Genomic DNA, 103,670 nt, shown 5'->3' with positions numbered 1-103,670 from the left:
AAAAGAGAAAGAAGAAATAGTAATAGATAAAACAAAATTAGAAGAAGCATATAAAGCAAATAAAGATAAAGAGCAAGAAAATTATACAGAAGAAAGTTGGAATCTATTTAAAGAAGCACTAGAAAAAGCAAAAGCAATCTTAGAAAAAGAAGAAGCAAAACAAGAAGAAGTAGATTTAGCAACAGAAGAATTAATAAAAGCAGTAAGTGAATTAAAAGAGAAAGAAGAAGAAATAGTAATAGATAAAACAAAATTAGAAGAAGTATATAAGGAAAATAAAGATAAAGAGCAAGGAAATTATACAGAAGAAAGTTGGAATCTATTTAAAGAAGCACTGGAAAAAGCAAAAGCAATCTTAGAAAATGAAGAAGCAAAACAAGAAGAAGTAGATATAGTAACAGAAGAATTATTAAAATCAGTAAGTGACTTAAAAGAGAAATTAGTAGAAGATAATAGTGACACTAATGAAGAAGTTAAAACAAATAACGATAATAAATCTCAGAATAATCTACCTAGTACAGGAGGAATAAACTCTTTTGCATGGTTAATGATAAATGGATTATTAATTTTAATAGGATTAGTATTGTTTAAAAAGAATAAATAATATTATAGATAAGAAATAATATACCTCACCTAACAAATTAGGTGGGGTTATTTTTATAATATAAGCTACAACTTAGATACATTTTTGCCACTTAAATGAGATATATGAAGGGTAATATAAAATTAAGAAATAAGTTTATTTATATTATTTTAAAAGGAGAACATGGAGTTGAAAGAATATGATATTATAAATAATCCTGTAATAATAATTCCAGCTTATTGCCCCGATGAAAGGTTACTTAATTTAATAATTAAAATAAGAAAAAAAGTTAAATTTCCTATTTTTATTGTAGATGATGGGAGTGGAGATAAGTATAAAAAGATATTTACGTTAGCACAAGAAGTTCCAAAGTGTTTTTTATATCATTATAAGGTTAATAAAGGGAAGGGATCAGCATTAAAAGAAGGAGTAAAATACGCTTTAGAAAAGTATCCCAATAATTGTGGCTATATTACTTGCGATGCAGATGGACAGCATAGTGTAGAAGATATAATTTCTGTGGCAAATTCTCTTATGGAGAATAAAAAATCCTTAATATTAGGAGTAAGAGATTTTTCTTCAAAGGATGTTCCTAGAAAAAGCAAGATAGGTAATTATATTTCATCTTTTATATTTTATTTAATTACTGGAGTACGATGTAAAGATACTCAAACTGGGTTAAGAGGAATACAAAGAGAATATGAAAATATATTTATTTCGGAAGGAGGAAGTAGGTATGAGTTTGAAATGAATTTTTTAATTAGCATGGCTAAAAAGAAAGTTAAGTTTAAAGAAGTAATAATTAAAACTATTTATATTAATAACAATGAGGGTTCACATTTTAAGCCTATTAAAGATTCACTTCGTATTTTTAGTGGATTACTAAAGTATACAGGCTCTTCTATAATAAGCTCAGTTGTTGATTTATCTATATTTACTATTTTATATATAACAATATTTAAAGGGTATTCAGTAGGAGTATTATATTCAACAATAGTAGCTAGATTATGCTCTGGGACAGTGAATTTTTTATTGAATCAAAGATGGGTATTTAATGGAAGTAAAGAAAACAAAGAGTTGGTGAAGTATGTTTCTTTATTTATAACACAAATGCTAATTAGTGCTCTGTTAGTGTCCTTATTAACATATATAATTTCAAATGTCACATTAGCAAAATTATTAGTGGATTGTACATTGTTTTTTATAAGTTACTTTATACAGAAACATGTAGTTTTTTCACAAAGTAATAAAGAATAGGGAGTTATAAGGAAAGATGATTAAATTTTTTAAGAAACCATATAGATATGCAGTTATTTTTTCTATTTTACTTATTTCTTTTTCTACATTTGTTTTACTAGATACTTTTGTTATACCAAAATCGCAAGTAAAAAGTGAGGAAAACATCGCAGATAATAGTAGTGGAACAAGTGATACTAATGATGATAATATTAGTAGCGATATGGGAGAAGTAATAATTACTGAAAATAGTTATTCTGATGAAAATATTGAGATAGCAATAGAAAGGGATAGGGAAAATGGAACTACATTTTATGTAGCTGATATAACTATAAAAAATCCAAATTTATTAAAAACAGCCTTTGCTAATAATACTTATGGGAGAAATATAAAGGAAGCAACATCTGTAATTGCAAGTGAAAATAATGCTATTCTTGCGATTAATGGTGATTTTTATGGATTCAGAAATAGTGGATATGTATTAAGAAATGGTGTTGCTTACAGAGATACTATAAGTACAGATGAGTATGGAGAGGCTTTAGTTATTGATAGTGAAGGAAATTTTGAAATAATTAATGAGTCGGAAACTTCAATGTCAGATCTAGAAAATCAAGGTGTTTTACAGGTGCTTTCATTTGGGCCAGCATTAGTTGAAAATGGAGAAAGTGTAGTAGGAGAAAATGACGAAGTAGGAAAGGCTATGGTTAGTAATCCAAGAACAGCAATAGGTCAAGTTGGACCATTACATTATATTATGATAGTTTCAGATGGAAGAACTAGTGAAAGTGAAGGCTTTACCTTAAAAGAACTTTCAAATATCCTAGTTGATAGAGGTTGTATAACTGCTTATAACTTAGATGGAGGTGGATCATCAACTATGGTGTTCAATGGGCAAGTTATTAATAAGCCAACTACAAATGGAAAAAGCATAAAAGAAAGAGAAGTGAGTGATATTGTCTATATTGGATATTAATAAAAATTTAATTAAATCAATAATAGTATACTTTTGTGTATCAGTATTTACTTTAATATTTGCTAAAGTATATTCATTTTTTAGTCATGGAGTATATTCAAAATATATGGACTTAATGTTTCTTTATCCATTAATAGGAGGAGCTTTCATTTATACACTTCTTTTGTTAATTATTAGGAATAGTAATTATATGAAATATAGAATATCTTTTAATATTTATAACTCTGGTATTGCAGCATTAACTGTAGGAAGCTTATTACATGGAATTCTTGAAATTGCAGGAACCTCTTCTGAGTATATAATGTATTATTCAATTCTTGGGTGGATGGCTGTAGGTACTGGGATAATTAGTTTTTTTATTAATACATTTAGAAAAAAGCAGATACATTAAGATATTGATGTGATGATTTAGTAAAATTAGCATTAAATTGCTTTACATATATTTATATTAAATGAAATTAGTGCTAAAATTAATCTGTAGGTATAAGGCTATTTTAAAAGACATATTATTAATAGTTATTTTACCGATAAAAACCATTTTGAAGGGGGATTAAAAGAGATGAATTTAGACAGAAAAGTGGTAAATACAATTAGAGGATTATGTGCTGATACAGTTCAAAAGGCTAACTCAGGACATCCAGGTTTGCCTTTAGGGGCAGCTCCAATGGCATATACTTTGTGGTCAAAGGTTATGAATTATACACCTAAAGATATAAATTGGGTAAATCGTGATAGATTTATTTTGTCAGGTGGACATGGATCAAGTTTATTATATACTTTACTTCATTTATTTAATGTTGGAGTAACTATGAATGATTTAAAGGAATTTAGACAATTAGACTCTAAGACTCCTGGTCATCCAGAATATGGACATACAGTAGGTGTAGAAGCAACAACAGGACCTTTAGGAGCAGGTATGGGAATGGCAGTTGGAATGGCTATGGCTGAAAAACATCTTTCAGCTGTATTTAATAAAGAAGGTTATCCAGTAATCGATCACTATACATATGTATTAGGTGGTGATGGATGTATGATGGAAGGGATTTCATCAGAAGCTTTTTCATTAGCAGGAACACTAAAATTAGATAAATTAATTGTTTTATATGATTCAAATAATATATCTATTGAAGGAAATACAAATATTGCATTTACTGAAGATATAAAAATGAGAATGAAGGCCTTTGGATTTAATGTATTTAAGGTTGAAGATGGAGATAATCTTGAAGAAATTTTAAATGTAATTAATGAGGCAAAAAAATCTGTTGGAAAACCTGCATTTATTGAAGTAAAAACTAAGATAGGTAAGGGATGTCCAGCAAAAGAAGGTAAAGCAAGTGCTCATGGAGAACCTCTTGGAGTTGATAATGTAATAGAATTAAAGAAAAATTTAGGTTTACCAGAAGATAAGGATTTTTATGTTGATGAAGAGGTTTATAATTATATATCATCTCAGCAAAAAAGAGTAGATTCAGTATATGAAGAATGGAATGAAATGTTTGATAAGTATTTAGATGAGTTCTCAGACATGAAGGAATTATGGAATCAATATTTTACTCCGGATTATGAAAAAATATTAAGTGAAAGTCTTGAATATTGGGAATATGATAAGAAAGATAATGCAACAAGAAATCTTTCTGGGATTGCAATGAATAAGATTAAAGATTTATTCCCGAATTTCATAGGAGGAGCAGCTGATTTAGCTCCATCAACAAAAACTTATTTAAATGGCAGTGGAGATTTTAGTAGTGATAATTATAAAGGACGAAATATACATTATGGAGTTCGTGAACTAGCAATGGCAGCAGTAGGAAACGGAATTATGCTACATGGTGGATTAAAGACATTTGTCTCAACATTCTTTGTATTTAGTGATTATGTTAAACCAATGGCAAGATTGTCAGCACTTATGAAATTACCATTAACTTATGTTTTAACTCATGACAGCATTGGAGTAGGAGAAGATGGGCCAACCCATGAACCAATTGAACAATTAACAATGCTAAGGGCAATGCCTAATTTTAATGTGTTTAGACCATGTGATGCAACTGAAACTAATATTGCTTGGTATATGGCAATGACTTCAAAAGAAGTACCTACAGCACTAGTTTTATCAAGACAAAATCTTCCTGATATAGAAGGGTCAAATAGAGAAGCTATGAAGGGTGGATATGTTATTGATGATTCTGATGGAGAACCAGAAATTATATTAATGGCTTCAGGATCAGAAGTATATCTAGCTGTTGAAGCTAAGAAAAAATTAGAAAATAAAAAGATTAGAGTAGTAAGTATGCCTTGTATGGATATATTTAAACAACAAGACGAAGATTACAAAGAAAAAGTTTTACCAAGAAAAGTAACAAAGAGAATAGCTATAGAAGCAGGCTCAGGATTAAGCTGGGGAGAATTTGTTGGCTTTGATGGTAAGTATATAACCATGGATAGCTTTGGAGCATCAGCACCAGCTAATTTATTATTTGAAAAGTTTGGATTTACAGTTAATAATGTAATTGATGTTATTAATCAATTATATAAGTAAACTTATATAAGTAACAGCATAGAAAAGCCAGTTAATTAACTTTAGTTTAATTTATAAACTGGCTTTTTTATATTAAGTTTTTTAAATTAAAATAGTTTAGTCTATTATCTGAATTTTTATCATATAAATTTTATAGCATAATAATTTTGGGGGAATTTTAGTGAAAGAAAGCAGATATTGTAACCAATATTTAGATGAAGACTATATACATTTAGTAATAGAATATAGAGGAGACTTTGAAGCACAAATAAATAACATAGATTATGCATGTGGAAGTGTTGTAACTGAAAATTTGGGAGTTGTCGCAGTTAAAGAAGTTGATCTAAAGAGATTAAGAAATGATGTGCCTGCAATTATATTTATTGAACCTAGAAGTATATATGTATTACAAGAAATTAACCCGTCTAATTCAGATAATATAAATAAAGTAAAGACTAATCCGTATTTAAATCTAACAGGTAGAGATGTAGTAGTTGGGATGATAGATACAGGAATAAACTATCTTAATCAAGAGTTTATAAATGAAGATGGTACATCTAGGATTATTAAAATATGGGACCAAACGATTCAAACTACTAATAATAAACTTGGAACTATATATAATAACGATCAAATAAATAGTGCTATAGAAGCATATAAAAGTGGAAAAGATCCTTATGAAATAGTGGCTAGTAAAGATGAAATTAACCATGGAACTAAAATGGCAGGAATAATTGGAGCAAGAGGATATAGTAATAAATTTCAAGGAATAGCACATAATTGTGAATTTTTAATTGTAAAGTTATTAGAATCACCAAATTATTTAAAAATACTAAGAGAAAATAATCTTTCTAAAGTACCAGTTTATAGTAATGCTGAAGTTTTATCAGCTATAGAGTATTTATGGAGAACAGCTAGAGAGATTGGTAAGCCACTGGTAATATTCTTTGGGGTAGGGAGCCATGATGGAAGTCATGATGGATATAACATTACAGCTAGATTTATTACTATACTTGGAAGTAGAGAGGGAGTAGTATTTATAACTGGAACTGGAAATGCAGGTAGTTCTGATGGACATGTATTAGAATTTATAAAAAATGTAGGTGAAATAAAAACAGTAGAATTATTAGTAACAAAGGACATGAAGAGATTAGGATTTTATGTATGGATTCAGAAACCTGATGAGATGTCTTTGAATGTAATAGATCCTTCTGGAGAAGAGATGGGATTTATGACTTCTAAAATCTATCGTGAAAGAGATAAAGATTTTTTGATGATAGATACAAATTTAAAAGTTCAAGCCTATAATCCAGAAAATTTTACTGGACATCAGGTTTTTGCATTGGATTTTACTGATATAAAGAGTGGAATTTGGAAATTACAATTAAGAGGTGAATATATAAGTAATGGAAGATTCGATATTTGGTTACCAGATGTTACTTTATTACCAGAGGGTACTAAATTTTTAAATCCTAATCCATACAATACTCTTACAATACCATCTACAGCAAGAAAAGTTACTACTGTATCATATTATAATAGTATAAATAATTCTATAGTTGCAGAATCGGGAAAAGGATTTAATACAAATTCTTTGATAAATCCAGATATAGCTGCAGATGGAATAAATGTACTTACTACTTCCGGAATTAATGACATTGTTAAAGTTAGTGGAAGTTCAGTAGCAACAGCAATAGTGGCTGGAGCAAGCTGTCTTTTTATTCAGTGGCAATTAGCTAATGAAAAGTATTCTGGATTATACTCAACTAAATTAAGAAGTCTACTAATATATAGCGCTAAAAGAGAGCAAGGATATATATATCCAAATGAAGAAATTGGATATGGTAAATTAGATATATTGCAAGTGTTTAATGTATTAGGAGGAAGTAGGGCTGAGAGAAGTTATGTAGAATATTTTGTAAACAATCTATTTATAAGATTACCAATTAAATAAAGGAGTGTAATGTTATTGGAAAATAATAATGTTAGAGAGTATATTTTTAATAGTCCTGATTATGTACATATGGTTATAGAATATTCAGGAAAAATTCCAGAAGAAAAAGATAAAAATAAAGAAATATTCATAAGTATAATAAATAATGAGTATGCTATTCTTTCAATTAAAGATAATATTATTTCTAACGAAGATAGTTTAGCTAATTATCAGAATATTAATTTAATAAGAGAAACGATTAACAAAAAGTTCCAAGAGGTTGAAGGATTTAGAGTAATACATGTATTACCACCACAAATATATACTTTGCAAGAAATGTCAGCAATTGAGGCATCTGGAATAAATAGTTTAAAAGCAAATCCTAATTTGGATTTAACTGGTGAAGGTGTTATTATTGGAATTATTGATACTGGAATAGATTACTTAAGTGAAGAATTTAGAGATGTTAATGGTAAAACTAGGATAATATCTATATGGGATCAGACTATGGATAATAATGGAAATAGTAATGAAATTGTTTCATTTGGGACCGTTTATAATAGAAATGAAATTGATAGAGCAATAGAAGCCTATAATTTAGGTCAAAATCCATATGATATTGTGGCAAGTAAGGATGAAAATGGACATGGAACAGGTATGGCAGGAATTGTTGGAGCAACGGGTAAAAACAATAACATTGAAGGAATAGCACCAAAATGTGAATTTGTTATAGTAAAATTAGCAGAAACAAATTATTTAAAAGCTAGATTAGAAGTAGATATTCCAATTTATGATTTACCATTTGTTTTTAGTGCAATAGAGTATTTAAAAAGAGTTTTGGTAAATGAAAAAAAGCCATTAGTGGGATTATTGCCTTTAGGAAGTAATAATGGAAACCATAAAGGAGATAATATTTTTGATAGTTTTATAGAAAGTGTATCTAGTAATGTAGGAATAGTTATTGTTACTGGTTCAGGAAATCAAGGTACTCAAGATGGACATGTATCTGGAACAATTAAAAATAAAGATAGTATAGAGGTTGTTGAAATAATAATTGACGAAAAACAGAAATTTATGCTTTTAGAGCTTTGGGCAGATTTACCTAGTATTTTAGAGATAAACTTAGTATCACCTGCAGGGGAAGAAACAGGATTTATACCAGCAGAACCTAATATAATTGATGTTAATAAATTTATATTTGAAAAAACTAAAGTTGAAATAATATACTTTTTGCCTGAAGAGTATACAGGAGAAGAGATGATATCAGTATATTTTGATGATTTAGCACCTGGAATATGGCAATTGAAGCTTAGAATAATTCGTGGAGAAATGGCAGTTTTTAATGCATGGCTTTTACAAAAGGGTATAGCATTTCCAGGAACAAGATTTTCACCAAGTGATCATTATGGAACTATAACTATTCCTGGTGATTCAGATTTTGTTGTTACAGTAGCTGCATATAATCAAAATAATAATAATTTATTAGCTTATTCAGGAGTATCTTTTAGATCTGAGTATACAGAAAAAATAGATTTTACTGCTGGTGGTGTTAATACAATGACTGTAGGGTTAAATAACTCTATTCAAGTAATAAATGGTACTAGTTTAGCAGCCGCAATTGGTGCAGGAGCTTGTGCTTTGCTTTTTCAATGGGGAATAGTACAAAAAAACTATCCATATATGTATTCGCAAAGTATAAAAACCTTTTTAAGAAGAGGGGTAATTAAAAGGCAAAAAGAAACTTATCCTAACCCAGAATGGGGTTATGGGATAATTAATTTTTATAAAATATTTGAAAATATGATATGAAAATTAAGGAAAACAAAGATAGATAAAAAGATTAATGATACATATTTAATGGTATTATTAAATTATTTTAAAATTGGAGGATTATAGAATGATATATGAAAAGATAAATATTTGTGATATTAGTAATAGTTTAAAAGAAAGTAAAGCTTATATAAATGTTTATATTCCAGATAATAGTGAGGAAGTTGATATAAATAAAAAGAAAACTACTATAGTTATATGCCCAGGAGGAGGTTATGTGATGACTTCTGATAGGGAAGCTGAACCAGTAGCTTTAAGGTTTCTTTCTGAAGGGTTTAATGTAATTGTCTTGAGATATAGTGTTGCTCCAAGCAAGTACCCAAATTCATTGTTAGAGCTTGCAGAAACTATAAACTATACTCGTAAGATGAGTGGAAAATGGAATGTAAATAATGATAAAATTATAGTGTGTGGATTCTCAGCAGGAGGACATTTAGCAGGAAGCTTAGGAGTTTTATGGAATAGAGATTTTATATCAGAAGCCTTAAAAACAAATAAAACTGAGGTTAAGCCAAATGCAATGATACTTTCTTATCCGGTTATAACAAGTGGAGGATTTGCACATAAAGGTTCTTTTGATAGCTTATTAGGAGAAAATGCAAGTGAAGAAGAAAGGGAAAAACTTTCTTTAGAAAAATTAGTATCTAAGGATACTCCAGAAACATTTTTATGGCATACTTATGATGATGGAACTGTTCCAGTAGAAAATTCATTAATCTTTGCTAATTCTTTAAGAAAAAATAATGTACCATTTGAACTTCACATATATCCAACAGGTGTACATGGATTAAGCCTATGTGAAGAACTTTCTGCAAGAAAAGATGATAAAAATCATATTAATCCACATGTAAGTACTTGGTTTAAGTTAGCTATTGAATGGATTAAGAATATATAATTAATAAGTCAGTAACTAAGTTGATTTTTAGCTACTGACTTTAATATTTATTTAACATTTTTAATAAATGGCTTTTTATAGATAAAGATATTAGATAGAATCTTCAAAAAAATAATTAGGTACCTAAATATTTTTATTGACATATATAGGGCATAAGGGATATAATGAAATTAGTTAGGTACCTAAATAATTTTATGAATTAAATAAGGAGGATATTATTATGGCAGAAAAAATTTCAAATGAATTATATGATGCAGTGCAAAAGATGAATAGATATATGCATAGAAGTAAGCATAGAGGAATGAAAACAAAGGAAGGAATTCATCCTGGACAAATGAAATTATTATCTATAATTTCAAAAAATGATGGAATTATTCAACGTGAATTAGCTGAGACTTTAGATATGCGTCCATCATCTTTAACAGAAATGCTATCTAATTTAGAGAAGAACTCTTTAATTACTCGTAAACAAGATGAGAGTGATCGTAGAGTCATGCATGTTTATATAACTGAAGAGGGAAATAGTATTATTAAGGATTTTAAGCAAGCTAAAGATAATTTACAAGATTCTATTTTTAATTGTTTAACTTTAGAAGAGAAAGAAAAAATGTTAGAGATAGTTGGCAAGATTAATTCAAGCCTTGAATCTTTAGATAATGTAAGTGAAGAAAATAGTAGAGTAAAAGGTGAATGTTGTCATCATGGACATGGAGAACATCACGGAAAATGTGGAAGACATGAAAAATGTCATCATGGAGAGCATAAGAAAAGAATGCTTTAATAAGTTTAAATCTCTATTTTAGTAGTTGTGTGGAGCTGAAAATAAAGACTAACTTTTATGGAGGGCAAATTTTATGGCCGGAGGATTTGGAGGCAAGATGAGGTTCGCCAGAGAGGAAGATAAAGATATAAAAATTACTAAAGAAATTTTATTTAGGATATTTAAATATTTTAAGCCTTTCTGGAAACAAATGATTTTAGCAATTGTTTTATTATTTATAGTTTCAGTTTTAGGTTTAGTGATACCAATAATGACAAAAAATATTATTGATAAAGCACTACCAGAGAGAAGTATGTATTTACTTGTTATATTTATACTTGCCTGCATTGGTGCAACAGTATTAAAGGAGTTAGTATCTGTTGGACAAAATTATATTAATACTTGGATATCTAAGCATATTATTTATAATATGAAAAATGAAATGTATGAGCATCTACAACATATGTCTATGAATTATTTTTCCCTTTCAAAACCAGGAGAAATAACTACTAGGATGACTAGTGATATAGAAGGAATTCAAGATATTTTTAAAACAACTATTGTAAATGCATTAAGTGGTATCTTAACATTAGTTACAACTATGGTTGCACTGTTTGCAATGAATTGGAAGATGGCAATTCTAAGTATGTTAATATTACCAGTTTTTATTTTACCAACAAGAAGGGTTGGAAAATATAGATGGAAAATTGCTTTAGAAAGTCAAGAAAAATTAGCAGAATTAAATCAATTAATTCAGGAAACTTTAAGCGTTAGTGGCGCTACTCTAATGAAAATTTTCACTAAAGAAAAAGAATCTTATGAGGAATTTGAATGCACTAATAAGAAAGTTATAAACTTGCAGATTAAAGAGACATTAGCAGGTAGATGGTTCTTTATGACAATGAGTGTTTTTACTACCCTTGGACCAATGATAATATATCTTTATGGTGGATATTTATTTATGCAAGATAAGATGTCTATAGGCGAAATAGTTGCATTTGTAGCTTTATTAGATAGATTATATAAACCTGTAACACAGCTATCAAATATTCATATTGATGTTACTAGATCATTAGCATTATTTCAAAGGATATTTGATTATTTTGATATGGAAGAAGAAAGTAGAGACAGAGAAGATGCAATTAATTTAGAAAAGGTTAATGGGAATATTGACTTTAAAGATGTTTGCTTTTCATATAAGAAGGGTCAGGAAGTATTGAAAAATATTAATTTTTCAATAGAACCTGGAACTATGACTGCCTTGGTTGGAGCTAGTGGGGTTGGAAAAACTACGGTTACCAATCTTATACCAAGGCTTTATGAAGTTTCAAAAGGATGTGTTAAAATAGATGGACATGATACTAGAGATATAACTCTTGAATCTCTTCGTAGACAAATAGGAATAGTTATGCAAGAACCATATCTTTTCAATGATACTATAGAGGCAAACTTAAAGTATGGAAAAGAAGATGCTACTTATGAGGAAATAGTTGAAGCATGTAAAGCTGCATATATACATGATTTTATTATGTCTCTACCAGATAATTATAAAACTATAGTAGGAAATCGTGGTATTAAGTTATCAGGAGGAGAAAAACAACGTATATCTATTGCAAGGGTTATATTAAAGAATCCTAAAATTATTATTTTAGATGAGGCTACATCAGCTTTAGATTCTGTATCTGAAATGTATATACAAAAGGCATTAATACCTTTATTAAAAGGTAGAACGAGTATTGTAATTGCTCATAGGCTTTCAACTATCTTATCAGCAGATAATATTTTAGTATTTGAAGATGGAAAAATTATTCAATCAGGAAATCATAAAGAATTATTGGATGAAGGTGGATTATATAAAAAGTTATATGATACTCAATTTAGAAAAGAAAATAATAAAATCTAAAGTATTATATATTTTATTAGCAAGTGATTGTAATTAAATAGTCACTTGCTAATTTTATTATACGAGGAATTTATAAAAAGATTAGTCTGTGAAGAACTTTTTATAAATTCCATCATTCAGCTTTGAAGTGCATCTATTAATTTTGTGATGACTTGGAGCATGGCGAAGGAATAAGCAAAATTATATAGATGCACTTTTTTATTATTTGATATATATGAACCTGAATAAGTGAATAGATGTTTGAAATATGATAAAATATATTCAAGAGACATAATAAATAAATAAATAAATAAATAAAGGGTGTTTAAAATGGAGAAAAAGAGGTTTATATTAGAAAACGTATTATTAGAAGATGGATTTAATTTTGAAAAAGGCATTGTTTTAAGTACAAAGACTAAAAGTAAAGATATATTAATTTCTAATGGAAATATTGAAGGTATATATGAAAGAAATTCATTCAATGAGAATATTGAATGAATTGATATGGAAGGACTACTTGCTATTCCATCATTTAAGGACAGACATATACATTTAGACAAAGGATATTATGGTGGCAAGTGGAGTGCTTGCACCCCTTTTATCACTGTATTTGATAGAATAAAAGAAGAAGAATTTCTACCTAGTTTTTTAGAAGATACTGAAATTAAAGCTAAAAAATTATTAGATTTATTAATTAAAAATGGAGTCACAGAAGCTAGAGTTCAATGTAATATAAGATCCTGTTGTGGGTTTAGGTAATATGGAAAGGGTTTTAAAAGCGTTGGAGGATTATAATGATAAAATAGATTATGAACTAGTAGCTTTTCAACAACATGGTCTTTTAAGAAGTAATAGTATAAGCTTTATGAAAGATGCTATGAGAAATGGAGTAAGAATAGTAGGTGGATTGGATCCAGCTACAATAGATGATGATATAAATAAGTCTATAGATGAAATGATGAATATTGCTGTTGAGTTTAACTCTGATATAGATATACATTTACATGAAAGAGGAACTTTAGGGGCCATGTTATAAGAAGACTTCTTAAAGTTGTAGAAGAAGCAAAATGGCAAAATAGAGTAACTATAAGTCATGGATATTGTTTAGGGGATATAGAAAAATTAGAATTAATTAATATATGTGATTCTATGAAGGCGTTAGGTGTAGAATTATCCACAACATCGCCAATAGATGTATCTTCTCCTCCAGTAACATTTTTAAGTGATTATGGTGTTAAAGTAAACATAATAAACGATAACATTAATGACCACTGGAGTCCTTTTGGAAGCGGGGATTTATTAGAAAGATTAAGTAGAATGTGTGAAAAATTTGGAGTAATAGAAGAATATAATTTAAATAAATATTTAAAGTTAATTACTAATGGAAAATCTATTTTAGATAAAGATGGAAATGTTTTATGGCCAAAAGTAGGAGATAAGGCAGATATGGTATTTTGTGATGCATCTTGTTCAGCAGAGGCAATACTAGGATATCAAAAAGAAATACAGTTATGAAAGATGGAAAATTTATATTTAAAAACATATAGTTAAAATAGAAGGTTTATTTAAAATAATTTAATTGGGTAATACTATATAAATTAATTAAGAAATATAATAATATTAATAAAATGAAAGGAGAAGTGAAGATATGATAAGATGGGGAATTATAGCGCCCGGTACTATAGCTAATGCTTTTGCTAAGGAAGTTATAAAAACTAAAGATGGAGTTCTTACAGCTGTTTATGGGAGAAATGAAAATAAAGTAAAAGAATTTGCAAAGGACTATAATATAGAAAAGTATTATAGTAATATAGATGAGTTTTTGAATGATGAAAATATAGATGCTGTATATATAGCGACTCCACATAATTATCATATGGAGTATGCTAAAAAGTGTATAGAAGCAAAAAAACATATATTATGTGAAAAACCATTTTCTTATAATTATAAGACAAGTGAAGAAGTATTAAATCTTGCAAGAAAAAGTAATCTATTTATAATGGAGGCACTTTGGACTTTATTTTTGCCAGCAGTAAATCAAGCTAAGAAATGGATTGAAGAAGATAAAATAGGAAAAGTAAAACTAGTTACAGCAAATTTTGGATTTAAGAGTAATGAAGATATAAATTCAAGATTATATAATCCATGTTTAGCTGGAGGAGCTTTGCTAGATGTAGGAATTTATCCAATATTATTTTCTAATTTTATGATAGGCAGTTTTCCTAAAAAAATTAAAGCAGATGCAGAGTTTACAAATACTAAAGTAGATGAAAGCGATATTATTAATTTGAAATACGAAAATGGAGTATTAGCATCATTAACTTGTTCTATTTCTGCAGATACTGATAATACTGCTATTATTTATGGAGAGAAAGGTAAGATAGTTATACCAAAGTTTTGGAGTGCAAAGGAAAGTTATTTATACTTTGAAGATAGAACAGAAGAGTTTATCGATAGCTATAAAGAAGCAGGCTATAAGTATGAAATAGAAGAAGCAAATAGATGTATAAAAAATAAAGCTTTAGAAAGCACTATAGCACCTCATAATATTACTTTAGAATTAGCTAAAATTATGGATGAAATAAGAAATCAAATAGGCTTAATATATCCTTTCGAATAAAACATCAACAATTCTTCATTTTTAATTTTAAATTTGGGCTGTTTGTACGACAGCTCTTTTTTATATTTAGAAAATCATAAAAAGATTATTTTATTAGTAATTATGTTATAATATATAATAGAGGAAAATGTTTCAAGGAGGGGTATAAAATGATAAAACTTATAGCATCAGATATGGATGGTACTTTACTAAATAGTAACCATGATATAGATAAAGAAACAGTTGAGGCAATCAGAAAGGCAGAAGAGGCAGGGATAACATTTACAATATCAACAGGAAGAGAATATGAAAGTGTTAAAGCAGTATTAGATAAACATAATATTAAAGCTCAATGTATATTGTCAAATGGAGCAGAATATAGAGATGAAGAAGGAAATATATTAGATATAGTAAATATAAACGAGGAAAGCGCTAAAAAAATTATAGAAATACTAGAAAAAAATAATCTTTCAGCTAGAATATTTACTAATAAAGGTATATTCACAAATTCTACAAGGGAAAAGGCATTACAAGAAATTACTTATAGAACTATGAGCTTTAATCCAAATTTAACGGAATGTGAAGCAAAAGAGATTTCAGAAACTTTACCTTTTTTTACAGTATTACAGTATATTACTGATATTAATAAATTCTTTGAGGATGGAATAGAAGTAAGAAAATTTGTTGCTTTTCATAGGGATATCGAGCTTATAGATAATATGAAAAAGGTAATTAGCCAAATTGAAGGATTAGCTATTTCATCATCTTTTAGAGATAATATTGAAATAACTGACATTAATGCACAAAAGGGAATTATTTTAGAAAAAGTAGCATCTAATATGTCTATAAATAGGGAAGAAGTTATGATTTTAGGTGATAGTTTTAATGATTATTCTATGTTTGAAATATTTCAAGAAACTGTTGCTATGAAGAATGCAATACCAGAAGTTAAGGCCATAGCTAAGTACATAACAGATACCAATGATAATTTAGGAGTAGCTAAGGCTATTTACAATGTTTTAAATAATGAAATGCATAAAATGCTTAAATAATTAGTTTAACTTTAATATGGCTCAATGAAAATACTTGAATGTAGAATCATTGAGTTTTTTTATTAATATAGACATTGAGTTTTAAATGAGGGGGGAATTTAGTAAGTAGTAGTATTATTATTTACTAAGAATAAAATGGTTACTTTAAAAGAGGTTTTTACGGATATATGTAATAGTCTATATGAGGGATTTATTTTACTTGATAATGATGAAAACATAGTTTTAATTAATGAAAGAGCAAAATTACTGTTAGAAGATTATGATGAGGGTGATAGAGGAACCAAGCTTAAGGAGAATATAAAAAAACTTAATTTTAAAGAACAAATATGTAATGGGAAGCCAGAATTTAATAGCACCTTAAAATTAGGAGAGAATACTTTAATTATAAATAAAATACCTATACATGTTAGCGGAATAATTAAAGGAGCTATTGGTATTTTTCAAGATAGCAAATTGCAAGGAAATTTTTTAGATACTAATTCAAGCTCTAATATTTTAAATACTATTATGGATACAACAAAAGAATGTGTTGTAGTAGTAAATAAAGACGGTATTATAACTATGATGAGTAAATGCTATAAAGAATTTCTTGAATGTGAAAATCCTGAAGGAAAGTATGTAGAAGACATAATAGATAATACAAGACTTCCTAACATACTAGAATCAGGTAATATAGAATATGGTGATGTGCAAATTATACAAGGAAGAGAAGTAGTTGCAATGCGTGTACCTATAAAGAATAAGGAGTCTGTTATTGGAGCTATTGGTAAGATAATGTTTAGGGATATAGGTCAACTAGCATTACTAAATAATAAGGTAAGTGTACTTAAAAATGAAGTTGAATTTTATAAAAATGAATTAGGTAAAGAAAGGATTTCTAAATATTCATTTGATAATATTATTGGAATTTCCAAAAAAGCTTTAGAAGTAAAACGAATATGTAAGCTTTTAGCAAAGACTGATTCAACAGTATTAATAGTAGGTGAGAGTGGTACAGGAAAAGAACTACATGCATCTGCAATACATAATGCAAGTAAAAGATCCTTAGGTCCATTTATAAAAATAAATTGTGGAGCCATTCCTGGTAGTTTGATTGAGTCAGAATTATTTGGATATGATGAAGGAGCATTTACTGGTGCAAAAAAAGGTGGTAAAAAGGGAAAGTTTGAATTAGCTGATGGAGGAACTATTTTCTTAGACGAAATTGGAGAAATGCCTATAGATATGCAGGTTAGATTACTTAGAGTAATTCAAGAAAAAGAGGTGGAAAGAGTAGGTGGAAATACTTTAAAGAAAATTGATATTAGGATAATTGCTGCGACTAATATTAATTTAGAAGAAGCTGTTGAGCAAGGAAGGTTTAGAAGAGATTTATATTATAGGTTGAATGTTATGAAGGTAGAAATACCTCCGTTAAGAGAAAAAAAAGAGGATATTGAATTATTAGCAGATAGTCTAAGGGTAAAGGTAGCTAATAAGCTAGGATTATATGTTGAAGGAATATCTAAAAAAGCTATTGATATATTAAAGAATTATAATTGGCCTGGTAATATAAGAGAACTAGAAAATGTTATAGAAAGAGCAATTAATCTTTTAGATTCTGGAAGTTTAACGATAGAACCTAAGCATTTGCCAAAATCTATAGTTAAAAATAAGTATAAAAATACATTTCATGAAGAAAGAAAGTTAAGTGAAATTATTGAAAGTGTAGAAAAAAGATCAATTGAACGTTGTTTAGCAGAAACTAAATGGAATAAAAATAAAACAGCAAAGTTACTAGGGATAAGTAGAGCCAACCTATATAAAAAGATAGAAAAATATAATATAGAAAAAAGATAAAACTTAAATAAAATAGTTAAGCAATTGATTTTATTTAAATAAACAAGTGTATATTAATTAGACATGTATAATTAATATACACTTTTCTCATGAAGTCAATGAATAGCTTTACATTTGGATATTTACTAAAGATGAGTGTCTATAAAATATACACATTTATATTAATGAGATATATTTATCCACAGAAAATCAAGGAAATATCAAGGATAAGAATTGGCACACTTATTGCTTATAATAATTATGTGAATAAATATTAATTATTAAATATAATATTATATTTTTAAGGGGGAATCTAAATGTTTAAAAAATTCACTAATGGTTGTGTTGCATTGGTGCAAAAGTATTTACCAGATCCATTTATTTTTGCTTCAATTCTAACAATAATAGTTTATGTTGCAGGTATTCTTGTAACTAAACAAGGTCCGTTAGAAATGTTAAGTCACTGGAATAATGGATTCTGGAGCTTACTATCATTTGCAATGCAAATGGCATTAATAGTAGTTACAGGTCATACATTAGCAAGTACTCCAATAATCAATAAAGGAATTAAAAAGTTAGCATCCGTTCCTAAAAAACCATGGCAAGCAATTGTATTAACAACTTTAGTTGGTGGAATAGCTTGTTGGATAAACTGGGGATTTGGACTTATATTAGGTGCTATATTTGCAAAAGAAGTAGCCAGAAAAGTTAAAAAAGTCGACTATAGACTTCTAATTGCATCTGCTTATTCTGGATTTGTTGTTTGGCATGGTGGATTATCAGGTTCAATACCACTAACAATTGCAGCAGGTGGGAAAGATGTAGAAGCGGTTTCTGCTGGAGTAATTACATCTGCAATAACAACTTCACAAACAATTTTTAGTAAATACAACATTATTATTGTGTTAGCAATTTTAATAATATTACCAATAGTTAATTCTTATATGCACCCAAAGGGAGACGATATATTTGAGATTGACCCTAAATTATTAGAAGAAAGCGATAAAGTTTCATATGCTAAGGTTGATACTACAGGTATGACACCAGCTCAAAAAATAGAAAATAGCCCTATAATATCTATATTAGTCGGTATCATGGGACTTGCGTTTGTTGTTTACTATTTTGCTACTAATGGATTTAAGCTTGATTTAAATATAGTTAACTTTACATTCTTATTCTTAAGTATATTACTTCATGGTACTCCACGTAGATTCTTAAATGCAGCAGCATCAGGAGTAAAAGCTACAACTGGTGTTATAGTTCAATTCCCTTTCTATGCTGGAATAATGGGGATGATGGTTGGTGTTAGTGCAACAGGAATTTCATTAGGTGGAACTATAGCAAATGGAATAATTGGTATAGCAAATGAAACTACATTACCAATATTATCAATTATAAGTACTGCATTTTGTACTATTTTTATACCATCAGGTGGAGGAGAATGGGCTCTTCAAGCTCCAATTATTATGCCAGCCGCTCAACAATTAGGTGTTAGTGCTAGTGTAGCTGCAATGTCAGTAGCATGGGGAGATGCTTGGGCTTCATTAATTCAACCATTCTGGGCTTTACCAGCATTAGCAATTGCAGGCTTAAATGCTAGGGACATTATGGGATTCTGTATTGTAGATTTATTAGTGACAGGAGTAATTATATTTGGATCATTTTTACTTTTAGTTTAAAAATATAAATATATAAGAAGGGTGAGATATATATATGAATATTAAAAATATAGCAGTTTTAGGAACTGGAACAATGGGACATGGTATTGCTTTACTATCAGCTAAAGCAGGTTTAAATGTAAAGATGTATGGAAGAACTAATGAGAGTTTAGATCGAGGTACTAGCAGTATTATATCAAGTTTAAATAGATTAGTAGTAGAAGGAAATATTACTGAAGAAGAGAGCCAAGAAATACTTGGAAGAATTAAAGGCGTAAAAACTCTAGAAGAGGTAGCTGAAGATACAGATTTTATAATTGAATCAGTAGCAGAAAATTTAGAACTTAAACAAGATATTTTTAGAAAATTAGATTCATTATGTAAACCTAATGTTATATTAGCAAGTAATACATCTGGACTTAGCCCAACTGATATAGCAAAAGCTACTACTAGTCCTGAAAGAGTTGTAATAGCTCACTTTTGGAATCCACCACAATTAATTCCACTAGTAGAAGTGGTTCCAGGAGAAAAAACTAGTAAAGAAACAGTTGATATAACTGTGGATTGGGTTAACTTTATAGGCAAGAAAGCAGTTAAGATGGAAAAAGAATGCTTAGGTTTTATAGGAAATAGGTTGCAATTAGCTTTATTAAGAGAAGCAATGTATATAGTAGAAAAAGGATGGGCTAAACCAGAGGAAGTAGACAAAGCGATGGAGTATGGACATGGTAGAAGGTTATGTGTTACAGGCCCATTATGCAGTGCAGATTTAGGAGGATTAGATATATTTAACAATATCTCTTCATATTTATTTGAAGACTTGTGTAATTATACAGAGGCATCTAAGTTATTAGAAGGAAAGGTTAATGAAAATAAATTGGGAATTAAATCTGGTGAAGGATTTTATAAATGGGATAAAGAAAAAATCGAAAATAAACAAAAAGAAAGAACTGAAGTTTTACTATACTTTTTAGATAGAGATGATAAAGAATAATTTAATTATTTAGGGGGTATATAAAATGAAATCTAAGATAATAAGTTTAGAAGATTCTGTTAAGATAATAAAAAGTGGAGATGTAGTTGCTGTAGGTGGTTTTATTGGTAGTGGACATGCTGAGGCTATTACTGCAGAAGTAGAAAAGAGCTTTTTAGAATGTGGTGCCCCAAAGGACTTAACATTAATATATGCAGCAGGACAAGGAGATAACAAGGATAAAGGATTGAATCACTTTGGTCATAAGGGATTAGTAAAAAGGGTAATTGGAGGTCACTGGGCATTATGTCCTAAGTTACAAAAATTAGCTGTAAATAATGAAGTTCAGGCTTATAATATTCCACAAGGAATTATATCTCATATGTATAGAGATATAGCAGCTGGAAAACCTGGTACAATATCAAAAGTTGGGCTACAAACATTTGTAGATCCTAGATTTGATGGTGGAAAATTAAATGAAAGTACTAAAGAGGATATAGTAAAAGTTATTAATATTGATGACAATGAATATCTGTTTTATAAAGCTATTCCTATAGATGTAACTATATTAAGAGCAACTTATGCAGATGAAGAAGGAAATGCTAGTTTTGATAAGGAAGTTGCAACACTAGATGCTACTTCAATGGCACAAGCTGCTAAAAATAGCGGAGGAATAGTAATTTTACAAGTAGAGAAGATAGTTTCTAGGGGATCACTAGATCCAAGAAAGGTTAAGATACCAGGAATATATGTAGATGCTATAGTAGTTGCTCAGCCTGAAGAACATATGCAAACTTATGCTGAAATGTATAATCCAGCATATTCAGGAGAAGTTAAATTTCCTATTGACTCAGTTAAACCATTGCCATTAGGAGAAAGAAAAGTTATAGCAAGAAGGGCAGCCTTAGAATTAAAAGATGGATCAATAATTAATTTAGGAATAGGTATGCCTGAAGGAATATCAAGTGTAGCCAATGAAGAGGGTATAGGAGAGAGATCAACATTAACTGTAGAAGCTGGTCCTATTGGAGGTGTTCCAGCTAATGGGTTAAATTTCGGAGCATCATTAAATCCAGTTTCTATTATTGATCAAGCAATTCAATTTGACTTCTATGATGGTGGTGGACTTGATGCAGCTTTCCTTGGACTTGCACAATGTGATAAAGAAGGAAATATAAATGTAAGTAAGTTTGGAACAAAGATAGCTGGCTGTGGTGGGTTTATCAATATAACACAAAACTCTAAAAAAGTTGTGTTTTGTGGAACATTTACAACAGGTGGCTTGAAAGTTGAAGTAAGTGATGGAAAATTAAAGATATTGAATGAAGGAAAAGTAGTTAAGTTTATAGATGAAGTTGAACAAATTACTTTTAGCGGAAACTATGCAGCAAATATTGGCCAAGATGTATTATATATTACTGAAAGAGCAGTATTTAGATTAAGTAAAGAAGGATTAATCTTAGAAGAAATAGCTCCTGGTGTAGACTTAGATAAAGATATACTACCATATATGACCTTTAAACCTATAATTTCAAATAACTTAAAATTAATGGATGAAAGAATTTTCAGGGAAGAGAAAATGGGATTAAGCAATTAAAACCATAGATAACTAAAATTACAATAATAACAAATTAATTTTAATTAAATATTGACAGGGTTATAGAAAACATTTACAATAAAACTAGAAAACTAAAAATAGTTTTCTAGTTTTATTTTTTTAGTGAGGAGAAAGAAATGGAGAAATCAAAATTAATTTTTAATAATAAAATTGAAGATAGGGTTTATAGAAAAGCATTAAAAAGTAAGAAAAAATATATTAAAAAGTACGGTGATGATTTAAATAAAAAATACACTTTATCCTCTGAAAATATTGATTGTTTAGAAGACTATATTCCTACTAAAAATATAGTAATTAATAATAAGGAAAGATTGGATTTTAAAGATGAAAAACCAATTATAATAGGAAATATTAGAATGGGATTTGGTCATTATAGAATATCAATGGCAATAGCATCTGCTGCAATAGCAAAGGGTTATACTCCTTATTGGTTTGATTTACATTCTTTTAAAGAAACAACAGGAGGAAAGGTTATAGCCCATTTAAATGATTTATATTCTTTAGGATCTAGATTATCTCAAAGATTTAGTTTATTTAATAAATTATATTGGGAGCCATTAAATTCAGAAGGATTTAAAAAACTTTCATATAATGCTATGGATCAAAAGGTAGCAGAATTAATGACACCAATATTTGCAGAAATACCAAAGGATATTCCATTTATAGCAACTCATGTATGGCCATCGCAAGCAGCAATACATTCAGGTATGAAAAATGTAATTAATGTAATTCCAGATAATTGGCCAATGGCACTACATTTATCAGAAGGAGCTATCCACACTGTTCAAACACCTTCATCCTTCTTAGGATATAAAACTTTAAAGAATATGGATGGAAAGAAAATATTAAATCCTATACCAGATGGAGAAATAATAAATGTAGGCCATTATATAGATCACGAATTAGTTGTTAATTTAGAAGAAGATTCTAAAAAAAGACTAGATAGAATAGAAAATAATAAAACAAAAAGATTCTTACTAACAGTAGGAGGGGCTGGAGCTCAAAAGGAAATATATATATCTATAATTAAAAAACTTATGCCTAATATAAAGGAAAAGAAAGTATCCTTATATGTAAATGTTGGAGATCATAAAAGCTTCTTTGAAGATTTAGTTAAAGAAATCCCTGAATTAACATCTGAGAAAAATGATTTAGTATATCATTATTTTGATAATTATAAAAAAAGTACAGAATTTGCAGAAAGAGCATTAGATAATGAGGTTCATGGAATTCATATATTCTATAATGAAGATATTTTTGGAGCAGTATATATAACTAATTTATTAATGAGATCTTGTGATTTATGTATTACTAAACCAAGTGAATTAGCATTTTATCCAGTTCCTAAACTACTTATAAAGAGAGTTGGTGGACACGAAGCTTATGGTGCTATACGTGCAGCAGAAATAGGTGATGGAACTATTGAATGTGAAAGTACAGATAAAGTATTACAAATGATAGATTTAATTTTAGAAAGTAATGAAATATTAACAATGTTTAATGAAAATATACTAAAGGCTAAAAAAATAGGAATTTATGATGGAGCCTATAAGGTAATTGAACTTGCGATAAAAAATATATAGGGAGCAATTTTTATGAGATTACAAGAGGAAATATTAAAAGGAAGCATTGAAGTATTTAAAGAAAAGGGTATAAAGTTTACAATGGATGATTTATCTAGAAATTTAGGAATGAGTAAAAGAACTTTATATGAAATCATAAAAAGCAAAGAGTTATTACTTTTAAATGCAATAGACGATATATTTGATAACATTAATAAGGATAAGACAAATATATATATAAATAAAGATTTAAATGATATAGAAAGACTGAAATCTTTAATGGCTTTTTTACCAGAGTCCTTAGATATATTTGATTATTCTAAAATATATGAAGTTAAGAGATTTTATCCAGATGTATATGAAAAAATAAGATTAAGATTAGATGAAGGATGGGAAGAAACATTAGAACTTTTAAATAATTGTATTAACAAGGGATTAATAAAACCTGTAAATATATTATTAATTAAGCACATGATTATTGGATGCATAAATGAACTATTAGAAAATGATTTTTTATATAAAGAAAATATGGATTACAAAAAGGCTTATAAGGAAGTTATAGATATTATAGTTAAAGGAATTGAAAATAACGAATAAGATTATTAAATAATTTGAAAGAAGGGGAGAATTATGAAAAGTTTAACAAAAGGGAAAATATTTTGTTTTGCTATTGGTCAATTTGGATGGGCATTATTATCAGGTATTATAGTAAACTGGTTAGTTTATTTTTACCAACCAGATATTAGTACAGTTGGAGATGGAATGAGAATATTTATTCCGCAAGGACGTGTGATTTTAGGTGTAGTTACAATAATAGGAATTATAACAGCTATAGGAAGAGTATTTGATGCCATTACAGATCCATTAATTGCTTCTCTATCTGATAGAAGCAATCATAAGGATGGAAGAAGAATTCCATTTATGAGAATGGTATCATTACCTTTTGCAGTAATAACAGTTTTAGTATTCTTTGCACCATTTAAAGAAGCTGGAATTCTAAATAGCCTTTGGTTATTTGTAACATTAATGTTGTATTACTTATGCATAACTACTTATTGTACACCATATACTGCTCTTATCCCAGAGTTAGGTAAGACTCAAGAAGAAAGAATGACAATTTCCACTTATATATCATTTACTTTTATATTAGGAACAGCTGTTGCTTATGTTGCGCCAATGGTATGGGGACCTTTAGAAGGGTCATTAGGTAGAGTAAATGCAATGAGATTTACCTTTGTTGGAATGGCAATTGTAGCATTTATTTGTCTTTTAGTTCCTGTATTTACTATTCGTGAAAGAGATTATGTTGATTCAAAGCCTTCAGAAGCTGGGGCATTCACATCTTTAGCTAAAACTTTTAAAAATAGAGGTTTTAGAATATTTGTTGCATCGGATATAACATATTGGATTGCATTAACAATGTTTCAAACAGGATTACCATTTTATATTACATCATTAATGAAACTTGATGAATCTATGACAACCATACTATTTGTGTTAATGACTGCAATATCATTAATATTTTATATTCCAATTAATATTTTTGTAAAGAAATATGGTAAAAAGAATTTATTATTATTTGCTTTTTTAATGTTTACCATAACATATGTAATAACTGCTCTTTCAGGCCAATATATACCTATAGATAAAACAGTTCAAGGAATAATAATAGTATGTTTTGCAGCACTTCCTATGGCTATATTTGGAATATTACCATCAGCAATTGTGGCAGATATAGCTCAATCAGATTCTATTAAAACTGGAGATAGTAGAGAAGGTATGTTTTATGCTGCACGTACCTTTGCATTTAAAATTGGACAAGGATTTGCAATGTTAATATTTACTGCAATAAGTACAATAGGCATTGGATCTGGTCTTGGATATAGATTAACTGCTGGTGGAGCTGCAATATTTTGTTTAATTGGTGGAATAATTTTAGTGTTCTATAATGAGAAGGAAGTAAGTAAGATCATACAAAGTAATGGAACTACTATAAGTTAGGAGGATTAATGATGATAAAGGGAGATAGGGTATTTCATTTGAATACAAAGGACACAAGTTATATTTTTAGAGTTTTAGAAAATGGATATTTAGAAAATTTACATTATGGAAATAAAATAAGAGAGTGTAAAGATTATTCATTGCTTTATAAAAAATGTACTGTAACAGAGGGAAATAGTATTAGCTATAGTAAGGAGTTTCCTAATATAAATTTAGATAACATATGTCTTGAGTATTCTGGAATAGGAAAAGGTGATTTAAGAGAAAGTCCAATAGATATAGTTTTTGAGGATGGGACCTTTGTTACTGATTTTAGGTTTGTAGAAAGTAGAAATTATACTGGAAAGAAAAAAATTCCTGGTCTTCCTTCCTCACATTCAATAGATGATAAATGTGAAACATTAGAAATTGATTTATTAGATGAAGAATCACAAGTTATGCTAACATTATATTATCATACATTCTATGAAAGTAATATAATAACAAGATATGTTAAAATATCTAATTTAAGTGAAAAAAGTATAATTTTAAATAAAGTTATGAGTATGCAACTAGATGTTCCAAATTATGAATATAGTATGATAACGTTTGATGGTACTTGGGCTAGAGAAATGCAAAAAAGTATAAGAAAACTAGAATCAGGAATATATATAAATGATTCTAAAGGTGGAACAAGTTCTAATAGACATAACCCCTTTGTTATATTTAAAGGAAAATATACTGGAGAGAATCATGGATCATGCTATGGATTGAATTTAATTTATAGTGGAAATCATATTGAAGTTGTGGAAGTTAATTATGCTAATAAATTGAGAATTCAAACAGGGATAAATCCGTATTGTTTTAATTTTAATGTTGCTAAAGGGGAATATTTTTATACACCAGAAGCTGTATTAAGTTATTCTGAAGAGGGCTTAAATGGGTTAAGTAATAATATGCACAAATTTGTTAAGGATAATATAATTCCAGTAAATTTTAAGAATAAGGAAAGACCTATACTTATAAATAGCTGGGAAGCTCATTATTTTGAATTTGATGATAAAAAATTATTATCCCTTGCAAAAGAAGCAGCTAATTTGGGTATAGAATTATTTGTATTAGATGATGGATGGTTTGGAGAAAGAAATGATGATACATCTTCTTTAGGAGATTGGTATGTAAATGAGAGTAAATTATCTAAAGGATTACAGGGGTTATGCAAAGAAATAAATTCCTTGGGAATGGATTTTGGATTATGGTTAGAGCCTGAAATGATTAGTGAAAACAGTAAACTTTATAAAACTCATCCTGATTGGGCAATTAATGTACCCTATAGAAAACCTAGTATTGGAAGGAATCAATTTGTACTAGATTTAAGTAGAAGTGATGTAAGGGAATACCTTATTGAAACTATTATTAAGATATTAGAAAGTGCAAATATTTCATATGTAAAATGGGATATGAATAGGAATTTTTCTGACTTGTATAGTAAGAATTTAATTAATCAAGGAGAATTATTTCATAAGTATGTTTTAGGATTATATGAAGTTATAGAAGCTATTCAAGAAAAATTCCCTAATATTCTTTTTGAAGGCTGTTCAGCTGGGGGGAATAGATTTGACCTTGGAATGTTATGCTATATGCCACAAATTTGGGCTAGTGATAACACTGATGCTAGTGAAAGAATTAAAATTCAAAATAATTTATCTTATGGCTATCCACAATGCACTTTTGGAGCTCATGTTTCAGATTGTCCAAATCATCAAACTTTAAGAAGTATATCTTTAGAAACTAGATTTAATGTAGCTGCTTTTGGATTACTTGGATATGAGTTGAATCTTAAAAGCTTAGATTCATTAACTAAAAAAGCAATTAAAGAGCAAATCGAATTTTATAAAAAGTATAGAAAAATACTTCAATTTGGAGAGTTTTACAGGATAGAAAATATCTATAATAATAATGTTACTACATGGATAAATGTTGAAGATAATAAGAGAAGTGGAATATTGATGTATTATCAAGATAAACAAATTTCACATCCCAATGATGATATAATAAAAACATTTAAACTTTCAGAAGATACTTATTACAAAGTATCAGTAAGAAAGCAAAAAATAAATATAAAAGCTTTTGGTAATTTAATTAACCATGTTACTCCTATTGAAATAAAAAATGATGGTATGATTCAACATTTTATTTCAAAAGTTTATAGTTATGAAACTGAAAATGAAGAATTTTTCGCTTATGGAGATATGTTAAATGAAGTTGGATTTATGCCAAAGGAACAGTTTTCAGGATGTGGGTTTAATGAAAATGTAAGATTAATGGGCGATTATTCATCAAGATTATTTATAATAGATAAGATTGATGAATAGATAAATTAATATTAGAATAAAACAAATTAAAAGTGTAGTGATACAGAAATTTACTACACTTTTATATTTTGTGCTAAAAAGTGGCAAAATTTTATTTATAAAATTATAGTGTATAATAAATATATAAATAAAACTTAATTAGGAGGAGTTATTATGGGAAAATTCACTGAATTTTTTAATTCAATAGATAATTTACTAAGTGAAGAAAAAGAACAAAAATTAAAGGCTAAATTAGCAAGTAAGATTAAATCTAAAATATTTACTGAAGAGGTTTTAGAGAAATTAAATGAGCATGATTTTACTGGAATAGCTGATGAAGAGGAAGATATAGTAATGTTATTTTCTACTATTTTCCCTGTATTCGTAAAAAAAGATGGGATAGTTTTTAGATTATATAAACATAAGATAGAAGTTGATTTATCAGATGAAATGAAGGATAGGTATATTTATATGTTTTCTGATGGAAGATTAACTTCAGGAATATTTCAATGTTTTAATATTAGTGATGATGAGTATGTTTATGGTATAAAAAGAATAATTGAAGTTATTCCTTTATTTAAAGAATCCATTTTAGAAACATTATCTACCTATAATAAAAATATAAGTGCTAATTATGTAAACAATGATTTAAAACCAAGATTAGAAGTAGCAGAAAAAAATTACGATAATTTAATAAAGTACTTAGAAGAGTAGAGTTAGTTTCTTGCATTAATTTTTCTAGTATAATATAACTAATAGTATAGTTAGTTATATATGGAGGATTATATGCAGCAAAATATAGATAAATTAAAAACAGTAATATTTGATATGGATGGAGTTTTATTTGATACAGAAAAAATATATTTAGATGTTTGGACAAAAGTTTTTGAAAAATATGGCTATAAGATGACAAAAGAAATATATTGTAAAGTAATAGCAACTGGACGTGAAAATGTTAAAAAGGTATTTAAAGAGGAATTTGGAGAAAATATACCAATAGAAGAAATGTATAAAGAAAAAGATAAGGCTTTATCTGAAGAACTAAAAAAGAAAATTCCTATAAAAGATGGTGCATATGAATTGCTTAAATATTTAAAGAATGAAAAGTACAAGCTTGCCTTAGCAACATCTGCTTCAAAAGAAAGAATGAATAAGCAATTAAATCATGCAGGTTTTAGATGGATATTTGATGAAGTGGTTTCTAGGGATGAAGTTAGGGAAACAAAACCTAATCCAGAAATATTTTTAAAAGTAGCTAATAAGCTTGGCGTAGATCCTAAAGAATGTATTGTAATAGAGGATTCTTTGGCTGGAGTTAAAGCTGCGTATAGAGGAAATATGACTCCTATACACGTAGTAGACTTAAAAACTGCAGATGAGGAAATAAAGAAATATTGTTATAGAAGTTTCAATAATTTAATTGAAATAAAAGAAGAGGTATTTAAATAAATTAAAAAGAGTTTTGTGAATTTTAGTATAATTGTTATTATAAATAATGGGTATATCATAATTGAAAAGGAAAATAATTCTTTTTTTATTCTAGAAATTATGATATATTTATATATTGAAGAAACAGTATAGCTAATTTTTAAGAATAGAAATATACATAAAACATAAACTATTTGTAAGTTATAGATTCGACAAATAACAAACTAGAAATAACATTAAATAAGTAGGTAATATAATTGTAAGAAATTTGTTTTAATTTAATTATAAAAAGTTAAGATGATGTTAAATTTAAATTTTTTTATATGAAAAAAACATAATATATTGTCATTGAAATGTATATTTAGTATAGTATATAGGGACGGATAAAAGTTGATTATAAAAAATAAATATTAGAGGTGGCACATGATACAAATTGAAAAACTGAAAAAAGTTTATAGCAATGGTTATGAAGCTTTAAAAAGCATTGATCTTAAAATTAATGAGGGTGAGTTAGTTTGTCTTTTAGGTCCTAGTGGTTGTGGAAAAACTACTATTCTTAACTTATTAGCTGGACTTTTAGATCCTAGTGGTGGTGATATTAAATTTGATGGTGAATCTGTTATTGGAAAGCATCCTAAGGATAGAGGAATAGGATTAGTATTCCAAAACTATGCGTTATATCCACATATGACAGTGCTAGAAAATGTTATGTTTCCTCTTACTGTTGGTAAAAATAAACAACCTAAAAATAAGGCTATGGAAGAAGCTAAAAAATATATGAAGGTTACAAGTATTGAAGAATTAGCTGATAAAAAGCCAGGAGAAATGTCTGGAGGACAACAACAAAGGGTTGCAATTACAAGAGCCCTAGTTCAAAATCCAAGAATATTATTACTTGATGAACCTTTAAGTAACTTAGATGCTAGATTAAGACTAAGAATTAGGGAAGAAATTAGAAGATTAGTTAAAGAAATTGGTATAACTACTATTTTTGTAACTCATGACCAAGAAGAAGCACTATCTATAAGTGATAGAATTGTATTAATGAATGAAGGAATAGTACAACAATTTGATATACCTCAAAATCTTTATTTAGAGCCGGCTAATCTTTTTGTAGCTAAGTTTATGGGAAATCCAATAATAAACTTAGTAGAGATGAAGAAAGATGGAAATATATTAAAATCTAATGATTTTTCAATTGATTTAAATCTTTTAGATAAAAATAGATTTAAAGGTGAATTGACAGAAGAAAATTACATAGTTGGTATTAGACCAGAATACTTTGAAATTAGTGAAAATCCATTGTTTGAAGTTGAAGTTGAATCTACTGAGTTAATAGGAAAAGATTGTATAATAAACTTTAAAGTTAATGATACAAATTCAAAGTCTATAACTGATATAAGTAAGAAAGTATTAGAAGGAGATAAAGTAGGCTTTGATATTGACTATAACGGAATTTATGTATTCCAAGAGAATGGAGTTAGAGTGTACTAATGAAGAAGTTTAAATATAGAGCGGAGAATTCACCACAAGCATGGCTATTTTTGCTGCCTGCTTTAGTAATAGTCGGAATATTTAATGTGTTACCTTTAATAAAGACTTTTATTATGTCTTTTCAAAAAGGAACTTTAAATAACTTAACTTTTAATGGATTTAAAAATTTTGAAGTAGTATTAAAAGATCCAAAGTTCCATACTGCAATTGGAAATACAGCATTATTTGCCTTTGTTGTAGTGCCAGTTGGATTAATAATATCTATGTTTATAGCTATAACAATATACGAAAAAATTAAATATAAAGATATATTTGAAACAATATTCTTTATTCCATATTTAACAAGTATAATTGCTGTTGGTATAGTATTTAGATTCCTATTAAATGGAGAGTATGGATTTGTAAACTATGTACTAGGATTTTTCAATATAGGACCATTTAACTTTTTAGATGATCCAAGCATGAGCATGATAACATTAATTATATTTGGTATATGGTCGGGACTTGCATTTAATATTATAATATTACTTTCGGGTTTAAGAAATGTTGATAAAAGCTATTATAAAGTTGCTGATATGTTTGGAGCAACAAAGATGGAGCAATTCTTTAGAATAACTTTACCTCAAATGATACCAATTATTACGTTTTTATTAATGGTTAATTTTATTAATGCATTTAAGGTTTATGCCCAAGTATTCTCTATATTTAATGGGAAAGCAGGTATTGCTGATAGTGCAACAACTGCGGTATTCTATGTATTTAATAAATTCTATGTAGAAAATCGTTATGGTCAAGGTATGGCAGCAGCAGTAATTCTATTTGCTTTAATTTTAATTTTCACATTAATTCAAAATCGTATATTAAAAAGAATATCTAAGTAGGTGAAAAGATGAAAAAAGTTAATTCAGTTTTATCAAAAACTTTTATAGTTTTAATGGCAATAATTACATTGTTTCCTTTTGTATATATGATTTTATCAAGTTTAATGACTTATCAAGAGGCAACTAGTATACCACCAACTTTACTTCCTAAAGAGTTTCAGTGGAATAACTTTTCATTAGCAATGGAGCAAGCTCCATTTGTAAGATACTTCTTTAATACAATAATAGTTGCTGGAATATCAACAATTGGAACATTAATCACTTCTATATTAGCTGGATTTGCTCTAGTTAAATTAGATTTTAAAGGCAAAAATATTTTAGTATTAGGTATGGCAGCTTTATTAATGGTACCTTATGAAGTTACAGTATTTACAAACTATCAAACAATTGCACAGTTAGGTTTATTAGATACATATGCAGCTTTGATATTACCATCACTTGCAAGTATATTTTATATATTCTATTTAAAAGAATATTTAACAAGTATTCCTATATCTTATTATAAAGCAGCAAAGGTAGATGGATGTTCTGACCTAGAATTTATCCATAGAATATTGATTCCTTTAGCTAAGCCAGCATTATTTACTATGGGAATATTAAGTTTTATAAATGGATGGAATTCATTCTTATGGCCAATACTTGTAACAAATAGTAAAGAAATGAGATTGTTAAGTAATGGATTAAGCTCTTTTGCAACAGAAAGTGGTACAAATGTACAACTTCAAATGGCAGCATCAACAATAGCTATAGTACCAATATTAATTTTATACTTAATATTTAGAAAACAAATTATTAGAGGAGTTGTTAAGAGTGGCGTTAAAGGATAAGAAGACAAAAATCACTTTTCACAATGGTATTTTAACTATAGGTGGAACAATAATTGAAGTGGTATATGAAGATAGCCATATATTCTTTGATTTTGGAAGTGAATACAACCCAAAGGCTCCAGTACAGCCAGAGAATTTGCAGGATTTATTAGATGAAAATTTAGTTCCATATCTAGATAATATGTTTGATCCAAGCATACCATTAAAAGGATATAAATCTAAGGAAAATAAATTTAAAAATACAGCGGTATTTTTATCGCATATGCATTTAGATCATTCTAAGATTGTAAATTACTTAAATCCAGAAGTACCTTTATATACATTAGAAGGAACTAAGTCTTTATTAAATACATTAAATATTAATAATGATTTTTTATTCCCTCTATATGAAAATAAGGGCAAAAATACAAGAGATATAATTGGAGTTAAAGAAAATGAAGTTATAGAAATTGGTAAGATTAAAGTTAAAGTAATGCCAGTTGACCATGATGCATATGGTGCTTGTGGATTATTAATTGAAACTCCTGACTTAGTAATTTCTTATACTGGTGATATAAGACTTCATGGGTATAGAAAAGAGGATACATTAAGATTTTGTAAAGAAAGTGAAAACTGTGATATTTTATTAATAGAGGGTGTGAGCGTTTCTTTCCAAGAGTTTGATGATGATATTAGCGAAAAGGAAATTACAAATGAACCTGAGCTAATAGAAAAAATAAATGAAATAGTTAAAGAAAATCCGAATAAACAAATAACATTTAATTACTATATTTCAAATATAGAAAGAATCTTAAATATAATTAAGAGTAATCCTAGAAAGGTTGTTTTAGATGCATATTATTCATATGTTCTTAAAGAAGCAACTGGTTATGAATCTTATTATTATTCATTAGATGATAAGGAATATGGATTAAATGAAGATTTAAGAATAAATTTTGAAGATTTATTAAATGATGAAGGAGACTTTTTCTGGCAATTAGATACACTTGCCATTAAATATATAGATCAATTAAAAGAGGGTGGCATTTATATCCACTCAAATGCTACACCATTAGGGGATTTTGATCCGGCGTATTTACCATTTATAGACAGTTTTGAAAGGAGAAATATTAAATTTGAAAGAGTGTCATGCAGTGGACATGCACATCCTATGGATTTAATTAGAATTATTAATTTAATTAAACCTAAATTATTAGTTCCAATACATTCTTATCGTCCTGAAAAACTTTATAATGAAAATGGTGATGTTCTTTTACCAGAAAAAAAACAAACTATATAATTGGAGGAGACAAAATGAAAATTAAGAAACTAATTGCTCTAGCACTATCAGTAGGTTTATTAACTGGATGCTCAACTAAGGGCTCAGAAACAACTAATGAAGACATCGTTACAGAAATTACTTCACCTGTTGAAATTACTTTCTGGCATGCAATGAATGGGGATTTAGAAAAATCTCTTCAAAAGTTAACAGATGAGTTTATGGAACAAAATCCTAATATTACTGTAACTTTACAAAATCAATCAAGTTACAAGGATTTACAACAAAAAATTACAGCAACAGTAGCAAGTCCTAAAGATTTACCTACTTTAACTCAAGCATATCCAGATTGGATGTTCAATCCTATAAATGATGGCTTAGTTACTGATTTAACTCCATACATTGAAAATGAAACTTTAAAATTTGACAATTATGATGATATATTAGCAAGCTTTAGAGAAGCAGCTAAAATAGATGGTAAAATATATGGTATGCCATTTAATAAATCAACAGAAGTTTTATGGTACAACAAGACTTTATTTAATGAATTAGGACTAACTCCTCCATCAAATTATGATGAATTAGTTGAAGTTTCTAAGAAAATATATGAAGCAAAGGGTATTCCAGGAGCTGGATTTGACTCATTAAATACGTATTATACAACTTTCTTAAAGACTGAAGGTAAAACATTTGATAGTAGTTTTGATGTAACTAGCGAAGAATCTGCTAAGGCTGTTAATTACTACTTAGAAGGTGTTAAAGAAGGATATTTCAGAATTGCAGGAACAGATAATTACTTATCAGGACCATTTGGTAATGAAACAATAGGTATGTATATAGGATCAAATGCTGGTGAAAATTACGTTAAACAAGGTGTTGGCGATAAGTTTGAAGTTGGTGTTGCTCCATACCCAACAAATGCTTCATTACAACAAGGAACTGACTTATATGTATTTTCAAGTGCTACAGCAGAACAAAAAACTGCAGCTTATGAATTCTTAAAATTCATAACAAGTACTGAAAAGCAAATTCAATGGGCATCAGAAACTGGATATATGCCAGTTAGACAAAGTGCAATAGATTCAGAAGAATATAAGAATTCAGGTAGCTTAATTGCTTCAATTCTTTCAGATGCAACTAAGAATTTATATACAAATCCAGTAATTACTGGTGCAGACGCAGCATATCGTGAAGCGGGTACAGTATTAGAATCAGTATTAGCTGATCCAAATAATGCTGATGTAACTAAGAAATTAGAAGAGTTTAAATCTACTTTAAATTCAATTTGGGAATAATATAGAGTATATTCCTAAAATATATAAATATGGGGGATGTTAAAAAGTTAGGAGTAGCTTTTTAACATCCTCTTTTAATAAGGAGGAATTATGAAATTAGTTATTTATCAAACTAGTGATTTACATGGATTTGTTTATCCAACTAATTATGTAAGTGAAAAATCTCTTGGAATATTAAAAATTGGCACTTACATATTAAAAGATGAAAAAAATTATGATGCATCTTTAAAAATAGATTGTGGAGATCTTATTCAAGGTTCAGCATTAACACACTATTTATCTAAGCAAAAATTAAAAGTTAATCCTATTGTAGAGTTATTAGAAGATATTGGATATAATAGTTATGTATTAGGAAATCATGAATTTAATTATGGATTAGATTATTTAAATTGTGCATATAAAAATGTTTCAGAAAAAATAATAAATGCTAATATTAAAGGTTTAGAATTTGACAGTAAGCCTTATAAGATTTTTGATATTAATGGTTTTAAAGTTGGGTGCATTGGATTTACAACATCTTTTATACCAAATTGGGAACAAGAAAAGAATATTAAAAACTTAGAATTTTTAGATCCTGTCAAAGTTTATGGGAAATATGAGAAAGAATTAAAAGAAAACTGTGACATTATAATAGTTTGTTATCATGGAGGCTTTGAAAAGAGTTTAGATGGTAATAATACACCAACAGAAAGTTTAACTAAGGAAAATCAAGCTAGTGAATTATTAGAAACTTATGATTCAATAGATATAGTTTTAAGTGGTCATCAGCATAGATCTTTTATAACAAAGATGAATGGAGTAATATGCACACAACCTATGCATAATGGACAAAACTTTACCAAAATAGTTATTGATACAGAAACAAAAGAATCTACTTATGAATTAATAGATGTATCGAAAATAGATGATGAAATAAATAAGGATTTAGAAAGTAGATTTACTGAAATTAATAAAAAATTACAAGAATATTTAGATAAAGAAATAGGTCATTTTAAAAATGACATAATATTAGATGATATATTTATTGCAAGACTTAAGGGACATCCATTTATAAACTTTTTACATGAGGTTCAGCTAGATGTTTCTAATGCTGATTTTTCAGCTTTATCATTATTTGATACTGCTATTGGGTTTAAAAAGAATGTTTCAATTAGAGATGTTTTAATTAATTATCCATATCCGAATACATTAAAAGTACTAAAAATTAAGGGTAGCAAAGTAAAAGAAGCTATTGAAAAAAGTGCTACATATTTTATTTTAGAAAATAATGAAGTTAAAATAAATGAAGAATTCTTAGTACCAAAGGTTCAAAACTATAATTATGATACCTTTGCAGGATTAACTTATGAAATAGATTTAGAAAAGGATTTTGGAAATAGAGTTGTTTCTATGAAAAAAGATGGAAAAGACATAGATTTAAATAAAGATTATACAATTGTTTTAAATAATTATAGAGCAAGTAACACATCTATTTATCCAGCATATGAAAATGCAGAGGTAGTGAAGGAAATAAATATGGATATGAGTGAGCTTATTATAGATTATTTCCAAAGAAATAATGAAGTAGATGTGCCATCTGAAAGTAATTATATAATTAAATATTAGTATATTAGATTATAAAAAGTAAAGTTGGAGCTGTTTTAGACAGCTCTTTTTTTGTATCTAAAAACAGTAATTGTAATTAGCAAGAGAAGTCAATAAGAATTATTTCTCGAAAAAGAACAAATAATAGAATAAAGGATAAGGAGATAATTATGGATAAAAATACTAAAGAAGAAAATAAAGATTATTATAATTTAATAAAAAAAACATTTAAATGGATTAAATTAAGCATCATTATGGGAATTCCAATTGGAGTTATAGTAGGTTTATTTAACAGAGTTCTGTCAGCAGCTAACAACTATAGAAAGGAACATGAATATTTAATATATTTTCTTCCTATAGCAGGAATATTAATTACCTTTATGTATTTAAGAACTAAGAGAAATGCTTATTCAGGTGAGAATCTACTTAAGTCTGAAGTTCAATCAGCAGCTAAGGATATTCCTTTTTATATGACATTTGTGGTTTTTATAGGATCTTTAATTACTACATTTTTTGGCGGTTCTGCTGGAAAAGAAGGTTCAGCAGTAGCAATGGGGGGAACCTTAGGAGATTTTATATCTAGAAAGTTTAAATTAACTGATGATGAACAAAGAACTTTAGTGATATGTGGAGTAGGAAGTGCTTTTGGAGTAATATATGATGTTCCATTTGCAGGAGCAATTTTAGGTATGGAATTGGTTTTAAAAGGAAGGTTTCATTATCAAGCTCTAATTCCAGCATTTTTAACTACTGTTGTGTCTAATGAAATAGCTATTTGGATTGGTAGTAAGACTGTTGAATATCCTAGCTTAGTCTTAGATGATTTAAGTTTTATAGTAATTATGAAGTTAGTATTATTAGGGGTGATATTTGGAATTGGTGGATTTATATTTAATTTAGTTTTAGATAATAGTAGTAAGGTTTATGATAAATTCACTAAAAATCCATATATTAAGGCAATTATAGGAGGAGTTATTACAATAATATTATTTTGGATAGCTGGAGATAATTATAATGGACTAGGGCAATCTTTTATAAATGATTCCTTTAAAAATCATGTAAGCATAATGGATTATATATGGAAAGTTCTTTTTACCGCTGTTGCCTTAGGATCAGTATTTCAAGGTGGTAGAGGGAATCCAACATTTTTTGCAGGTGCAACTTTAGGAAGTTTTCTTTCTAAATATATTAATTTGCCACTTACTTCTGTTACAGCATTAGGTATGATAGGTTTATTTTGTAGTGCAACATCTCTTCCTATAACATCCATAGCTATGGCTTTAGAGTATTTTGGTGGAGAAGAAATGCTAGCAATAATTATAGTTATGACAATAAGTTATATAATATCAGGTTTTTATGACATCTTAGTAAAAAAGAAACTCCCAAAAGAAAAGGGGAAGATTTTCGAAGGAATTGTCCATAAGAATAAATAAGATTCTTATGAAAGTTTAATAATTAAACTAATGAAAAAACAAATGTAAGGAGGAAAATACTTTGTTTAAAGGAAATAGAAAATGGTTTATAGTTGCCTTTATAGCTATGGTTATTCCAATAGTTTCACTAATATCAACAATAAGTAAAAAGAAATTGGAGGTAATTGGAGATGCAAAAAGTATCAATAACACCATAATACCTAGGCCATTAACCTATAAAGAAAATGATGGAGAATTTTTAATTAATAAATATACTAGAATTTTTATAAAGGGAAAAGATGAAGAGGAAACAGCAGAAATATCTAATATTGCAGAATATTTAAAGGGGAAATTAAAACCATCTACAGGATATGACTTTACTATAAGTAAGAATGAAATTGAAAAACAAAATTATATTTATTTGACAACCTTAAATAGTGAAAGTACATTGGGTGATGAAGGATATAATATTACTGTTACTTCGGATGGAGTGAAGATAGTAGCTAATAAACCAGAAGGACTATTTAGAGGTATTCAAACTTTAAGGCAGTTATTACCTCCTGAAATAGATTCAAGTAAATTAGTAAATAATATTGAATGGAGTATTAAAAACTCAAAGATTTATGATAAACCAGAATATAGCTATAGAGGATTAATGATAGATGTAGCGAGACACTTTTTTACTGAAGAAGAAATAAAAAAGCAAATAGATATTGCTGCTCAGTACAAGATTAATAAAGTACATCTACATTTAACTGATGATCAAGGTTGGCGCATTGAAATAAAAAAATATCCTGATTTGACTCTTATTGGAGGAAGTACTGAAGTTGGTGGTGGTCCAGGAGGATATTATACTCAAGAACAATTTAAAAGTATAGTAAAGTATGCAGCAGATAGATATATTGAAATCATTCCAGAAGTAGATATGCCTGGACATACTAATGCAGCTTTAGCATCTTATGGATTTTTAAATCCAGATGGAAAGAGAAAATCTTTATATACTGGTACTGCTGTTGGATTTAGCACTCTTATGACAGATAGTGAGAAGACATATGAATTTATTGAAGATGTAGTAAAAGAAATATCTGAAATATCACCTTCTAAATATTTTCATATGGGTGGAGATGAAGCAGATAGTACTAAAAAAGAAGATTATGATTATTTTGTAGGAAGAGTTTCTAAAATAGTTGAGAAATATGGTAAAACACCAATAGGATGGGATCCAATAGATACAGCTCCTGAAATAAATTCAAGCGTTATACTTCAAAATTGGAAGGATTCAAATGAAGCTGCAAGGAAGAAGAATATGAATATGATAATTTCAATTGCTAGCAAAGCATATTTAGATATGAAGTACAGTGAAAATGTACCACCATATGGTTTAAATTGGGCAGGTTATATACCTATAGAAACAGCATATAATTGGGACCCAACAGATTTTGCACCGAAGAATTTAGTTTTAGGCATAGAGGCACCTCTATGGACTGAAACTATAGATAATGTTGAAGCTATGGAGTTTATGATATATCCGAGGTTGTTAGGATATGCAGAAATAGGATGGACACCTAAGAGTGAAAGAAACTGGGATGAATATAAGTTAAGATTAGAAAAACAAGGCATAAGAATGGAGTATGAAGGAATAAATTATTATAAAGATAATAACATATGGAAGAATCAATAAATAATAATACTTTGAGCATACTATAGTAGTACTAAATATGAAAGGAGGTTACAGTATGGATAGAGTACATTATAAAATAAGTGGAATTTCAAATGAAAATATGAAGACGCAATTAAAGAACTCTTTAGAAAAAGTCGATGGGGTTAATCAAGTTTGTGTAGATATGGCGAGGGGAACAATTGAAGTGATTTATAATGAACCTGCTACAGAAATTCAAATTAAATCATGCTTGGAGAGTTCAGCTCATGTAATCGAATAACCTAAGAAATAGTCTATGATATCATAATTCATAGACTATTTTATTTTAAAAAAATATAGTCAAAATATAAAAAAATATATATAAAATTGTTGAAAAATAATAAAAAAAGTTATATTGTTAAAATGTAGAAATATAAAATAATCTAGGAGTATTTTACATAATATGAAAGGAGATATTTCATGACAATTTCTTTTTTTGAATTTATTAGTCAAGTAATGAACAACCTTCCGTTATTAATTACTGTAATTCTAACTTTAGGAGTAATTTTAGTTAATGGATGGACTGATGCGCCTAATGCTATTGCTACTTGCGTGTCTACTCGTGCTATAGGGCCACGTGCTGCTATTTTTATGGCTACAATATTCAACTTTTTAGGGGTTTTTGTAATGACAATGATAAATGCCAATGTAGCACAAACTATATATAATATGGTTGATTTTGGTAATGATGCGCACTATGCACTGATAGCATTATGCGCAGCGTTATTTGCTATAGTTGTATGGGCTACTGCTGCTTGGTATTTTGGTATTCCGACAAGTGAAAGTCATGCATTAATTGCAGGAATTTCAGGAGCTGCAATTGCACTTCAAGGTGGAATGAGTGGTATAAATGGAAGTGAATGGGTAAAGGTAATATATGGTTTATTACTATCTACTTTCTTAGGTTTTGGTATGGGATGGTTAACTGTAAAAGTTATAGGATTCATATTTGGAGGATTTGATCGTAGGAAGACTAGAAGTTTTTTTAAATATTCTCAAATTGGTGGTGGAGCAGCTATGGCATTTATGCATGGGGCTCAAGATGGACAAAAGTTTATGGGAGTATTTATGCTAGGTATCTTTTTAGCAAATGGAAGAGGTGATGTTCAAAATTTTGTTATACCAGTATGGCTTATGGTAGTATGTTCATTAGTTATGGCATTGGGTACATCTATAGGAGGATATAAAATAATTAAAGCTGTTGGAATGGATATGGTTAAGTTAGAGCAATATCAAGGATTTTCAGCAGATCTAGCAGGTGCTGGATGTCTTTTACTTTCTTCAGTAACAGGAATCCCTGTAAGTACTACACATACAAAAACTACTGCGATAATGGGAGTTGGAGCTGCCAAAAGACTTAGTTCAGTAAATTGGGGAGTTGTTAAAGAAATGGTTTGGACATGGATTTTAACATTCCCAGGTTGTGGATTAATAGGATTCTTAATGGCAGAATTATTTATTTGGATATTTTAAAATATAATTATAGAGGAGCAAGATATTAATGGTAGGTAAAAAAGCAAATAATTATTTTGAAATGTTAGCTGAGTTAGTGGATTATTCCTGTGAAGCAGCAAATTTACTTAAAGATACTTTGGTAAACTTTAATGTAGATAAACTAGAAAAAAGAATAGATGAAATGCACAAAATAGAACATTCTGCAGATATAAAGAAACATGAAATGATGAATAAATTAGCTAAAGAGTTTATAACTCCAATAGAAAGAGGAGATATAATAGATTTAGCGCACTATATAGATAATGTAACTGATAATATTGAAGATATATTAGTTAAAATTTATATGTTTAATATTTCTGAAATAAAAAAAGAAGCATTAGGTTTTACTGATGTAATTATAAGAAATTGTAATGAATTAAAGAAGTTAATGAAGGAATTTCATAATTTTAAAAAGTCTTCTGAAATTAACAAGCTAATTATAAGTATAAATGATTTAGAAGAAGAAGGAGATAGGCTATATATTAATAGTATAAGAAATCTTTATACTAGTTCTAAAGATCCTATTGAAATTATGACATGGACAGGCACTTTCAAATATTTTGAAAGATGTTGTGATTCTTGTGAAAGTGTAGCAAATCAGGTTGAAAGTGTAGTAATGAAAAATTCGTAAATATATAAGATTTAAATGAGGATATTATAAAAAATCCTCATTTATTTTAAATATTCAGAAAACATAAAATATTTTAAAAAAATGTATTGAATTTTCTAAAATGTGGATATATAATTAAATCAATAAATGAAATCGATAACAAAACTATTTAGTTAATCGGTTTACAAAAGATGAAGAGTTAGAATAAGAATATTTAAATAGTTTATGTTAGTCATTTTCTAATTTATAGAGTTTAGGTTTTAATTAGATAAACTTTATGTTAATCGATTCACATAAACTGTTTTTATTATGTTAACCGGTTTACTATGACCTTGGGAGGACTTTCTTTAAATGAGTGAATTAAGAGGAAAAAGAGCCACCATAAAAGATGTAGCAGAAATGGCACAAGTATCTAAAACAACTATATCTAGATATTTAAATGGACAATACGAATTTATGTCTGTGGAAACCAAAGAAAAAATTGAGAAAGTAATTAAAGAACTTGAATATAGGCCAAGTAATATTGCAAGAAGTTTAAAAACACAAAAGACTGGATTAATAGGATGCATAATTGCTGATATAGGGAGCCCATTTTCTTCCATTGTAGTTAAAGGAATAAATGATGTTTGTAAACAAATAGGATATGATGTGCTTTTTGCTAATACAGATAATAATCCTGATAGTGAAAGGGAAAGTATAAAATCATTACTAGATAATAAGGTGGATGGTCTTATTGTAAATACTACGGGTAAAATAGATGATTATTTAATGGAGTTAAATAATTATGGAGTTAAGATAGTTCTAGCAGATCGTTGCCTAAAGGATATAAATGAAATAGATACTGTAACTACAGATAATTATAGAGCAACTTATGATTGTATGAAATTTTTGTATAAACAGGGATATAAAAAAATAGCTTTCTTCACTCAAGACATAACATCAAATAGTAGTCGTTATCTTAGACATTATGCGTATATTGATGCTGTTAAAAGTTTATATAATATTAATGGTGAAGAGCTTACATACATCATTGATGAAAAAAATATAGGTATGTGTGAGAAAAATTTAATTGATTTTGAAAAAAATTGTAATGGCGAGCCAGGAGTAATATTTACTGTTAATGGTGTTACATTACTAAATGTTCTTCATGGAATGAAAAACTTAGATATGAAAATAACAAAAAATATGGGGATTTGTGGTTATGATGACTGGGGCTGGGCTTCATTAATACCACCAGGAATAACTACTATAACCCAGGATTCTTATGAATGTGGTGTTCAATCAGCGAAGCTTCTTATTAGCAGGATTAATAATGATGAATCTGGTGCACCTAAGTATATTGAACTACCAGCTAAGCTTGTTATAAGAGGATCAACAGATCCTAAGTAAATAAAGGAGATGTTATTAATGAATAAAGAAGAAGTAAAGAAGTTAATGAAAGGTAAATTGATTGCAGTAATTAGAGGAAATGACTTAGAAGAAGCAAAACTTATATGTAGAACTATTGTTGAATCTGGAATAACAACTTTAGAAATTACTTTTAGTTTACCAAATGCAGAAAAATTAATTAAAGAATTAAAAGAGGAATTACCAAATGCATTAATAGGAGCTGGTACTGTTCTAAATAAGGAACAAGCAGAGCTAGCTGTATATAATGGAGCTGATTTTATAGTATCTCCTTGTATAGTAGAAGAAGTAGGAAGTTACTGCAAAGAAAATGATATCTTTTGTTCAATGGGAGCAGCAACACCAACAGAAGCATATAATTCATATTTAGCTGGTAGTGATGTAGTTAAGCTATTTCCAGGAGATTGCTTATCAATGAAGATGATTAAAGGAATAAAGGCTCCACTGCCATTTATTGAAATGATGCCAACTGGTGGTGTTGATGATACAAATGTTAAAGCATGGTTTGAAAGTGGAGCATATGCAATAGGATTCGGAGGATACTTAACAAAAGGAATTAATTCATCAAATCTTGATTTACTTAAAGAACGTTGTGAAAGATTAATAAATTCAGCTAAATAGAATATTTATTATCTAAACAAGTAAAAATAAATATAAATTTTAGGAAATAAAAGAGAATTTAGATAAGATGAGGGATGGGTATGGAAAAAGAAAAATTAGTAATCAATACTTTGGTATTTCTTTATGATTTAAAGAATGGAGTACCTCAAAGCACTATAATTGACAAAGTAAATAAGCTTGGGATAAAAAGTGTAGAAGTAAGACGTGAATTTATAAAGGATTTTAATAAAGAGATTCTAGATATTAAGGAAAAGGCTAGTAGCTATAATATGAATTTATTTTATTCTGTTCCAGAATGGTTGTTTAGAGGGAACAAGCTTAGAAGAAAAGAAATAGAAATCTATTTTAATGAAGCAAACAATATGAACTGTCACAATGTAAAGATGAATATAGGTGAAGTTAATGAATTGTCAGTGGAAGATGTTAAGGCAATAGATGAATTATGTAAGAAATATGAGATTAAACTTACTATAGAAAATGATCAAACTTGTGAAAATGGAAGATCAAAGAAAATATATAATTTCTTAAAAAAGGATAGAGAATTAGGCGGAAACATTTCTTTCACATTCGATGTCGCTAACTGGATTTTTCAAGATGAGGACCCTATAAAAAATTCAGAACTATTAAAAGATTTTGTGAAGTATATACATTTAAAAAATGCAGATGTAAATAGAAAAAATACTTTATTAGATGAAGGAATATTAAATCTAGAAAAGATACTTCATAATTTACCAAAAAACTTACCTATGGCTTTAGAATATCCATGCACTTCAATAGAAGAGGTTGAGCTAGAAATTAAAAAAGCTTTAAAATTATAACTTATATATAATTTTTATTAAAGAAGGTGATATATGAAAGAAGATAAATAAATAAATAAATTATTTTTTATGTTTATTTAAAAGGGGAGAAAGAATATTATGGACATGATTATTGGAATTTTATTATTACTTACTTTTATTGCTTTTATCATATACGCTGTAAAAGGCGGAAATATGATGATTGGTTTCTTGGTAATGGCAATTATATGGACAGCTTTAGGAATTATAGGTGGAGAAATTACATGGGCAGATGCTCAAACTCAAATTTTTCAAGGGGGACCGGAAAGTTGGGGTGCTACAGCAGTTGTAGTTATATTTGGTAGCTGGTTTGGACAAGTTCTTGTTAAAACAGGAATTGCATCTAAAATTATCAAATTAGCAGTTGAGTTAGGTGGAGATAAACCATTAATTACAACAATATTAATATCAATAGTTACATCACTTATCTTTACTAGTACTTTTGGAGCAGGTGCAGTTGTAGCAATTGGTGTAATCGTATTACCAATATTATTATCACTTGGAGTCCCAAAAGCTCTAGCTGTTTCATCTTATCTTATGTCAGTTGGTTCAGGAATGTACGTTAATATAGTTCTTTTCAAGCAAATGCAAGGTATATTTGAAGGATTTCAATATGATTCAAATTACTTAAAATTTGGATTTACTGCAATGGCAATACAATTATTAGTAGTAATTATAATGCTAGCTGTAAGGCTTAGAAAAACTAAAGTAAGTCATGCTTGGGCAGCTACTGCAACTAATACGCCAACTGAAGAAAATGTACCTGGAATAGCTTTAATTACTCCAGTATTACCAGTCATATTAGCTATAGTATTTAAGTGGCAACCAATACCAGCATTTATAGTAGCTTCATTCTATGCATTATTTGTTTGTGGAAAGATTAAATCTTACAAAGATTGTGAAAAAGTTATTTCAAAGACATTTTATGATGGTGTTGTAGACGTTGCATCACTATTAGGATTCTTATTTATACTACCTATGTTTAATAAGGTTGCAGGATTTGATTCAGTATTTTTCCAAAGTATATTGGGAGGAATAATGCCAAGTAGTACATTATTGTTATGCGTGCTATTTGCAGTAATTGCTCCACTTGGATTATTCCGTGGACCATTAACAGTATTTGGTGCTGGAGCTGCAACATTAGGTATATTGAATGGTATGGGAATTTTCTCAGCAGAACTCTTATTCCCTCTAATATATATTCCAACTATTACAATGAACATTTCTTGCTGTCCAACACAATCTTGGAATCTTTGGGCAATTAACTACTCAAAGACAAATACTAAAGATTTCTTACGTTCAGGTGTTATTTGGGGTTGGATAATTTGTGCAATTAATTCAGTAGTAGTTTACTTTATGTATGGGATGTAATTAGACTAAACAAAAGATATTAATAAACTAATAATAAAATGAGAATGGAGGAGTAATTATGGGAAATAGAGCAATTCGTGTGGGAATAGATGTTGGAGGAACTCATACTAAAGCTGTAGCAATAGATAATGAAACACATGAGATTATAGGAAAAGGTTCAGTTATGACTACTCATGATGATGAAATGGGAGTGGCAACTGGAGTTATTGAAGCATTTAAATTATGTTTAACTGCAAATAATATTGATCCTAATGATGTTATATTTATTGCTCATAGTACAACTCAAGCTACAAATGCACTTTTAGAAGGAGATGTTGCTGAAGTTGGAATTATTGGAATGGGAAAAGGTGGTTTTAGTGGGTTTCTAGCTAAGAAACAAAGTAAAATTGATGATATTGATTTAGGAACAGGAAGAATAATTAAAGTACATCACACATATTTAAAACAAAAGGATGCAAGTGAAACTAATATTGAAAAATCAATTAATGAACTAAGATCACAAGGGTCAAATGTTATAGTTGCATCAAAGGCTTTTGGTGTTGATGACTTAACTGAAGAAAATGAAGTTAAAAAAGTTGCAGAAAAATATGATATTCCTGTTTCAGTAGCATCTGAAATAAGTAAGTTATATGGACTTACAAGAAGAACAAGAACTGCAGCAATTAATGCTAGTATTCTTCCTAAGATGCTAGAAACTGCTAATAGTACAGAGGATAGTGTTCGTAAAGCTGGTATTAAAGTACCACTAATGATAATGCGTGGTGATGGTGGTGTAATGGATATTAGTGAAATGAAAAAACGTCCTGTATTAACCATGCTTTCTGGTCCAGCAGCTAGTGTTGTTGGTGCTTTAATGTACTTAAGGGCTTCAAATGGTATATATTTTGAAGTTGGAGGTACAAGCACTAATATAGGGGTAATAAAAAATGGTAGACCAGCGGTTGATTATTCAATAATTGGTGGACATCCAACTTATGTTAATTCTTTAGACGTACGTGTATTAGGAGTTGCAGGAGGAAGCATGGTTAGAGCATCTAAAGAAGGAATAGTTGATGTTGGACCAAGAAGTGCTCATATAGCAGGTATGCCTTATGCAGTATATACTCCAATTGAAGAAATTGAAGATCCACAAGTTGAATTCTTTAGGCCTAAAGATGGTGACCCTTCAGATTATGTTTATATTAGATTAAAGAATGGAAAGAAAATTACAATTACAAATAGTTGTGCAGCTAATGTCTTAGGATATGTAAAGCCAGAACATTATTCATATGGAAATCCTGAAGCTGCTCGTAAAGCCATTGAACCATTAGCTGAATATATGAATACTACTGTTGAAGATGTGTGTGAGCAAATTTTAAGAAAATCTTATGAAAAGATTAGACCAGTTATTTTAGAACTTGCCGAAAAATATAAATTAGAAAAAGATCAAATTTCTCTTGTAGGAGTTGGTGGTGGAGTCTCAGCATTACTACCATACACTGCTAAACTTATGGAATTAGGATATAGTATTCCTGAAAATGCAGAAGTTATTTCTTCTATAGGTGTTGCGTTATCAATGATTCGAGATGTTGTTGAACGTGTTATTCCATCTCCAACTAAGAAAGATATTGCAGATATTAAAAAGGAAGCTGCTAATATGGCTATTGCTAATGGAGCGGTTCCAGACAGTGTAGAAGTTCAAATAGAAATCGATTCACAAACCTCAAGAGTAACAGCAATAGCTTTAGGATCTTCAGAAGTTCAAACTACAGATTTATTAAAGGCTTGTAGCGAAGAGGAAGCAAAGGAAATTGCAGCAAAATCAATGGGAGCAACAATTGAAGAAACAAAATTAATAACTAAGAGTAATGTATTCTATGTATTTACTTCTAAAAAGAAAAATGGCTCTGATCAAATAAGAATTGTAGACAAAAAAGGTTTTATTAAAGTTCAACGTGGTGATGGTGATGCTAGAAAATGTACAGTATCAGAAGCACCAAAGGTTATAGAAGAAATGTGGGAACAATTATCAGTATTTAAAAATGACATTAAGTTAACACCAGATATGTATTTATGTACAGGTGGAAAGGTACTTGATTATGCTGGAATGATGGATTTAGATCAACTTTACCTAGTTGTGGATACAGAGTTAGCAACATTAGAAGATAATGAAGAAATTATACTAATTGGAGCTAAAAACGATATATGATTGAAGAAAAAATAGATTTTCTTATTAATATCAATGATGAAGAGTGGGGGCAATATGCTTTTAGCAGAGACCCCCTTAAAGGTAAAGTTTCAGAAGAATTAAGAAGAGAGATAATAAAGAAAGCAAATGAATGTGGAAAGATTGAGGCTATAAAGTTAAAAGAAAAATATAAAGATAGTCCTATTAAAAAAATCATAAAAAAAATGAATCTAGAATTTATAGAAGAAGATTCAAATGGAACTGAATCGTATATTATGTTTGCTTGCTATAATAGTCCAAATAAAATTACAATATTTAAAAGAAATAAAATGCTAGTAGAGGAATTCATTAAAGAAAATAAGCTTAATAATAAGTTAGAGTATATTGATGTTGAAAGTATGTTACTTGCTCATGAATTATTTCATCACATAGAAGAAAATAACAAAGATATTTATACAAAAAATGAAAAAGTTGTTTTATGGAAAATAGGTAAGTATAAATATAAATCAGGATTAGTATGTATTGGAGAAATTGCTGCTATGGCTTTTGCAAAAGAATTATTATCAATAAATTATAATCCTTATGTTTTTGATGTCTTAATGTTATATCCACATGATGAAAATAAGGCTAATGAGTTATATAAAGAAATAGAAGGATTTAAAGGGGGACATTAATATGAGTAGAATAATATTGTTTGGGGAGCCTATGGCTATGTTCACAGCTGAAGAAGAGGGTCCTCTTGAAAAAGTAGAACTATTTAGAAGATCATTAGCTGGAGCAGAAGTTAATGTGTGTACAGGTCTTACTAGATTAGGACATAAAGTAGAGTATGTAACTAAACTTGGAGAAGATCCATTAGGAAAGTATGTAAAAAATTTTTTAGATATAGAAGGAATAGGAACAGAGTTTATTACATTTGATCCTATATATAAAACTGGAACTATGCTTAAGAGTAAGGTTTCATCTGGAGATCCAGTAACTGCATATTATCGCAAAGGCTCAGCTTTTTCACATACGACTGCAGAAGATATAGATAAAATAAATTTTGCTGGAGTTTCCTTAGTACATGTTACAGGAATACCACCTGCTTTATCTTTAAGCTGTAGAGAGGCTACATATAGATTGATGGAAAGAGCTAAAGAAAATAATTGTTATATAACTTTTGATCCTAATTTAAGACCAGCATTATGGGAAAGTGAAGAAGTTATGATTAAAGTTATAAATGAATTAGCTTCTAAATGTGATTTAATATTACCAGGTGTATCTGAGGGGGCAATATTAACAGGAAGTAGTGAACCAGAAAAAATAGCAGATTTCTATCAAAAATTAGGTGTTAAAGATGTTATAATAAAAGAAGGTAGCAAAGGAGCTTATGTAAGAAGTGATTCTGAAAGCTTTAGACAAAAAGGTTTCAAAGTTAAAAAAGTAGTGGATACAGTTGGGGCAGGAGATGGCTTTGCTGTAGGTATAATAAGTGGAAAATTAGAAAATTTAGATATGAAAGAATCTGTAGTAAGAGCTAATGCTATTGGAGCAATTCAAGTAACTTTTGTAAGTGATAATGAAGGATTACCTACAAGAGAGGAATTAGATAAATTTATAAAGGAGAATTAAAATGAAACTTCAAGTAGCCGTAGATAGAGTATCTATAGAAAAAGCAATCGATATAATAAGAGAAGTAGAAGAATATGCAGATATTGTGGAAATAGGAACATCTTTAATTAAAGATTTTGGATTAGAATCAGTTCGTAGAATAAAAGGAGAGTTTCCTAATAAAATAATTCTAGCAGATATTAAAACTGTAGATGAAGCAGAATATGAATTTGAAGCAGTATATAATGCTGGAGCAGATATTGCTACAGTACTTGGAGGATCTTCATTAGAAACCTTAAGAATTTGTAAAAGGGTGGCTAATAAATATAACAAGGACTATTTAATTGACTTAATTGAGGTTTCATATGAAAAGCAAGAAGCCCTTAAAGAATTTTCAGATGGGATAATTTGTGTCCATTTACCTTCTGATAATGGTGGAATAGGGCTTGAAGATTTAATTAATTCAACAATAGGCAATTTAAAAGATTTTAATAGATTAGCTGTTGCTGGAGGAGTTAGTAAAGATAGTATTAGTACTATTAAAAAAGCAAATTTTGATATAGCTATAGTTGGTGGAGCTATTACTAAATCTGAAAATATAAAAGAAGCTACTAAGGCCTTTAAAGTTCTTATGGAGGATGATAAATAATGGAACTATTAAATGTTATTTTAGAAGAAATAAAAGATGTAATTTCAAAAGTAAATGAAAGTGAATTTAAAAGTGCAGCATCAGCAATAACTAAGAAAAGAAGAATATTTGTTGATGGAGAAGGACGTTCAGGTTTAATGGCGAAAGGCTTTGCTATGAGACTTATGCATTTAGGTTATAATGTTTATGTAGTAGGGGAAACTATTACTCCATCAGTAAGAAAAGGTGATCTTTTTATCTCTGTATCAGGCTCAGGAAAAAGTGCTAATGTAGTTTCTGATACTAAAAAAGCAAAGAAAGCTGGATGTGAGATAGTTTCATTTACAAGTAATAAGGAATCAGATTTAGCAAAAGAATCAGATATTATTGTTGTAGTTCCCGGAACAGTAAAAGGGGATACAGGATCAGAGAGAAAATCAATACAATTGTTAAGTTCATTATTTGACCAAAGTATTCATATTGTTTTAGATGGTTTATGTTTATATTTAAGTAAAAGAGATGATATTTCTAATGAGTCAGCTACTAAAATTCATTGGTAATCAAAATAAGTATTACCGCTAGGTAGTATTTAAATGTAAATAAAGTATTAATTCCTTAATTCAGTTTTTAAGTGTAGCTATTAATTTTGTGATGACTTTAGCATATTGAAGTAATAACAAAATTAATATCTGCACTTTTTTGCAATTTAAAATCAAATAGTCAGAAAATAGAAAATAATGAAAAAATATAAAGTTTTAACTAGAAAGTGCAAATACCAAAATAGTTAAATAATGTATAATTTTCTTTGGAAGCGTTAACATTTACTTTTTAGATACTTAAGCCATGCAAGTTATAAAATTTATGCATGATTATTTTAAAAATGAAAGGGTGTGTAATTATTTAAACTAAAAAGTAATATTAAAGTGAAAGGAGAAAGTTATGTTTAATAAACTTAAAAGAGTTGGAGCTACAACATTGGCAGGAATGATGGCTCTAACATTAATTTCGACTCCATATAAGACGGTAAAAGCAGATGTTTTGGGAGGGGAAGTTCGTGCAACTTATGAAAATGGTAAATTAACAATTGAGAATGACTACATAGGACGTACCTTTTCAACAACTGAGGATAAGTTAAAAACAGAGAAAATTACAAATAAGAGAACAAGTAATGGAGCTACTGACTTTATTCCAGCAGAAGGCAGTGAAGAATTTAAAATTAGGGTAACAAAAACAGAATCAAATCCTATTGTGTTGCCAGCTATTTCTAGAGAGGGATGGACTGCAACAGCAGAGAGTTATCAAAATGCATCTGGCTCTAGTGATGGACCTGCATCTAATCTTATTGATGGAGATGTATCATCAATATGGCATACAAACTATGGTGGAGGACAGGGAAGTAGACAATATCCTTATAATGTATTATTCACATTAAATGGAGTTAAAAAATTCCAATCATTCTCTTACACACCACGACAACAAGGTGAAGGTACTAATGGAAATATTAAGGGTTATGAACTTTGGGCTGCAACAAGTGATAGTAAGCTTACTGCAGATTCTAGTGAATGGACAAAAGTAGCAGAAGGTAACTTTAAGTATGATGGAATAAATCCTATTTATGTTAACTTAAATGAAGAAGTAAGTGCAAATCAATTAAAATTTGTGGCTATATCTTCAAATAATGGACAAAGTTTTGCAGGGGGTGCTGAATTTAATTTACATGAAGAAAAAGCACCAATTGCAGTAAATGATAGAGAGTTTGCATCAAGTAATTTAGAATTAGATGGAGAGCCTGTTATTTCAGATACTAATGCAACAATAAATAATGTTGAAAAAATAGGTAAAAAAGTAACATTTAATTTTAAACCTTATACATTCAAGGGTGTTGATTATACTATTTCTGAAAATATTGTTATGTATGAAGGCGATCACTTTATGCGTAAATATTTAGAAATCAGTGTTCCGGATTCTCAAAAAGCAGATGCGGTAATCGATTATATTGATTTAGAATCTATGAATGTAAATGAAAACGATGCTACATGGACAATACCAACAGATGCTGGTGGTATTGTTGAAATGGATCAGTTTAAAGCAAATCTTGGACAACCAATATATATTCAAGGGATGTTCTTTGGCTCTGAGTTTCCTTTAACAGACACAGAAATTGTAGATAAAACTGGATATATAAGATATTATTCAGGAAAGTCTTTTGAAAGATTAGGATTAGATAATCAACTTGCTAAAACAGAGGATGGCAGTGCAAAATATGTTACATGGCAAACAGTTGCTGGTGCAGCAAGAAGCACAGAAAATGAAGTTATTCAAGCTGATTTCTTTGAGTATATATCATCTATTGCTACACCATCTGAGTTCCGTATTCAGTACAACTCATGGTTTGATAATATGATGACAATTAATGATGAAAATATTCTTGATTCATTTATTGAAGTTGATAGAGAACTTAACAATGTAGAAGTTCGTCCTATTGATTCTTATGTAGTAGATGATGGATGGAATAACTATAATAATACTTCTGTTGTGGATGCAGTACGTTCCGGTACTTCATTGAATACAACAGGTTTCTGGGAGTTTAATACAAAGTTCCCTGATGGACTTACACCTTCAAGTGAGCTTGTTAATAAATTTGGAAGTAACTTTGGGGTATGGGTTGGGCCACGTGGAGGATATAATTTCTATGGGTCATTAGCTGATATACTTACAAAGAGTGGAAAAGGAAGTAAAGCCGGAGGTTCAATTGATGTTGCTGATCGTGAGTATGTAAAAAATTTTGGAGATATGGCAGTAGATTGGCAAAATGAATATGGTGTTAATTATTGGAAATGGGATGGCTTTGTAGACCGTGCACAATATAATGCTTTTCCAGCTGCAGATGGAGTGCCTGGATATGCTAACCGTCATATGACTGGTGGATATCAACATATGTACCATGTAACAGATATGTGGGAAGCATGGATTGATATGTTTGAATTAGTTCGTGAAAATGGACAAGATATAAATAAGTTATGGATTTCTCTAACCTGCTATGTAAATCCAAGTCCGTGGTATTTACAATGGGCAAATAGTGTGTGGCTTCAATGTACTGCTGACCAAGCAGATGCAGGAAGTAGTAGTAGTAAGATGGATCGTCAAATAACATACCGTGATGCAGCTTATTATGATTTCATAAAGAACCATGAATTCCAATTTCCATTAGCTAATATTTATAATCATGATCCTGTATATGGTAAAGAAGGAACTGGAATGAATCTTACTACTGCAACAGATGAGCAATTTAAGAATTACTTATATATGCTTGCTACACGTGGAACTGCATTCTGGGAACTTTATTACTCTGATAGTATTATGACAGAAGGTAAATATGAAGTTACAGGAGAATTCCTTCAATGGGCTGAGAAAAATTATCATATGCTTAAAAATTCAAAGATGTTTGGAGGAAATCCGAATACTGGTACTAAACTTAGTGGAAATGGATCAGGAGAAAACTCTGCATATGGATTCTCTGGGTTTGATGGAACAGATGGTATAATTTCATTAAGAAACCCTGCTACAACAGCTAAAGAAATTACATTTACATTTGATCGTACTATGGGAGTAGCTGAAAATGCAGGTGTATTAAATTATCATTTAGAACATTCTTATAATCTTACAGAAGGAACAGATGCAACTGGAACTCTTGAATATGGAAAAACATATACAATTACATTACAACCTGATGAAGTACGTATTCTTCGTGTATCTAAGGAGGGAGATACAACAGCTCCTAAGTATACAAGAGCTTATACAGATGGAGATAAGACAATTACTGTGAAATTCGATGAGAAAGTAAATGGTAAATTATTTGAAGTAGAAGGAGCGAAAATAGCTTCTATTAATAAGAGTGCAGATGGAATAACATATACTATTAAGCTAACAGAAGCACTTAAAGATGGTAATACTTTAAAGATTAATGCTAAAGATATTAAAGATTTAGCAGGTAATGCATTAGAAAATAAAACAATTATTACAACTTATCATAAAGATAACAAAGTAATTGAGAGTAATGCTATAAAGGTAAATGGAAGTAAGCAAATATCAGATGCAGAAAAATCTATTAATTCAAACAATGGATTTACTGTTTCTGCAACAGTGACAACAGAAGGAAAGGGAAGTGCTGTTTCACAAGAAAATGGCTATGATTTAGGGGTTAATGAAGCTGGAAAAGCATACTTCACATTAAATGGTGCAACAGCAGTATCTGAAGATGTTGTTAATGATAATGTTGAACATGTAATAACTGGCGTAAAAGAAAATAACGGTATTCTAAAATTATATGTTGATGGAGAACTTGTTGGTTCTGCATATAATAAAGAAAACAGATATTTTGAAGTGAATTCTGGAGTCACTACAATTGGAAGTACAGGCTTTACAGGAAAAGTTGGGGTTACTGTATATGATACTGCTTACGGCTATGATGTAGTAAAAGAGCTTGCTAACCCAAGTAATGAGCGGAAACCTCTAGATACTACTGGAATGACAGTAAGTGTACCAAATACTAGTGAAGGAAATAAGGATAAGATTTTTGATAATGATCCTACAACTTTCTGGACAAGTGCTAAAGTAGATAATGGTATTGCTAAGGGTAATCCATACCTAGAAATTGATCTTAATGGTTCATATGTGATTGATAGGGTAGATTACACAAAACGTTTTTATGATTCAGCAGCAAACATTTGGAAGTGTACTGGTAACTTACGTACTTATGTTTTAGAAATAAGTAATGATGGTGGTAAAACATGGAGTGAAGTTAAATCAGGAAAAACATTTAATGATGAATCATTGACAGAAAAGGGCAATGGAGGAACTACAGAAATAACTTTTGATCCAGTTGAAGCTACAAATATCCGTATTAGTGGTACAGAGTCTTATCACTGGCAAGCTGAAAATGTTAATAAGTTCATGACTGTTGCTGATATAAAGATTTTTGGAGAGAAAGAAGTATCAACTAATCTTGCACTAAATAAAAATATTACTGGTAAATGGACAGAAACTAATGATGATGTAACAGTAAATAAAGATAAACCATTAGCAAATGTAGTTAATGACAATAAGTCAGTAAATGACTATGCGGATTTTGGAAGTGATGATAATACAGGTTCTTCTTATATTCAGGTTGATCTTGGTAAAGTAAGTGATGTTGAGTCTATAAACTTATATCGTTACTGGAGTGATGCAAGAATATACAAGGGTACTGTTATAGCATTATCTGAAACAGAGGATTTTTCTAATCCTGTAATAGTTTATAATTCAGATGCTGAAAACGTACATGGATTAGGCGCAGGAACAGATTCTACTTATACAGAAACTGAAGATGGAAAAACAGTTACATTGAATGAAGTAACAAAAGCAAGGTATGTACGTGTTTATATGCATGGAAGTAATAAAGGTAATACAAATCATATAGTAGAATTAGAGGTTATTGGTAAACAAGATAAAGATCAAGAAGTAGATATTGATATCAGTTCATTAATTGAAAGACTTACTGTATTAAATGAGTTAGACACTACTAACGCTACAAAAAATAGCGTAATAGAGTTCAATAAATTAATGAAAGAAGGATATGATTTATTATCAAATATTAAGACACAAGAAGATATTGATAGTATGATTACTAAACTTCAAAATGCAGAAGATATTTTAGTTAATACAAGTAATCTTAAAGCAGCTATTCAAGAAGCAAAAGATGTTGTTGATATAAAGACAACAAGTAGTTCTCAAGACTTAATTGCTAAAATAGAAGAAGCAGAAGCTTTATTGATTAATGGAACTACAGACAGTATTACAAGAATAATTGAAGAATTAAATGCAGCTAAATCAAGCGATAAACTTATTGATCGTGGTAATACAAAAGTATTAGCAGATTTAATAAAGTCTTATGAATCATTAAAGGAATCAGATTATGCTAAGGAATCATGGGATTCATATAAGGCTAAACTTGATGAAGCAGTTGCTATTGTTAAAGATAATAGCAATAGTTCACAGGCAGATGTAGATGCTGCAAAAGCAGCTCTTGAAAGTGCAAAAAGTAAACTTGTAAAAGCTCCTGTTGTAACAGAAGTAAATAAAGATTCACTTAAGAAAGCTATTGAGAATGCTGATAAAGTAGATAAGAATGCTTATACAAATACATCTTATGATGTTATGAAGGCAGCATATGATCGTGCTATAGAATTTATGAATAGTAATACTGTTACACAAGATCAAGTTAATGAAGCAACAAAGTTATTAGAGGATTCATTAATTGCACTTGAAAAACGTGCAGATGTAACAGAAGGAGAAAACCTTTTAACTAGTATCCAAGAAGAAGATCTTAAAGCTGATGAATATACAGAAGAAAGTTGGAACCCATTTGCAAAAGCTAAAGCAGCTTTAGAAGCAGCAGTTAAAGACAATTCTGATATAAATGAAACTAAGATAAATGAGCTTATTGGAGCCCTTAAGTATGCAAAAGACAACCTTAAGAAAGCAACTCCAAAGGTTGATAAATTAGAGCTTGAAGCTTTATATAACGCAAATAAAGATAAGAAGGATGAAGGTTACACAAGCGGTAGTTGGAATACATTCCAAAATGCATTAAAAGTAGCTGATGCAATTCTTAAAAATGAAGATGCAAAACAAGAACAAATTGATAATGCTTTAGCTAATTTAACAAAAGCAATTGATGAATTAGAAGAAAAGCAAGAGCCACCAACAGAAGAAGTAAATAAAGATAAGTTACAAGAAGTGTATAATGCAAATAAAAATAAAAAAGAAGAAAATTATACAGAAGATTCTTGGAAGGTATTTAATAATGCTTTAAATGAAGCAAAGGAAGTATTAGGTAATAAAGATGCTATACAAGAGGATGTTGATAAGGCTTTAGCTAATTTAGAAGAATCTATTAATAACCTAAAAGAAAAGACTAAAGAGCCATCAACTGATATAGAACAACCAGGAAATAATGCTAATAAAGAAGAATCAGGTAATAATAGTTCAGGAACTAATAATTTACCACAAACAGGAGGAAGTGATCCTATGGCAGGAGCATTATCTGCTATATTATTAGTAGTTGTAGGAACATTCTTTCTATTTAATAAAAAAAGAATAAATAATAATGTTAAATAGGATATAAGATAAATAAGGAGCAGCTAGAAAGTTATTTAAAAATAACTTTCTAGATAGCTCCTCTATTTTTTTATAATTATAAAGGATAAATAAGTTATAAAAATATTTAATGTAGAAAATACTGACAATTGATAGTAAGTATATAATAATAAATGTAAAATAGAAAATAGCTAGGGGTGCCTTAAGGTAGCTTATTTACCATTAATTCAATCTTATGTATTGTTTTGAATAAATTTCCTGATGAGTATATAATATATGTATATTTAAATTTTAGTTAAAGGATGTATTTGCATGGAATATTCATATAATTTTACTGAAGATGAGTACAGTTTTTATATTAAACAAGAGATGAAGAAAAATAAAAAATATATAAATTATAAATTAGTGAACAAGGTTGAAAAGACTCAGAATGTTGCCTTAGTTATTTTAATGATATGTATATGCTTAATGACATTGATTATTATGGTTATATGGAAGTTTTTATTAGTAAATTAGAAAATTATTTAAAGAAATAAGGAGATAGAAAAATGAAAGTAGAGATTTGGTCAGATATTTTTTGCCCATTTTGTTATATAGGAAAACGTAGATTTGAAAATGCTTTAAAAAACTTTTCAGATAAGGATGATGTGGAGGTAATATATAGGAGTTTTGAATTAAATCCAGATGCTCCTAAGGTAAATAATAATAGTATTCATGAAGCTATAGCTGAAAAGTATGGAATGAGTGTTGAAGAAGCAAAATTAAATAATGATGGAATAGTAAGGCAAGCAGCTTCTTTAGGATTAAAGTATAACTTTGATACATTAATTCTAACTAATTCTTTTGATGCTCATCGCTTGATACATTTCGCTAAAGATTTTGATAAGAATAATGAAATGGCAGAAGCTTTATTTAAAGCTTATTTTACAGATTCTAAGAATATAAGTGATTTTAATACTTTAGGAGATATTGCAAAGAGTATTGGATTAAATAAAGATGAAGCAATTAAAGTACTAAATAGTGATAAATATAAAAAAGAAGTGAGAGAAGATGAAAATTTAGCTAGAAATTATTCTATTACTTCTGTACCTACATTTATTATTGATGATAAATTTATGATTAGTGGAGCACAAAGTGAAGAGATATTTTTAATGGCTTTAAAGAAGGGAATTTCAGATAAAAATGCATTAAACTTAAATAAATAATAAATAGATTATTTGTTTAATATAATTTAATAATTTGATTTTTTTATGCATAGATGTTGACAATGTTTACATTGTATATTAAAATAATGATATCTTAATGAGGATCCATTTATGGATTGTTACTGGAAAGCAGGCAAAACCTAAATTGATACCAAATTAGTTTTAGTAGGTTTACTATAACTATTTGATATTGGTTTAGGTTTTTTATATAATTCTAGTTAAATAATACATTTTATATTTCTAATAAAAAATTATAAAAAAGGAGTTAGAGATATGCTTATAAATAAAGTGTTAAATAACAATGTCATTACAATTATTAATGAAAATAATGAAGAAGCAGTGGTTATGGGGAGAGGGATAGCCTTTCAAAAGAAGAAAGGTGATGCTATAGATGAGGAAAAGGTCGATAAGATATTTGTATTAAAAAATAAAAATATAAATAATAAATTAGTAGAGTTAATAAATGATATTCCTGCAGAAAACTTAGAGATGGCAGAGGAAATAATAAAACATGCAGAAGATATATTGGAAATAAAATTAAATGAAAATATATATTTAACACTTACTGATCATATAAGTTTTGCATTGTCAAGATATAAAAGTAATTTAGAAATAAAAAATGTTCTTCTATGGGATATAAAAAGACTTCATCAAAAAGAGTTTTTTATAGGAGTTAAAGCATTAGAAATAATAAAAAATAAAACAGGTATAGAACTTTCAGAAGATGAGGCAGCAACTATAGCTATGCATATTTTAAATGGTGAGTTAAGTCAAGATATGCCTGAAATTGTAGATATAATAAACTTAATAAATGAAATGTTAAAGATGGTAAAATATCATTTTAATATAGAATTTGATGAAGAATCAATAAATTATTATAGATTTATTACACATTTAAAGTTTTTTGCTCAAAGATTAGTTAATGGAAATTATTATGAAGATAATGATAATGAATTATATGAAATTATAAAAACTAAATATCCTAACTCTTATGAATGTACAAAGAGAATAGAAGGATTTATAAAGCAAAAGTTCAATAATGAATTAACTAAGGAAGAAAAATTATATTTAATAGTACATACTGCAAGAGTTGTAAAAGAAAATCAATAAATAAATACAAGCTTTTGGATTGTAACTGATTCGATCAGGCAAAACCTAAGTTGACAAAAATATTTCACTAATAAATGTACATACTATATTTGCGTATTATTATGTATTTATAAAGGTTGAGTATTATGTTAATTTAGGTTTTTTTATATAAAAAAATACTGATAATAATATAAGTTTGGAGGCGATAATAGGTATTTAAATTTATAACAAGAAGTTTCATAGGATTGTGACTGAGACCATCAGGCAAAACCTTAATTCTTCAAATTTACTAATAATAAATTTTGAAAGTGAGGAATTAAGCTATGAATTATGAAAATTTAGCTAAATCAATTTTAGAAAAAGTAGGCGGAGAAAAAAACGTATCAAATTTAACACATTGTGCAACAAGATTAAGATTTAATTTAAAGGACAATACAAAAGCTAACACAGAGGCTATAAAAGCTTTAAATGGTGTTATGGGTGTTGTAGATAAAGGTGGACAATACCAAGTTATTATAGGAAATGATGTAAATAATGTTTATAAAGAAGTAACGAAGATAAGCAACTTAGAAGGAAAAGAAAGTAGTACAGAAGAAGTAGATGATAGAAAAACTGTCGCTAAAGTAATAGATACTATAACTGGTATATTTACACCTATATTACCAGCTATAACAGCAGCAGGTATGATGAAAGCCGTACTTGCATTATTAAGTGCATTTAAGTTATTAACAGCTGATTCTCAAACTTATCAAGTTATAAACTTTATGGCAGATGCTGCATTTTACTTCTTACCTATTTTATTAGCAAGCTCAGCAGCTAAGAAGTTTAAGTGCAATCAATATTTAGCAATGATGCTTGGAGGAATGTTGTTACATCCAACATTTGTATCAATGGTGAATACTGCTAAAGAAGCAGGGACATCTATAGAAGTATTTGGATTACCTATATTATTAGCTTCATATAGTTCAAGTGTATTACCAATAATTCTTGGTGTTTGGTTTATGTCATATGTAGAACCAATAGCAGATAAGATATCGCCAAAGGCTATAAAGTTCTTTACAAAACCTTTAATTACAGCATTAGTAACAGGAATAGTTTTATTAGTAGCAATTGGACCAATAGGATATATTGTAAGTGATAAAGTAGGATTAGCAATAAAGACATTAGAATCATATGCTAGTTGGTTAGTACCTACTTTAATAGGGGGATTATTACCATTATTTGTTATGACAGGAACTCACTATGGACTTATTCCAATAGGAATAAACAATCGTATGACTATGGGATATGATACAATAATATATCCAGGTACGTTAGCATCCAATGTAGCTCAAGGGGGAGCGGCTTTAGCAGTAGCATTTAAAACTAAAAATTCAGAAATTAAACAATTAGCATCATCTGCAGGTATTACAGGAGTTTGTGGAATTACAGAACCAGCTTTATATGGAGTAAATTTAAGATTTAAAACACCTTTATATGCAGCAATGATAGGTGGAGCTGTTGGTGGATTATTTTTAGGAATATTCCGTGTATGTAATTACTCAGGTGGATCACCAGGATTTTTAACTTTACCAAGTTATATTGGTGGAGAATCAATGATGAATTTTGTGTATGCATGTATAGGAGCAGCAATAAGTGTTGTAGTTTCATTTATAGCTTGTTTAGTATTGTATAAAGACCCTGAAGAAGAAAAAAGTGCTAAGGAAGAAGTTGTTGTCAAAGAAGAAGCTTCTAAAAAACCTTTAGTTAATAAAATTACTATAGCTAGTCCAATAAAAGGTGAAATAGTACCTTTAAATAAAGTTAATGATGAAACTTTTGCATCAGAAATGATGGGAAAAGGAGTTGCAATAAATCCAAAAGAAGGTAAAGTTCTTTCACCTATAAATGGTAAAGTTCAAATGCTTTTTAAAACTAAGCATGCTATAGGATTAAAATCTGATGATGGAGCAGAAATATTAATTCATATAGGAATGGATACTGTTCAATTAGAAGGAAAATATTTTACAGCACATGTTAAAGATGGAGATACAGTGAAAATTGGAGATACTTTAGTAGAATTTGATATGGAAGCTATAAAAAAAGAAGGTTATGAATTAGTAACACCTATTATAGTAACAAATACTATGGATTATTTAGAAGTAATAGCAAGTGATAAAAAAGAAGTTAACTCAGGAGATACTATTATAAGTATAATCTAAAACTTTAAAGGGCTATTAAACTAGCCCTTTAATTAAAAATTAATAATGTAAAATGAAGAATTGATGAAAAAATAGCTGTATAGTTTTCAAATTAAAATATTTTAATTATGTTGTTTTACGACATAATATATATTCAATATTTAATATACTTTTTTAATTTTTTTATAGAAATTAAGTATATTTGGAGGTAAACATATGAATAAAGAATTCAATAAATTCCCAAAGAACTTTCTTTGGGGAGGAGCATTAGCAGCAAATCAATGTGAAGGCGGATATAAAGAAGGTGGAAAGGGTCTAACAACAGTAGACTTATGTCCAGCAGGTGTAAATCGTAGAAATGTTATGGAAGGGAAAATAGATGTTTTAAGACCTTTAGAAAATGAATATTATCCATCTCATGAAGCTATAGATTTTTATCATAGATATAAAGAAGATATAGCTTTATTTTCAGAGATGGGCTTTAAATGCTTAAGAGTTTCTATAGCATGGTCAAGAATTTTCCCAAATGGAGATGAAGAAACTCCAAATGAAGAAGGATTAAAATTCTATGATTCTATGTTTGATGAAATGTTAAAGTATGGAATAGAACCAATAGTAACTATTTGTCATTTTGATACTCCAATAGGCATAATAGAAAAGTTTGGAGGATGGAAAAATAGAAAATTTATAGATTTTTATTTGAATTATTGTAAAGCAATATTTACTAGATATAAAGATAAAGTTAAATATTGGATGACCTTTAATGAAATAAATATGATATTACATCTACCTTTTATGGGAGCAGGAGTTAGATTTGAAGAAGGAGATAATGAACTTCAAATAAAGTATCAATCAGCTCACCATGAGCTTATAGCAAGTGCATTAGCTACAAAAATGGCTCATGAAATTATTCCAGGGTCTATGGTAGGATGTATGCTTGCAGCAGGAGAATTTTATCCATATTCATGTAATCCAGAAGATATACTAATGGCAAAGAATAAGGATAGAGAAAATTTATTCTTTATAGATGTACAATCAAGAGGAGAATATCCTGGATATGCAAAGAGATTTTTAAGGGAAAATGGAATTGAAATAGAATTTGGAGAAAATGATGAAGAAATACTAAAAAATAATACTGTTGATTTTATAGGATTTAGTTATTATTCAAGTAGATGCGCAAGCACTGATCCAGAGATATTAAAAGGACAAACAGCGGGTAATGTATTTAAAACTGTTAGAAATCCTCATTTAAAAGTTTCAGAGTGGGGATGGCAAATAGATCCATTAGGTCTTAGAATAACATGTAATTCACTATATGATAGATATCAAAAGCCTCTTTTTATAGTAGAAAATGGTCTTGGAGCTAATGATGTAATAGAAGAAGATGGCTCTATAAATGATGATTATAGAATAGAATATTTAAGAGAACATATAAAAGCCATGAAGGAAGCAATAATTGATGGAGTAGATTTAATAGGTTATACACCATGGGGATGTATAGATATAGTTTCTGCTTCAACAGGAGAAATGAAAAAGCGTTATGGATTTATTTATGTAGACAAAGATAACCAAGGAAATGGAACATTAGAAAGAAGAAAGAAAAAAAGTTTTTATTGGTATAAGGAAGTTATAAATAGTAATGGTGAAAAATTATAAACGTAAAAAGTTTGGACAATAGTTCAAACTTTTTTATAATTTCCTTCCTTCAGCTTTGAAGTGAAACTATTAATTTTGCGATGACTTGGAGCGTAGCGACGGAATAAGTAAAATTATATAATTGCACTTTTTTATTTTACATATGAATGAGAAATACTATCAATTAATTAGAAAAAAGAAGAATAAGAGAGTTATTTAAGTTAAATAATAATAAATAATACTGATAATCATTTTCAATTAATAAATATATATGATATTATTTGAACATAGTTTAATTTAAAAGAGGAGGAAAGCAATGGCTAGAAAAAGAGGCCCAAGATTTAAAGAATGCAGAAGGCTTGGATTAAATGTCTCAGGGCACCCTAAAGCTATGGACAGAGCTACAAAGGGAACAAGCAGAGCAGATAAAAAATTATCAGAATATGGAGTAAGACTATTAGAAAAACAAAGATTAAGAGCTTATTATGGTGTTTTAGAAAAGCAATTTAGAAAGTATGTTGAAGATGCATTTAAAGTAAAGGAAGGAACAACAGGAGAAGCTTTACTAATCAGATTAGAATCAAGATTAGATAACCTAGTATATAGAATGGGTTTTGCAAACTCTATAAGGGCTGCAAGACAAATGGTAAATCATGGACACATATTAGTAAATGGTAATAAAATCGATATACCATCTTATAAGGTTGAACCTGGAACAGAGATTTCCTTAACTGAAAAGGCTAGAAAATCGCCTAACTATCTTGTAAACATAAGCAACCATACTAACACATTACCTTACATTGAGTCTAACTTAGAAGAGTTTAAGGCTGTATATAAAAGGTATCCACAAAGAACCGAAATACCTATACAAATAAATGAAAATCTAATAGTAGAATTCTATTCAAGATAGCTTCTAGCTAGTGTATAAATTCATATCTTCTTTAAATTAAAGTATATTTTGCCAAAACTATATAGTGCAGTATATAGTAAATCCGCTTTCATAATTATTAAAGGGTGATTCGTAATAAGAATCACCCTTTTAAAATTATATTTAATTAAAATACTGACTGCTTACCACAGCTAAAAGAGTTTTAGGGTCACTTAAAATTGCTATATCCTTTGGAATAACAATATCTTCAATAAATACTTTATCATCTAATTGCATATTAGATGCATCTAATTCAATGAATTCTGGTATTTTTTCTACGTCTCCTTGTAAATCTATATATAAACTATGAGTTTCTAAAGTAAGTCTCTTAGATTCTAAAATATCTTGCCCAATAAATTTAACAGGAATTCTTATCTTAATTACTTCGTTAGGTTTTATATATTGAAAATCTACATGAATAATTTCATGTCTTTCATTTTTTTGTACTTCTTTAACAACACAGTTTATTTTTCTTTCATCAAGCGAAATTTCTATTATTGAACCGCTATTGTTTTTCCTAAGCATTGTTCCAAGTTCTTCACTAGACATCTTTACTGGTATAGTTTTTTCAAGAAATTCACCATATATTATTCCAGGAACTTGTCCAGATTTTCTAAGTCTGTTTTGATTCTCTTTAACATTTCTATTTAGTACCTTAAAGGCTAAGTTTGACATTTATAAGTACCTCCTTAAATAGCTTTTTAATTTTTGTTTATTAAGCTCAATAAAGTTAAGCTAATTACACTTAAGAACGATATTAGAACTTGATTTAAAGTCCCACATATGCATCATCCTCCTTCATGTTATATTAATACTACATTAAATTGGGTTGAAAAGCAAATATTGTAAAATGAATCATATAAAAAAAGCATAATAAAAATGAGGAATTAATAAAAAAAAAATAATTAATTTTATTATAAATAAGCAATGATTAGAAAAAAATAACAATATATTAAATTTACTATATTATTGGTATAATATTCAATAATTTACATAAAAGTGGTATAATTTTATAAGGAAATATTTAAAAGAATGAGGTGTTAAGCTAATTGCAAAATAGGACTATATAGTGAAAGCAATGTTTGATTTAATGATAAATTAAAAAAATTAATAGTTATAAATAGATAGAAACAATATTAAGAATGGGTATATATAGAGTTTAGAAAACTTACTAGTATGCATATTCATGTATGCTAGATAAATTATAAATCAAAAAATATTTTTCTTTAAGAGTGTTTTATAAATATTAATTAATATAATTTTGACTTAATTAATATAAATAAATCATATTAAGGAGATATTTTATGAGAAAAACAAAAAAAATAGCTATTACAATACTGCTATTATTAATAGTGCAGTTATTCTCGGGCTATGGTAAGGAAAGTGTTGCAAAAGCCGAGGAAAATAATCAATTCAAATTTATTACATCCATTGAACTAACAGATTTTAGTGGAAACCCTTTAGGTGACGGAATAGATAAATCATCAGAGGTGCGTGTTAAGTTCAATTTTGACATTCCAAATATTGAAGATATAAAAATTGGTGATGTTTTTACAGTGACTATACCAGATCAATTAGACCTTATAAGTGATTTTGATCAAGACATATATGATGATGATGGTAATTTAGTAGCAATAGCTCATTTTAAAAAAGGTGGGAAAATAGATGTAGAATTTACTGACTATACAGGATCATATTCAAATATAGGTGGTAATTTCTACTTAGATACAAAATTTAATAGAAATAATATAGGAAATGATGAAAGTGAAAAATTACAATTTACATTTTCGGGTGAATCAGAACCAATTGAAGTAGAAGTTAAATTTAAACAAGACCCAGTTCCAGAACCATCTATTTCGAAATGGAGTAGTGGTTATGATGGAAGTAAAAATGAAATTACTTGGTATATAGAATTTAATAAGGAAAATGCAAATGTAAATAGTGCAAGAATTATAGACAATATTCCTTTTGGACAAGAGTATATTCAGGGATCAGCAACAATAGATAATGGAGCTAATATTAGTGGATTTACTTATGTATCATCAGAAGATAATAGTGATTATTCAGGTACATTAACATATACTTTCCAAGGACAAGTTAATACCAAACATATAATTTCTTTTAAAACTAGAATTAGTGATGCAAGTATTTTACCAAAAGAACAGGGGGAAAGCGTAAAATTATATAATAAGGCAAGCGTTGATATCAACGGTCAAATTAAAGAATCTAACGAAGCTTCAGTAGATGTTAAGACAAACTATATTGAAAAGTTTGGTAACTATAATTCTAATGAAAAAAAGATAGATTGGACTATTAAAGTAAATAACAATGCTTTAGAGCTTAATAATTTAAAGGTAGAAGATATTATACCAGAGGGGTTAGAGTTAATAAAAGACTCATTTAAAGTAAATAATGAAGTAAATAATAATTACAATTATGATGAGGTTAATAAAAAATTAGATTATACATTTAACGGAACAATTAATACTCAACAAATAATTACGTATTCTACTAAAGTTGTAGATGAGAAAGTTTATCAATCAAATGATTCAACTAACTTTAAAAATACAGCAACTATAGTTGAAGGATTAGAAGGAAATCCCCATTCGGATGCTACCGTAGGAGTAGGGAGTAATATTTTGAAAAAAAGTGGTGTAGGTTATGAAGCTTCAAGTCACTATATAACATGGAGAATCGAAGTTAATAATAATGAAGTAGAACTTCAAAATCCGTTAATAACAGATAATATTCCTATAGGACAAAAGTATGTTAATGGAAGTTTTAAGATAGATGGAGAAGATGCTGATACTAGCAAATTTAATTATGAAGCAGCTCAAGAGTTAGATAAAGAAAAAACAGGAGTTATTACTTATAGCTTTAATGAGACTATTAATAAAAAATATGTAATTACCTTTGAAACTGAGATAACTGACAGCAGCATTTATGCAGGAAATGTTAATGGAAAGCAATATACTAATACTGTAACTATTAATGCTGAAAATATATCAAATGAAGTTAATAGTACAGGCTATCAAAATGTTACAAGTAATGTTATTAATAAACAATCAGTGAATTATGATGCTGTAAGTAAGGAAATTACTTGGAAGATATTTGTTAACAAAAATAAGACTAAGTTAGGACAAGTAGTTGTTACTGATAACATTAATATAGGACAAGAATATGTAGAAGGATCTGCAACTATAGATAATAATGCTGATAACAATGGATTTTCTTATATAGAAGCAGATAAGAATGATAAAGACAAGACTGGAACATTAATTTATACTTTTAAGGATGAAATAAATGATACTTATGAAATAACATTTAAAACTAAAATAATAGATGAGTCTATTTTTTATACTAATGGTGAAAAATTAGTTAATAATAAAGCTCAAATAACTGGCGATGTTATACCTCCAAATGTAGTTACAGAGTCATCAACTAAAATTGAAAACTCAGTAATTAAAAAATCAGCAAATTATGAGAATGGAAAAGACTATATTGATTGGAATGTAATAATAAATTCTAACTCTATTTCTATGGGAAAAGTAACCATTGAAGATGATTTGCAAGAGGGCTTAGAGTTAGATACAACATCTGTAGAGTTGTACAAACAAACTTTAAATACTAATGGAACTTTAGTAAAAGGAGAGGCTATTGAATTAAATGAAAATAGTGTTAAATATGATGCTAATACTAGAAAATTTATATTTAATTTTTCAGAAGAAGTAAACTCACCATATGTATTGACTTTTAGAACAAATATTGTAGATAAAAGTAAACAACCATTTACTAATAAAGTGTATTTTAAAGGGGAAAAAACTAGTGAAAACAGTACTAGTGATTATGTTAATGTAGAATTCCAATCTGGTGGTGGTAGTGCAGTAGGAACAAGAGGATCAATTACTATAAAAAAAGTAGATAAAGAAAACAATGAGAAGATGCTTAAGGGTGCTAAGTTTAATTTAATAGATAGATACAAGAATGTAATAGCTACAGGAGAAACAGATGATAATGGAGCTTTAACTTTTAATAAAATTAAGTTTGATATTCCTTATTATTTAGAAGAAGTAGAAGCTCCAGAGGGCTATGTGCTAAATGAAAATAATATTCATGAATTTATGATAAAAAGTTCAGATGATAGTAAAAATATAATTAGAACCTTTGAAAATAGTATTATTAAAGCTAGCTTAGAGTTGTTAAAATTAGATCAAAATGAGAATCCATTAAAGGGAGCAGAATTTACTGTTTATGACTTAGATAATAATGAAGTGACAAAGGGAACAACAGATGAAAATGGAGTAGTTAAATTTAAAGATCTAGTTTATGGAAACTACTATTATGTTGAAACAAAAGCTCCAGAAGGATATGTAAAAGATAATAACAAGCATGATTTTACTATTAATGAAAATGGAGTAGTTTTAAAAGAAACTGTTGAAAATGAAAAAATAGTAGGAAATATTAATGTAGTAAAAGTAGATGAAGAAGGAAATGTATTACCTAATGCTGAATTTACATTATATGATTTAGAAGGAAATATGATTCAAACAGGAGTAACAAATGAAAATGGATTAGTAACATTTACTAATATTCCTTATGGAGAATATGAAATTAAAGAAACTAAAGCTCCAGTAGGATATAATCTTTCAAGTGAAGTATTAAATGTTAGTGTAAATGGAAAAGAAACAGGATTAACTTATGAAGCTGGTAAAATAACTAATACACAAATTAAAGGAAACATTAAAATTAGAAAGATAGACCAAGATGGAAACAAAGTAGTTAGAGCAGAGTTTACACTTTACAATAAAGATAATAAAGCTATATCAACTGTAGAAACAAATAAGGATGGAGTAGCTTTATTTGAAAATATAGTATATGGAGAATATTATATTTTGGAAACTAAAACCCCAGAAGGTTATATTGCAAGTGATAAAAAAGTAGATGTAAATGTAAAAGAGAATAATAAAGAATATGGCTATGAAATCGAAAATACAAGAATAAAAGGTGGTTTAGAGATTTCTAAAATTGACCAAGAGGATAATGCATTAGCTGGAGCAGAATTTACTATCTATGACTCAGATGATAAGAAAGTAACAAAAGGAACAACAGATGAAAATGGAGTAGTTAAATTTGAAGAGCTAGTTTATGGAAACTACTATTATATTGAAACAAAAGCTCCAGAAGGCTATGTAAAAGATAATAACAAGCATAATTTTACTATTAATGAAAATGGAGTAGTTTTAAAAGAAACTGTTGAGAATGAAAAAATAGTAGGAAATATTAATGTAGTAAAAGTAGATGAAGAAGGAAATGTATTACCTAATGCTGAATTTACATTATATGATTTAGAAGGAAATATGATTCAAACAGGAGTAACAAATGAAAATGGATTAGTAACATTTACTAATATTCCTTATGGAGAATATGAAATTAAAGAAACTAAAGCTCCAGTAGGATATAATCTTTCAAGTGAAATATTAAATGTTAGCGTAAATGGAGAAGAAACAGGATTAACTTATGAAATTGGTAAAATAACTAATACACAAATTAAAAGAAATATTAAAATTAGCAAGATAGACCAAGATGGAAACAAAGTAGTTGGAGCAGAGTTTACACTTTATAATAAAGATAATGAATCTATAGAAACTGATTTAACTAATGAAGAAGGAATTGCATTATTTGAGGATGTAATTTATGGCGAATACTATATAATGGAAACTAAAACTCCAGAAGGTTATATTGGAACTAAAGAAAAAATAGAAGTAAGTATAAAGGAAAATGGTTCTGATTATTTCTACCAAGTTGAAAACACTAGAATTAAAGGAACACTAGAAATTAAAAAGATTGATGAAAGCGGAAATATTCTAAAGGGAGCGGAATTCACTTTATATGATAAGGATGGAAAAGAAATATCAAAGAATATAAGTGACGACAATGGAATAGCTAGATTTGATTCTGTTGATTATGGAACTTATGTGTTAAAAGAAACTAAAGCTCCAGAAGGTTACAAAAAGGATGATACTGTATTTGAAATAGTAGTAGATTCATCAATTACACAAAAATTTACATTTAAGAATTATAAGATAAATGATGAGGAAAATAATATAAATACAAGCGATTCAGAAAATAATCTTCCTTCAACAGGAGATACTTTTGATTCAAGAGCATTTATATTAGTAGGATTAGCATTTATTTTCCTTGGAAGTGGGTTCTTATTAAAAAAGAAAGTAAACTTTAAATAAAATAAAAAGTCTTTGTATAATTTTTATGCAAAGGCTTTTTCCTATAATTATTATAATTTTAAATTAATGAATAAATATATTAAATTTATTCAGAACAATTAAATACAGAAAAATGTTGAATTTTTAAGAAATTATAAATACAATTGCATATTATATTTTGTAAGTAATATTAGAGAGGCATTTAAATTGAAGATAATTAATAGAATTATTTCTTTAGTTAGAGGAGAAGAAAGCTATATAGAAAATGCTACAAAGTATGTTAATTCAGGAGAGTTCTCAAGTAATACTAAATATTTTATTTGGGTTGATCTTAAAAATTTTAAGGTAAATATTTTTACAGGCTCAAAAGATAATTGGAGATTATTGCATAGTTATCTATGTACTATAGGAAAGAAGTCTACACCCACACCTAAAGGAAGCTTTAAAGTGGGAATAAAAGGGCTTTACTTTGGAGTAGAAAAAGGATATAAGTGTTGGTATTACACACAATTTAAAGGAAATTATTTATTTCACTCTATAATATATAATTTAGATGGAAGTGTTAGAGATGGTAGACTTGGAATGGAATTATCAGATGGATGCATAAGGCTAGAAAAAATAAACGCTAAATGGATATATGATAATATACCAGAAATCACTAAAGTTTATATAAGTTAAATAATTTTTAAAATTTAAGTGTAAATGTTTATAAAAAGTTTATTGACCTAAGGTTACTACCATGATACTCTGATTGTAAATAACTTTTTATTAATTATAAAAATATGAATTGGAGATAAAAGATGATTAAAATAATATCAGACTCATCTACACTTTATTCAATCAAAGAAGGACAAGCAAATAATGTAGATATTTCACCACTTGCTGTTACAATTAATGATAAAACTTATATGGAATATGAAGAAATATGCTCAGAGGAGTTTATTGACTTAATAGATAAGGGCTATATACCTAAGTCTTCTCAACCTCCAATCGGATATGTTGTAGATTTATATAATAAGTATCCAGAAGATGAAATTATTAATATCTCTATGGCGGATGGTTTATCAGGAACATATAGTTCTGCATGTATGGCAAAGAATATGGATAATAATCCAAATAGGATAGAAGTAATTAACTCTAAAACATTATGTGGACCTCAGAGATATTTAGTAGATTTAGCAGTTAAACTTGTAGATAATGGCTATAGTAAAGATGAAATAGTTACTGAAATAAATAAATATATAGAGTTATCTGAGTCTTTTTTAATTCCTCATGATTTTGACTTTTTAGTAAGAGGTGGTAGAATATCATCACTAGTTGGGAAAATTGGTAATGCCATAAAACTAGTACCAGTAATGACGCTTTCAGAAGATGGTAAATCTTTAACAAAATTTACTGCTAAGCGTACTTTTAAAAAGGCAATAAAAAAGATAACTGATTATTTTATTGAAAATAATATTGATAACAGTTATAAAGTATATATTTCTCATGCTTCAAATATAGAGTTAGCTTTAGGAGCAAAAAATATAATTTTAGAAAATATAGCTAATATAGATGTTGAAATTAGAGAGTTAGGACCTGTATTTATAACTCAAGGTGGACCTGGTTGTATCGCAATACAAAGTATAAAAAAACACGAGTTATTAGATTAGAATTTATTATAGAAGATTAAAGTGTATATTAAGATATTTAGTAGGTTTATATTTATGCTTTAATGGAAAATTAATATACTTTAAAATAGTTTAATAAGAATAGTACAACATAATACTTAAATAATGTTGTACTATTCTTCATTATCTTCTATGTTAGTTTCTCTATTTATTAAAATTTCATAAAAAGCTTCTAGTCTTAATAAGTTTGCAAATACACTTATAAGGTAAGCAGATTTAAGTTTTTCGTAAGAAGATATGCGATTATTTTCATCTAAATATTCATTTCGTATTTCTCTAGTATAAACCCTTCTAATAGAAACAACCCATAGAATCGAGTATCCGACAACTACAATTAATTGACCAAATAAAGTAACATCAGCAGAAGTTACATCAACTTCGTTATTAGTTAGTATGTCATAGATATCAATTTTAGCTCCATAGGAAATTATTAAGTATCCAAGAGCATTTAGGGAAGCTCCTAAAGATTCAAGTCTTGCGGTATCGTAATCTAAACTTCTTATATATTCTTCTACATGTTTGGTAAATTCCTCATTATTCAAGCAGTATAACACTCCTTAAAATCATTCAAATTTATTATATGAAAATAGATATAGATTGTTAAAAATAAGTTTTAAATTAATTTTAGATTTAAAAAATTCTAATAAAATGGTAAAATATATTTAACATAATTAGAAAGGAAAGTTATATGAGAAGAAGTGTTAAGGTTAAACCTAGTAGACAATCATCTATAGTAGGTTTTATAGGCGGATTAATATTTGTTTTAATAGGTTTATTTGTAGTAATACCTGATTTTGGGCCATTTGGATTATTATGGACAGGAGGGGCTATATTAATTACAGTAGCTAATGGTATAAATGCTTTTGGAGAAAAAGGAATTCCAACAGAAGAAATTTATATTGAAGATGATAGTAATCATAATTATGATCAGAGTATTCAAGTTACTAGAGAAAAATCAAAAGAAAAAGATATGGATTTTGAAGAAAAGCTAAGAAAATTAAAGGCTTTAAAAGATGATGGAATAATTAGTGATGTTGAATATGAAATGAAGAGAGTAGAAATTTTAAATAGTATTAAATAGTTATCAATGAGGATCTATTTTAGTATAGATTCTCTTTTTTATATATTATTATTGAAATTTACATATCACTACTTCATATTAATATATTAAATAAAATTTTGAGAAGGGAGAGAAATTTATGAAGAAACCCATTATAGGAGTTACTGCACTATTTGATGATGAAAAAGAGAGTATTTGGATGTTGCCATCATATTTAAATGCAATTATTGAAGCAGGTGGAATACCAGTTATATTACCGTTAATAGATAGTAATGAAGATATAAAAAATTTAGTTAATAGGTTTGATGGTTTTTTATTAACTGGAGGACAAGATATAAATCCTGAAATTTATAAAGAAGAAAAAGCTGATTATTGTGGTGATATTAATGATGAAAGAGATACGATGGAAATAATCTTGCTTGGGGAGTTATTAAAAGCTAATAAACCTATTTTAGCTATTTGTAGGGGGTTTCAACTATTAAACTCATATTTAGGTGGAAAGCTTTATCAAGATATAAGTATAGAAAAAAATAATGGAGAGGCAAGTATTCATTGGCAAGAAAAGCCTTATAATAAACCTATTCATAATGTTAGAGTAAATAAGGATTCTCTATTATTTAAAATAGTTAAAAAAGAAGAGCTTATGGTAAATAGTATTCATCATCAGGCTGTAAAGGTAATAGCTCCAAAGGCTGATGAAGCTGCTATTACTAAAGATAACATTATAGAAAGTATCTATTTAAAAGATAAAAACTTTGTACTAGGTATTCAATGGCATCCTGAGTTATTATATAAAGATTATTATGAGCAGTCAGAAATATTTAAGAACTTTATAAATAGTTGTAAATAAATTTACAGAAAAATACTTTTAATAACTTTAAATGGTAATAAAATACTATAAATGGAAAATATAAACAATGTATAAAAATGGTGAAAAGTATAGATAAGGTTAAGAAAAGTAAGTTAAACTTCTGCAACTAAGAATACTGATTTTTACTTATATTAGCAATAAGGTTAATATAGGATTATTGAAAATAATAATATATTATTTAAGGAGTGTTCTTTGTGGAAATTAGTAATGTTGTCCTGAGTCAGGAAGTATATAGGACAGATGCTGAAAAAATATGTCACTGGCTTAGTGATGAAGAAATAACAAGTTTCTTAAATGAAGAATCTAATGTACAAAAAAATCTAATGAATGTTGTGAATAGAATAAATATGCCTATATTGACTCATTTATTTAATAATAACTGCAGATTTTTTATTATTAAAAATGTATATGGAACTATTGGATTTTTAAGATTAGTACCTAAGGGTAATTTCGTAGAAATAGTAATTACTGTAGGGGAAAAAGAATTATGGGGAATGGGCATTGGGCATAATGCAGTTGTTGAAGCATTAAAGGTTGCTTTCTTTGAAATGAGAGCAGATAGAGTAATTGCAAAAATTAAAAAGGCAAACTGTAGGTCACAAAATTTATTTAAAGGTATTGGTTTTAAAGAAGTAAGAAAGTTAGAAAAAGAGATAGAGTATCATATAGATATTCAATCATTTGTAAAAATAGTAGCATAAAAATTAATATATTAGACGATTTAATAATTAATTAAATCGTCTAATATCATATTACCACCAAGTCTATAATCATAATCAGATTTACTATCTATTGATTTTTTATAACTCCAAGTAGCGTTCCAAAGCTTAACTACATATAAATAATCTTTCAATTTTTGCTTAAGCTCTATATCAAAATATCCAAAGTATTTTTTTATTAATTCATCTTGGATTTCATCTTTTAAAAACCATGAAATAGTGGCTAAATCGAAAAAAATATCTCCCATACCAGAAAACTCAAAATCTATAAGATAAACAATATTATTACAAGATAAAATATTAGAAGTATTTAAATCATTATGGCATAAACCATAATGAATTTTTTTGCATAATTTTATTTCTAAGTCTTTTAATTTAGTGACTAATAAATTTATATCATGATTAAAAATAAAGTTTACACTATTTAAAAAATCTATATTATTATAAATCTCATTAAATGGATTAAAGTAATTATTACACTCTAAACAATGTATCTTTTTTAGGGTAGTAACTAGATTATTAATAAAGGTGTTAGAATTATAAAATTCTAAATTAAACTTAGTACTGTCAATATATTTACTTAACAAAATTCCATTATCCTTATTATGGTATGCTATTTCAGGAGAAATATTATATTTTTTTATTAAGCTTAAAATTTCATGTTCACTATAAAAATTATTAGAAGTATCATTACTAGGGATTCTTAGAACATATTTTTCATTTTGTAATTCAATTAAATAATTAGAATTATTTAAACCACCAATTTTTATCATTGGAATTTTTTTTAATTTTTTATCCATAAAGTCTCCTATATATTTATTATTATCTATTATATCAGATATAATAGATAATAATAAATAAGCTAAACTTAATAAGTATAATAGGAGGCATATATGAAGAAATATAGCTTTACAGCAGAAATAAAAAAGCATGAAGGAAAAGATGCTACGTACATAGAAGTACCTTTAGATATTGAAAAAGAATTTGGAACAAAAAGGGTGAAGGTTAAAGCTAAATTTGATGACGTAGATTATAGAGGATCCGTGGTGAAAATGGGCTTACCTTGTTATATAATAGGGATTACAAAGGAAATAAGGGGCAAAATAGGTAAGACTTACGGTGATATTATAAATGTTGAATTAGAGAGAGATGATGAAGAGAGAATAATTGAATTGCCAATAGAGTTTAAAGAAAAACTTATTCAAAATGATGTTGCATATAAATTCTATAAAAGCTTATCTTATTCTCAACAAAGAAAATATTATCAATGGATAACCTCAGCTAAAAAGGATGAAACAAAAATAAAAAGAATGGAAGAAGCTATAGAAAAATTAAAAAATAGTGTTAAGTTATAATTTTAGGAGTAATAAGTATGATTTTAAGAAAAACAAGACAAGAAGAAATAAATAAAGTAGTAAAGATTATAGATGAAGCTAAGGAAACTCTAAAGAAAAATAATATTAATCAATGGCAAAATGGATATCCAAATGAAGAAGTTATATTAAGAGATATTGAAAATAATGAAAGTTATGTGTTAGAACATAATGGAGTGGTAATTGGTACGACAGCTCTTTCATTTAATGGAGAAAAAACATATGATAAAATTTATGAGGGTAAGTGGTTATATAATGGAACTTATGCTGTTATTCATAGAATAGCTGTTACTAATGTTGACGGATTGAAGGGGATTGGAACTGAAATACTAAAAAAATCAGAAAAAATATGCATGTCTAAAGGAATCAAAAATATAAGAGTTGATACTCATAAAGACAATAAATCAATGCAGGGATTATTATTAAAAAATAATTATAAGTATTGTGGTGTAATATATTTAGAAGATGGAAGCAAAAGAATAGCTTTTGAAAAAGAAGTTAAGTAGTATTATTTACTTTTATTATCTTTAAGAATTTTCAGATGGTATTTTATACAATTGATAGAATTATATAGGAGTATTTTATATGGATATAGGAAATTTAATAATGGAACTTTTAAAATCTGAAGATAAGAAAAATCCTTATACAGATGAACAAATTGCAGTTAAATTAAAACTTTTAAGAGAAGTGGTAACAGATTTTAGGAAAAAGAGTAATATTGATAACTCTAGAAAGAGAAGATTACAGTATATAAGTAATGATGTATTAGAAATTATAAAAAGAGATAGGAATATATCAGATAGGGCTTTAGCAGAAGAGTTGAAATCATTAGGGTATAAAATTGAAAGATATGCTGCCTCAAATATTAAAAAAGATATAATAGTACGTTTAGATTCTATATTAGTTAAAGAAGAAACTAATATTAATACAGAAAAAGAAAGAAGAAACTATTTTGAAAATGTAGTTGGATACAATGGAAGCCTTAGAGTTCAGATCTCTCAAGCTCAAGCAGCTGTAAGTTATCCACCTCATGGATTGCATGTATTAATTTTAGGCCCATCAGGAGTAGGTAAAAGTCATTTAGCTGATGCAATGTATGAATTTGCAAAACATACAAAGAATTTTGACGAGAATTCAAAATATATTGTATTTAACTGTGCGGATTATGCAGATAATCCGCAACTATTACTATCACAATTATTTGGAAGTGTTAAGGGAGCATATACTGGAGCTAATGAAGATAAAATTGGGATTGTAGAATCATGTGATGGAGGAATTTTATTTTTAGATGAAGTTCACAGATTACCATCAGAAGGGCAAGAAATATTATTTAGCATATTAGATAGGGGAAGCTTTAGAAGATTAGGGGAAAGTGAAAACGTTAGAAAAAGTAATGTAATGATAATTGCGGCAACTACTGAAAATGTTGAAAGCTCGCTTTTATTAACATTTAGAAGAAGAATCCCTATGGTTATAGAGATACCTGGAATTAAAGATAGACCTTACGAAGAGAGATTTGAATTAATTAATAAAGTATTTCTAGAAGAAAGCCATAGAATAAACAGAGATATGCTTGTATCAAAGGATGTCATAAGTAAACTTATGAAATATGATTGTAAGGGTAATATTGGACAGCTGAAAAGTGATATTAAGGTAGCTTGTGCAATTAGTTTTTTAGAAAATAATTTGAATGATAATAAAAGTTTATATATAGATGAAAGACATATACCAGATTATATAAATGACCAAATAAATAATAAAAACAATTTAGAAATTGAGAAGTTTATTATGGAAGATATCTATATTTCGTATAATGGACAAGTAGATATTGAAAAAAGTAATTTAGATGAAAAAGAGAGTTCCAATATATATAAGTTTATAGAAAAAAGGCAATCTGAGCTTAAGTTTGCAGGCTATAGTGATGAAGAAATATCTAAAATGTTAAGCCAACAAGTTGAACTAGAATTAATTAGAGGAGCAAAAGCTATTAATTATTCAGTTCTAAATAATGATGAGTTAATGAGTTTAGTTGGGGTAAAAAGTTTAGATATTGCACGAGAAATGGTAAAGGTTGCAAAAAAGAACATTTTAGGATTGCAATCAGATATTATTTATCCGTTAGCTGTACATTTAAACTCAACATATGAACGAATAATTTTAGGGAAAGAAATAATAAACCCAAAGATAGAGATTATAAAGAGTAAATATGAAAAAGAATTCAAAGTAGCGATAATGATGTGTGAAATTGCTAAAGAAAGGTTGAATATAAACATACCAGAAGATGAAATAGGCTTTATAACAATGTATTTAAAAAATTATAAAAGAGAAGTTAAAGAAGAAGAGGGAAAGGTTTCTGTTATAGTAATGACCCATGGAAGAGTTGCTACAGCCATGGCAGAAGTAGCAAATAAATTTTTAGGTGTAGAGCATGCTATAGGAATTGATATGGATTTTAGGGATTCACCAGATATTATGCTTGAAAAAGCTATAAAATGTGTCAAAGAACATGATCAAGGAAAGGGCTGCATACTTCTAGTGGACATGGGTTCATTAGTTACATTTGGAGATATAATAACAGCCAAAACAGGAATAGAAACAGAGATAATTGGTAGAGTAGATACTTTGATGGTACTAGAAGCAGTAAGAAAATCAGCTTTAACAGATCAATCTTTAGATGAAATAATACAAGACTTAGAAAATGAATCAAAGGGGTATGGATTAAATCAATATTATATTGAAAATAATAACTTATCTAATACAATTGTGACTTTATGTATAACAGGTAAGGGGGCTGCTTTGAAAATAAAGGAATATGTTGAATCACAAATAGATTTAATAGGTAAGAATGTAGAAGTAATATCTTTAGGATTTATGGATGGTGATATTACTGAATCCTTATCTAAAATATCGAAGAATAAGAATATAAAAGCTATAGTAGGAACTATTAATCCAGAGTTTAGAAGTATTCCGTTTATCTCCTTAGAGGAAATTATGAGAGGTTTAGGAGTTGAAAAGTTAAATGATATCGTTTCTGATAAAGAAGAAAATAAGTTATCAGAAATAATTAATAAGGATGTTGTTTTCGTAAATGAGAGCTATAGATATAAGGATGAAGCATTAGAAGATATGATAAAAAAGCTAATAAATGGTGGCTATGTAAAAGAAGAGTTCTTATTAAGTGTATTTAAAAGAGAAATGTTAGGTAATACTTATTTGAAGGGTGGGATAGCAATTCCACATGGAGATGCAGAGTTCGTTACCAAACCAACCATTATGATTACTAAATTAGCCAATAGGATATATTGGGATGGAAGTTGTGAAGTAGATTTAATTTTTTTAGTGGCATTAAAGGATGATTCAAGAAAATATTTTGAGCAGCTATATAAAATTATAAAAAAAGAAGAAATATTAAATAAGCTAAAATCAAGTATTAGCAAGGATGAAATACTTCAAGTTTTATTATAATTCTATATTTTACAAAACCAGCCAAAAATTTGGCATATTTATTGCTTTAATATATGGCAAGAAACTAAAGGAGGGAAAAATGATGAAAGATTTTTCTAAAGTTACAGTTATATTAAGAGGATATAACTATGATGAAACAAAGACTGTTATGGAAGCTTTAGTTCAGTCAAATATTAGAGCTGTAGAAATAACATTGAATACTGATGGTGCACTAGAAACAATAGAAAAAATATCTAAGGAATATGCAGATAGAGTTAGCATAGGCGCTGGAACTGTTAAAAATTTAGATGATGCAAAAAAAGCTATTAAAGCAGGCGCAACTTTTATTTTAACTCCAATTGTAGTTGAAAAAGAAGTTATTAATGAATGTAAAAAAAATAATGTTTTATGTGTAATAGGCGCAATGAGCCCAACTGAAGTATGGTGGTGTTATGAAAATGGAGCTGATATAGTTAAAGTATTTCCAGCAAAAGATTGTGGCATTACTTACATAAAAGATATTAAAGCTCCGTTAGGTAATATTCCTATAATGGCTGTTGGCGGAGTATCAAAGCATAATGCTAAAGAATTTATGAACAATGGAGCAGATTATTTAGGTATAGGGTCTAGTTTATTTGATAAAAAAGATATATTAAACAAAAATATAGGTAATTTAGTTAAGACATTGAAGGAACTAGAGAAAGAAATTGATTAGGGGGATGAAATATGGATCATAGAACATTAGTTTATAGAAATTTAAATTTTGATAGTAGAAATGAAATATTAAGTTATTTGGCAGAAAAACTACAAGAAAAAGGGTATTCTAAAGAAGGCTACAGAGAAGCTATTTTAAAGCGTGAAGAAGAGTATCCAACAGGATTACCAGCAGAGGTAAAAATAGCAATTCCTCATTGTGATCATACTTTAGTAAATGAGTCAGCCATAGCAATTGGAGTACTCAAAAATACTGTTAATTTTCAAGCGATGGATGATCCAAGTAAAACATTAGATGTTCAAATTGTAATTATGCTTGCATTAAATGAACCTCATGGACATATTGAAATGTTACAAAAAATAGTTCAATTAATAAAAAATCCAGAGGATTTGAAAAAAATAATTAAAGCAAAATCTGATGAAGATGTACTAAAGATAATAAATAACTATTTAAATTAATAATATAAATTGAATTTGGAGGATTAAAAAATGAAAAGAATATTAGTAGCTTGTGGAAATGGAATTGCAACATCAACTGTAGTTGCAACTAAAATTAAGGATATTTGTGCTGAAAAAGGAATAGCTATTTCAGTAACTCAATGTAAATTATTGGAGATTGATAGTAAGGTAGATGATTTTGATATATTAGTTACAACTGGAAGATATGGTGGTGATAGTGCAAAGATACCAGTAGTTTCTGCAATGTCTTTATTAACAGGAATAGGTGAAGAAGAAACATTAGAAGAAATCGTCAACTATGCAAGAGGATAATATATAAAAATGTTTTTATAATAAGGAGGATATTATAATGGAGCTTATTTATAACGTATTCCAGACATTATTAAATGCAGGACCTACAGTACTTTTACCACTAATTATTTTAGGAGTAGGATTAGTTTTTGGGGTTAAGCCTGCTAAAGCTTTTAGATCAGGTTTAACAGTAGGTATAGGTTTTGCAGGTATAAAGCTTGTAATTAATCTTTTATCATCAAGTCTTGGACCAGCAGCTAAAGCTATGGTTGAAAGATGGGGATTTAGTTTAGATGTCCTAGATGTTGGTTGGGGAACAATAGCAGCAGTTACATGGGCATCACCAATTATACCAATCTTAATATTCGCAATATTAGCAATAAATATTATAATGTTAATTCTTAAGAAAACAAATACTCTAGATGTTGATATATGGAATTATCATCATATGGCAATAGTTGGTGTTATGACTTATTTCGTTACTAGTAACATATTTTTAGGAGTTGGTGCTTCTATAGTAATGGCGATTGTAACATTTAAATTGTCTGACTGGTCAGCTGGAATGGTTGAAGATTATTTTGGATTACCAGGGGTATCATTACCAACAGTATCAGCTTTATCATCATTAATAGTTGCAGTACCATTAAATTGGGTATTAGATAAGATACCAGGAGTAAATAAAATAAACTTTTCATTAAAAGATGCTAAGAAGTATTTAGGATTCTTCGGTGAGCCAATAATAATGGGGTTAATTTTAGGTGGAATCATTGGTGCTTTAGCAGGATATAACTTTACAGATATAGCAAATGTTGCAGTTAATATGTCAGCAGTATTAGTTCTTATACCTAAGATGACAGCACTATTTATGGAAGGATTAATGCCGATATCTGAAGGAGCTAAAAAATTTGCTAAGAAGAGATTTAAAGGAAGAGATTTGTATATAGGATTAGATGCAGCGGTTGTTTCAGGAAATCCAGATGTTATTACAACTTCATTAATAGTAATTCCTTTAACTATATTATTAGCAGTAGTATTGCCAGGAAATAGAATGTTACCTTTCGCAGATTTAGCAGTAATTCCATTTAGAGTTGCACTTGTAGTAGCATTAACAAGAGGTAATTTATTTAAAAATATTGTTATTGGGCTAGCTACTACAGCAGCAATATTATTAGCAGGAACAGTAACAGCGCCAACATTAACTAACCTAGCATCAAGTGTTGGAATAGATTTAAGTTTAGCGGCTGGAGCATTAATATCATCATTTGCAGCAACTAGTTTAACACAAAGTTTCATAATATATATGGCATTTACAGCAGGTAACCCATTGATAAATATCCCAGTATTATTAATAGCTTTTGGAGTGATTTGGTTCTATATGGATGTTATTAAGCCAAAGAAATTAAATAAAGAAAATTCAGAAAAAAACAACGAATTAGAGAAAAGCGTATAAATAGATTTAATTAAAAGGAGAGTTTGGAATGAAGATAACAAAAATTAAAGTATATACTGTAAAACCAAGATGGATATTTATTAAAATTTCAACAGATGAAGGAATTGAAGGTTGGGGAGAGATGATATCTGGAACAAAGACAGATACAGTCGTAGCAGGAGCATATGAACTTGGAAAAAGAATAATAGGTAGAGACCCGTTTGAAATAGAAAGAATATGGCAAGAACTTCACAGATCATTCTTTAGAGGTGGTCCAATTAATGGAACAATAGTATCTGGAATAGAGATGGCACTATGGGATATTAAAGGAAAGGCATTAAATGTTCCAGTATATGAATTGTTAGGAGGAGCAGCGAGAGACAGAATAATGGTTTATTCATGGATTGGTGGAGATAGACCACAAGATGTTGCTAAAGAAGCTATAGATAGAAGAGATAGAGGGTTTAAAGCTATAAAGATGAATGCAACAGAAGAACTTCATTATATAGATTCTTTTGAAAAAGTACAAGCTGTAGTTGATAGAGTTAAGTCTATAAGGGATGCCGTAGGATTTGATTTAAATATTGGAGTTGATTTTCATGGACGTGTCCATAAGGCAATGGCAAAGGTTTTAGCAAAAGAATTAGAACCTTATAAGCTAATGTTTTTAGAAGAAGTAGTATTACCAGAAAATGAAGAAGCTTTCAAAGAAATAGCTCAACATACTGCAACACCACTTTCAACTGGAGAAAGACTATATAGTAGATGGGGATTTAAAAACATAATAAAAGAAGGTATAATTGATATAATTCAACCAGATATAGCTCTTTGTGGAGGAATTTTAGAAGCTAGAAAAATTGCAGCTATGGCAGAAGCATTTGATATAGCAGTTGCACCTCATGCACCATATGGACCTATTGCATTAGCAGCAACTTTACAATTAGATGTATGTACACCTAATGTATTTATACAAGAGCAAAGTTTAGGTATCCATTATAATAAAGGATTTGATTTGCTTGACTTTGTTAAGAATAAAGAAATATTCCAATATAAGGATGGATTCTTAGAGATACCTACTAAACCAGGTTTAGGTCTAGAAATTGACGAAGAATTAGTAGAAAAGGTTTCAGCAGAAGGTTTATATTGGAGAAATCCAAGTTGGAAAAACTATGATGGAACAATAGCAGAGTGGTAAAATAATAAAATGATCTGTATTTATTATACAGGTCATTTTATATTGTAAAGAAGAAGTGATATATGGAAAAAACAATATGTAAGTAGGTTACTAAAATAAATATTTTTATAAAGAAAAATTCAACAAACATATAAAAGAAAAAAATGTAAAATAAGTTTGAAAATGGTTGAGACTTCAATTATAATTAAACTGTAAGATTATAATATACAAATTTAAAATGAAAGGAGAAAAAAATGAAAAGAAAGCTTACAAGCTTAATACTGATTATACTTATGACTTGCAGTTTTATACTTAGTCCTATAAAGGACATAAAAGCACTATCAGATGAAAATACACAAATAGTTAATCCAACAAAAGAATATTCAAACAACAAGGTAACTACAATAGAAAATGGAGTAGGGGCAATTGAGGCATCGGAGGAAGATGTTACTACATTTAAGGATCTTGATAACTTTACAATGAACACGACCCTTACAATGTCCGCGGGAACAAGTACAGTACAATCAATTTTCTTTCTTGGAGATAGTACACAAAATTCTAATTATATTTCAATATATTTTACTCCAGGAAGTAATAAAATTGGTATTGAATCAAAGACTGGAGGAATTAATACATCATTTACTACATCAGTTACAATAACTGATGGACAACCTCATACATTTACTTTTACTGTTTCAAAAGGAAACTATTATAGATTCTATTTAGATGGTGAAATGGTCAATGAGGGGAAAACCGCAACTACTTTTTCAAAAGGCATTGTTCCTAATGCAGATCATATGATATTTGGAAATGGAAAACGTGCAAGTAATGGAAATGGATATCCTCTAAATGGTACACTAAAAAATATTGAATTATTTGATAGTGCCATAAGTGAAGAGCAAATTCTACAATATCATGAAAATGGAGGAGAGGAAGAGGTCTTTTCATACAAAAATGCTTATTATAAAAATATATCAGATACAAAATATGAAAATACATCTGTAAACGATGTAAACAATCTTAAATCATTAGAGAGTGGTTCTATTACAGTTAGATATAGAGCAAACGCAGTAACTAATCAGTTAATGACGTTGTTTAGCTTATCTGATAGTACAGATGAAAATAAATATTTTACCTTTTATGTGAATCCTAGTAGCAATTCTATTGGGGTTGAGGTAAAAGGTGGAATGGAAAGTACAGCTAATGGCAATTTTGTACTTAATAATAATCATTTAACAGAGAAATCTGTATCAATAAAAGATACAAAGTGGCATACTTTAACAGTTGTTAAAACAGATAGTACAAATAATAATCGTTACACATTTTATATTGATGGTAAAATGGTAAATTACTATAGTAATAAGAAAGGATTCCTTAATAATGTAACATCAGCTAATACAATAAGTATTGGACAAGTGAAAAGAGGAAATAATGCTAGTACAATGCCATTCGAAGGAGCTATAGATTATGTAAAGGTTATAGAAGGAGTTCTTACTGAAAGTGAAATAAAATCATTACACCAAGAAACAGCAAATACAACAACTACTGAATTAGATTTAACTAATGCATATAAAACAACTCCATATCCAATTTTCTATTCAGGATATGATGGATCTACAGCATATAGAATACCTTCATTGCTTACTACTAAAGATGGGACTCTAATTGCAGCAATTGATAAGCGTAACCAGCATTCTGGAGATTGGGGTAATATCGATACTATGATACGTCGTAAAGAAGTTGGAGAAGAGGATTTTAGCGAAGGGCAAGTTATTTTAGATTTAGTAGATAATAATAGTGGTTCAGCTAATTCAGCATTTCTTATTGATCCATCTATGGTTCAAGATGAAGAAACAGGAAGAATATATTTATTAGTAGATATGTTCCCAGAATCAACAGGATTGGCTAACTCTGATATATTAGGAACTGGAACTGGATATAAGAATATAGATGGAAAAGATTATCAACTCTTATATGATAATGAAAATAATGAATATACTATTCGTGAAGATGGAAATGTATATAATTCAGAAAATCAATTAACTGGATATAGAATAATAACAGAGTGTGAAGCCCCATACAAAGAACTAGGAAATATATATAAAAATGGTGAATATAAGGGTAATATATATATGTTTTCTGGAGAAGATAAGGGAGAATTACATGTAGTTCGTACATCATACTTATGGCTTATGCATTCAGATGATGATGGAAGGACATGGTCTATACCTAAAGATATTACGCCTCAAGTAAAGAAAGATTGGATGAAGTTTATAGGAACTGGTCCAGGGGTTGGGATTCAAATTGACAATGGTAAATTAGTATTCCCTGTTTACCACACAAATGCAAATGTTGGAGCAAGCCAATCTTCAGCAGTAATAGTAAGTGATGATAATGGTGAAACTTGGACAATTGGAGAATCTCCAATGGTTAAATTAGGAAGAGATCCTGAAACTATGACAGGTGGAGGAATGCTTACAGAATCACAAGTAATACAAACAAATAATGGCGAGCTTAAATTATTTATGCGTAATACTATAGCTAATACAGTTTATGTTGCAACTAGCAATGATGATGGTAAAACTTGGTATAAAATTGAAAATGACATTAATATACCAGAAATTTATTGTCAGTTATCAGTTATAGATTTTGAAAAGGATGGTAAAGAATATGTAATGATATCTAATCCGTCAAAATCAGGAAGAATTGATGGAAAAGTTCATCTTGGAGAAATTTCAGAGAATGGAGATATTACATGGACTAATTCTCAATTACTTTCAACCGGACATTTTCAATATTCATGTCTTACACAGTTACCTAACGGTAAATTTGCTGTAATTTATGAACTAGATGATCCTAATGGAAACATTGGAATTTACTATACTGAATTTGATGAAAATTGGATTAAAGCTAGCAATAAAACGATAGATCTTCCAAATCCTGAAGTAACTTCAAGCAGTGCAAAATTAAGTGAAAATAGTTTAACTATCGATTTAAATTTATCACAAAATGTTTTTGTAGCAGGAAATCCTACCCTTACTTTAACAGTAGGGAATAATACGTTAAATGCTGAATATATTAAGGGATCAGGAACAAATAAATTGGTATTTAAAACAACACTTACTGGTAATGAATCAGGAAAAGTTATTGCTACTAATATTGATGAAACTAATGGGATTGTAGAAAACACTATTGGGGGAAAAATTACTGAAGTAAATGAAAATATATATGATCTGACTAAAGTAAGTAAAACATCCTATGAAGGTGTTGATTATACAACACAACATAGTAATTCAACTGCAGAAAATACAGATGGAGCAGCAGTAAACGTTATAGATGGTAATGCTAATACTTATTGGCATTCAACATGGGGAAATTCCAATATTAAGCTTCCACAATCCGTTACACTAAAATTAAAAGAAGAAACAAAAATTTATAAGCTTTCTTATATTCCAAGACAAAATAGTTCTAGTGGACGTGTTAAGGAATATGAAATTTTGGTAAGTACTGATGGCATAAATTTTACAAAAGTAGCAAGTGGTACATTCTTAGATAATATTACTGAGCAAAGCATAGACTTTATACCAGTAAATGCAAAGTATATAAAATTCCAAGTAAATTATGCCTATTCTGGAGGAGCAGCACAAAGTGCAGCTGTAGCAGAATTAAGTCTTTATAAATATACCGATGGACTTTTTGGAGAAGTTGATAAATCAGAGCTTATTGCAGAAGTTGACAATGCAAAAGAAGTAATTAAAGGAGAATATTCTCAAGCAAGTATTAATAAAGTCCAAGAAATGATAAGTAAAGCAGAAGAAATTTTAAATGCATCTATTGTATCTGAAAATATGATAGATAATGCAATTAAGAACCTTAAAGATTCAGAAGAAGCTTTAGTAAATATATCGAATATATTAAATGCTATATTAGAGTTTGAATCTATGGATTCTGAAGATTATACAACTAGTAGTTGGGAAGCCTATAGAAATGCAATTGATGAAGCAAAGGATGTAGCTAAAATGGCAACAACTAAAAAACAGGTAACAGATATACTTGTAAAAGTAATTTATATGAAATCCAATTTAATAGAAGAAGTGAAAGTAGATAAGAAGGAATTAAATACACTATATGAAAATTGTAAAAGCTTTGTAAAAGATGATTATACAGAAGAAAGTTGGAAAGTTTTTGAACAAGCTTTTATAAATGCTGAGAAAGTAATTAATAATTTAAATGCAACTCAAGAAGAAGTAAATTTAGCTTTATCAAATTTACAAGCAGCAGTTTCAGCTTTAGAAAATGCTGAAACTGAAGTAGATAAAACAGAATTACAAAAATTATATAGTGAATCTTTAGTATTTCAAGAAGACGAGTATACAATAGAGAGCTGGTTAATTTTTAGTAATGCAAGAGAATTAGCAAGAGATGTACTTGACAGCAAAGAAGCAACTAAAGAGCAAGTTAATAATGCTTTAGATACACTTAATTTAGCTATTAGTAAATTAGAAAAAATAAAGGTAGAAGAAATAGATGTAACATCACTTCAATCTCTAATAAATTTAGTTGAGGGTATAGACTTAAAACTTTATGCTGAAAAAGGACAAGCTGATTTTAATGATGCTTTAGAATATGCTCGTGAAGTTTTATTATATCCTCAAAGTAATGAAAGGGTGATGGAAGCAGTAAAGTCTCTTAGTAAAGCTTATTTAGATCTTCGCCTTCTTCCTGATAAGGAGCTTATAAATCAGTTAATTAATTTTATCGATGAAGTTAAAGATATAGATATAAATAAGTATTCTTTAAATACTAAAAATACTATTTTAAAAGTTGTAGAAAATGTAAAAAATTTGCTTCAAAATGCTAATATGACAGAAGAAGAAGTTTTAGTAGCAATAGATGAAATAAATGATATAAAATTATTAATGGCTAATGAAGATAATAATATTAAACAAGATAACACAGATATTATAGATACTCCTATAGTAGAGGAAAATAATGTAGATGATAAAACGAATACTAATGAAGATTCTATAATAAAAGGGAAATTACCTAATACTGGCTCGGATTCAATATATACAAGTGTTATTCTAGGACTTACATTTTTAGGCAGTGGAATAACTTTATATAAAAGAAGAAAAGTAAAGTAAATTAAATATTACAAAATAAGTACCCCACTAAAAGATTTGCATAGTCTATAATATAACTATGTCTTTAAGGTGGGGTATTTTTGTCTAAAAAGAAACATAGAAAAAAAAGAGGAAGATCAGCAGCAAATCTTTTTGGGGGCAGAAGAATAGAAAGAAGAACTGATTCAACTACAACAAGACAGGAAGAAAGAGAACCTGTTATAGAAGCGGTAGAAGAGGATGATACGACTGGAACACCTACTCAGGAGGAACTTTTAGAGGAATTAGGTATTATAAATTTAAGTATAGATCTAGTTACTATAATAGTTATTACAACAATTTTAAATTTGTATTATGTTCATAGTTTAAAAGCACAAATTTTAGATGAGTTATTTAATACAAACTTTAAAGAGAATTTTATAGATACAACTAATTTTCCTAGATTAACTAACACTATGTTTTTATTTACAACAGGAATGTTTTTAATCTTAAATTATAGCCTGTTGCAAGAAAGTAAGATAGAACATATAAATGATTGTAATAATAAAGAAGTAGTATCAAGTTATAAATCATTTTTAGCTAGCTTATTTACTTTTTTAGCAGTAATAATAAGCAGAGATAATTTAGAACTTTAAAAAGAGCCATGGTATAAATTTATATATGGCTCTTTTTTTCTTCTAATATTTTTGCTTTATTAAGAGTTAATCCATTCAACTACACCAGGAGTTAATGAAGCAACATCATCTTTACAAACCTTAGTTACGAATAGTAAATCACCAGCTTCTAAGAAAGGTTTAATTTTTTCAGATATATCTTTAGCTGGAGTATTAGTTTTAACTAAATAACTATCAGGCATGAAGTTAGCCCATGCACCTAAAGATTTTATAGTTGCAACTATATCATAATCATCACGATGATGGTGATGATGTTCATGATCGTGATCATGATTTTCACATCCGCATGAGTGAGAATTTTCATTTAAATAAAATGTTATTGCATAAGTTTCCATAATTACCACCTTAAATTTATATTTATCTTTATAATAATATATATTGTTAATAAAATCTAGTTAATTATTATGTAAAACAATATTTATACAATATATATACATAATAAATATAGGAAAGTATAGACTAATGATATAAAATTAATGAAAATACATAAAGGGGGAAAGACTATGACTAAGTTAGAAGAAATATTAGAGTTTAATAAAATCTTTATAGAAAATAAGGAATATGAAATATATAAAACCTCAAAAGAGCCAGATAAAAAAATACTTATTTTATCTTGTATGGATACACGATTAACTGATTTACTACCTAGAGCTTTAAACATAAAAAATGGAGATGTTAAAATTGTAAAAAATGCTGGTGCATCAATTATGCATCCTTTTGGAAGTGTAATTAGAAGCATAATAGTAGCAGTATATGAATTTAATGTAGATGAAATATTTGTTATTGGACATCATAGTTGTGGAATGTGCAATTTAAATACAGATAGTTTACTTAATAAGATTTTAGATAGGGGAGTTTCAATAGAAACAATAGAAACTCTAGAAAATGGCGGTATCGATATAAAAAAGTGGCTTCATGGATTTGACTCTGTAGAAAAATCTATTGAAGATAGTGTGAATTTAATAAAAAAACATCCATTGATTCCTAAGGAATTAATAGTGCATGGGTTAGTTATTGATCCTGAAACAGGGAAGTTAGACGTAGTAGTTAATGGATACTAATTACATATTTTATTTTTCAGGAATTTATAAAAAGATTAGCCTATTAATAACTTTTTATAAATTCCGTCATTCAGTTTTGGAGTATTAAAATATCATAGCAAGGTGACTTGGAGCGAAGCGACGGAACCTAGATATGATATTTAAAAAATTTAAATATATTTATTTATAAAATTTTCTATAGTTGACCAATATAGATATGGATCTACCTTTGATGATTTAGCATGTCCAGCACCTTTTACTGTTAATCTCTCTTTGTCAGAACTTGTAGCATCATAAAGTTCATCCATCATTTTGTAAGGAACAAAGTCATCTTCATCTCCATGAATAAATAATATAGGAGTTTTAGATTTTGCTACTTGTTTTAAAGCAGAAGCTTCTTTTAAACCATAACCAGCTTTAAATCTTGCAATAGCAGAAGAAGCATTCATTATAGGAAAATTAGGTAATGAATACATTGATTTTAATTGATGAGAGAATTGTTCCCAAACAGAAGTATAACCACAATCAGAAATAATTGCTTTTATGTTGCTTGGAAGTTCTTCACCAGAAGTCATAGATACTGTAGCAGCGCCCATGGACACACCATGAAGAATAATTTTAGAATTTTCATTTTCATTAAGAATTAAATCTATCCATTTCAAAATATCAAGTCTATCGTACCAACCCATGCCAATGTAGTTTCCTTCACTTTCACCATGGCCTCTTAAATCAGGAATTAATATACTATATCCCATATCATAAAATCTTTTAGCGTAGTTACTCATATAAAGACCTTTACTTGTATAACCATGAACTGTTATTACCCATTTATTACTAGAATTTTCATTTAGAATTTTATATCCATGCATTGTTAAGTTATCGAAAGATTTAATATATACGTTAGAATAATTAGATTTATTAAGTAGCCAAACTAATGTTTTGTTAACGACTTCACCACTAGTAGATTTTGCTTCTTCTTTACTACCAAAAATAGAATCCTTTGAAGTCTTAGGATTAAGTGCTAAGTTATAGAAATAATTTCCGATAAGACTTAAAGCACCAATAGATAGTGTACCTAAAACACTTGTAGATATTAACATAGCTTTTTTCTTATTCATATATCATCACACCTTAAAATAAAATAATATATAATATTCAAAATAAAATATAAAGTTGTTATTAAGGATTATTTTAACATTTTTAAATGCGTATAACAATATTGTGTTAAATTTATAAAAAGCTTGACAATTATAAATATTCTTCATATGATGTAAGAGTAATAAGAATTAAATATTTCGGTAGGTGAGGTTACCACAAGGATAAGGGTTGCTGCCGCAAAATAGTGGAGACACTATGAGAAGGTCAGCAGTTTATGTCGAAACCAAGGCATAGACTAATGCAATTTCATCGCCTTGTGATACTGAAGCTTGAACGATGATAAAGTAAGTAAATTACTTTATATTTTGCGAAAACTTTTTTATTTATATTATTTTTTATAATATATTTATTAGTTTACTCACCTTACCATTTACATGTGGTAAGGTTTTTTTATTCTCAAATATCCATTTTATAAAATTTGATTTTAGGAGGTGAAGAGGAATGGATGAGGAGAGTAGTAAGATTATAGATCCTTTAGGGCAAATTATAAGATTATTTATTAGGGAGGACTCTATTCCTCTCACAATTTAAAATTAAATATTTATTATAATACTTCTTTAGGATCTATGTCTTACATCTAGATTTATTAAATATTAGGAGGTAAGACCATGAAAAAGAGATTATTTAAAAGAGTAATTACAGAAGAAGTAAGAAAGAATGGAGTAGATAATAACTTAATTGTAGCTTCAAAATTAAAAGAAAAAGATATTTTAAAAAAATATAATACAAGCTATGAAGGCTATGAAGAAAGTAAAGTAGAGTTAATGAGGGATGAGTATGGTAAAAATGAAATTACTCATAAAAAAGGTGATTCAATATTAAAAAGATTAGTAGAAGCCTTTATAAATCCCTTTACAATAATTTTATTAATATTAGCAATAATATCTTTTGCTACAGATATAATAATGGCTGAGCCTGGTAAAAAGGATGGAACTTCAGTTATTATAGTAACTTCAATGGTTCTAGTTAGTGGGGTACTACGATTTGTTCAAGAAACAAAGTCTAATAAAGCAGCTGAAAAGTTAGGAGAAATGGTAGAAACTACAATTAGTGTATCTAGAAAGATTGAAGGTGTAAAAGAAATTCCAATAAATGAAATAGTAGTAGGAGATATAATTAATCTAGCAGCAGGAGATATGATACCAGCTGATGTTAGAATATTGAAATCTAGAGACTTGTTTATAAGTCAATCATCTCTAACTGGTGAAAGTGAATCTGTAGAAAAGGTATCTGATCCATTATTAACTGATTGTAAAAATCCACTAGATATAGATAATCTAGCTTTTATGGGAAGTAATGTTATTAGTGGTTCAGCAATAGCCATTGTAATTAATGTCGGTGATAATACAATATTTGGTGGTATAGCAAAGGATTTATCAAATAAAAAAGATGATACTAGTTTTGAAAAGGGAGTAAATTCAGTTTCTTGGGTACTAATTAGACTTATGCTAGTTATGGTTCCAGTAGTTCTATTTATGAATGGATTTACTAAGGGTGACTGGATGGAAGCATTTTTATTTGCTGTATCAGTAGCAGTAGGATTGACTCCAGAAATGTTACCAATGATAGTTTCTGCAAACCTTGCTAAAGGGGCAGTATCAATGTCAAAGAAAAAGGTAATAGTTAAAGATTTAAGTGCAATACAAAACTTTGGTGCTATGGATGTTCTTTGCACAGATAAAACTGGAACAATTACTCAAGATAAGGTAGTTTTAGAATACTCATTGAATATTCATGGTGAAGAAGATAATAGGGTATTAAGACATGCTTTCCTTAATAGCTATCATCAAACAGGACTTAAAAATTTAATGGATATAGCAATAATAAATCATGCTAATGAAAGTGATATGCTAGAGTTATGGAGAGACTATAAGAAGGTTGATGAAATTCCTTTTGATTTTAGTCGTCGTCGTATGAGTGTTGTAGTCCAAAGCAAGGATGGAAAAACTCAACTAATTACTAAGGGCGCTATTGAAGAAATGTTAGAAGTATCTACGCATGTAGAGTATAAAGGCGAAATTAAAGCTATTACAGAAGAAATTAGAAAAGAAATTTTATGCAGAGTTTCATACTATAACAGTCAAGGAATGAGAATATTAGGTATATCTCAAAAGAATAATCCACCAATGGCAAATGAACTTTCAACTAAGGATGAAAAAGATATGGTTCTAATGGGCTTTTTAGCCTTTTTAGATCCACCAAAGGAAAGTACTGCTAGAGCAATTAATGCATTAAAAGATTATGGTGTTAATGTAAAAATTCTAACTGGTGATAATGATAAAGTTACAGCAGCCGTTTGTAAACAGGTTGGAATTAAAGTAAATAATTTATTATTAGGTTCAGATATAGAAGAAATGGATAATGAATTATTAAGAGAAGCTGTTGAAGAAACTAATGTATTTGCTAAGCTTTCACCATCCCAAAAGACTAAAGTTGTTTCAGCTCTTAGAGCGAATGGACATACAGTTGGATTTATGGGAGATGGGATAAATGATGCAGCTGCAATGAGTGAAGCTGATGTTGGAATATCAGTAGACACAGCTGTTGATATTGCAAAAGAGTCAGCAAATATAATTTTATTAGAAAAAGATCTAATGGTATTAGAAGATGGTGTAATTGAAGGAAGAAAGATTTATGCTAATATAATTAAATATATTAAAATGACAGCTAGTTCAAACTTTGGGAATATATTTTCTGTACTAATAGCAAGCATATTCCTACCATTTATACCAATGCTACCAATTCAATTATTAATGTTAAATTTAATTTATGATATTTCATGTATAACAATTCCATGGGATAATGTTGATGAAGAGTATTTAAAAGCACCACGTAAGTGGGATGCAAGATCTATAAGTAAATTTATGTTCTGGATGGGCCCTACTAGTTCGTTATTTGATGTTATAACATTTATAATAATGTATTTCTTTATTTGTCCATTTGTATTTGGAGGACAATTTAATAGCTTAAATGAAATACAACAACTTGGATTCATAGGACTTTTCCATGCAGGATGGTTTGTTGAATCATTATGGTCACAAACTCTTGTAATTCATATGATTAGAACACCAGAAATACCATTTATTAATAGTAGAGCATCATGGCAACTAACTTCATTAACTACTTTAGGAATAATAGTAGGAACAATTATACCATATACTAGATTTGGTAGTGCTTTAGAAATGGTTGCAATGCCTTTTATATATTTTGTATGTTTAATTATAATTATTATTTTGTATATGTCTTTAGTGACAGTTTTAAAGAAAAGATTTATAAATAGATATGGAGAACTACTATAAGTTTTTTTGAAGAGTCCTAGCTTAAATAGTTAGGACTTTTTGCTTTAGCAATATTAATATATGATTTTTTCATTGAATATTTTATAAATATATGGTAATATACTTTTGAAAGAAACTTTCAAAAGTTAATATGAAAGGTATAGGAGAGAATAGATGGGAAGGTACAAGTGTATAATTTTTGATATAGATGGAACAATTTTAAATACAGAAAGAATGAATCTTGTTCCGTTACAAAGATTAATCAAAGAGGAACTTGGATTAGAAATACAGTATGAAAATTTACTTAAATATAAAGCCTATGCTGGAAAAAGAACTATAGAGGAACTAGGATTCAAGGATATAGATAAATCTTATAGCAAATGGGTGGAGTATGTAAATGACTTTGAAGAAGGTGCTGTGTTATATGATGAAATTTCTGAAGTTATAAAAATATTAGACTCAAAAGGAATTATATGTGCAATAGCAAGTTCTAAAATGAAAAATCAGTATGAAATAGACTTTGGACCTACTGGATTAAATAAATATATTAAATGCAAGGTTTTAGCGGAGGATACAAAAAAACATAAGCCATATCCTGATCCATTATTAAAAGTATCTCAAATATTAAATATTAGTCCTGTGCATTGTATGTATATTGGCGATACAATATTTGATTTTAAAGCAACTAAAGCTGCAGGAATGGATTTTGGAATAGCTCTTTGGGGAGCTGATAATTTAGATGGGATAGAGGCTGATTTCGAGTTTAAGAGACCTAGTGATATTTTAAAAGAGTTAGGACTTTAATAATGAGGAAAATTGCAGGAAAACCAAAAGAACTAAAAAATGTGAATACTTCGTTAATAATTAATTCAATAAAATCTAGAGGTAATGTAACTAGGGGAGAAATTGCAGATGATACTGGTTTAAGTCATACTACTGTAAGATCTATTCTCAATGAATTATTAAATATGAATGAAATAGTATCTATAGGAGTTGGAGAATCCAGTGGAGGAAGAAGAGCTGAAAGGTATGAAATAAATTCTAATAAAAGATATTTAATAGCTATTTCAATTGAAGAAAATAAGATAATCTATAGAGTTGTAAATGCTTTAGGCGAAGTTTTAGAAGAAGATAGTAAAGTAATAAATTCATTAGAGGATACTGATATAGTTATAGAATTAATAGAAAATTTATCTCAAGTTCATCATAATATAGAAGGTATTGGTATTAGTGTTCCGGGAGTTGTAACTAATGATGGATACTTATCTGGAATCAGAATGGAAGAATGGAAAGAAATATTAATAAAAAAACAAATTGAAGAAAGATTCCATATTCCAATATTATTAGAAAATGATATAAATTCTGCTGCAATAGCCTTTTATAATGAGTATATAGAAAAAAACAATTGTGAATCAATAAGCCTTGTTTATATAAGTTTTTCTTCGTTAGGAGTAGGAGCTGGAATAATAGTAAATGGAAATGTTATAAAAGGTGATAATGGATATGCAGGAGAAATTGGATTTATCCCAATTGAAAATACTTATTTAAATGTAAAGATGCTTAATGATTTAGATGATTATGAGTATTGTGGTTTAATTATAAATACTGTTAAAACAATAGCAGCGATAATTAATCCAAGTGTGGTTGTTTTAGGTGGAAGTAGTTTTAGATATAATATAAAGAATAAAATTATAAATCGATATAATAAAGAATTTAGAATAAGTACAAAGATATTAGTACAAAAAAATGATGATAATTATGCTTTAGAAGGAATAAAAGAAAAAGCTTTATGCTTGATAAATAAAGAAGTTAAGCTAATTAGAAGTTAAATATTGTGTTATTATTAGTACTAAGGGCGTAATAGATTTTTCTAGCGTTACCAAAGTACTTTTTAATAAATTTAAGGCTATGACATTTTATTAAGTCATAGCTTTTCTTTATCTCTAGTAAAAAAGTGCTTATACACAATTTTACTTATTCAGTTGTAAGCTCCAAATCATTTCAAAATTAATAGAAGAACTTCAGAAATAAAGGAAGGAAATTATAAAAGGTTATTCACAGGGGAACCTCCTTATAATTTCCTAAAGAATAAGAAAAAAAATTTCTTGTGAATAAATCACAAGAAATTTTATTTTACAATCTTACATTATATTGATATACTTATCTTAAGAATAAATATCATTGTAAGGAGTAAAGTTTATGAAAAATAATAAATCAGTAATTGATGGAATTTTTGCTGAATATGAAAGTTTTTTTGATGCTGAGAAGAAAATTGCTAATTACATTTTAAATAATCCTAAAAAGGCAGTAGAAATGACAATTTCAGAATTGGCAGAAAAAGCTGGAACAAGCGAAGCAACTGTATCTCGATTCTGCAAAAGGTGCAATATGAAAGGATTTCATCACTTTAAAATTACTCTTGCAAAGGAATTAGTAGAATCACAAAAAGAAATTTTATCACTTTCAGGAGAGATAGGTGAAAATAATATAAAGCAGTCTCTTCAAAATATATTATTAAATAAAATAGATGAATTAAAACAAACTATTTCTGGAATTAATGAAAAAGAATTTAAAGAAATATTAAGTTTGTTAAGTAATGCAAGAACTGTGCAATTTTCTGCAGTTGGTAATACAATACCTGTAGCTATGGATGGAACATATAAATTTAATCAAATAGGTATTGCATCTGTTGCTAATATAATTTGGGAAACACAGATTGCGTATACATATAATATTTCAGATGAAGATGTTGTTATAATAATATCTAATTCTGGAGCATCTAAAAGGCTTATTACTATAGCAGAAATAGCAAATGAAAGATCAGCAATAACTATAGCTATAACCAATAGTGAAAACTCACCTTTAGCAAAAGCTTGTAAATATCATATTAAAACTGCAACTAGAGAAAAGTTATTTTTAGATGAGTATTACTTTTCAAGGATATCTGCTATGACCGTTATAGAAGTATTATTTCTTTTCTTAACATTAGGAAAAGAGCATACATATAAAAATTTAAGTAGACATGAACAATCAATAGCAGATGATAAGATATAGAAAGGATGGGGATTATGAAGAAAAGATGTGCAAAAGAAGCTTTAAAATATATAAAAGACAATAGTATTATAGGATTAGGTGCTGGAAGTACTATTTCTCATCTAGTGCATTATATAAAAGAAGAGCAGATAAAAGTTAAGGTAGTAACCCCATCTTTTAGTACTGAAAATATTTGTATAAAGAATGGGATAGAAGTTCTTCCAACTTGTTCTGTAAGTTCTATAGATATTGCATTTGATGGTTGTGATGAAGTTGATTATGATTTAAATGCTTTAAAAAGTGGTGGAGGAATTCATACTAAAGAAAAGATTATAGCTAAGATGTCTAATGAATATATTTTACTTGTAGATGAAAGTAAGGTAGTAGAAAAAATAGATTTTAAATATCCAGTAGTATTAGAGGTAATACCTGAAAGTATGAGTTATGTTAAAAAAGTAGTAGAGTCTTTAGGTGGAGATGTATCAATGCGAAGCAGTAATTCAAAGGATGGATTAGTTTTAAGTGATCATGGGATGTTCTTAATGGATGTAATTTTTGATAAGAATAAAGTAGAAAGTATTGAGAATTTAGATAAAACTCTTAATGAAATATCAGGAGTTATAGATACATCTTTATTTTATAATATAGCTACAAAAGCATTAGTAGTTAATGAAAAAGGAGTAAGAGAAATAAAAAAATAATTATAAATGGGAGTGAAAAATATGAAAAAAGAGTTCAATTTATTAGCAAATGGAGTAAAAATACCATCAATAGGTTTTGGTACCTATAAGCTTGGAGAAAATGAAAAAGCAGTAAGTACTTTAAAACATGCTTTAGAAGTAGGATATAGACATATAGATACAGCAGCATTTTATGGAACTGAAGAGGCTGTAGGAATAGCTATTAAAGAAAGTAATGTGAAAAGAGAAGACATATTTTTAGCAACTAAGTTATGGAATGATTGTCATGGTTATGAAAAAGCTATGAATGCTTTTAAAGAATCTACTAAAAAATTGGGAGTAGATTATTTAGATTTATATTTAATACACTGGACAAATGAATTAAATGCTGATACATGGAGAGCATTAGAAGATCTTTATACTGAAGGAAAAGTTAAAGCTATTGGTGTATGTAATTTTAAAGTAGGTCATTTAGAAGAATTAAAGAAAACAGCTAAAATAATGCCAATGACAAACCAAATAGAAATACATCCAGGATGTACTCAAAAAGACATGGTAGAATATTGCAAAGAAAATAATATTCAATTAGTAGCATGGAGTCCTATTATGAGGGGAAGAGTTTTAACTGAGCCTATAATGATTGAATTATCAAAGAAATATAATAAAACAATTCCTCAAATAACTTTAAGATGGCATATACAAAATGGAATTATTCCTATACCAAAGTCATCCAATGAAGGTAGAATTAAAGAAAACTTTAATATATTTGACTTTGAAATATCTAAAGAGGATATGTTAAAAATAGATTCTTTAAATAGAAATGAAAATGTATCAGGAGTACCAGAAAACACAAACTACTTAAAATATTAAGTATCAATATTAGAAAGCAGCCACATCTTATAATGAGATGTGGTTTTTTTTATTAAAAACTGTATAAATAAATGATATAGATATTTAAAAAAGAGATAAAGATATGGATAATGCAATAATTTATAATCAATGTTAGTAAATCATTTTATTCTCTTCCACAGTTTATTCAATATACTTACTTTTATTACTTAAATTTCCATGATATTATATTATTAGTAGTATTACTATAAATTCTAAAGAAAAAAAGGAGGGTATTGAAGAATTGGAAATATTTGATGTAATACTTAATAAATAATAGAATTTGGAGGTATATTTATGAGGTTATCTAAAGGTAACTTTAAAGCTTTGACATCTAGATTAGTATGCTTTTTTATACTATTTTCTTTGTTTTCAAATTTCTCTATTTCAGTCAAAGCTGAAAATGTTAATATTACAAATGAAAAGGAAGAAGTAGTAACTATTATTGATGATTATGATAAAAGAAATGCTATGGCTGATAGTAGTAGAGTTTTGGGGGATCAAATTGACTTTGCTAAGGTATATTCAATGGAGACTGTAAATCCAGATAAGGAATACGTAACAATTGTTAATGATCATACAATTGGTGAAGATATATTTAATTTTAAATACTCTAGTGGATGGAATGAATCTACTGGTGTTAGTTCTTTCTATAATGAAGATGAATTCTGGACTTTAGCAACATCAAGTTTTCAACCTAGCTATACATTAAAATTTTATGGAAATAAGGTTGAATTATATGGTGTTAAAGAACCGACAGCAGCAATATACGAGATTTCTATTGATGGTTCTGAACCTGAAGATGCCGATGCATATAATGCAACAAGAATAGTTCAACAAAAAATATATGAAAAAGATGGTTTAAGTGATGGAGAACATACTTTAACATTAAACGTAACTATGAGGAAAAATCCTTCTTCTACAAGCTATAATGGTGAAATAGATTTTGCTAAAGTATACCATAAGCAAATATCTGCGACAGGAATAACTATGGACACTGACAAACTTCAAATTGAAAAGGGAATGTCTGAAACAGTAAATGCAACTGTTGTCCCTAATTACGCTACACAAAAATCAATTTATTATTCAATTGCTGATGAAAAAATTGCTACTATTAATGAAAAGGGTGAAATTACAGCTTTAAATGAAGGGAAGACTAATGTTATTGCTACAGTTAAAGGTACTAATATATCTACTAGTATTCCTTTAACTGTATCTCCAACAGGATCAATTTTAGGTGCTTCTATAGGTTCTACTGATTTTCATTACCTTCAAAAGAATTACAATGATATTAAAAAGTTAAATTCAACAACATGGAGCGATACTGCTTGGATTGGTGATGAATTGAACTCTAAAATAGTTACTTGGACAAAAGCGGATAAAGTAAATAATGTTACTATATCTTCCAGTAATTTTGTAAACGAAAACGGAAATATAATTTCTTCTGATAATGTAGAAATTTCTTGGTTAAAAGAAACTTTAGCTAACATTGGACGTGGTAATTCATCTGCTCCAGTTGAGCTATTTCCTGATATTATTCATAAAGGTGGAGAAATTAATATTGAAGCTAGTAAAGTTCAATCTGCTTGGATCAATATAGCTATTCCTAGAGATGCAAAACCTGGTGTATATAATGGTAAAATAACTGTTAGTGCTGATGAATTAGAAACACCACATGTTTTTAATTACTCATTTGAAGTTTTAAATCTTGTACAACCATTACCACAAGAAAGTAATACACAAATTGAAATTTGGCAACATCCATATTCGGTTGCAAGATACTATGGAGTAAGCGAAGAGGATTTATTTACAGAAAACCACTTTAAATACTTAAGAGGAAGCCTTGAAGAATATCGTGATATGGGTGGTAGAGGTGTTATAGCTAATATAGTCGAAGAGGCTTGGAATCATCAATCATACGACAGTGATCCGTCAATGGTTAAGTGGAAAAAAAATGATGATGGAGGCTTTACTTTTGATTATACGCATTTTGATGCTTGGGTTAATTTGAATATTGAATTAGGAATATTAGATCCTGAAACAAACTTTGGACAAATTAAATGTTATAGTATAGTTCCATGGAATAATAAAATTCAGTACTTCAATGAAGCAACAAATAAAACTGAATCTATTAACCCAACACCTGGTAGTGATCTTTGGAATGATACTTGGACTGAATTTTTAACTGATTTTATGAGTCATTTAGAAGAAAAAGGATGGTTCGACATAACATATATTTCTATGGATGAGAGAGGTATGAATGATTTAATGGCCAGTGTAAACCTAATTGAAAGTATTACAAATTCTGATGGAGAACATTTTAAAATATCTTCAGCGATGAATTATCAAAGTGGAAACGACTATTCTTTCTTAGATAGAATTGATGATATATCTATAGGTTTATCACATATTAATGATAATTCTGATGATATGAAAAAAATGTCTGCTCATAGAAAAGAATTAGGTTTATTAACTACAATTTATACTTGCACTGGAGATTATCCAAATAGCTTTACAATTAGTGATACAGCTGAAAGTGCTTGGACTATGTGGTACTCTTTAGCTCAAAATACTGATGGATTTATGCGTTGGTCATGGGATAATTGGGTAGAAGATCCATTAACAAATGTATCGTATAAATATTGGGAGCCTGGTGATCCGTGGTATATATATCCTGTAGAGAAAGATGATACTTCTTCAGGAGTATTCTACTCTACACCAAGATATGAAATGTTAAAAGAAGGTATTAGAGATATTAATAAAGCAAAATATCTTATGGAAGTTTCTCCAGAATTAAGCGATGTTATTGAAGATTTAGTAAAATCATTAGAGAGGCCTAATAAAGGAGGAAATGGATATGGATCTGCAGTTGATGCTAGTGAAGCTGATCGTAAGTTAGTTATTGAAGAAGTTGAAAGAATGCGTAATGGTATAAATAGCTTTGCTAGAGAATATTTAACTAATATATCATCAGAAGTTAATAAATCAGAATTAGAAGAGGTAGTTGACAGTGTTAGTACTTTAGTTGAAAGTGATTATACTAGTGAAAGTTGGGCCAATTTAATAGATGTTTTAAAGACAGTAAATCTAGTATTATCTAATGAATCAGCTACTCAAGAAGAAGTTGATAATGCTAAGGTATTATTGGATGAAGCTATAGATGCTTTAATAAAGGCACCAATAAATGTATTTAAAAAACATTTAGTAATTGCAGTAGAAGAAGCTTTGAAAATAACTGAAGATGAATTAATTAATATTGTTCCTGCAGTAGTTAAAGAATTTAAATCTTCTCTTATAGAGGCTCAAGCTATATTATTTAATGATACTTCAACCCAAGAAGAAATTAATAAATCATTCAATAGATTAAGTGA

At 28.5% G+C, this 103,670-nt stretch carries 82 protein-coding genes and 1 riboswitch (1 of these 83 only partly in view); of the genes, 77 read left to right on the top strand and 5 right to left on the bottom strand.

The window, feature by feature from the left end; genetic code table 11:
* The 53 genes from ACQPUY_RS03010 to rpsD all read left to right on the top strand — a co-directional run.
* The coding region (locus ACQPUY_RS03010) for an LPXTG cell wall anchor domain-containing protein (protein ID WP_430839437.1) at window positions 1-604 on the top strand (604 nt) is incomplete at its 5' end.
* Window positions 605-772: 168 nt separating this feature from the next.
* Window positions 773-1,840: a GtrA family protein gene (locus tag ACQPUY_RS03005; RefSeq protein ID WP_430839436.1), complete on the top strand. Its 1,068-nt coding sequence runs from the start codon at window positions 773-775 to the stop codon at window positions 1,838-1,840.
* 16 nt (window positions 1,841-1,856) lie between these two features.
* Complete coding sequence (locus ACQPUY_RS03000; RefSeq protein ID WP_430839435.1) at window positions 1,857-2,792, top strand: phosphodiester glycosidase family protein; 936 nt, start codon at window positions 1,857-1,859, stop codon at window positions 2,790-2,792.
* Window positions 2,793-2,955: 163 nt separating this feature from the next.
* On the top strand, window positions 2,956-3,183 hold the full coding sequence (locus tag ACQPUY_RS02995; RefSeq protein ID WP_430839434.1) for a hypothetical protein: 228 nt from the start codon (window positions 2,956-2,958) through the stop codon (window positions 3,181-3,183).
* Window positions 3,184-3,351: 168 nt separating this feature from the next.
* A complete protein-coding gene (tkt, locus tag ACQPUY_RS02990; RefSeq protein WP_430839433.1) occupies window positions 3,352-5,328 on the top strand; it encodes a transketolase in 1,977 nt (658 codons plus the stop codon).
* A gap of 160 nt (window positions 5,329-5,488) precedes the next feature.
* Window positions 5,489-7,261, top strand: a complete 1,773-nt coding sequence (locus tag ACQPUY_RS02985; protein WP_430839432.1) for a S8 family peptidase — start codon at window positions 5,489-5,491, stop codon at window positions 7,259-7,261.
* 15 nt (window positions 7,262-7,276) lie between these two features.
* Complete coding sequence (locus tag ACQPUY_RS02980) at window positions 7,277-9,049, top strand: S8 family peptidase (protein ID WP_430839431.1); 1,773 nt, start codon at window positions 7,277-7,279, stop codon at window positions 9,047-9,049.
* Between the two features lie 88 nt (window positions 9,050-9,137).
* Entirely contained in the window at window positions 9,138-9,965 is an 828-nt protein-coding gene (locus ACQPUY_RS02975; RefSeq protein WP_430839430.1) for an alpha/beta hydrolase, read from the top strand.
* Window positions 9,966-10,185: 220 nt separating this feature from the next.
* Window positions 10,186-10,746: a MarR family winged helix-turn-helix transcriptional regulator gene (locus tag ACQPUY_RS02970; RefSeq protein WP_430839429.1), complete on the top strand. Its 561-nt coding sequence runs from the start codon at window positions 10,186-10,188 to the stop codon at window positions 10,744-10,746.
* A gap of 73 nt (window positions 10,747-10,819) precedes the next feature.
* Entirely contained in the window at window positions 10,820-12,628 is a 1,809-nt protein-coding gene (locus tag ACQPUY_RS02965; protein WP_430839428.1) for an ABC transporter ATP-binding protein, read from the top strand.
* Window positions 12,629-12,937: 309 nt separating this feature from the next.
* Window positions 12,938-13,105 carry a hypothetical protein gene (locus ACQPUY_RS02960; RefSeq protein ID WP_430839427.1) on the top strand — a complete coding sequence of 56 codons (168 nt, stop codon included), beginning with the start codon at window positions 12,938-12,940 and terminating at the stop codon, window positions 13,103-13,105.
* Between the two features lie 6 nt (window positions 13,106-13,111).
* Window positions 13,112-13,366, top strand: a complete 255-nt coding sequence (locus ACQPUY_RS02955; protein ID WP_430839426.1) for a hypothetical protein — start codon at window positions 13,112-13,114, stop codon at window positions 13,364-13,366.
* A gap of 1 nt (window position 13,367) precedes the next feature.
* Entirely contained in the window at window positions 13,368-13,643 is a 276-nt protein-coding gene (locus ACQPUY_RS02950) for a hypothetical protein (protein ID WP_430839425.1), read from the top strand.
* 113 nt (window positions 13,644-13,756) lie between these two features.
* Window positions 13,757-14,122 (top strand): hypothetical protein, encoded by a 366-nt coding sequence (locus ACQPUY_RS02945; RefSeq protein ID WP_430839424.1) that lies wholly within the window; start codon window positions 13,757-13,759, stop codon window positions 14,120-14,122.
* A gap of 133 nt (window positions 14,123-14,255) precedes the next feature.
* Window positions 14,256-15,227 carry a Gfo/Idh/MocA family protein gene (locus tag ACQPUY_RS02940; protein ID WP_430839423.1) on the top strand — a complete coding sequence of 324 codons (972 nt, stop codon included), beginning with the start codon at window positions 14,256-14,258 and terminating at the stop codon, window positions 15,225-15,227.
* A gap of 149 nt (window positions 15,228-15,376) precedes the next feature.
* Window positions 15,377-16,258, top strand: a complete 882-nt coding sequence (locus tag ACQPUY_RS02935) for a Cof-type HAD-IIB family hydrolase (RefSeq protein ID WP_430839422.1) — start codon at window positions 15,377-15,379, stop codon at window positions 16,256-16,258.
* Between the two features lie 135 nt (window positions 16,259-16,393).
* A complete protein-coding gene (locus ACQPUY_RS02930; RefSeq protein WP_430839421.1) occupies window positions 16,394-18,097 on the top strand; it encodes a sigma 54-interacting transcriptional regulator in 1,704 nt (567 codons plus the stop codon).
* Between the two features lie 296 nt (window positions 18,098-18,393).
* Entirely contained in the window at window positions 18,394-19,755 is a 1,362-nt protein-coding gene (locus tag ACQPUY_RS02925; RefSeq protein WP_430839420.1) for a short-chain fatty acid transporter, read from the top strand.
* A 34-nt stretch (window positions 19,756-19,789) separates the two neighbouring features.
* Window positions 19,790-20,728, top strand: coding sequence for a 3-hydroxyacyl-CoA dehydrogenase family protein (locus ACQPUY_RS02920; RefSeq protein ID WP_430839419.1), 939 nt, complete (start codon window positions 19,790-19,792; stop codon window positions 20,726-20,728).
* A gap of 25 nt (window positions 20,729-20,753) precedes the next feature.
* Window positions 20,754-22,304: an acyl CoA:acetate/3-ketoacid CoA transferase gene (locus ACQPUY_RS02915; protein WP_430839418.1), complete on the top strand. Its 1,551-nt coding sequence runs from the start codon at window positions 20,754-20,756 to the stop codon at window positions 22,302-22,304.
* A gap of 137 nt (window positions 22,305-22,441) precedes the next feature.
* Complete coding sequence (locus ACQPUY_RS02910; protein ID WP_430839417.1) at window positions 22,442-23,908, top strand: DUF6937 domain-containing protein; 1,467 nt, start codon at window positions 22,442-22,444, stop codon at window positions 23,906-23,908.
* A gap of 12 nt (window positions 23,909-23,920) precedes the next feature.
* Complete coding sequence (locus tag ACQPUY_RS02905) at window positions 23,921-24,484, top strand: TetR/AcrR family transcriptional regulator (RefSeq protein ID WP_430839416.1); 564 nt, start codon at window positions 23,921-23,923, stop codon at window positions 24,482-24,484.
* A gap of 33 nt (window positions 24,485-24,517) precedes the next feature.
* Complete coding sequence (locus tag ACQPUY_RS02900; protein WP_430839415.1) at window positions 24,518-25,888, top strand: MFS transporter; 1,371 nt, start codon at window positions 24,518-24,520, stop codon at window positions 25,886-25,888.
* Between the two features lie 8 nt (window positions 25,889-25,896).
* Window positions 25,897-28,242, top strand: a complete 2,346-nt coding sequence (locus tag ACQPUY_RS02895) for an alpha-galactosidase (RefSeq protein ID WP_430839414.1) — start codon at window positions 25,897-25,899, stop codon at window positions 28,240-28,242.
* 153 nt (window positions 28,243-28,395) lie between these two features.
* Complete coding sequence (locus ACQPUY_RS02890) at window positions 28,396-28,935, top strand: hypothetical protein (RefSeq protein ID WP_430839413.1); 540 nt, start codon at window positions 28,396-28,398, stop codon at window positions 28,933-28,935.
* A 72-nt stretch (window positions 28,936-29,007) separates the two neighbouring features.
* Complete coding sequence (locus tag ACQPUY_RS02885; RefSeq protein ID WP_430839412.1) at window positions 29,008-29,670, top strand: HAD family hydrolase; 663 nt, start codon at window positions 29,008-29,010, stop codon at window positions 29,668-29,670.
* 402 nt (window positions 29,671-30,072) lie between these two features.
* A complete protein-coding gene (locus tag ACQPUY_RS02880; protein WP_430839411.1) occupies window positions 30,073-31,143 on the top strand; it encodes an ABC transporter ATP-binding protein in 1,071 nt (356 codons plus the stop codon).
* Window positions 31,143-32,024: a carbohydrate ABC transporter permease gene (locus ACQPUY_RS02875; RefSeq protein ID WP_430839410.1), complete on the top strand. Its 882-nt coding sequence runs from the start codon at window positions 31,143-31,145 to the stop codon at window positions 32,022-32,024. Before ACQPUY_RS02880 ends, ACQPUY_RS02875 begins: the two co-directional genes overlap by 1 nt.
* Window positions 32,025-32,032: 8 nt before the next feature.
* Complete coding sequence (locus ACQPUY_RS02870; RefSeq protein WP_430839409.1) at window positions 32,033-32,851, top strand: carbohydrate ABC transporter permease; 819 nt, start codon at window positions 32,033-32,035, stop codon at window positions 32,849-32,851.
* Entirely contained in the window at window positions 32,835-34,130 is a 1,296-nt protein-coding gene (locus ACQPUY_RS02865; protein ID WP_430839408.1) for an MBL fold metallo-hydrolase, read from the top strand. Before ACQPUY_RS02870 ends, ACQPUY_RS02865 begins: the two co-directional genes overlap by 17 nt.
* 14 nt (window positions 34,131-34,144) lie before the next feature.
* Window positions 34,145-35,404, top strand: coding sequence for an extracellular solute-binding protein (locus ACQPUY_RS02860; protein ID WP_430839407.1), 1,260 nt, complete (start codon window positions 34,145-34,147; stop codon window positions 35,402-35,404).
* A 90-nt stretch (window positions 35,405-35,494) separates the two neighbouring features.
* Entirely contained in the window at window positions 35,495-37,009 is a 1,515-nt protein-coding gene (locus tag ACQPUY_RS02855) for a bifunctional metallophosphatase/5'-nucleotidase (protein ID WP_430839406.1), read from the top strand.
* Window positions 37,010-37,158: 149 nt separating this feature from the next.
* Window positions 37,159-38,421: a chloride channel protein gene (locus ACQPUY_RS02850; protein ID WP_430839405.1), complete on the top strand. Its 1,263-nt coding sequence runs from the start codon at window positions 37,159-37,161 to the stop codon at window positions 38,419-38,421.
* Between the two features lie 106 nt (window positions 38,422-38,527).
* Complete coding sequence (locus tag ACQPUY_RS02845; RefSeq protein WP_430839523.1) at window positions 38,528-40,081, top strand: beta-N-acetylhexosaminidase; 1,554 nt, start codon at window positions 38,528-38,530, stop codon at window positions 40,079-40,081.
* Between the two features lie 55 nt (window positions 40,082-40,136).
* Window positions 40,137-40,340, top strand: coding sequence for a heavy-metal-associated domain-containing protein (locus tag ACQPUY_RS02840; protein ID WP_430839404.1), 204 nt, complete (start codon window positions 40,137-40,139; stop codon window positions 40,338-40,340).
* A gap of 179 nt (window positions 40,341-40,519) precedes the next feature.
* A complete protein-coding gene (locus ACQPUY_RS02835) occupies window positions 40,520-41,572 on the top strand; it encodes an inorganic phosphate transporter (protein WP_430839403.1) in 1,053 nt (350 codons plus the stop codon).
* A gap of 28 nt (window positions 41,573-41,600) precedes the next feature.
* Complete coding sequence (locus ACQPUY_RS02830) at window positions 41,601-42,224, top strand: DUF47 domain-containing protein (protein ID WP_430839402.1); 624 nt, start codon at window positions 41,601-41,603, stop codon at window positions 42,222-42,224.
* 330 nt (window positions 42,225-42,554) lie between these two features.
* Window positions 42,555-43,592, top strand: a complete 1,038-nt coding sequence (locus tag ACQPUY_RS02825) for a LacI family DNA-binding transcriptional regulator (protein WP_430839401.1) — start codon at window positions 42,555-42,557, stop codon at window positions 43,590-43,592.
* Between the two features lie 18 nt (window positions 43,593-43,610).
* On the top strand, window positions 43,611-44,231 hold the full coding sequence (locus ACQPUY_RS02820; RefSeq protein ID WP_430839400.1) for a bifunctional 4-hydroxy-2-oxoglutarate aldolase/2-dehydro-3-deoxy-phosphogluconate aldolase: 621 nt from the start codon (window positions 43,611-43,613) through the stop codon (window positions 44,229-44,231).
* A gap of 80 nt (window positions 44,232-44,311) precedes the next feature.
* Entirely contained in the window at window positions 44,312-45,049 is a 738-nt protein-coding gene (locus tag ACQPUY_RS02815; RefSeq protein ID WP_430839399.1) for a sugar phosphate isomerase/epimerase family protein, read from the top strand.
* Window positions 45,050-45,148: 99 nt separating this feature from the next.
* The gene (locus tag ACQPUY_RS02810) at window positions 45,149-46,438 is read left to right on the top strand and encodes a citrate transporter (RefSeq protein WP_430839398.1); all 1,290 of its coding nucleotides are present in this window, start codon (window positions 45,149-45,151) and stop codon (window positions 46,436-46,438) included.
* A gap of 58 nt (window positions 46,439-46,496) precedes the next feature.
* A complete protein-coding gene (locus ACQPUY_RS02805; RefSeq protein ID WP_430839397.1) occupies window positions 46,497-48,626 on the top strand; it encodes a hydantoinase/oxoprolinase family protein in 2,130 nt (709 codons plus the stop codon).
* A complete protein-coding gene (locus ACQPUY_RS02800) occupies window positions 48,623-49,279 on the top strand; it encodes a hypothetical protein (RefSeq protein ID WP_430839396.1) in 657 nt (218 codons plus the stop codon). The genes ACQPUY_RS02805 and ACQPUY_RS02800 overlap by 4 nt, the downstream gene beginning before the upstream one ends.
* Before the next feature lies 1 nt (window position 49,280).
* On the top strand, window positions 49,281-50,219 hold the full coding sequence (locus tag ACQPUY_RS02795; protein ID WP_430839395.1) for a sugar kinase: 939 nt from the start codon (window positions 49,281-49,283) through the stop codon (window positions 50,217-50,219).
* A 1-nt stretch (window position 50,220) separates the two neighbouring features.
* Window positions 50,221-50,847: an orotidine 5'-phosphate decarboxylase / HUMPS family protein gene (locus ACQPUY_RS02790; protein ID WP_430839394.1), complete on the top strand. Its 627-nt coding sequence runs from the start codon at window positions 50,221-50,223 to the stop codon at window positions 50,845-50,847.
* Window positions 50,847-51,386: a 6-phospho-3-hexuloisomerase gene (gene hxlB / locus ACQPUY_RS02785; RefSeq protein WP_430839393.1), complete on the top strand. Its 540-nt coding sequence runs from the start codon at window positions 50,847-50,849 to the stop codon at window positions 51,384-51,386. Before ACQPUY_RS02790 ends, hxlB begins: the two co-directional genes overlap by 1 nt.
* A gap of 379 nt (window positions 51,387-51,765) precedes the next feature.
* Complete coding sequence (locus tag ACQPUY_RS02780) at window positions 51,766-57,984, top strand: discoidin domain-containing protein (protein ID WP_430839392.1); 6,219 nt, start codon at window positions 51,766-51,768, stop codon at window positions 57,982-57,984.
* Window positions 57,985-58,275: 291 nt separating this feature from the next.
* On the top strand, window positions 58,276-58,479 hold the full coding sequence (locus ACQPUY_RS02775) for a hypothetical protein (protein WP_430839391.1): 204 nt from the start codon (window positions 58,276-58,278) through the stop codon (window positions 58,477-58,479).
* Window positions 58,480-58,511: 32 nt separating this feature from the next.
* A complete protein-coding gene (locus ACQPUY_RS02770; protein ID WP_430839390.1) occupies window positions 58,512-59,168 on the top strand; it encodes a DsbA family oxidoreductase in 657 nt (218 codons plus the stop codon).
* 273 nt (window positions 59,169-59,441) lie between these two features.
* The gene (licT, locus tag ACQPUY_RS02765; RefSeq protein WP_430839389.1) at window positions 59,442-60,278 is read left to right on the top strand and encodes a BglG family transcription antiterminator LicT; all 837 of its coding nucleotides are present in this window, start codon (window positions 59,442-59,444) and stop codon (window positions 60,276-60,278) included.
* A gap of 302 nt (window positions 60,279-60,580) precedes the next feature.
* Window positions 60,581-62,458, top strand: coding sequence for a beta-glucoside-specific PTS transporter subunit IIABC (locus ACQPUY_RS02760; RefSeq protein WP_430839388.1), 1,878 nt, complete (start codon window positions 60,581-60,583; stop codon window positions 62,456-62,458).
* A gap of 195 nt (window positions 62,459-62,653) precedes the next feature.
* Window positions 62,654-64,093, top strand: a complete 1,440-nt coding sequence (ascB, locus tag ACQPUY_RS02755) for a 6-phospho-beta-glucosidase (protein ID WP_430839387.1) — start codon at window positions 62,654-62,656, stop codon at window positions 64,091-64,093.
* A 295-nt stretch (window positions 64,094-64,388) separates the two neighbouring features.
* Window positions 64,389-64,982 carry a 30S ribosomal protein S4 gene (gene rpsD / locus ACQPUY_RS02750; protein ID WP_430839386.1) on the top strand — a complete coding sequence of 198 codons (594 nt, stop codon included), beginning with the start codon at window positions 64,389-64,391 and terminating at the stop codon, window positions 64,980-64,982.
* A 141-nt stretch (window positions 64,983-65,123) separates the two neighbouring features.
* Here the strand turns inward: rpsD and ACQPUY_RS02745 are convergent, their stop codons facing one another.
* The gene (locus tag ACQPUY_RS02745) at window positions 65,124-65,675 is read right to left on the bottom strand and encodes a 50S ribosomal protein L25 (RefSeq protein ID WP_430839385.1); all 552 of its coding nucleotides are present in this window, start codon (window positions 65,673-65,675) and stop codon (window positions 65,124-65,126) included.
* A 629-nt stretch (window positions 65,676-66,304) separates the two neighbouring features.
* Here ACQPUY_RS02745 and ACQPUY_RS02740 point away from each other — a divergent pair.
* The 3 genes from ACQPUY_RS02740 to ACQPUY_RS02730 all read left to right on the top strand — a co-directional run bounded on the left by ACQPUY_RS02740 (window position 66,305) and on the right by ACQPUY_RS02730 (window position 72,873).
* The gene (locus ACQPUY_RS02740; RefSeq protein ID WP_430839384.1) at window positions 66,305-71,242 is read left to right on the top strand and encodes a SpaA isopeptide-forming pilin-related protein; all 4,938 of its coding nucleotides are present in this window, start codon (window positions 66,305-66,307) and stop codon (window positions 71,240-71,242) included.
* Window positions 71,243-71,479: 237 nt separating this feature from the next.
* Complete coding sequence (locus tag ACQPUY_RS02735; RefSeq protein WP_430839522.1) at window positions 71,480-71,899, top strand: L,D-transpeptidase; 420 nt, start codon at window positions 71,480-71,482, stop codon at window positions 71,897-71,899.
* Between the two features lie 122 nt (window positions 71,900-72,021).
* Window positions 72,022-72,873 (top strand): DegV family protein, encoded by an 852-nt coding sequence (locus ACQPUY_RS02730; protein WP_430839383.1) that lies wholly within the window; start codon window positions 72,022-72,024, stop codon window positions 72,871-72,873.
* Window positions 72,874-73,004: 131 nt separating this feature from the next.
* On the opposite strand, the gene ACQPUY_RS02725 is transcribed toward ACQPUY_RS02730, so the two are convergent.
* A complete protein-coding gene (locus ACQPUY_RS02725; protein ID WP_430839382.1) occupies window positions 73,005-73,433 on the bottom strand; it encodes a hypothetical protein in 429 nt (142 codons plus the stop codon).
* Between the two features lie 146 nt (window positions 73,434-73,579).
* Here ACQPUY_RS02725 and ACQPUY_RS02720 point away from each other — a divergent pair, with 146 nt between their 5' ends.
* The 3 genes from ACQPUY_RS02720 to ACQPUY_RS02710 all read left to right on the top strand — a co-directional run bounded on the left by ACQPUY_RS02720 (window position 73,580) and on the right by ACQPUY_RS02710 (window position 75,523).
* Window positions 73,580-73,972: an SHOCT domain-containing protein gene (locus tag ACQPUY_RS02720; protein WP_430839381.1), complete on the top strand. Its 393-nt coding sequence runs from the start codon at window positions 73,580-73,582 to the stop codon at window positions 73,970-73,972.
* Between the two features lie 118 nt (window positions 73,973-74,090).
* Window positions 74,091-74,801, top strand: coding sequence for a gamma-glutamyl-gamma-aminobutyrate hydrolase family protein (locus ACQPUY_RS02715; protein WP_430839380.1), 711 nt, complete (start codon window positions 74,091-74,093; stop codon window positions 74,799-74,801).
* A gap of 215 nt (window positions 74,802-75,016) precedes the next feature.
* Window positions 75,017-75,523 carry a GNAT family N-acetyltransferase gene (locus ACQPUY_RS02710; protein ID WP_430839379.1) on the top strand — a complete coding sequence of 169 codons (507 nt, stop codon included), beginning with the start codon at window positions 75,017-75,019 and terminating at the stop codon, window positions 75,521-75,523.
* 20 nt (window positions 75,524-75,543) lie between these two features.
* Here ACQPUY_RS02710 and ACQPUY_RS02705 read toward each other — a convergent pair whose 3' ends face one another.
* A complete protein-coding gene (locus ACQPUY_RS02705; RefSeq protein ID WP_430839378.1) occupies window positions 75,544-76,341 on the bottom strand; it encodes a phosphotransferase in 798 nt (265 codons plus the stop codon).
* A 93-nt stretch (window positions 76,342-76,434) separates the two neighbouring features.
* On the opposite strand from ACQPUY_RS02705, the gene ACQPUY_RS02700 reads away from it, so the two are divergent.
* The 10 genes from ACQPUY_RS02700 to ACQPUY_RS02655 all read left to right on the top strand — a co-directional run bounded on the left by ACQPUY_RS02700 (window position 76,435) and on the right by ACQPUY_RS02655 (window position 90,183).
* The gene (locus ACQPUY_RS02700; protein ID WP_430839377.1) at window positions 76,435-76,896 is read left to right on the top strand and encodes a YdeI/OmpD-associated family protein; all 462 of its coding nucleotides are present in this window, start codon (window positions 76,435-76,437) and stop codon (window positions 76,894-76,896) included.
* Between the two features lie 17 nt (window positions 76,897-76,913).
* On the top strand, window positions 76,914-77,420 hold the full coding sequence (locus ACQPUY_RS02695) for a GNAT family N-acetyltransferase (RefSeq protein WP_430839376.1): 507 nt from the start codon (window positions 76,914-76,916) through the stop codon (window positions 77,418-77,420).
* Window positions 77,421-77,499: 79 nt separating this feature from the next.
* Window positions 77,500-80,379, top strand: a complete 2,880-nt coding sequence (locus ACQPUY_RS02690; protein ID WP_430839375.1) for a sigma 54-interacting transcriptional regulator — start codon at window positions 77,500-77,502, stop codon at window positions 80,377-80,379.
* Window positions 80,380-80,458: 79 nt separating this feature from the next.
* The gene (locus ACQPUY_RS02685; RefSeq protein WP_430839374.1) at window positions 80,459-81,073 is read left to right on the top strand and encodes a bifunctional 4-hydroxy-2-oxoglutarate aldolase/2-dehydro-3-deoxy-phosphogluconate aldolase; all 615 of its coding nucleotides are present in this window, start codon (window positions 80,459-80,461) and stop codon (window positions 81,071-81,073) included.
* 11 nt (window positions 81,074-81,084) lie between these two features.
* Window positions 81,085-81,531, top strand: coding sequence for a PTS sugar transporter subunit IIA (locus ACQPUY_RS02680; RefSeq protein ID WP_430839373.1), 447 nt, complete (start codon window positions 81,085-81,087; stop codon window positions 81,529-81,531).
* A gap of 30 nt (window positions 81,532-81,561) precedes the next feature.
* Complete coding sequence (locus tag ACQPUY_RS02675; RefSeq protein ID WP_430839372.1) at window positions 81,562-81,843, top strand: PTS sugar transporter subunit IIB; 282 nt, start codon at window positions 81,562-81,564, stop codon at window positions 81,841-81,843.
* 37 nt (window positions 81,844-81,880) lie between these two features.
* Window positions 81,881-83,272: a PTS galactitol transporter subunit IIC gene (locus ACQPUY_RS02670; protein ID WP_430839371.1), complete on the top strand. Its 1,392-nt coding sequence runs from the start codon at window positions 81,881-81,883 to the stop codon at window positions 83,270-83,272.
* Between the two features lie 28 nt (window positions 83,273-83,300).
* Window positions 83,301-84,446, top strand: coding sequence for a galactonate dehydratase (gene dgoD / locus ACQPUY_RS02665; protein ID WP_430839370.1), 1,146 nt, complete (start codon window positions 83,301-83,303; stop codon window positions 84,444-84,446).
* Window positions 84,447-84,679: 233 nt separating this feature from the next.
* Window positions 84,680-89,569, top strand: a complete 4,890-nt coding sequence (locus tag ACQPUY_RS02660) for a sialidase domain-containing protein (RefSeq protein ID WP_430839369.1) — start codon at window positions 84,680-84,682, stop codon at window positions 89,567-89,569.
* Between the two features lie 80 nt (window positions 89,570-89,649).
* Window positions 89,650-90,183 (top strand): hypothetical protein, encoded by a 534-nt coding sequence (locus tag ACQPUY_RS02655; protein ID WP_430839368.1) that lies wholly within the window; start codon window positions 89,650-89,652, stop codon window positions 90,181-90,183.
* 59 nt (window positions 90,184-90,242) lie between these two features.
* Here the strand turns inward: ACQPUY_RS02655 and ACQPUY_RS02650 are convergent, their stop codons facing one another.
* Window positions 90,243-90,557, bottom strand: a complete 315-nt coding sequence (locus tag ACQPUY_RS02650; RefSeq protein WP_430839367.1) for a hypothetical protein — start codon at window positions 90,555-90,557, stop codon at window positions 90,243-90,245.
* Between the two features lie 168 nt (window positions 90,558-90,725).
* On the opposite strand from ACQPUY_RS02650, the gene ACQPUY_RS02645 reads away from it, so the two are divergent.
* Window positions 90,726-91,283 carry a beta-class carbonic anhydrase gene (locus ACQPUY_RS02645; RefSeq protein WP_430839366.1) on the top strand — a complete coding sequence of 186 codons (558 nt, stop codon included), beginning with the start codon at window positions 90,726-90,728 and terminating at the stop codon, window positions 91,281-91,283.
* Between the two features lie 149 nt (window positions 91,284-91,432).
* Here the strand turns inward: ACQPUY_RS02645 and ACQPUY_RS02640 are convergent, their stop codons facing one another.
* On the bottom strand, window positions 91,433-92,380 hold the full coding sequence (locus ACQPUY_RS02640; RefSeq protein WP_430839365.1) for an alpha/beta hydrolase: 948 nt from the start codon (window positions 92,378-92,380) through the stop codon (window positions 91,433-91,435).
* 169 nt (window positions 92,381-92,549) lie between these two features.
* A riboswitch (M-box (ykoK) riboswitch) is annotated at window positions 92,550-92,708 on the top strand.
* 320 nt (window positions 92,709-93,028) lie between these two features.
* Here ACQPUY_RS02640 and mgtA point away from each other — a divergent pair.
* The 7 genes from mgtA to ACQPUY_RS02605 form a co-directional block, all read left to right on the top strand.
* Window positions 93,029-95,719 (top strand): magnesium-translocating P-type ATPase, encoded by a 2,691-nt coding sequence (gene mgtA, locus ACQPUY_RS02635; protein WP_430839364.1) that lies wholly within the window; start codon window positions 93,029-93,031, stop codon window positions 95,717-95,719.
* A 153-nt stretch (window positions 95,720-95,872) separates the two neighbouring features.
* Window positions 95,873-96,502, top strand: a complete 630-nt coding sequence (locus ACQPUY_RS02630) for an HAD family hydrolase (protein ID WP_430839363.1) — start codon at window positions 95,873-95,875, stop codon at window positions 96,500-96,502.
* Between the two features lie 41 nt (window positions 96,503-96,543).
* Complete coding sequence (locus ACQPUY_RS02625; RefSeq protein ID WP_430839362.1) at window positions 96,544-97,527, top strand: ROK family protein; 984 nt, start codon at window positions 96,544-96,546, stop codon at window positions 97,525-97,527.
* Window positions 97,528-97,897: 370 nt separating this feature from the next.
* A complete protein-coding gene (locus ACQPUY_RS02620; RefSeq protein ID WP_430839361.1) occupies window positions 97,898-98,752 on the top strand; it encodes a MurR/RpiR family transcriptional regulator in 855 nt (284 codons plus the stop codon).
* A gap of 5 nt (window positions 98,753-98,757) precedes the next feature.
* Complete coding sequence (gene rpiA / locus ACQPUY_RS02615) at window positions 98,758-99,432, top strand: ribose 5-phosphate isomerase A (protein ID WP_430839360.1); 675 nt, start codon at window positions 98,758-98,760, stop codon at window positions 99,430-99,432.
* A gap of 21 nt (window positions 99,433-99,453) precedes the next feature.
* Window positions 99,454-100,281, top strand: a complete 828-nt coding sequence (locus tag ACQPUY_RS02610; RefSeq protein ID WP_430839359.1) for an aldo/keto reductase — start codon at window positions 99,454-99,456, stop codon at window positions 100,279-100,281.
* A gap of 315 nt (window positions 100,282-100,596) precedes the next feature.
* Window positions 100,597-103,670, top strand: the 5' portion of a protein-coding gene (locus ACQPUY_RS02605) for a glycoside hydrolase domain-containing protein (RefSeq protein WP_430839358.1). Its footprint extends 586 nt past the window's final position; the window shows 3,074 of its 3,660 coding nt (coding positions 1-3,074); it begins with the start codon at window positions 100,597-100,599; its stop codon lies off the right edge, out of view.

This window comes from Clostridium nigeriense, from assembly GCF_050585245.1.
GTDB classification, from domain to species: domain Bacteria; phylum Bacillota; class Clostridia; order Clostridiales; family Clostridiaceae; genus Clostridium; species Clostridium nigeriense_A.
Note: the sequence above shows the minus strand (reverse complement) of the source record. Positions and strands in the feature narration are given on the sequence as shown.

What these genes read in the sequence shown, in the direction of transcription:
- ACQPUY_RS02965 (WP_430839428.1), top strand. Translation starts at nt 10,820, where the DNA reads ATGGCCGGAGGATTTGGAGGCAAGATGAGGTTCGCCAGAGAGGAAGAT.
- mgtA (WP_430839364.1), top strand. Translation starts at nt 93,029, where the DNA reads ATGAAAAAGAGATTATTTAAAAGAGTAATTACAGAAGAAGTAAGAAAG.
- dgoD (WP_430839370.1), top strand. Translation starts at nt 83,301, where the DNA reads ATGAAGATAACAAAAATTAAAGTATATACTGTAAAACCAAGATGGATA.
- ACQPUY_RS02910 (WP_430839417.1), top strand. Translation starts at nt 22,442, where the DNA reads ATGGAGAAATCAAAATTAATTTTTAATAATAAAATTGAAGATAGGGTT.
- ACQPUY_RS02690 (WP_430839375.1), top strand. Translation starts at nt 77,500, where the DNA reads ATGGATATAGGAAATTTAATAATGGAACTTTTAAAATCTGAAGATAAG.
- ACQPUY_RS02940 (WP_430839423.1), top strand. Translation starts at nt 14,256, where the DNA reads ATGATAAGATGGGGAATTATAGCGCCCGGTACTATAGCTAATGCTTTT.
- ACQPUY_RS02645 (WP_430839366.1), top strand. Translation starts at nt 90,726, where the DNA reads ATGACTAAGTTAGAAGAAATATTAGAGTTTAATAAAATCTTTATAGAA.
- ACQPUY_RS02705 (WP_430839378.1), bottom strand. Translation starts at nt 76,341, where the DNA reads ATGGATAAAAAATTAAAAAAAATTCCAATGATAAAAATTGGTGGTTTA.
- ACQPUY_RS02685 (WP_430839374.1), top strand. Translation starts at nt 80,459, where the DNA reads ATGATGAAAGATTTTTCTAAAGTTACAGTTATATTAAGAGGATATAAC.
- ACQPUY_RS02720 (WP_430839381.1), top strand. Translation starts at nt 73,580, where the DNA reads ATGAGAAGAAGTGTTAAGGTTAAACCTAGTAGACAATCATCTATAGTA.
- ACQPUY_RS02880 (WP_430839411.1), top strand. Translation starts at nt 30,073, where the DNA reads ATGATACAAATTGAAAAACTGAAAAAAGTTTATAGCAATGGTTATGAA.
- ACQPUY_RS02945 (WP_430839424.1), top strand. Translation starts at nt 13,757, where the DNA reads ATGAAGGCGTTAGGTGTAGAATTATCCACAACATCGCCAATAGATGTA.
- ACQPUY_RS02905 (WP_430839416.1), top strand. Translation starts at nt 23,921, where the DNA reads ATGAGATTACAAGAGGAAATATTAAAAGGAAGCATTGAAGTATTTAAA.
- ACQPUY_RS02920 (WP_430839419.1), top strand. Translation starts at nt 19,790, where the DNA reads ATGAATATTAAAAATATAGCAGTTTTAGGAACTGGAACAATGGGACAT.
- ACQPUY_RS02790 (WP_430839394.1), top strand. Translation starts at nt 50,221, where the DNA reads ATGAAACTTCAAGTAGCCGTAGATAGAGTATCTATAGAAAAAGCAATC.
- ACQPUY_RS02795 (WP_430839395.1), top strand. Translation starts at nt 49,281, where the DNA reads ATGAGTAGAATAATATTGTTTGGGGAGCCTATGGCTATGTTCACAGCT.
- ACQPUY_RS02950 (WP_430839425.1), top strand. Translation starts at nt 13,368, where the DNA reads ATGGAAAGGGTTTTAAAAGCGTTGGAGGATTATAATGATAAAATAGAT.
- ACQPUY_RS02900 (WP_430839415.1), top strand. Translation starts at nt 24,518, where the DNA reads ATGAAAAGTTTAACAAAAGGGAAAATATTTTGTTTTGCTATTGGTCAA.
- ACQPUY_RS02680 (WP_430839373.1), top strand. Translation starts at nt 81,085, where the DNA reads ATGGATCATAGAACATTAGTTTATAGAAATTTAAATTTTGATAGTAGA.
- ACQPUY_RS02630 (WP_430839363.1), top strand. Translation starts at nt 95,873, where the DNA reads ATGGGAAGGTACAAGTGTATAATTTTTGATATAGATGGAACAATTTTA.
- ACQPUY_RS02610 (WP_430839359.1), top strand. Translation starts at nt 99,454, where the DNA reads ATGAAAAAAGAGTTCAATTTATTAGCAAATGGAGTAAAAATACCATCA.
- ACQPUY_RS02890 (WP_430839413.1), top strand. Translation starts at nt 28,396, where the DNA reads ATGGGAAAATTCACTGAATTTTTTAATTCAATAGATAATTTACTAAGT.
- ACQPUY_RS02955 (WP_430839426.1), top strand. Translation starts at nt 13,112, where the DNA reads ATGGAAGGACTACTTGCTATTCCATCATTTAAGGACAGACATATACAT.
- ACQPUY_RS02845 (WP_430839523.1), top strand. Translation starts at nt 38,528, where the DNA reads ATGGTTATTCCAATAGTTTCACTAATATCAACAATAAGTAAAAAGAAA.
- licT (WP_430839389.1), top strand. Translation starts at nt 59,442, where the DNA reads ATGCTTATAAATAAAGTGTTAAATAACAATGTCATTACAATTATTAAT.
- ACQPUY_RS02805 (WP_430839397.1), top strand. Translation starts at nt 46,497, where the DNA reads ATGGGAAATAGAGCAATTCGTGTGGGAATAGATGTTGGAGGAACTCAT.
- ACQPUY_RS02760 (WP_430839388.1), top strand. Translation starts at nt 60,581, where the DNA reads ATGAATTATGAAAATTTAGCTAAATCAATTTTAGAAAAAGTAGGCGGA.
- ACQPUY_RS02895 (WP_430839414.1), top strand. Translation starts at nt 25,897, where the DNA reads ATGATGATAAAGGGAGATAGGGTATTTCATTTGAATACAAAGGACACA.
- ACQPUY_RS02975 (WP_430839430.1), top strand. Translation starts at nt 9,138, where the DNA reads ATGATATATGAAAAGATAAATATTTGTGATATTAGTAATAGTTTAAAA.
- rpiA (WP_430839360.1), top strand. Translation starts at nt 98,758, where the DNA reads ATGGGGATTATGAAGAAAAGATGTGCAAAAGAAGCTTTAAAATATATA.
- ACQPUY_RS02840 (WP_430839404.1), top strand. Translation starts at nt 40,137, where the DNA reads ATGGATAGAGTACATTATAAAATAAGTGGAATTTCAAATGAAAATATG.
- ACQPUY_RS02970 (WP_430839429.1), top strand. Translation starts at nt 10,186, where the DNA reads ATGGCAGAAAAAATTTCAAATGAATTATATGATGCAGTGCAAAAGATG.
- rpsD (WP_430839386.1), top strand. Translation starts at nt 64,389, where the DNA reads ATGGCTAGAAAAAGAGGCCCAAGATTTAAAGAATGCAGAAGGCTTGGA.
- ACQPUY_RS02875 (WP_430839410.1), top strand. Translation starts at nt 31,143, where the DNA reads ATGAAGAAGTTTAAATATAGAGCGGAGAATTCACCACAAGCATGGCTA.
- ACQPUY_RS02770 (WP_430839390.1), top strand. Translation starts at nt 58,512, where the DNA reads ATGAAAGTAGAGATTTGGTCAGATATTTTTTGCCCATTTTGTTATATA.
- ACQPUY_RS03000 (WP_430839435.1), top strand. Translation starts at nt 1,857, where the DNA reads ATGATTAAATTTTTTAAGAAACCATATAGATATGCAGTTATTTTTTCT.
- ACQPUY_RS02815 (WP_430839399.1), top strand. Translation starts at nt 44,312, where the DNA reads ATGGAAAAAGAAAAATTAGTAATCAATACTTTGGTATTTCTTTATGAT.
- ACQPUY_RS02650 (WP_430839367.1), bottom strand. Translation starts at nt 90,557, where the DNA reads ATGGAAACTTATGCAATAACATTTTATTTAAATGAAAATTCTCACTCA.
- ACQPUY_RS02825 (WP_430839401.1), top strand. Translation starts at nt 42,555, where the DNA reads ATGAGTGAATTAAGAGGAAAAAGAGCCACCATAAAAGATGTAGCAGAA.
- ascB (WP_430839387.1), top strand. Translation starts at nt 62,654, where the DNA reads ATGAATAAAGAATTCAATAAATTCCCAAAGAACTTTCTTTGGGGAGGA.
- ACQPUY_RS02925 (WP_430839420.1), top strand. Translation starts at nt 18,394, where the DNA reads ATGTTTAAAAAATTCACTAATGGTTGTGTTGCATTGGTGCAAAAGTAT.
- ACQPUY_RS02930 (WP_430839421.1), top strand. Translation starts at nt 16,394, where the DNA reads ATGGTTACTTTAAAAGAGGTTTTTACGGATATATGTAATAGTCTATAT.
- ACQPUY_RS02820 (WP_430839400.1), top strand. Translation starts at nt 43,611, where the DNA reads ATGAATAAAGAAGAAGTAAAGAAGTTAATGAAAGGTAAATTGATTGCA.
- ACQPUY_RS02870 (WP_430839409.1), top strand. Translation starts at nt 32,033, where the DNA reads ATGAAAAAAGTTAATTCAGTTTTATCAAAAACTTTTATAGTTTTAATG.
- ACQPUY_RS02860 (WP_430839407.1), top strand. Translation starts at nt 34,145, where the DNA reads ATGAAAATTAAGAAACTAATTGCTCTAGCACTATCAGTAGGTTTATTA.
- ACQPUY_RS02835 (WP_430839403.1), top strand. Translation starts at nt 40,520, where the DNA reads ATGACAATTTCTTTTTTTGAATTTATTAGTCAAGTAATGAACAACCTT.
- ACQPUY_RS02935 (WP_430839422.1), top strand. Translation starts at nt 15,377, where the DNA reads ATGATAAAACTTATAGCATCAGATATGGATGGTACTTTACTAAATAGT.
- ACQPUY_RS02745 (WP_430839385.1), bottom strand. Translation starts at nt 65,675, where the DNA reads ATGTCAAACTTAGCCTTTAAGGTACTAAATAGAAATGTTAAAGAGAAT.
- ACQPUY_RS02960 (WP_430839427.1), top strand. Translation starts at nt 12,938, where the DNA reads ATGGAGAAAAAGAGGTTTATATTAGAAAACGTATTATTAGAAGATGGA.
- ACQPUY_RS02915 (WP_430839418.1), top strand. Translation starts at nt 20,754, where the DNA reads ATGAAATCTAAGATAATAAGTTTAGAAGATTCTGTTAAGATAATAAAA.
- ACQPUY_RS02740 (WP_430839384.1), top strand. Translation starts at nt 66,305, where the DNA reads ATGAGAAAAACAAAAAAAATAGCTATTACAATACTGCTATTATTAATA.
- ACQPUY_RS02850 (WP_430839405.1), top strand. Translation starts at nt 37,159, where the DNA reads ATGGATAAAAATACTAAAGAAGAAAATAAAGATTATTATAATTTAATA.
- ACQPUY_RS02695 (WP_430839376.1), top strand. Translation starts at nt 76,914, where the DNA reads ATGATTTTAAGAAAAACAAGACAAGAAGAAATAAATAAAGTAGTAAAG.
- ACQPUY_RS02830 (WP_430839402.1), top strand. Translation starts at nt 41,601, where the DNA reads ATGGTAGGTAAAAAAGCAAATAATTATTTTGAAATGTTAGCTGAGTTA.
- ACQPUY_RS02730 (WP_430839383.1), top strand. Translation starts at nt 72,022, where the DNA reads ATGATTAAAATAATATCAGACTCATCTACACTTTATTCAATCAAAGAA.
- tkt (WP_430839433.1), top strand. Translation starts at nt 3,352, where the DNA reads ATGAATTTAGACAGAAAAGTGGTAAATACAATTAGAGGATTATGTGCT.
- ACQPUY_RS02640 (WP_430839365.1), bottom strand. Translation starts at nt 92,380, where the DNA reads ATGAATAAGAAAAAAGCTATGTTAATATCTACAAGTGTTTTAGGTACA.
- ACQPUY_RS02620 (WP_430839361.1), top strand. Translation starts at nt 97,898, where the DNA reads ATGAAAAATAATAAATCAGTAATTGATGGAATTTTTGCTGAATATGAA.
- ACQPUY_RS02800 (WP_430839396.1), top strand. Translation starts at nt 48,623, where the DNA reads ATGATTGAAGAAAAAATAGATTTTCTTATTAATATCAATGATGAAGAG.
- ACQPUY_RS02810 (WP_430839398.1), top strand. Translation starts at nt 45,149, where the DNA reads ATGGACATGATTATTGGAATTTTATTATTACTTACTTTTATTGCTTTT.
- ACQPUY_RS02700 (WP_430839377.1), top strand. Translation starts at nt 76,435, where the DNA reads ATGAAGAAATATAGCTTTACAGCAGAAATAAAAAAGCATGAAGGAAAA.
- ACQPUY_RS02670 (WP_430839371.1), top strand. Translation starts at nt 81,881, where the DNA reads ATGGAGCTTATTTATAACGTATTCCAGACATTATTAAATGCAGGACCT.
- ACQPUY_RS02885 (WP_430839412.1), top strand. Translation starts at nt 29,008, where the DNA reads ATGCAGCAAAATATAGATAAATTAAAAACAGTAATATTTGATATGGAT.
- ACQPUY_RS02775 (WP_430839391.1), top strand. Translation starts at nt 58,276, where the DNA reads ATGGAATATTCATATAATTTTACTGAAGATGAGTACAGTTTTTATATT.
- hxlB (WP_430839393.1), top strand. Translation starts at nt 50,847, where the DNA reads ATGGAACTATTAAATGTTATTTTAGAAGAAATAAAAGATGTAATTTCA.
- ACQPUY_RS02675 (WP_430839372.1), top strand. Translation starts at nt 81,562, where the DNA reads ATGAAAAGAATATTAGTAGCTTGTGGAAATGGAATTGCAACATCAACT.
- ACQPUY_RS02855 (WP_430839406.1), top strand. Translation starts at nt 35,495, where the DNA reads ATGAAATTAGTTATTTATCAAACTAGTGATTTACATGGATTTGTTTAT.
- ACQPUY_RS02715 (WP_430839380.1), top strand. Translation starts at nt 74,091, where the DNA reads ATGAAGAAACCCATTATAGGAGTTACTGCACTATTTGATGATGAAAAA.
- ACQPUY_RS02660 (WP_430839369.1), top strand. Translation starts at nt 84,680, where the DNA reads ATGAAAAGAAAGCTTACAAGCTTAATACTGATTATACTTATGACTTGC.
- ACQPUY_RS02780 (WP_430839392.1), top strand. Translation starts at nt 51,766, where the DNA reads ATGTTTAATAAACTTAAAAGAGTTGGAGCTACAACATTGGCAGGAATG.